A 108,502-nucleotide genomic window follows, 5' to 3' on the forward strand; every position below is an offset into this window, starting at 1 on the left:
GAACAGTGAGTGGAACCGCCGCACCAATGCAGGCGGGAGCGCTTCACCACTGCAGAACACCCGGCGCAACGTGGCGATGCGGTCCACGGCAGCGCGGTCGCTCTCCAGTTCATCGACGAAGGCCGCCAGCATCGACGGCACAAAGTGCAACACCGTCACCACGTTGTTCTCGATGGCGGCGATGATGCGACGCGGATCGCGTTCGCCGCCGGTCTCCAGCAACGCCACCCTGGCACCGGTGACGGCCCACCAGAACAGCTCCCACACCGACACATCGAAGGTCGCCGGCGTCTTCTGCAGGATGACATCCTGCACGCCCAGTGGATACCGCCGCTGCATCCAGTTCAATCGGTTGACCACCGAGCGATGCTCGATCATCACGCCCTTGGGCTTACCGGTCGAACCCGACGTGTAGATCAGATAGGCGAGATCGGCGGGATGTGACCGGTTTTCGACGCTCACCGGACGCACCTCGCCGGGCTGGACCCGGGTGACGCCGAGCCGGTCGAACACCGCCTGATGTTCGGGCCCGGCCACCACGAATCGTGCCCCACAGTCGGCAAGCACGGTCTCGATGCGGGTCGCAGGGAACTCCGGGTCCAAGGGCACATACGCGCAGCCCGCCCGCAGGATGCCGTACATGGCGACCAGCATCTGCGGCGAACGCGGCAGGATGACGGGCACACATTCGTTGCCGGTGGCGCCGAGTTCGAGCAGCTGATCGGCGAAGCCGTCGGCCCGCTCGGCCAATTCGGCGTAGCCGAGCCGTGCCCCGTCGGCGGCGATGATGGCCGTGCGTGCGGGATACGCGGCTGCCTGATCGGCGAAGAGCCGGTCCAGCGTCGTATACGGGAAATCCGCACGCGGCCCCGCCTCGAACTCCGCGACCCGGTGCGCCGCTCGCGGTGCCAGCAACGGCAGCGCCGACACCGGCTGTGCCGGATCGGCCAACGAGGCCTCGATCATGGTTGCGACGCTGTCGATGGCGCTGCCGATCGGATAGGTGGCGTCGAAGACGTCCAGGTCATAGATCAGCTGCATACTCAGCGAGCCGTCACGCTGGTGCTCGATGGCGACGATATTGAGCGCTTGCAGGCAGGAACCGGCATTGGGCAGCCGCAGCCGCTCCATGATCTGATCCAGATGATCCGAAGAGGGCAACCGCATATACGAATACGACACATCGAACAGCGGTGGGGCGGAGGGATCTTCGGCCAGCGCCCGCATCAGATCGCCGTAGGCGAAGCGCTGCCGCTTCTTCAGGGCCTTGATCTTGGCCGCCACATCGGCGGCGACTTCGGCCAGCGTCCGCGCACCGCCGACCCGCACCCGAACCGGCAGCATGTTCGTGACATGTCCGCCCGCTGCCATCGCCACCGGGGTGTCGCGGTTGAGCATCGGCACACCGAGCATCACCTCATCGGTGCGGTGCACCGCGCACAGATAGGCACCGAGCGCGGCAGCGGAATAGGCGAACGATGAGGTGCCGGTGGCGCGCAGCCGGTCCAGATACTGCTTGTCCAGGCGTAGTACCCGATGTCCGCGCGCGGCCGTCGGTGCCGCCGTCCGGGTGAACAACGCGGGGACGGCGTCACCCACATGGTCGAGCAGCGCGTCACGGTCGGCGTTCCACTCCGCCGAGAACCGGTACTCCTGCTCGGCCGAGAGCAGCTCGTGATACGAGGGCAGCGGCTGAGTGAACTCCTGCGCGTCCCCGCTCAGGAAATCCAGGATCAGGTGCGCGAGCAGCATGTTCAATGCCCAGCCGTCGGCGTTGGCGTGCAGCACCCGGATGAAGATGTGGAAGTCGGCCGGATCATCGACCAGGACCGCCACCGACAGATTGCCGTCACCCTCGATGGGCTGCGCCGACGCGGCGCGCATCCAGCGGGCGCACGCGTCGGCCGGATCCGGTTCACCCGTGAAATCGACATGCTCGAGCACGGGTTCGGCCTCGGAGACCCACTGCCGGAACTCACCGTCGACGAGTTCGAAGCGCAACCGCAGCGCGTCATTGCGGCGCACCGCCCGGTGCAGCACCTCCCGCATCCGCGCCACATCCAGCGGCCGGTCGACATCGCCCTTCACGGCCAACTGAGACACCGGCTCCGGTGCGAACCGGAACGCGGCGGACAGGACGTCACGCTGGTAGGCGGTGACCGGCCAGCGAGGTAGGCCGGACTCCTCCGCGTCCGCCGGTGTCGTCTCGGAAATCACGGTTGCTCCTCGTGCGGCCAGGTTCGGACCCGCTGCCGGCGTCGGCGGGTCACGGCACTGTGATCACGCGGGTACGCCAGAGCAGTCGTCCGTATCGATCGAAGGTTGTGGCGATGACGGCCCGGGGACTGCCGGGCCGCCTCGCGGTTGTCAGGCGGTGAACGATCTGTCTCAGATCGCTGACAGCAGCGCCCGGATGCTCTCGTCAGCCAGCAGTTCGGCCCGTTCGGTCGACACCGCAGGCTCCACGTAGCCGACGTTGAACGACAGCTGACCGTGGGTGGCATTGGCCGTGGCCATGATGAAGCCGCTCACCGACATGCCGGAGACGAACTGCGCCTCCGACAGTCGCCAGGCACCGATCTTGTCCGGGACGTCGTACTGTCCCAGGTAGGTCATGCACAGGTGGCCGGGGCCGCGGCTGTCCATCAGCTTCACCGTCGAAGCACTGGCCGCCACCGACTTCGGGCCGACCGCCTGCAGCAGGTTCAACGCCGACATATGGTCGCGACGCGCCATCCGCGCGCGGTAGGCGCTGTCGATCTCCTCGGCCAGCTGCCACAGCGACGCCCACGGCGCATAATTCGCCATGGTGGCGATCATGCCCTGGTAGGAGCCGACTTCGGCGTCGGAGACCACACCGTCGAGGTGCGAACGGAAGTTCACCGAGCTACCCACCGTGTACGGCGCCGCACCCGTGGTGCCCGCTTCCCTGGCCGCCCCGACCAGCAGCGCCGCCGACATGACCGACTGCAGGCTCACCCCGCGCGAGGCACAACCGGCCAGCAGTGCGTCGAGCCGGTCGCCGTCGAGCGAACGGTGCACGACCCGGCTGCGCCGCTGAGCAGGCGGCACCAAGGTGGTCGGTGCCAGCCGTCGCGGCCTGCGCAGCTGAGCCAGCTGATCACGCACCTGCGCGCCGATCATCTTGCGAGTTCCGCTGCCGCCCCGATACTTCGCCGGGAACAGCTGCTCCGGACCCGGACGGACCGGGCTCGGCGGCAGCTCGTTCGCCTCACCCGCGGCGACCTGCAGGATCTGCTTGGCCACGGTCATCGCCGATTCGCCGTCGGCGATCGAGTAGTGCATGGTGACCACCAGATCGGCGGTCTCACCGGCCGGGTCGGTGATCAGTACCGCGCGGGCCAGCGGGCCCTGCCGCCAGTCGAACGGCTCGCGCAACTCGACCTCATCCGTCTCGGACAGCCAGGCGTTCGGGTCGGCGGATTCGACCACACGCAGCGGAAGCGGGTTGTCGGTCGGAACGAACTTCGGTTCGGTGCCGTCCTGATTCGCGGCGATGGCCACCCGCAGCAGCGGATGTCGGCGCTGCACTTCGTCCAGGCCCGCCCGGATCTGCTCGGCGGTGACGGTGCCGTGCACCCGCACCCGCGACAGAATGTGCAGCGGCGCCAGCTGATCGGCGATCCAGTGCCAGCGCTCCATCGGCGACAGCGCGCGCGGCAGGTCGGCGCTCGGTCCGCCCAGCTCGGGGAAACCCATGGGCTTGGCCAAGTTGGTCAGGAAGAACGCTTCGGGCGCACGCCGGAAGTAGGTGTCGCGCACCGCGACAGCCTTGTCGTTATCGGTCTGCTCGACCTTGGCCAGCTGTGCCGAACCGTTGACGAACATGGCGCTGCGGTCGGCGCGCAACTGCTCGTAGCGACGCAGCCCGGACACCGGATCCAGCGAGTTGGCCAGCGTATTCGCCAGCACCACGGCATCTTCGATCGCGGAGTTGGCACCCTGTCCCAGACTGGGCAGCATCGGATGCGCGGCATCGCCGAGCAGGGTGACTCGGCCGCGACCGAGTTCGGCCAGCGGCGGACGGTCCTGTGCGGGTACGGCCAGCACGTCGGACCATTCGGTCTGCTCGATGCAGGCGCGCACCTCCGGCGCCCAGCCCGCATACAGTCGCAGCAGGTCGTCCTTGGTGCCTTGCCAGTTGGCGGCTTCCTCGCCCGGCATGGTCATGGTGCCCCACCAGTAGACCCGGCCGTGGCCGATGTCGTGGATGCCGAAACGCATTCCGGTGCCCCAGTAGTGGGCGGACGCGCCGCGCGGGACACGCGGATGCTCGAACGGGACGCAGGCCAGCCAGCACACGAAATTGCCGGGGCGCGGCTCGGAACGACCGTGCAGCTGCGCGCGCACCATCGAGTGAATGCCATCGGCGCCGACCAGCAGATCACCTTCGGCTTCGCGGCCGTCGGCGAACTCGACTCGGACGCGGTCACCGTCATCGATGAAACGGGTGGCTTGCGCACCGGTGAACGTCGGCGTATCGCCGATCGCGCGCACCAGCGCGGTATGCAGATCGGCGCGATGCAGCGCGACCGCGGGCGCGCCGAGGCCGGCATCGAGCTTGTAGACGGGCAGCTCCCGGATCAGGGTGCCCTCCGGCTTGCGGAACTGGAAGGTTTCGACGCGGCCACCGCGTTCGAGCAGTTCGGTGTCGATGCCCAGATCGAGGCTGCGCAGTGCGTTGATCCCATTGGCCTGTACCGAAAGACCGAATCCTTGGGCCCGCAGCTCGGGACCCGCCTCGTAGAGCTCGACCCCGAACCCGGCATGTCGCAATGCGGCGGCGGTGGTGAGTCCGCCGATCCCCGCCCCTAGCACAACTACCTTGATCGGACTGCTCATCGAACCTGCACTCTCATAGACCGATAGGCGGCGCAGAACGGATTCTTCCCTCGAAACCGCTGGTGAGCAGTGTTACTCGCCGATCGTCACCCCCGACAGCGCTGACCGGGAAACCGACACCCTTCCCCGGTCAGGCAGGCCGTGCGGGACGCCTGTGCCTGACCGATCCGAAGCGTACCGCGATCCTCTAAATTCGACCAATGCAACTATGATTCGCGCACGAATGTTGTCGCCAGGCGCAATTACGTTGGAGTTCGGCAGGATTCGCCGCACACGCTGGGCGTTAACCAATCCTCCAAAACAACTCGCCGCACCGCGTGAGGGCACGGCACATCAGTTGCCGGGCGAGATTTATAGGTAGCTCGTATCGTTGACCAGTCGTACCGAGGACCCGCCGTCGGGGTAGAACTCGGCGATAGACAGCGACGCCAGGTCCAGATGCAGCCGGTAGAGCAACGACGGACCGACACCGAGTGCGAGCTGCAGCAGCGTCTTGATCGGTGTGACATGGCTCACGACAACGAGATTCGCTCCGGGGTACAGCGCGACGAGATCGCGCCGCGCCGCCTCCACCCGCTCGCGCACCTGGTCGAAGCTCTCGCCGCCCGGTGCGGGCAGCGATGGATCGCCGAGCCAGTCGGAGTGCAGCTGCGGATCGCGTTCGACGGCTTCGGCGAAGGTCAGCCCCTCCCAGTCGCCGAAATCGGTTTCGATGAGCCCGTCGCAGATCTGCGTCGAGATACCGAGCGCGGTGGCAACGGCGTCGGCCGTCTCCTGAGCGCGGCCGAGCGGTGAAGTCACCACCGCGGCGATATCGCCTTTGGCGGCCAGCATCTTCGCGGCCCGCGCGGCCTGCTCGCGGCCGAGGGCGGTGAGCGGTGGATTGCCGCGACCGGAGTATCGGCGTTCGATCGACAGTTCGGTCTGGCCGTGGCGCAGCAGCAGGAATCGGGTCGGGCGACCAGAGAGTCCGGTCCAGCCCGGAGGCGGTTCCTTTGCGGTCACCAGACGTTCATCCGGGCGCGCGGCCTCGCGGACTTCGTCGATCCAGCTCGGCCGATCGCGTTCGACGCCGGCTACGGACCCGGTGTCCTCGCCGGCCGACCCTCCAGCAGACATCGATTCGCCCGCGGTCCGGCGCGCGTCCAGTCCCGAATCGCTGCCCGCCTCGGCCGCCGACTCGAGCTCTGGCCCGCTCGCTGCCGATGGGATCTCGGCGTCGGTGAGGTCGACACGTGCGTCGATACCCCCGCCAAGGGCCGTCGGCGCGTGTCCGGCTTCGCGGGCGGCGCGGACCTCATTCACGAGCCCGCCGTCGTCCATGGCCTCATTGGCGAGGCGGTCGGCGTGCGAATTCTCCTTGCGCGGGATCCATTGGAAACTCACCCGATCGAACCCGGCGACCAGTCGTTTCGCGCGGTCGGCCAGTGGGATCATCGCCGCGTGCTTGACCTTCCAGCGGCCCGACATCTGCTCGACCACCAGTTTGGAGTCCATCCGCACCGACACCTCGCGGGCGCCGAGTTCGGTGGCGGCTTCCAGGCCGGCGATGAGGCCGCGATACTCGGCGACGTTGTTGGTGACGACGCCGAGGTATTCCTTGCGTTCGGCGAGCACGCCCGCGCGGTCGGCGTCGAAGACGACGGCGCCGTACCCGGCCGGGCCGGGGTTGCCGCGGGAGCCGCCGTCGGCCTCGACGATCACCTCACGCACGGACACCACCGCCACCTCCTCGCCTTGCACTCACGAACCCGAACTCAGAGACCGGACTCTTTGGTCCGGACCATGATCGCGCCGCATTCGGGGCAGCGCACCACGACATCCGGTGCGGTTTTGGCGATGCGGGCGATCTCCCCGCGATCGATTTCGATCCGGCATGCGCCGCAGCGGCGCGCCTGTAGCAGCGCGGCGCCGACACCGTGCTGGGTGCGCTGGCGGTCGTAGATCGCCAGCAGGTCGTCCGGGAACGCTCCCACCAGACCGGCGCGATCGTTGTCGCAGCGGTTCTGCGCCACGTCCAGATCGGCCACTGCCTCGTCGCGGGCACGCTTGGCGGTTTCCAGGTCGTCGTCGGCCTTGCTCAGCCGGGCGCCGGCATGGTCATGGTCGGACGCGGACGCCTCGCGCCGCTCCATCACCTCGAGCAGATCGTCCTCGAGCACCGAGCGGCGCCGCTCCAGGCTGCCGAGCTCGTGCTGGAGTTCGGAGAGCTGCTTGGCGCCGACCGAGCCGGAGGTCAGCATGCCGCGATCGCGTTCCTCGCGTTTGCGGACCGCCTCGATCTCGCCTTCGAGTTTGCGAATATCGCGGTCCAGGTCGTCCAGCACGATCTCCACGGCCACCGCGGCGTCTTTGTGCGCATTGCGCTCGGCTTCCAGCCGCGTGACCTCCTGCTGCTCGGGCAGCACGGTGCGCCGGTGGGCGATTCGCGTCAGCTCGGCGTCGACGGCGGCGAGCTTCAGCAGCTTGGCCTGGATCGGTGGTTCGACATTCAACGCGGACAAACTCCTGACAACGCTGTGGACGGATAGAGGCTCAACCGTACCGCGCCGACCTGCCGATTCCGGCCACACCTGGTGATCGGGCCAGAAGCGGGCCTGCCTGCCCTCGACATCGTCGAGTGCTCACCTGCGCGCCAGCGCGGCGAACTGCACGCTCGCGCCGACGAACCCCACCGCCCCGAGGCCGACGCACCACGCCACGGCGGCACCGGCATGACTTCCCGCCCCGGTGCCGTCCAGGAGCCCGCGCACCGTCTCCACTACCGGGGTCGCAGGCTGATGCTCGGCGAAGCCGCGCAACCAGCCGGGCATGGTGGAGGTCTGCACGAACGCGCTGCTGATATAGGGAATGAACATGATCGCGTAGGTGAGCCCGCCCGCCGCCTCCGGATTCTTGGCGACCAGACCGAGCGCGACCGCGATCCAGCACACCGCGGTGACGAACAGCGCGATCATCAACGCCGCCGCCAGCCACCCGAGAGGACCCGCGTCGGGCCGATACCCGAGCACGACAGCAACCGCCACCGCGATGCCGATCGCGACCATATTGCGGGCCAGACCCTCGGCGACATGGCCCGCGAGTACCGCCTGGCGAAACATCGGCAGCGTGCGGAATCGGTCGACGCTCCCGTTGGTCATATCCGTGGAGACGCCAGTGGCGGTGATGGAGGAGGCGAAGCCGGCGCAGAGCAGCATGATGCCGGGCACCACATAGTTCAGGTACGGCCCGCCGACGTTGATCGCACCGCCGAACACGTAGGTGAACAGCAGCATGATCAGGATCGGCATGAGCAGCGAGATGATCAGCGTGTCCCGGCTACGCAGCGTTTTGCGGGCGCTGCGCTGGAACATGGTGGCCGTATCGGCGACGACGTGCCCGATCACCGGCCCGCAGCCTCGATGATGTCGGCGGCACGTGCGCTCGCGCCTTCGGTGGTGAGGGTGGTCGAGAACGCCGTCGCTCGGGCCTTGCACTCGGGGGTCAGCACCGACCGCAGCTTCTCCTCCAGCCGGGCGGCGGTGAGCTGCGTGAACCGCAGGTGCGCGCCGACGCCGAGCCGCTCGACCTGCCCGCCCCACATGGGCTGTTCGAACGACACCGAACACACCAGCGTCGGCAGCCCGGCGCGCAGGCTTTCGAACAGGGTCCCGATGCCGCCGTGGTGAACGGCCGCCGCGCAACGCGGAAAGACGACGTCGTGGGCGAAGGGCCCGACGATCTTGACGTGCTCGCCGACCTCGGCGTCGACGTCGAGATCGCTCCACCCGACGCTCACCAGCGCCCGCACCCCCAACCGTGCCGATACCTGCGACGCCATGGCCAGCACCGCTGCGGTGTCGCGGATGGGCATGCTGCCGAATCCGAAGAACACCGGCGGCTCGCCGGCCTCGACCCAGGCCAGGATGTCGTCGTGGTCGCCTGCCAGCTCACCGACCGCCTCGCGGGTCTGCTGGTCGAGGGTGAGGAACCCGGTGAACGGGCGCCGCTGTCCCCACTCCTGTTCCAGTCCCGGCACCAGCGCCGGATCGTAGATCTGGATCTCCGGAACATCTGCCCGTGCGAGCGTCGCGGCGGTGCTCGCCCATGATTTCGGCAGGCCGAGCCGGTCGCGCAATTCGTTCAAGTAGCGGGCGAACACCACTCGACGAAGGTTTTCGGCCAGCACCCAGGTGGTGCGGTTGACCAGTGCCGGTGGATCCCAGTGCGGTGGTAGCGCGCCGGGAAACGGGTATCGGCTGTTGTAGCGGCACGGGTAGTAATGCACGCTGACCAGCGGGACGTCCATCGCTTCGGCCACCGAACTCGCGCGGTCCTCGGTGACAGTGGTGGCGACGATGAGTTCGGCATCCGCGCAGACATCGATGACTTCCTGATTCATCTGCGCCGCGTATCCCGCCATCTGCTTCCCGACCATCTGCATCAGCCGGAAAGTGCTGCCCGCCGCCAAGGCCCGTTGTCCCTCCGGCGAGCTGTAGAGCTGTTGAATGTCGGGCCCGCACGCGCGTGCGGTGAGCCCGGCGTCGGTGACGAAGTCGACCAGATTCGGTGGGGCGCCGATCAGCACGTCGTGCCCGCGACCTTCGAGTTCGCGCCCGAGGGCGACGATCGGCTGCACGTCGCCACGGGTTCCCGTGAGAGGAATGGCAATCTTCACTCGCGCTTCTTTCGTGGTGCGTTCACTCGTGGTGCGTCGGTACAGTGACATTGTGCACATCGCGATGTTCATGGATTACCACCCGGCCACGCTCGGTGGTGTCCAGACGGCCGTCGACTCGCTCTGTCGCGGGCTCGAAAACGCAGGTCATCGCGTCACGCTGTTCGTCGCACCGCTCGCAGGCGCCACGGTGGACACTGCGGCGAACGTGGTGGAGCTCGAGGCCGTCTCGGTCGCGGTGAACGGCTTTCCGATGGTGCTGCCCACCAAGCGCAATGCGCGCCTCATCGATGACGCATTCGCCGCGCGCGGGCCGGTCGACGTGGTGCACACCCACACCACCTATGGAGTCGCCATCGCCGGTATGAAAGCCGCACGGCGGCATCGGCTTCCGCTGGTGCACACCGCACAGAGCCGCGACGACGCCTTCATCGAACACACCTCCCCCGCGCCCTATCCGGCGGCGCTGCTGATGCGAGCCTTGCACGGACGTTTCGTACCGCACCGCCATCACATGCCGCATCGCGCGGAAAGCCGTGCGGCCAGGCATGCCTGGTGGACGATCGCCGGTCAGGCGCAGGCTGCCGATCGGGTGATCGCGCCGACCAGGCATTTTTCGGATCTGCTCGTCGATCACGGCGTGACGCGACCGATTCGGGTGGTGTCCAACGGTGTCGACGACGCGCTGGTCGACAGTCGTTCCGGTGCAGATCTTTCCCGCCCCGAGTCCGGCCCGTTGCGGCTGATCTGGTGCGGGCGACTGTCCGCCGAAAAGCGGCTGCTCGAATCGATCGAGGCGGTGCGTGCGGTCCCGAACTGCACGCTCGACGTCTACGGCGAAGGCGATCAGCGCGATGCCGCCGCGACAGCCATTGCCGAGCACGCACTCGGCGATCGAATCCGGCTGCACGGCAGGGTTACTCAGGCAGAGTGCTCGAGCGCGATGGCAAGGGCGGATGCACTGCTGTTCCCGTCGTCGGGCTTCGATACCCAGGGCATGGTCCTACTCGAAGCCACCGCGATGGGGCTGCCGATCGTGTACTGCGATCCCGATCTGGGGGAATCGGTCCCCGCCGGCGGCGGTATCCGCACTGCCGGACCGTCGGCTGCGGGGATCGCCGAGACACTGTCCCGGCTCGCGGGCGATCGTGACGCACTGGCCGATATGCGCACCGTGCAGTCCAAGCACAGCGACGGTGTGCGGCAATCTCATCAGGTCGGCGCGGTTGTCGAGGTGTACCGGCAGGCGGTCGACGAGGCTGCGGCGAGCCCCGAGCAGATGATGCCGCGCAGCCTGGCCGATATCCCTACCGCGCCGGGCGGGCTGCCGCTCGTCGGCCACAGCTTGCGCGCCCTGCGTGACGCACCGGGTTTCGTGACATCCCTGTCGGAACTCGGTCCGATCGTCCGGATGCATTTCGGCCAGAAGACCGGCTACCTGCTCACCACTCCCGATCTCGTCCGCGAGGTAGGGCTGGGTGAGGCCGAATTCAATCGCGAGGATCTGCGCGAGGCGATCAAGGACGTCGCAGGCGGATCGGTCAACGTGTTGCGCGGCGCCGAACACAAACTCCGGCGCAGGATGATCGCGCCCGCCTTACGTCAGAGTCGGCTCGCCGAATACACCAGGGCCGCAGCCGATATCGCCGAGGTCTGGTCGTCCGGGCTGACGTCGGGCACCACGGTGAACCTCATGGACGAGGCGCACGGGCTCGTGCTCGACACCGTGTCGTCCACGCTGTTCAAGGCCAGTTTCAGCGATACGGCGCGGCGCGAGATCCGCGACAATGTGCCGTGGCTGCTGAGTCAGGTGATCATCCGCACCGCCATGCCGCCGCAGATCCGCAGGCTGCGGGTTATCGCGAACTGGCGCTGGGAGCGCAAGTCTCGGCACCTGCGCGGCGCCATCGGCGATGTGATCGCCGAATACCGGCGCCTCGACGAGGATTTCAACGATGTGGTGTCGGCGTTGATCCGGCACCGCGACGAGGAAACCGGCGCCACACTGTCCGACGAGCACATCATCGACGAGGCGATCCTCATGCTGGCGGGCGGTGTCGGCTCGATGGCGTCGCTGGCGGGCTGGCTGTGGCATGAGGTGATGCGCAGGCCCGAGGTCGCCGAACGCCTCTACCGTGAACTCGACGACGTCGTCGGTTCCGGACAGGTGCGCGCCGAGCACATCAACGCGCTGCCCTACCTCAAACAGGTCGTCTCCGAGACGATTCGGTTCTGGGGCCCGTGGATCAGCGCCGCTACCGCCGAGGGCGACGTCACCATCGGCGGCGTGACCATCCCCGACGGGACCGCCGTCATGTTCAGCCCGTACATGGTCCAGCACGACAAGCGTTACTACCCCAACCCCGAAGCCTTCGACCCCGACCGCTGGTCCCCGGCCCGCGCCGAGGAGATCGACAAGAAGTCGAGTCTGTCGTTCGGTGTGGGGCGACGCCGGTGCTTGGGTGATCATTTCGCAATGCTGGAGATCACCCTCGCCTCAGCGGCGTTCTTCGCTCGGTGGAAGCCGACGCCGGACCCGGATTACGTTGTGCGGGCCTCTAATCGGGATTTCGTACTTTCGCCCTCGGCGCTGCCGGTGACTCTCGCACCACGCTGATCATCTTCGCGCGGTTGCCGGTCTCCTAGCGCAGGTGGGAAGCATCCTTCGAAGGCGGGTCGGCCGAGCGCAAAGTATGGGCGGGGCGGCGACAACCAGACTCCGCAGCAGCAGCTCGAAGCCGGGCGCCCGTCGGTGGGTCGGCGGCCGGCCGGTGCCGGTGCAGGCAATGGATTCGCCGAATGCCCTCGATCCATCGGGTGACCGGCGAGCCAGGCATCGGCAGCTGGGGCGACCCCATGCGGGCGGATTGCCGAACACCCCGGACCCGTGTGGGTTCCGGGGCGTTCGACTGCTCGGTCAGCTGTGCGCGGTGAGGTCGTACACCGTCACCCCGTCCACTTCGGTGGCGGTGAAGACCGTCTGCGCCCATGCCGTGATGCGTGAGCTTTCCGAGTCCTCGGAGCTCGGGCCGCCGCGGTTGCCGCCGAGGAAGTAGTGGATCTGGCCTTCGGCCACGTACTGCTGGAACTGCTCCAGCGTCGGCGAGGGATCACTGCCGTTGAATCCGCCGATCGGCATCACCGGTAATTCGGTCGCCAGCTGATACCCGGCGGCGCTGTTGGAGCTGACGGTTGCCGCTGCCCAGGTGTAGGTCGCGCCGTCTTGCTCGAGCAGAGCGACCAATTCGTCGCCCGGTTCGCTCGAACCCATCACGCCGCCGCCGGGGCCACCACCCATGCCGCCGGATCCGTCACGGCCGGAGGGTTGCCCCGCTGTCGCGCCGGTGGTCGGGAGCTGCCCGGTCGATGCACCGTCGGTCGGGGGTTGGCCGTTCTGCGTCCCGTCAGGCGGGAGCTGCCCGGTCGATGCGTCGTCGGTCGGAGGTTGATCCGTCGGTGCGCCGTCGGGCGAAAGCTGCCCAGCTGGTGCACCGTCATCCGAAGGCTGCCCCGCCTTCCCACGCCCTGTCGAGCCACTGCCGTCGGAGGTGCCATCCGACCCGGGAGTCACTGCGCCGCCACCGGCTCCGGGTGGCATACCAGGCCGCCCACCGTCACCGAACCGCATTCCGACGGGACCGCCCATCCCACCTGTTTCCGGTCCAGCGGTCGGAATCGGCCCGGTATGTGCCGAGTTCAGCGTGTCGACGGTGTAGGCCACCGGCCCGGACAACGCGACGATCCCTGCCAGCACAGCGGCACCAATCGCCGGTTTCGTAGGCATCGGAATCACCGTGGCGAACCGCTGCCAGGACACCGACGACCAGCTTTCAGCAGGAGGTTTTGACGTCCTCTCCGGCCTGAAGGCCGGAGATTCCTACCAGCGCCCTGACCGGTGCTCTCGGTGGGTTCCTGTTTCACAGGGACTCGCTTCCCGCTAGGCGGAAAGACTTACGGTCCCTCCGCAGGCGTTTAATCTCTCGGCGCGTCCCGCCGCGAGGATGTTGATCGCCGCGTTCAGATCGCGGTCGTGAGTGGCGCCACAGGCGCACATCCACTGGCGCACCGACAGTGGCTTCGGCCCGTCGATCGCTGCACATACCGAACACATCTGCGACGACGGGAACCAGCGATTCACCTTGCCGAAGGTCCGGCCGTAACGGTTGGCCTTCTCTTCGAGCATGCGGGTGAACACGCCCCACCCGGCGTCGTGGACCGACTTCGCCAACCTCGTGCGCGCAAGACCTCTCACACACAAATCCTCGACGTACACCGCTTGGTTGCCGCGGATGATCATCGTGGACTGTTTGTGGCCCCAATCCTTGCGTGTATCGGCCACTTTCGCGTGCGCCTTCGCGACTATAATACGCGCCCGGGCCCGGTTCGCCGAGCCTTTCTCCTTGCGCGACAGCGACTGTTGCGCCTTACGCAACCGGCGTTCGGCTTGCCGCAGGAACCGGGGCGCGACGATCGTCTTGCCGTCCGACAGAACCGCGAAGGTCGTCAGGCCCAGGTCGAGACCCACCTCGGAATCAACTGGCGCAAGCGGGTCGTCGTTCACCTGGACCACGAACGACGCAAAATACCGTCCCGCCGCGTCCTTCACGATCGTCACGCTCGACGGATCCGACGGCAGATCCCGAGACCAGCGGACCACAACATCGCCGATCTTCGGCAGCCGAAGCTTCCGGCCGGAACTCACCGCGAATCGGGCGTTCTTCGTGAACCGGATCGACTGCCGATTGTCCTTGCGGGAACGGAACCGCGGTAGCGCCACCTTCGCGCCTTTCCGCTTCCCGGTTACCGACGCAAAGAAGTTCCGGTAGGCGGTGTTCAGATCGGCGAGCGCCTGCTGAAGAACCACCGCCGACACTTCCCCGAGCCATTCCCGCTCAGGGGTGCTCTTGGCTTCGGTCAACCGTTTCGACAACTCAGTGTCGCTCACCCGCCGCCCAGCCTCGAACGCATCCTGCCGTGCCCGTAATGCGTCGTTGTACACCACTCGCGCGCATCCGAATGCCTTCGCCAACGACCGCTGCTGCCCCACAGTGGGATACAAGCGGAAGTTGTACCGAAGCTGCACACCCTGATAATACCAATGGTCTATCACCGAATATGGCGACATCCGCACCGGTAGACACTGCGTTTTCGTGCTGAACCCGCATTTGGATTTCGTCACGAAATACCGGCATCGCGTGTACACCGACCGACATCTGACGCGGATGGGCAGATCGTGCGCGCCGTCTGCGAAGACTTCGAAGTCGAGTTGGTCGAGTTCAACGGCGAAACCAACCGCGCCCACCTGCTGGTGAACTACCCACCCAAAGTTGCCCTGTCGCGGCTGGTGAACTCCCTCAAAGGTGTGTCGTCGCGGCGGATGCGCCAAGAGTTCCCCCGAGCTGGTGCGTCACTACTGACGAGCATAACGACTCTGGTCGGGTTCCTACTTCGCCGGATCGGTAGGCAGTGCCCCGATTTCAGTGCTGCGCCAGTACATCGAGCAGCAGGAACCTCCAGTTCAGGGCACGCTCGGGCCATGGCGGCCCTCCCGCGTCCGCCTTCACCACCGCCCTGAAGGGCAGCGCACTAGCCGACATTCGGTAGTAGCGGGAAATGACCTCACGTTTGGGTCCGCGCACCACCCGCGACGCGGCGTCGAGACGAGTGCCGATGGCTAGATCCGAGTGGCCGGACACCAGCGGCGCCACGAGTGGGAGCAGAGCGTTCAGGTCCGTGGACAGGTCCACATCCATGTAGGCCACGACGGCGGCGTCGGAACGCTCCCACGCCGCCCGCAGCGCTCGCCCACGCCCCTTCACGGTCAGGTGTACTACCTCGACATCGTCGAGCTCCTCGGCCAGCAGTCGCGCGACCTGCGGTGTGGCATCGGTACTCGCATTGTCGGCGATGGTGATCCTGGCGGGAAACGGAAAGCCCGACGCCAGGAATTCGTGCAGTCGACGCACGCACACACCGAGGTCGGTTTCTTCGTTGTACACCGGGACGACCACGTCGAGCACAGGTGCCGCCGACGTGGTGTCCGTGATTTCCGCCGTCTCGGCGACGGCAACGATTTCGGTCATAGGACCACGCTCTGCGGCGCCGCTGGGGCCCGGCTGCGTCCCGGCTGGGAGGTTGCTGGGAGCTCAGTTCGGAACATGCCACTCGAACTCGCTGGCCTGCGGTGCACTGGAGGAGGATGATTCGCTGATGGGGCGAACATTCGAGGACCTGATGACCGAGGCCGAGTCGGTACCGGTGGACGGCTGGGATTTCACCTGGCTGGAAGGTCGCGCGACCGAGCAACGCCCGTCCTGGGGCTATCAGCGGTTGATGAGCGCGCGCCTGGCGCAGGCCGGCGCGGCTCTCGACATCCAGACCGGCGGCGGCGAGGTCCTGGCCGAGGCCCCGAAGCTACCGCCGGTCATGGCCGCCACCGAATCCTGGCCGCCCAATATCGCCGCGGCGACGGCACTGCTGCGCCCGCGCGGTGTCGTGGTCGTCGCCGACCCCGACGAACCCCCACTCCCCTTCGCCGACGCCGCCTTCGACCTGATCACCAGCCGCCACCCGGCCACCGTCTGGTGGCGTGAAATCGCCCGTGTGCTGGAGCCCGGCGGAACCTACTTCGCCCAGCACGTCGGCCCGGCAAGCGTTTTCGAACTCGTCGAGTTCTTCCTCGGACCGCAACCGGAATCCGTCCGCCACAAACGCCACCCCGACAACGAACGCGCCACCGCGCAAGCCGCAGGCCTGAATGTTGTGGACCTCCGCGCCGAACGCCTCCGCATGGAGTTCTTCGACATCGGCGCCGTGATCTACTTCCTGCGTAAGGTGATCTGGATGGTGCCCGGATTCACCGTGGACGGGTACCGCGATCGATTGCGGGAACTGCACGAGAAGATCGAGGACGAGGGCCCGTTCGTTGCCCACTCGTCCCGCTTCCTGATCGAAGCCCGCAAGGCTGTGTGAGATCGGCAAGGAGGCGCGTCGCCGGTCACGTGGCCATTCCGCAGCGGATCACCCTGCTGATCAAAGGTATTCGGCTACGACCTCGTACAGAGCCGGGTTAGCACTCGCGACCTTCCTCGCCTCGTCCACCGACGCCACCACGGCCTGGTTTATTCCGGCGGCCTCACATGCTTCCACGCTGTCCCAGTGTGCGACGTTGACGAGCTGGAATCGCGCGTCCGGCAGCAGGGCTCGGTGTAGCCGGACATCACGGAAACCGGGTGCGGTGCGCATGAGCGCCGCGCGTCCGCGCCACTGCTCGATGAATGCATCGACCTGCTCGGCGGGCACCTCGAGCACGTTGATGAACGTAACGCCGTTGTCGGTCATAAGAAATCCTCTCCAACAAGCTTCAGATACATTGAAGCCTAGCCGTCACCTTCAGCTCGGCTGACGGCTGTGGGCGGAATCACGTATCGGAGGCTGAGACGCCGGGAGGTGCGGACGACGATTACCCCGCCTTCGGCTCGACCAGTCGCACAACGGCTTCCACCGATGACGCAACCAGTGCGTCATCCAAGGGCAGGTGGCCGAAGAGGGCTCGGAAATAGATCGGCGCGGCCACCGTGTCGAGTACGAAATCCAGGTCTATGCCGGGGTCCACCTCGCCGCGCGCCATTGCCGAGCGCAGCGTGGCGGCGGTCGAGTCCCGGCGCGGCTCGAAGACCGTGGCGAGGAAGTGTTCACGCAGTTCGGGGTCATTGCCCAGGTCGGCGACCAACGCGGGCAACACCCGATCGAGGGAAGTATCGCGCAGGGCGGCCACGAGTTGGCGCAGGGACATGGTGAGATCTGCGCGTAGGTCACCGGTATCGGGAGTGGGGTGCAGTCCGAGCAATTCGGCAACCACGGCGACGACCAGGTGCCGTTTCGACGGCCAGCGGCGATAGATCGCCGGCCGGTGGATTCCCGATCGGGCCGCCACCCGACCGATGGACAGCTCGGCATAGCCGGTGTCGTCCAGCACTTCCCGGGTCGCTACCAGGACCGCCGCGTCGATGCGGTCTTCTCGTGTCCGTCCGGCCATCAGAACACCGGCCGCGGCATCAACATGACGATCCAGCCGTCAGGGTCCGGAAAAGCCAAGCCCCCGTTGGCTGCCCAGTACGGATTCTCGGCGGGCACCGGCTCGACCCCGAACTCTCCGAGTCGCTGTGCCGCGTCGAACATCTGCGTATCGGTCTCGAAGTAGAGCACCAGCAGATTCTCCGCACTCGGCGCGGTACCGGGGCTGCCGTCGATGTGGGTGGTGAATTCCAGGTGATAGTCGGTTCCGGGGAGGCCGAGCATCACGCCGTCGTATCCCGCGTGATTCTCGAACCGATACAGCTCCCGCAGCCCGAGGCCTTCGACGTAGAAGCGCACCACTTCGTCGAGCCGATCCGTCGGCCGAGCCACCCGCACCTGCGCGACCCGCAACGATTCGGGCCAAGTCATTGTCTCCACACCATTACGATACAGTACGAACTGTACCGAATTGCGAATACCTCAGACAGCGCACCCGTCGCGGATTCGATCCCATAGCCATGAACGGCACCCGAGGACACGCGCCCGTCAATGCCCGTGGCCGGAATCGTTTCCGCTCATCACCATCGGCGCCGGTTGCTGCCCCGGCCCCAGCACCAGGAATTGCCCCATCATCCCCTGATCCTCATGGTGCAGCAGGTGGCAGTGATACATGTACGGGTAGGTCGGGTCGGTATGGCCGGAGAAGCGCATGGCGAGGGTGTAGGTGCGGCCGGGTTCGGTGTAGACGGTGTCCTTCCAGCCGGACAGGGCCTGCGGGGGCGGGAGGCCGTCGATACCGATCACCTGGAATCGCACGTCATGGATGTGGAAGTTGTGCGGCCAATTGTCGGCGTTGCGGACCTCCCAGACCTCGGTGGCGCCGGCCTGAACCGTGAGGTCGATGCGGTTCATGTCCATGCGCTGCCCGTTGATCATGTACCACTGCAATTCGAAAGAACGCGTGGTGGCGGCAGCACCGAGCGGAGTGATGGTGGCGAGCGCGCCGGGCAGCGCGGGTGAGGGGGTGAGCTGGGGTGCGGCGCGGAGGGTGAGAATGTCGAAAGTGTCGTCGAAGCCGAATTCCGCGGGGTCGGACAGGCCCGCACGCGGCTCGATCGGCAGCGATCGCAGGGTGAGTGTCTGGCCTGCGCGCAGCTCGAGGACGATCTCCGCGCGCTCACCCGGGCTGAGCTGCATCCTGCTGAGCGACAACGGTTTCTCCAGGAAGCCGCCGTCGGTGGCGATCAGATCGAACGGGCGATCGTCAGATCGTGCGAGGTTGAACAGGCGAGACGAGGAGCCATTGAGGATCCGGAGTCGCACCCGCTCGGTCCGCACAGATAGATGGGCGTCGCTGATGCCGTTGGTGATGATGGTGTCGCCGAGCAGTCCGTAGGTGCTGCTGTCGGTTTCGTCGAGTCGACCGTCAGCGGCGAACCTGCGGTCCTGAATGACGAGTGGAATATCGTCGACGCCGTATCGGCGCGGCAGATCGAGGCCGTCCGCGTGCTCGTCGTCGATCAGGAAGAATCCGGAAAGACCACGGTAGACGTGCTTTTCGGTGGAACCGTGCGGATGCGGGTGGTACCAGAGGGTGGCGGCGGGCTGGTCGACGGTCCACTCCGGCGACCAGGTGCCGCCCGCCTCGATCGTCTGATGGGGGCCGCCGTCACAACGCGCCGGGACCCGCATCCCATGCCAGTGCACGGTAGTGGCCTCGGGCAGGTTGTTGGTGATCGTGAACGCCACCCGTTCACCGCGGCGAGCGCGCAGCGCCGGCCCGAGCACCGAGCCGTTGTATCCCCAGGTCGGAGTGGCTTTTCCCGGGAGCATCTCGGTGGTTCCGGTGCGGGCCGTTAGCTCGAATCGACGGACCCCGTCTGCGCCGACCTGTCCGGTGGTGAGCGGCGGAATGGGCAGTGGCCGCGTCGTCCCCACCGCCGGAGCGGACGGGTGGCGCACGCATCCCGCGACGGATGCGGCGAGCGGAAGGGCGACGGATGCGGCGAGCAATCGTCGTCTCGAGATCACGGAAACTCCTCGGTTCGGTGGTGCGGCCGGGATATCGGCGGCGCGCCGGATTCGTCGCCGGAGAGCCCCTACTCGCGGCATCACCGACCAGCCTCATCGGCCGCGGCGCCGGCGAACTCCTCCCCGAAGCCGCACCCCACGGCCACAATGCGGCCGCAAGAGCCTTGCATCTCAGCAAACTGTGTGCTAATTGCCACCGTGAGCGCGATTCGAGGTGTGCGTTCGCTACCGTTGACGTCGTGATCGACATGCGCTCGCGGCGCGACCTGTGGAAAGCCGGGCGCCTACTGCCCCTGCTGCTGACCCCGGCGCTCCTGCTGGCCAGCACCTTCCCCGGCGAATATCGAGTGCCAGGGATTTACTGGCTCCTCGCCCTGGCGGCGGGGGCCCTGTTCACGGTGGCGGGTAGGTGGCCGCTGGCGGTGTCGATGGGAATCTCGGCGCTGGCGCTGCCGATGTTCCTCATTCCGGCGTGGGGTCCGTCCGGTCTGGTGCCGTTCCTCGGCGCCATCGCCCTCGTCGAGGTCGTGGTCCGCGGTCATCGCATCGCCACCTCGGTGGCGGCGGGATGCTGGGCGGTCGCGGTGGTGGCGGGGCACTGGGGTGGGCATTCGCCGACGTTCCAGCAGCCGGCCATGCTGGTGGAAGCCGCCGCGTACGTGGGCCTGCCGCTGCTGCTCGGGCTGTATCTGCGTGGACAGCGCGAGCTGACGGCCACCCTGCGTTTGCGGGCAGCGGAGGCCGAGACACGCACTCGATCCGACGAACGGGCAGCGTTGGCGCGCGAACTTCACGATCTTGTAGCGCACCACATGGCATCGATCGTGTTGCGGGTCAAGGTCGCTCGACGGGTAGGAATCGGCGATGGTGACCTGCGGGTGCGCACGGTACTCGACGATGTGCACGACACCGCCGCGGACGCGCTCGCCGATATCCGGCGATTGTTGTCGGCACTGCGTGATCCGGAACTCGGTGAGGTCGCCCTCGTGGACCCGGCCGCGATCGGCGAGGAGATCCAGGCCGCCGTGGCCCGCGCACGTGCCGCCGGGTTCGTCGTGGACGCCGAGATCGGCCGCGGACTCGACGGGCTCGACGCCATCAGCCGGTTGACGCTGCTGCGGCTGGTGCAGGAGTCGCTGACCAACGTCATGAAACACGCCGATCGCGCCGAGCCGGTGCGGTTGGTGGTGGCGCCGTCATCGTCGGGGGTGCGGTTGCGGATTCGCAGCGGTGGGCAGGCGAAGGCCGACGCGGCGGGGCACGGCGTCATCGGAATGCGGGAGCGGGTGCAACTGGCGGGCGGCACACTCACCATCGGCGCGGCCGAACAGGGGTGGCAGGTCGACGCCGAACTGCCCGCGGCTGCCGTCGATGGACCGCTGGACGCGCGTGGCGCGACGGTCGCTCCCAGAGTGGTGGGAGCGGCGGACGCGACAGGCACTGCGAGCGCGACGGGGGCGCGATGACCACGGTGCTGCTGGTAGACGATCAGCGGCTGGTACGCGCCGGGTTGCGGATGCTGCTGGAATCCACTCCGGACCTGACAGTCGTCGCGGAGGCCGCCAACGGTGTGGAGGCGGTACGCATGGCCGCCGAGCACACCCCCGACCTGATCCTGATGGATCTGCGGATGCCCGGCATGGACGGCGTGCGCGCGACGACCGAAATCCTCGGTGCCCGGCCCACCGCGAAGGTCTTGGTGCTCACCACCTTCGACGATGACGACCACCTCTATCCCGCGCTGGCCGCCGGTGCGTCGGGCTACCTGATCAAAGACACCGACCCCGACGACCTGCTGAGCGCCATTCGCCAGACCGTCGACGGGGGTCTGCTGTTCTCCCCCGCCTTGCTGCGCCGTGTGGTCGATCGCGCCGTCGCCGCCGACCGGCCGGCCACCGCAGCGGCTCCGGCACAGCTCACTGCCCGAGAACGCGATGTGCTGGCACTGGTCGGTGCGGGCTATGGAAATCAGGAGATCGCCGACCACCTCCACCTGGGGGTGACGACGGTCAAAAAGCACATCGCCCATCTGATGGACAAAACCGGGAGCGACAACCGTGTGCGGTTGGCGGTGTACGCCGTCCGTCTGGAGCTCTGAATGCGCCGCCGATGCGATCGGACCATGCTGAGAACCATCGGCCCACGCTGCTACCGCACGACCTGCGCACCTCGCCCATCCGATGAAAACAGCCGGTAATGTCGGCACACCGACGTGCTCGATACGGAAGCTTGAATCCGCAATGAGCACTGTCGACTACGTGCGCGAGGCGGTCATGGCCGGGTAGGTACCGGGCTCACGACGACGACACCGTCCACGGGTCTGTCCGCAACGACGAGACTCGGGTATCCAGGTCCGGAAGTCCGGTGCGGACAATGGATTCGGCTTGGGCGCACCACGGGAATTCGGTGGCCCAGTGGGCCGCGTCGATGAGGGCGGGGCCGTGGCGGCGGAGGTGCTCGTCGGCAGGGTGGTGGCGCAGGTCGGAGGTGAGGTAGGCGTCGACCTTGCGGCGGGTGACGGTGTCCAGGTAAGAGTCGCCGGCGCCACCACACACCGCGACAGTCTGTATCAGTCGGTCGGGGTCGCCTGCGGCGCGCACACCCCAGGTGGTTGCCGGAAGCGCGGCAGCGGCGCGGGCAGTGAAGGCGCGCAACGTTTCCGGTTCCGGGAGGGTACCGATGCGGCCGATGCCGAGACTGCCGGGCAGGCTCGCACGCTCGGTGAGATGGAACGCGGGCTCCTCGTAGGGGTGGGCAGTGCGCAGGGCGGAGAGAATGGTGCTGCGCGCGGCGGGTGGGGCGACGAGTTCGATGCGATCCTCGTCGACGTATTCGATCTCGCCGATGGAACCGATGGCCGGCTCGGCGCCTTCCATCGGCCGGAACTGTCCGACGCCCGCCACCTTCCACGCGGCCTCGCGGTATTTTCCGCTACCACCCGCACCGGCGGCGAACAGCGCCGCGAGCAGCCGATCGGTATCCGTGCGCGGAACCTGGACCACCCATTTATCGACCGCGACAGCCGGTTTCGCATCCAATGGACCGGTGACGGTGAGCCCGAGCGCTTCGGCGAGTGCGTCCGAGACTCCGGGATCGGCCGAATCAGCGTTGGTGTGCGCGCTGAACAGTGCACATCCCGAACGGATCAGCCGATGCAGCAGCGCACCTTTCGGAGTGTCCGCGGCGACGGTGTCGACTCCGCGCAGCAGCAGTGGATGATGCACCACCAGCGCCTGCGCACCCCACTCGATCGCCTCCTCGACCACGGCGGCAGTAGCGTCGACGGCGAACATCACCCGCCGCACGGCCTCCCCCGGATCGCCGCACACCAGCCCCACCGAATCCCACGATTCGGCCAGCTTCGGCGGGTAGGCCGCATCCAGCACCTCGATGAGTTCCGCCAGCGTCGTCACCGCTCAACCTCCATCGTCCGACTCGACCCGGCAATCATCCCCCGCTGCCGCTCCACGCCCGCGCACCGGCACCCCGCCGCTGAGAAAGAGTGGGTTACCGCCTCGGCCCATTGGTCGCCGACGCCGTCAAGACAGCAGCGCACACGAGCCCGGAGGCGCCCCTGCCCGGACCGCACTCGGCGATCCTGCCGTCGACCGCACCAGCTGTCCGGCCGACTACCTGTCCGGCCGACGACGATGACCGATTGTCAGCCCATACCTTCGGCAGCCCTCATGGCCGCGATCAGCCGATCGACCTCGGCCGACCCGCGGACGGCGACCCTCAGGTGGTCCGTATCCAGACCCGGGAAGGTGTCGGCTCGGCGCACCGCGATCCCACTGTCCGCCAGATGCTTACGCAACAGCGCACCGTCACGCACATGAAGCAGCAGGAAGGGCCCGGATGCCGGGGTGTGCACCGCGATACCCGCGGTGGTCAACCGGTCGACCATGGCCGCACGATCGCGAGTGAGCTGTTCGGCATGAGCATGACTCGCGGCGACGGCGTCCGGTTCGGCCGTCGCCGCGATCGCCTCCAACTGCAAGGTGCCCAGCGGCCAGTGCGGACGGCCGTGGGCGAGGCGGGCGAGCACATCGGGGGCGCCGAGGAAGTAGCCGCAGCGCAGACCGGCAAGGGCCCAGGTCTTGGTGAGGCTGCGCAGGACCAGGACGTCGGGCATGGGTTCGCCGGCCAGCGATTCGGGTTCCCCGGGGACGGCGTCGGCGAAGGCCTCGTCGACGACGACGATGCGGCCGGGGCGGAGCAGGGCACGCAGGGTGTCGGCAGGGTGCAGCACGGAGGTGGGGTTGGTGGGGTTGCCGAGGACGACGAGATCGGCGTCGTCGGGGACTCGCGCGGGATCGAGGACGTACGGCGGCGCCAGCACCACCCGCGTCACGGCGACGCCCGCATCACGCAACGCCAGCTCCGGTTCGGTGAACGACGGATGCAGCACCGCCGCCAGGCGTGGCGTCAACCGGGGCAGCATCGCGAACCCTTCGGCGGCGCCGGCCAGCAGCAGCACCTCATCAGGGCGACGACCGTGCCGGGCGGCGACGGCGACCCGCGCGGCCAGAACGTCCTCGGCGCTCGGATAGCGCCCGAGGTCGTCCAGCCGAGCCGCGAGCCGGGCGCGCAACCACTCCGGCGGGGCGCTGCCCTGCACGTTCACCGCGAAATCGAGCAGTCCGGGCCGGGCCTCCACGTCGCCGTGGTGGCGCAGTTCGGCGAGGTCGATGCGGTCGGCGGACACGACTTCACACCCTACGTGGCGAGCCATCTGGGCGACCGGCCAGAATGGCTGTCGTGGGTGAGCTGCACATTTCGTTCGTCTGTACCGGAAACATCTGCCGATCCCCGATGGCGGAGAAGATTCTGGCCTCGCACCTCTATCGTGCGGGGCTGGCCAATCGTGTCCGGGTGAGCAGCGCGGGCACCACCGCGTGGCATATCGGCGCCGACGCGGATCCGCGCACCAGCGCGACGCTGCGGCGTCACGGTTACCCGACCGGTCATGTCGCCGCGGTCTTCGGTGACGAGCACCGCGACGCCGATCTGGTCGTCGCCCTCGACTCCGGCCACGACCGGGAACTCGCGCAGCTCGGCATCCCGACCGAACGGCGCAGGCTGCTGCGCAGCTTCGATCCCGACGCCGACGGCACCGACGTCCCGGACCCGTACTACGGCCCGGACGCCGGATTCGAGCTGGTCCGCGATCAGATCGAGGCCGCCGTCCCCGGCCTGCTCGACTGGGTGCGCCTGACGCTGGCCGCTCCGCAACCGGTTGCCGACGGAGGACGCTGATGCGCCGGTTGGCGTTTCTGCTGCGACCCAGCTGGCTGATCCTGGCCGTGCTGGTCGCCGCTTTCGCCTACCTGTGCTTCACCGTGCTCGCGCCTTGGCAGCTCGGTAAGAACACCGACACCTCCGAACGCAACGACCTGATCGCCGAGTCGGTGGACGCCGAGCCGATCGACATCACCACGGTGCTCGACGACCCCGATGGGGCGACCGAATGGCGGCAGGTCTTCGCCGAAGGCTCGTACGTGCCGGATTCGATGGCGCTGGTGCGGTTGCGTCATCTCGACGGGGCACCCGGTTACGCCGTGCTGGCCGGGTTCCAGCTGACCGACGGCCGGATTCTGCTGGTCGATCGCGGGCTCGTCGGTGCGGTCGACGGTTCCCGGCCGCCACAGATCGACGAGCCACCGGCCGGACAGCAGCGCATCGAAGCCCGCGTGCGCCGGTCGGAGGGCATCAGTGCGGACAAGCTGCCGACCGTCCAGGACGGATACCGGCAGGTCTACTCGGTGGACACCGAACAGGAGACCACCGTCCTCGGCCTGCCGATCACCCCGCTGCCCACCAGCGAGCGCGGCGGCTACCTCCAGCTCACCGAGAACCAGCCCGGCGCCTTCACCCCCACCCCGCTCCCCCAGCTCGATGCGGGCCCTTATCTGTCCTACGGCCTGCAATGGCTGGCCTTCGGGATCATGGCGCCGCTGGGACTCGGTTACTTCGTGTACGCCGAGATGCGGGAGCGCCGCAAGGAACGCGCCGCCACCGCCGCGTCGGCACCGGCTCAGCCGGTCGCGGCCGGGCCGCCTGCTGATCAGCCCGGGCGCCCCGACACCGCCGATGTCACCGGTCGATCCGCCACCGGCGAGGACCCCGCCCCGGCGCGACCTTCGAACGAAGATCGGCTCGCCGACCGATACGGCAGGGCGCGCAAATAGGGAGACGGTACCGGCCGAAGGCGGGCGGGCCGACGCATCCGCCCGGCCTACCGCGCGGCCGCCGGACCCCGGTCGACAAGGCTATTCGCATTCACCGGTGAGCCGGTACCACCCGAACGTCCGGCGAACCGCGACTCGCCACCGGTTGCGACTGATCGCGCCATCACGACGGCAATCGCCAACTCCGACGCATTGAGCCGCGCCCGCGCAGTTGGAGGTCAGCCCGGCGCCATACGGCTGAGGTGTTCCCACTTCCGGTACGCGTCGACCCTCGCCTGGTCCAGCTCCATGACCTGGTCATAGGACTTGCCGCCCACGATGAGTCGCCGTGGCGGGTCGGCGAGGCCGGCCAGTTCCATGATCACCGGGGCTGCCGTGCTCGGCTCCGGGCCTGCGTCCTCGCCCCACATCTCCGCCAGTTCCGCGCGCAGAGTTTCGTACTGCGAGGCGGGCTCTGTCGCCGTGATACCCGCGGTGAACAGGCCGGTGGAGTACCCGCCCATCTCGACGATGGTGACCTTGATGCCGAACTGTTCGACCTCCATCGCCAGCGCCGCACTGACCGCATCCAGCGCGACCTTGCCCGCACCGTAGAGACCCACCGAGGCGAACCCACCGACGCTGCCCATCGAGGTGATCTGCAGGATCCGGCCACCGCCCTGTGCGCGCAGATGCGGTACCACCGCCTGCGACACCCAGACGGCGCCGAAGAAGTTCACGTCCAGGTGGGCCCGGATCTGCTCCTCGGTGGCCTCTTCGACCATGCCGTACAGCATGCCGCCGGCGTTGTTGACCACGACGTCGATCCGGCCGAAGGCGGCGACGGCCCGCTCCACGCCGTCGAACACGGCGCCGCGATCGGAGACGTCCAGCGACAGCGGAGCCAGGGCATCGGGATACTCCTCGGCGAGGTCCGCGAGCGGCTCGACATTGCGGGCCGCGGCGACGACGCGATCACCCGCTGCCAGCGCAGCCTCGGCGAACGCCCTACCCAGGCCTCGCGAAGCGCCGGTAATGAACCACACTGTGGCGGTCGTCATGTCGTCTCCCTTCATTCGAGACGGTCCGTCTCGTCTCGATAAGGATGACGGAGGTCGGACCCGTTGTCAAGACGGACCGTTCCGTCTCGGGTTAGAGTGTGTGCATGGCCGAAACCGACACGTCGAACCGCTCCCGGCGCAGCGAGCGCTCACGGCAGGCGATCCTCACCGCCACCCGCGAGCTGATCTCCGAGGTCGGATACGCGAAGGTCTCCATCGAGGCCATCGCGGCGCGGGCGGGCGTCGGTAAGCAGACGATCTACCGGTGGTGGCCGTCCAAAGGCGCGGTGATCTTCGATTCCTTCCTCGCGCTCAGCGAAGGAACCGATACGGACGTGACGCTGCCGGACACCGGCGATCTGCGCGCCGACCTGACCCTGGTGATGCGCGCAACCGTCGCCGAATTCGCCGACCCGGATTTCGAGAACCCGATCCGCGCCCTCAATACCGAGATCATCAACAACCCCGACCTGGCCGAGCAGTACCGCAGGCAGTTGGCCCACCCCGTCGAGGAAGCCAAGAAGGCCCGGCTGCGCAGCGCACAGCAGGCAGGCCAGCTCGACGCCGACGCCGACCTCGACCTGGTCCTTGAAGTGCTCTACGCCCCGCTGTTCCAGCGGTGGTTACTCCGATCCGGGCCGCTCACACCCGAATACGCCGACTCACTGGTCGACACCACCCTCCGAGCTTTCGCACCCTGAACCGACGAGAAACGCTCCCTGATCAGCGCCGTAGCGCGACCGCAGCTACACCACCCGCGAGCACCGCGACCGCGGCGAGCTGCACCGCTTCCGACATGCGCACGGCGCGACGGAGATCGGGAACGGTAGGCACCGGGCCGTCGCCGAGGGTGGGCCGTTCCTCGGCGCCGTGCCTGTACTGGGTAGTCCCGCCGAGCCGTATGCCGAGCGCGCCCGCCATCGACGCTTCGACCACGCCCGCGTTGGGGCTGGGATGTTTCGCGGCATCGCGACGCCAAGCGTTCCAAGAACGCGACGGGCGGCCCCCTGCGGAGGGGGCGAGCAGCACGGTGAGCAGGCCGGTCAGCCGGGCGGGGGCGAGGTTGGCGAGGTCGTCGGTGCGGGCGGCGGCCCAGCCGAAGCGGTGGTAGCGGTCGTTGCGGTAGCCGATCATGGCATCGAGGGTGTTGATGGCGCGGTAGCCGAGCAGGCCGGGAACGCCCGCGACCGCACCCCAGAACAGCGGCGCGACGGTGGCGTCGGAGGTGTTCTCGGCGATCGATTCCAGTGCCGCGCGCGCGAGCCCGTCGGCGTCCAGCGCTTCGGGATCGCGCCCGCACAGCGACGGCAGCAGCGCCCGCGCGCCCGCGATATCCCCGGACTCCAATTGTCCGGCCATCTCCCGGCCGGTGCGGGCCAGACTGCGCCCACCGAGCACCGTCCAGGTAGCCAGCGCCGTCGCGACGACCCCGCCACGCCCGAGCACCATCCCCGCCCCGGTCACCGCGCCTACGAGCACTGCCTCGTGCACCACCCCGGCCACCCGCCGATCCGCATAGGTCACCGACTCCAACGCCAGTGCCGCCGAACCGAACCCGGCCACCGGATGCCACCGCCGCGGATCGCCGAACACCCGGTCCAGCCCGAACCCGAGCACCAGCCCCGCCGCCCTCGAAGTAGCCCTACGCACCCCGCGACCCTAGCCAGCGTGGGCCGACCCCGCCCCACCCAGGTCACGCGCCGCCGGCACAGCCGGGGCGATACAGACCAACCGCACCTGGCCGTCCTCGCCCACCGCCGCAGCGCGGGTAGCGCAGCGGCGGTGCGGCGGCAACGCACCACCAGCCGGAGCCCCTCCTGCGGCGTACCGGCCAGGTCACTCGTACCCACCGGGTCACTATCAATCACCTCCGATCCGCCTGCCGATGGGCACACCAGCGTGAGCCCCACTCGCGAAATGCCGCAGCCATGTGCCCCTCGCGATCCCTGGTGCCCGACGGCGTGGTGCCGAGTGGGTCGGTAGCGGGATTCGTCGACGTTCGGCGGAAGAAAATGCGCACCCATGGATGCTGTACGCCGTGACCGCGTCGAGGGGATGTCACACTCGACCGTCCCGCGTCGTCACCCTGGCGACAGGATCCGAACCGCCCGGCACCGGGCCGCACCGAGGGGTGGCGAAGCGCAGTGAGTATCGGCAAGCACGCCGAACGCATCGATCAGGCCGAGTTGGCCCGGCGGTTCGAGGAGCATCGGCAGTATCTGCGCAGGTTGGCCTACAGCACGCTCGGCAGTATCACCGACGCCGAGGACGTCGTGCAGGAGGCGTGGTTGCGGTTGCAGCGGCAGCACGAATCCGGTGATGTCGGCGAGATCGAGAATCTGCGGGCGTGGCTGAGCACCGTGACGGGACGGTTGGCGCTGGACTATCTGGGGTCGGCGCGGGTGCGGCGCGAACAGTATGTCGGGGAATGGCTGCCGGAGCCGACGGTGGTCGACTGGGACGATCCCGCCGACCGGGTCAGCCAAGACGAGCGCGTCACCATGGCGCTGCTGGTGGTGCTCGAATCACTCTCGCCCGCCGAACGCACCGCTTTCGTGCTGCAAGACGTATTCGGCATGACGGGACCGGAAGTGGCCGAGGTCGTCGGCCGGACACCTGCGGCGGTGCGGCAACTCGCCTCCCGAGCCCGCAAACGCGTCGAGGACGGCACTCCACGCTTCCCCGCCTCCCCTGACGAACACGAGAAAGCGGTGTCGGCGTTCGCGGTCGCTTGGCGGTCCGGCGATATGAGCGCGCTGCTCGGTGTGCTCGACACCGGCGTCACCCTGACCGCGGATGGCGGCGGCAAGGTCCCGGCCGTCCGCAAGCCCGTCACCGGCGCCGAACTCATCGCGAAGCTGCTGCTCGGCTGGTACAGCTCGCCGTCCGCACGCTCGTGGGGACGGATGGTGCTCGTCAACGGCCGCCCCGGTCTCGTAGTGTTCGACGGCACCCACACCGGCGTCTTCTCCTTCACCGTCGAGGCAGGCCACATCACCGCGATCGACGTCATCCGCAACCCGGACAAGCTGCACGACCTCCCCGAATCGGGCGAGCCGTGGTTCCTGAACGACGCGCAGGACGATCAGCCGACGACGGACTGACGCGCCTGGGCTGTCCGGATATCTCAGCCGGCGAGTCCGACCCGACGCACCATCGAATACCCATGCGCCGCTGCCACTTCAGGAGACAACAGTCGGCCCGCTTCCGCTGCAAGCCCATTGGCGAGCCCAGGATCGGCGGCGCAGGCGGCCTGCCAGCCGTTGGCGGCGATGGCGCGGACGTAGGGCAGGGTGGCGTTGGTGAGGGCGACGGTTGCGGTGTGTGGCACCGCACCGGGCATGTTCGCGACGCAGTAGTAGAGCGAATTCGCCACGCGGAAGGTCGGGTTCGCGTGCGTGGTGGGGTGCGAGCCTGCGAAGCAGCCGCCTTGATCGATGGCGACGTCGACCAGCACCGAGCCGGGCCGCATGCCTGCGACCAGCTCCCGCGACACCAGTTTCGGTGCTCGCGCACCCGGCACCAGCACCGAGCCGATCACCAGATCGGCGGCGAGAACGGCGCGTTCGACCTCGGCAGTATTGGAGGCGATGGTGGTCAGCCGGCCGTCGAAGCGGTCGTCCAGCGCGCGCAGCCGGTTCAGGTTGGTGTCGAGAACGCTGACCCGCGCACCCATGCCGACCGCGACCGTCGCCGCATTGGTTCCGGCGACACCGCCACCGAGCACAACCACATCGGCGGGCCGCACACCCGGCACCCCACCCAGCAACACGCCCGCACCACCCAGCGGCGCCATCAGATGGTAGGCACCCACCTGGGTGGCGAGCCTGCCCGCGACCTCACTCATCGGCGCGAGCAACGGCAGAGTGCCGTCGGGGGCCCGCACCGTCTCGTAGGCGATGGCGGTGGTGCCCGAGCGCAGGATCGCATCGGTGCACTCGCGCGACGCCGCCAGATGCAGGTAGGTGAACAGCACCTGACCGTCACGCAGCCGGTGATACTCCTGTGCGATCGGCTCCTTCACCTTCAACACCAGCTCCGATGACGCCCACACCTCGTCGGCGTCGGGCACCATCTGCGCACCGGCAGCCATGTAATCGGCATCGGGGAATCCCGACCCCACCCCTGCCCCGGCCTGCACCAGCACCTCATGCCCGTGCCCGGCGAGGTCCGCTGCGCCCGCAGGCGTCAGGGCCACCCGGAACTCCTGCTCCTTGACCTCCCCTGGCACACCGATCCTCATACAGCCATCGTGGCCCAGATGGGCTGGGTCCGCCATCAACCCTGAACAGGTGTCGCAACCTGTTGGCAACCACACGCCCGCCCGGGTCGATTCTGATCATGTCGACCACAATGCCCACACTCAGACGCCGACGGATTCCCCCAGCGGCGGGATCACCAACTGGGCCCGACGCCCCGCGTACTCGAACGTCCGCCCCAGATGATCGAGCGTCTCCGAGAAATGCGCCCATCCCTCACCGTGCACCGCGACGATCACCGCCTCGCCGAGCAGCTCCGCCGCCTGCAGTGCGGTGCGGGCATTCAACGTGGCGTCCGCGTCACCGAACAGGCCGACATTCGCCGCACCGACGTTCAGCACCGCGACATCGATCTGCCCGACCCGCTCGACGATCTCCCGCACCACATCCACCGAGGCGTTATCGCCCGAGACGTACACCGTCGGCTCCCCCGCGGCCCGCAGCACGAACCCCGTGACGACACCGCTGAACGGCTCGCACCCCTCGGGCCCGTGGAGCGCGGGAACGCCGGTCACCTCCACCTCACCCACCGTGAAGGTCTCCCAATTGCGCAGACCACGAACACCGTTCATCCGATCGGCGGCGCCCGGGGTGGACAGCACGATCGGCACCGTGGCCGCGAATTCACGCCCGGAGCTGTCGAGGTTGTCGGCGTGCTCATCGTGGGACAGCAGGACGACGTCGACCGGGCCGACCTGCTCCGGCGATACCGCGGGCCCGTCCAGTTTGTGCAGGGTGACCGGGCCCGGGTAGTCGCGGGGCGCGTCGAAGGTGGGGTCGGTCAGCCAGGTCAGGCCTGCGTAGCGCAGGCGCAGGGTAGGTCCGCCGACATGCAGGGCCTCGAGGGTGCTGCGGGTGATCGTGTTCGTCATGAGAATCAGTCTCTGGGTCACGATCGACCCGCAACAGTGGCCCGTAGGACATCTATCGCTAAGATCGGGCCATGACGTCTGTTGCGGTCATCGCCTTCGACGACATCAGCCCCTTCCACCTGTCGGTGCCCACACTGGTGTTCGGTCGCGCGGGTGTCGGCAACGCCGCCGACTGGCCCTATGAGGTCAGCATCTGTTCGGAGCACCCCGGAATGCTCTCGACGGCAGCCGGATTCGATATCTCGGTACCGAACGGCCTCGACGCGGTCGGCGACGCGGACATCGTGATCGCACCGAGTTGGCTGCGTGGCGCCGTCCCGCCGGAACCGGTCCTCGACGCCTTGCGCGCCGCTCATGCCCGCGGCGCACGCATCGTCGGGCTGTGCCTCGGGTCCTGGTTGGTCGCCGCGAGCGGTCTCGTCGACGGCCGCGAGATCACCACTCACTGGTCCGACGCCGAACACCTGGCCCGTGCCTACCCTGCCGTGCGGGTGCGCGCGGACATGCTCTGGTCGGATCTGGGCGACGTCATCACTTCCGCGGGCGTAGCCGCGGCGCTGGACTGCTGCCTGCACATCGTCCGCACCGATCTCGGCAGCCGTATCGCCGCCGACCTCGCCCGCGGCCTGGTCCTCGCCCCGCACCGCAGCGGCTCACAATCGCAGTTCATCCCGGTGGCGGTTCCAGAAGCCACCGACGACGACCCGATCGAGCACGCGATGGTCTGGGCCCGCACCCGGCTGGCCGAGCCCATCGACCTCGACTCCTTGGCGCAGGCTGCGGTGATGTCGCGCCGCACTTTCACCCGCCGGTTCCGGGAGCGTACCGGCCTCAGCCCGCAGCAATGGCTGCTCCATCAGCGCACCGATCGCGCCCGGCTGCTTCTGGAAAGCACCGACGACACCATCGAGCGCATCGCGGCGGATTCCGGCTTCGGTACCGCGGTCACCCTGCGCCATCACTTCCATCGCATCCTCGGCACCAGCCCGGCCGCACATCGTGCGCTGTTCCGCGCACGGACGCCCGCAACAGACCTACTAAGTTCCTCGGTATGAGGATTGAAATCAACGGGATCGCGCCCGAGGTCGACGAGTCCGCGTTCATCGCGGTCAATGCCACGCTGATCGGCCGCGTTCGTATCGAGGCCGAAGCGAGCATCTGGTACAACGCCGTGCTGCGCGGTGACGGCGAACAGATCACCATCGGCGCGCGCAGCAATATCCAGGACGGCTGCGCTGTGCACACCGACCCCGGATTCCCGGTGGTCGTCGGCACCGGAGTTTCGGTGGGGCACAACGCGATCCTGCATGGCTGCACCGTCGAAGACGACGTCCTCATCGGCATGGGTGCCACCGTGCTCAACGGTGCGGTGATCGGCGCGGGCAGCCTTATCGCGGCCAACGCCTTGATCCCCGAGGGCGCACAGATTCCGCCGGGATCCCTCGTCGCCGGAGTGCCGGGCAAGGTGCGGCGCGAGCTGACCGAAGATCAGCAAAATGGCATTCGCCTGAATGCGCTCGCCTATCTACACCACACCGAAACCCACCGCAGCGCGAAAGTGCTGTGATACCCACCACACTGATCAAGCGTCCAGTAGGATCCGCTGCTAGCATTTTTTACAGCGCGCCCGCCTGATCGGGCTCCCCTACCGACCCGCCGATCCTTCGGCTTCCCGGTGCTCAGTTGAGCCCGCACGGTGACGGCGCGCTGGCGAGCAGGAGGTAAGACCGTGGCGTACAAGCAGTCGAGTATGCACCGGCCGAAGGGGCGGATCAGTGTGGCCGATATCGCGGCCCAACCGGGCGGTATCGAGGCGCTCCAACGACGCGTGCACGAATTACGTTCCAGCGGAGTAGATTTCGCGGCCAACGCGATCGAACAGGAAATGGCCGAGTTCGACCTGCCGCGGCACTGAGGAACGCGGCGTCGGGTATCGGCGCATAATGTCGGCAACGAACGCACCGCCGCGGCGGCGTGATGCCGTGCGCCGTCCCCAGTGGAGACTCGATGCCGACCGTCCCGCCCATGCTGCAGCGCATCCTCGACGCACCGGCTCCCGACAACGAAAAGCTGTTGGCGAGCGCGCTGTCGGCGTTCCTGGATTTCGGGATCAAACGCACCAGCATGGGCGAAATCGCCCGTCGTGCAGGCATCAGCCCCGCCACCCTCTACCGCCGTTTCGAATCGAAAAGCGATCTGGTGGAAGCGGTGACCATCCGTGAGGCACAACAGTTCGTCGCCGATATCGATGCCAGGGTGCGCCCGGTCGATGGCACAGCCGATCAGCTGGTGGAGATCTTCGTAGCCTTCATCGCCGCCATCGCACGCAGCGAACTGCTGCGCAGGCTGCTACGCACCGAACCGGAGCTGATCCTGCCCCGCCTCACCACCGACGCGGGCCCGGTACTCGCCGTCGGCCGCACCTATCTCGCCGGAAAACTGCGCGAACTCCGCGACGCCGAAGCCGCCGCCGACTTCGACGCCGACCTGGTCGCCGAGATCATGGCGCGCCTGGCACTGTCGCTCGCACTCACCCCGGACGGGCTCATCCCACTCGACGACGAAGACGCCGCCCGTCGATTCTCCCGCCGCACATTGCTTCCCATGGTCGGGGTGCGGCCGGGGCAATAGCGGCATCGACGCCCTCCCTCGGTTCCAGCCCTGTTGATCATCGGCACCGCAGGCCATCCTGCTCCATCCGCTCGCATCCCGTGGCCGGAAGCCGGATGAGCAGCCGTACCGAACACCGTTCCCACACAACGCGAACAGGCCCCGGATCGCTCCGGGGCCTGTTCGCTTCTACTACGGCTATCAGCCGATCACAGCGGAATGTTCTTGTGGTGGCTCTTGCGCGAGGGCGCCGACGCCAGCGCCGCGGCGATCACGCTGCGGGTCTCGGCCGGGTCGATCACCTCGTCCACGACACCGATCGAGATCGCGCGCTCGACGCCGCCCGCGATGGCCTCGTGCTCGGCGGTGAGCCGTTCGTGCAGCGCCTCACGCTCGTCTTCCGGCGCGGCGGCGAGAGCCTTCTTGTGCAGGATGCCGACCGCGGCCTTGGCACCCATCACGGCCACCTCGGACTCGGGCCACGCGTACACCGCGGTCGCGCCGAGCGAACGGGCGTTCATCGCGATGTAGGCGCCGCCGTAGATCTTGCGGGTGACCAGCGTGACCCGCGGGACCCGCGCCTCGGCGAACGCATGCAGCAGCTTCGCCCCACGCCGCACGACGCCTTCCCACTCCTGGCTGACGCCGGGCAGGTAACCCGGGACGTCGGTGACCACGATCAGCGGAATGCCGAACGCATCGCACAGGCGCACGAACCGAGCCGCCTTCTCGGCGCTCTCGGAGTTCAAGCAGCCGCCAAGGCGCAGCGGGTTGTTGGCCAGCACACCGACCGTGCGGCCACCGAGGCGGCCGAGACCGGTCACAATGCTGCGCGCGTACCCGCCCTGCAGCTCCTCGAAGCTGGACTCGCCGTCGACGTTGTCGAGCAGCTCGTGCACCAGCGGCTTCACGTCGTAGGCACGCTTGGCCGACGCGGGCAGCAGCGCCTTCAGGTCGACGTTGCCGTGCTCGGCGGCCACCAGATCGAATTCGCCCTGTTCGGCGAACATCGACACCAGCCGGCGAGCCCGGTGCATGGCGTCGGCCTCGTCATCGGCGACGATATGGGTGACGCCGGACTTCTTGCCGTGGGTTTCCGGGCCACCGAGGGTGGCCATGTCGACCTGTTCACCGGTGACGCTGCGGACCACGTCCGGGCCGGTCACGAAGACCCGGCCCTCGGGCGCCATGATGACGATGTCGGTCAGCGCCGGACCGTAGGCGGCGCCACCGGCGGCGAAACCGAGCACCACCGAGATCTGCGGGACCAGGCCGGACGCGCGGACCATGGCCTCGAAGACCAAGCCGACCGCGTGCAGTGCCTCGACGCCCTCGGCGAGACGCGCGCCACCGGAATGCCACAGGCCCACCACCGGAATCCCGGAATCGATGGCGGTGTCGATGGCGTCGACGATGTGTTTGCAACCCTCGACACCCATGGCGCCGCCCATGACGGTGGCATCCGAGCAGTAGGCCACGGTGCGCACACCGTCGACCTCACCGATCGCCGCCAGCACGCCGGACTTGTCACGCGGGTGGAGGGGAAGAATGGTTCCGGGATCGAAGAAACGCTGGAGCCTGCCCAGCGGGTCACGCGGATCTGTGGCGGTGTCCTGCTGATACGCGGGTGCCAAGATTGTCATCGCGTTGTCTCCTCAATGATGGGCGCCGCGGTAGCAGCTGCGGATGTCGAGAGCCCGGCGGGGGTCGAGCCATTCAGTTGGCCAACCCCCACCGGGATCGTTGAGCAGCCGGTCGGGTCTGGGTCAGGCCCGGCCGAAGGCGAGCGCGACATTGTGCCCACCGAAACCGAAGGAGTTGTTGATCGCGTACTCGATCTCCTGGCGGCGGGCTTCGCCCCTCACCACGTCGAGGTCGATCTCCGGGTCCTGGTTTTCCAGGTTCAGCGTCGGCGGGACGATCCCGTCCCGGATGCTGAGCACGGTGAGCACCGACTCGAGGGCGCCGACGGCGCCGATCGAGTGACCCAGTGCTGACTTGGGCGCGTAGACCGAAGCGTGCTGGACGCCGGCCTTGTGAATCGCGTTCTTCTCCGCGGTGTCACCGATCGGGGTGGCAGTCGCGTGGGCATTGATGTGGGTGATGTCCTTGGGAGACAGACCCGCGGTCTGCATCGCCCTGGTCATCGCGCGACCGGCGCCGGTGCCCTCCGGATCGGGGGCGACCAGGTGGAAGCCGTCGGAGGTGATACCCGCACCGAGCAGGCGAGCGTGGATGGTGGCTCCGCGCGCCTTGGCGTGCTCCTCGGTCTCGACGACCATGAGCGCACCGGCCTCACCGAAGACGAAGCCGTCGCGATCCTTGTCGAAGGGACGCGAGGCACCCTTCGGATCGTCGTTGCGGGTGCTCATCGCACGCATCATGGAGAACGCCGCGATCGGCACCGAGTCGATATAGCCCTCGACGCCGCCGGTGACGACCATGTCGGCATCGCCCATGGCGATCATCCGCCACGCGTTGGCGATGGCTTCCGATCCCGACGAGCACGCCGAGACCGGAGTGACCACTCCCGCCCTGGCCTTCAGCTCGAGACCGACGACGGCCGACGGACCGTTCGGCATGACCATCTGAACAGCGAGCGGCGAGATCTTGCGATAGCCGCCGTTCTTCAGCTTGTCCACCGAATCGATGAGTGCGTCACCGCCACCGAGTCCGGTGCCGATGGCCACACCCAGCCGGTCGGGGTCGACCTCGGGGCTGCCCGCGTTGCGCCATACCTCGCGACCGAGCACGGTCGCGAGCCGCTCGACGTAGGCCATACGCCGGATCTCGACCCGGCTCAGCAGGGTGTCCGGCGAAACCTTCAGATGACCGCCGATGCGGACCGGAAGGTCGTATTCCTCGACGAAGGAATCCTCGAGAACGTCGATGCCGCTCTCGCCGTTGAGGAGTCCCTTCCACGTCGCATCGACGTCGCCCGCGATCGACGTGGTCGCCGCCATACTGGTGACGACAACGTTCGGGAAGTTCCCGTTCAAGGTGGAAGGAGTGGTCACAGTTACGGCCCTTTACTCGGCGCTGTCGAACTTGGCCTTGAGCTCGGCGGCCATCTCGGAGTTCTCGGCCTCGAGCTTCTGGACGTAAGCGACGGAGTCGCCGACCGTCTTCAGGCTGGCGAGATCCTCGTCGGGGATCTTGACGCCGTACTTGTCCTCCATCTGCACCGCGATCTCGACCATCGACAGCGAGTCGATGTCCAGGTCATCAACGAAGGACTTCTCCATAGTCACCTCGGAGGGCTCGATGCCGGTCACCTCTTCGATGATCTTGCCGAGCTCTTCGACGATTTGTTCCTGGGTCAGAGCGGCCACTTTGGTGGCTCCCTTCTTGTTACTGTGTAGGGCTTTACTGTTTTTCTTCGGATCGAGCGGGCGGATAGTTACGCCTGCTCGGTCACGACCGGGCTTCATCTTCGAAGCACGATCGCGGGTGGAAAGCTAGCCGGAGCTGGTGAGCTCGGCCAAGGTGGGGAGGTCAGCGGGGGTCTTCAGCGCAAGCGTCGGCGTGCCCTTCAGTTCCCGTTTCGCAATTCCGACGAGAGTGCCCGCCGGCGGCAATTCCACCACCGCCGAAACGCCGGCCTGCCGGACGGTCTCGGTGCACAGATCCCACCGGACCGGCCGGGTGACCTGCGCGGCGAGCTTATCGACCGCGTCCTGCCCCGAAGCGACCGGCTTGCCGTCGAGGTTCGACAGCAGGGTACGGGTCGGCTCGTTCGGCACGATCTTTGCCACAGCTGCGGTGACCGCGTCCTGGGCCGGAGCCATGAACGCGGTGTGGAACGCGCCCGCGACGGGCAACGCGCGAACCCTGGCCTTTTCCGGCGGGTTCGCGGCGAGCTCGGCGAGAGCGGCCATGCTGCCCGCGGCCACGATCTGGCCCACCGCGTTGCGGTTGGCCGGGACGAGGTCGAGTTCCGCGAGCCGTTCGAGCACGGCGGCTTCGTTGCCACCGAGCACGGCGGACATTCCGGTCGGTTCGAGCGCGCACGCCTTGGCCATCTCCGCACCGCGGATGGCGGCCAGGGTGACCGCGTCGTCGGCGGAGATGACTCCGGCGACGGCGGCGGCGGCGAGTTCGCCGACCGAGTGTCCGGCGACGATGGTATCGGCCGGAAGTGAATCGGTGTCGATTTCGGCGAAAGCGAGCAGCGCGGCGGCCACGACCAGCGGCTGGGTGACGGCGGTGTCGGTGATCTCCTCGGCCGTCGCGGTGGTACCGAGACGAACCAGGTCCAGACCCGAGGCCTTCGACCACAGCGCGAGACGATCATGCGCGCCGGGGAGGTCGAGCCAAGGCGCGAGCATGCCGGGTGTCTGGGAGCCCTGTCCGGGGGCGAGCAACGCGATCACATCTCTAAGAGAACACTGTGAGGCGGCACTCAGGAGATGTCGACGCGAATGAAGCTTGCCGACCCGTTTTGTGTGAACTCCACAAAACGCCATGTGGTTCGTCCGGATCGACGGAGCCATCTTCGGCGTTACAACCCATCTCCATCGGTCGAGACGTAAGTGGCCTCAGGGGCAGGTGTTGACGATTCGTTACGAGTTCGTGTCAAACGACCTACCGTGGCGGCAATCCGGAGCACGTACGCATCACGCGGATTGAGCGGATCACGCCCGGTGACTTCGCCGATTCGTTTGAGTCGGTAGCGAACGGTATTTGGATGGACGTACAGCTGACGGGCACAAGTCTCGACCGCTCCACCACAGTCCAGATAGGCATCGAGAGTGTCCGCCAGCGACGATCCCGCCGCGGCCAACGGTAGGACAAGGTACTCGTTCAACGCCTCGACCGCAGCTCGATCACCCAGCAGGGCTCGCTCGGGCAGCAGTTCGGCCGCGTGCACCGGCCGCGGGGCGCCCCGCCAGCCGATCACCGCCTCCATCCCGGCCAGCGCCTCCAGCGCGCTGGCATGCGCGGCGCCGAGGGTTCGCGTGGTCGGCCCGATCACCACCGGTCCGTCGGAGAAGACGTCGGTCAGCAGATCTGCCACGAACGACGACACCTGGGTGGTGTCGTCGAGATGGCCGCTGACCACCATCACCAACCGCGATCCCTGCACGACCGCCAACGCCGCCCGGCCGTGTCGTGCGGCGATGGTGTGCACCGCGCCCACCACCGACACACCTTGATCACCCGGCGGCGTGCCGACGAGCACAGTGGCGGGCGCGGTGGCGTCCCAGTTCAGCGTCGCGGCCCGCGACAGCATGTCCGGGCCGGTATCGCCGCGCACCACGGCGTCGACGACCAGCGCCTCCAGCCGGGTATCCCAGGCGCCACGCGATTCCGCGGCGCTCGCGTACACCGAGGCGGCGGCAAAACCGAGCTCACGCCCGTAACGCAACACCGCCTCGGTGAGCGCGACCAGCTGTCTGTCGTTGCGCGCCAGTGCGGGCAGCCACTGTTCGAAGAACTCCATGGCCACCCGGACCATGTCCACGGTCTGGCGCAGCGTCAGCCGCCGCGCCAGATCCTGCGGAATCACCTGGAACGCGTCCAGGCTGAACCGGATATCGCTGTCGGGGTCCTGCAACCACTCCAGGAAGTTCACCACCGCGGTCTGCACCAGCATCTGGACGCCGGCCCGCTGTGCGGCGTCCAGATCGGCGAAGAACGGCAACCGGTCCTGCATCGACCCCACCGCCTCGGTGGACAGTCGCCCCGAGAACTGCTTCACACGTTTGAGCAGCGTGTCCGGTAGCGGGTCTCGGGTCTGCCGGTTCGGGGACAGCGCGCCGGTCGGCAGATACACCTCGTGCTCGGAGGAGCCGTCGGAGATCCGTCGGGGCCGCGGCGGTTTTCGATCCACCCTCTAATGGTGCGCTATTCGGTTTCTCCGTCCGCGCCCGCCACCGGCTTCGGCGCGGCGTCGACGTCGTCGATGCGGTAGCGCTGGGCGGCTTCGGCCAGGACGGCCGGGTCGATTTTGCCCGCCCGTGCCAGCCCTTCGAGCGCCGCCACCGCGATGGATTCGGCGTCGACATTGAACACCCGGCGCGCGGCCGGACGCGTATCGGAGAAGCCGAAGCCATCGGTGCCGAGAGTGATGAACTCCCCCGGCACCCACTTGCGCACCTGATCGGGCACCGCACGCATCCAGTCGGTCGCCGCGATGTAGGGGCCATCGACGCGCGAGAGCGCCTCGGTGACGTACGGGACGGCCGCCTCGGTACCGGGCGCACGCAGCGCCGCGATCTCCTTGGCAAGTGCCTCCTTGCGGAGCTCACCCCACGACGTCACCGACCACACATCGGCCTGCACGCCCCACTCGGCGAGCAGTGCCTGTGCACGCAGGCCGTCGGGAACGGTGACACCCGAGACCAGGATCTGGGCCCGCACATCGCCGGCAGCGCCCGGCTTGTACAGATAGATACCCTTCAGCAGGCCCGCGACGTCCACGTTCTCCGGCTCGGCCGGCTGCTGGTACGGCTCGTTGTACAGGGTGATGTAGTAGAAGACGTTCTCGCCGCCGAACACATCGGCATCGCCACGGGTGTGCGGCTCGGTGCCCGGCACCGAGTACGGACCGGCTTCGGGCTTGCCGCCGCCGTACATCCGGCGCAGGCCGTCACGCACGATATGGGCGATCTCGAAGGCGAAGGCCGGATCGTAGGTGACCACCGCCGGGTTGGTCGAGGCCAGCAGCAGCGAATGCCCGTCGTTGTGCTGCAGGCCCTCACCGGTGAGGGTGGTGCGGCCCGCGGTGGCGCCGAGGACGAACCCGCGTGCCAGCTGATCGGCGGCGGCCCACAGGCCGTCACCGGTGCGCTGGAATCCGAACATCGAATAGAAGATGTAGAGCGGGATCATCGGCTCGCCGTGGGTGGCGTAGGAGGTGCCCGCCGCGGTGAACGACGCGGTGGAGCCCGCCTCGTTGATGCCCTCGTGCAGGATCTGCCCGACGGTGCTCTCCTTGTAGGCGAGCATCAGCTCCGCGTCGACCGAGGTATAGAGCTGGCCGTTGCGGTTGTAGATCTTCAGCGACGGGAACCACGAGTCCATACCGAAGGTGCGGGCCTCGTCGGGGATGATCGGCACGATCCGCTTGCCGATCTCCTTGTCCCGCAGCAGCTCCTTCATCAGGCGCACCAGCGCCATGGTGGTGGCGACGCTCTGCTTGCCCGAACCCTTGCGCACCGAGCGGTAGGCCTCGTCGCCGGGCAGCTGCAACGGCTTGGCCGTGGTCCGCCGCTCCGGCAGGAAACCACCCAGCGCCTTGCGCCGATCCAGCATGTACTGGACCTCGCGGGTCTCCGCACCGGGGTGGTAGTACGGGGGCAGGTACGGATCCTTCTCCAGCTCGGCATCGCTGATCGGGATCCGCTGCAGGTCACGGAAGTCCTTGAGGTCCTGCAACGTCAGCTTCTTCATCTGATGGGTTGCGTTGCGGCCCTCGAAATGCTTGCCGAGGGTGTAGCCCTTGATGGTCTTGGCCAAGATCACCGTCGGCTGACCCTTGTGCGCCATCGCCGCGGCGTAGGCGGCGTAGACCTTGCGGTAGTCGTGGCCACCGCGCTTGAGGTTCCAGATCTCCTGGTCCGACAGATCGGACACCAGCGCCTTGGTGCGCGGATCGCGACCGAAGAAGTGGTCGCGCACGTAGGCGCCGTCGTTGGCCTTGTAGGTCTGGTAGTCGCCGTCGGGCGTGCTGTTCATCAGATTGACCAGCGCGCCGTCGCGGTCGGCGCCCAGCAGCGCGTCCCACTCCCGGCCCCAGATCACCTTGATGACGTTCCAGCCCGCGCCACGGAAGAACGACTCCAGCTCCTGGATGATCTTGCCGTTGCCGCGCACCGGGCCGTCCAGGCGCTGCAGGTTGCAGTTGATGACGAAGGTCAGATTGTCCAGACCCTCGTTCGCCGCGACCTGGATGAGTCCGCGCGACTCCGGTTCGTCCATCTCGCCGTCACCGAGGAACGCCCACACATGCTGATCGGCGGTGTCCTTGATACCGCGGTCGTGCAGATAGTGGTTGAAACGCGCCTGGTAGATGGCGTTCATCGGGCCCAGGCCCATCGACACCGTCGGAAACTCCCAGAAGTTGTCGAGCAGGCGCGGATGCGGGTACGACGGCAGGCCCTTGCCCGGGCCGCCGTGGCTGTACTCCTGGCGGAATCCGTCCATCTGGTCGGTCGACAGGCGACCTTCCAGGAATGCGCGCGCGTAGATACCTGGCGAGGCGTGACCCTGGATGAAGATCGAATCACCGCCGCCGGGATGGTCCTTACCGCGGAAGAAGTGGTTGAACCCGACCTCGTACAACGCCGCCGAGGACGCGTAGGTCGAGATATGGCCGCCCACGCCGATGCCGGGGCGCTGCGCGCGATGCACCATGATGGCCGCGTTCCAGCGAATCCAGGCGCGGAAGCGGCGCTCCACCTCTTCGTCGCCGGGGAACCACGGCTCGTTCTCGGTGGGGATGGTGTTGACGTAGTCGGTCGAGGTCAGCGACGGGATCGAGACCCGGCGCTCACCGGCACGCTCGAGCAGCCGCAGCATCAGATACCGCGCACGTCCCGGGCCTTCCCGGTCGAGCATGTCGTCGAAGGACTCCAGCCATTCGCTGGTCTCCTCCGGATCGATATCGGGCAGGTAGGAGGCCACCCCTTCGCGGATCACCCGGACCCGTTCACCGGACTGGCGGCCGGCAGACGATCCGTTCGCGTCGCGGGCAGCAGGCGGCGTGGAATCGGGTACAGCGGGTTGCGCTGGAGCGGAAGAGTGGATCAGGTCGGTCAAATCTGCTCCTCGTACATGGGGCGGGCAAGCTGATGGCTTCTGTTTCCCCGGGCGGCCACTCTGGTGGGCGGACCGCCCGTTTACGAAAGTCCGGATGCACCCTCCATCCTTGCCGAGGATGCGTCCCAGGTCATCATGTCAGCCACAAATCCAGTACGGTTTCTCTGCGACGGGTTACTCGGCAGTTTCCGGTGTGGACCGGTGTTCGGGGGCTACCCGATTACCGCCACCAACGAGATGAGACGAGAGCGGGGAGGACGATGAAGCTGCTGGACCCACGCGGGGTCGGGCTGGTGTGCGCGGCCGCGGCGCTGATCGCGGGAGCGACCATCGCGGGCTGTTCGAACAGCGTGGACGGCACGGCCGCGCCCAACGCCGCCGACCTGTCGGCCTACAAAACCTTCGCGGCGTCGTCGTCGGCCGCGGCGACCTCCTCGCGCAAAGCCGCGGCGCAGGCCAAGGCCATTTCCGACAACTGCGACCAGTTCCCCATCGTCACCGGTGTCGGGGTCAGCAAATACAACGAGTTCGTCGACGCGCACGACTCGAACGCGCCCGATTACGACGCCAAACGTGATACCGCCGCGACCACGCTCGAGGACGCGGCGAATCAGGTCGAGGCGGGCGTCAACGCGGCCAAGGACGATCTGCCCGAAGATCTGAAGGGCAAACTCACCGAATACGTCAACGCCGCGCGCGCGTTGGCGCAGGCCGCCAGAGGTATGACATACACCGCGCCAGTCGGCCCGCTCAACGACGCCAGTCGCCGGGTCAACGACGCGCGCAATGCCGTCCGCGACGCCTGCCCGGCCCGCTGAATCGTGTCGAATTCACGCGACATCCGGTGGCCAATTCATCGGATCGGCTTGCGCTGCGGCCGATAACCATGTTCGCTTGCACCTACCTGTAGTCGGCATATTGAGGAGGACACCACCGTGGTCGCCGCGGCGGACGCGCAGAATTTCGCTCAGAAGCTTGGCATCATCCACGGCTTGGTCGTCCAGGAGCTGGGCTGGGACGAGGACACCCCCGACGACCTTCGGGCCGACGTCGAGGAAGCCATCGGAACGGAACTGCTGGACGAGGATTCCGACGAGGTCATCGACGTCGTGCTGCTGTGGTGGCGCGAGGACGACGGTGATCTGGTCGACGAGCTGATGGAGGCGATCGGACCGCTCGCCGACGAAGGTTTCATCTGGGTGCTCACACCCAAGACGGGCCATCCCGGACATGTCGATCCCGCCGAGATCGCCGAGGCAGCGCCCACCGCGGGCCTGACTCAGACCTCGGCGATCAGCCTCGGTGAATGGGCGGGCAGCCGCCTGGTCCAGCCGAAGGCACCCTCCAAACAGCGCTGACCGGCGTTTCGCCTATGGTTGCGGCCGGGCGCGCCGACGCGCCGCCCGGCCGGGCCCGACATGATGGAGGATCAGCGATGCCACTCGAGGTAGGCACCCTCGCGCCGGACTTCACGCTGAAGGATCAGAACAACCAGGAAGTCAGCCTGTCGGACTTCCGGGGCAAGAAGAACGTGCTCGTGGTGTTCTTCCCGCTGGCGTTCACCGGCATCTGCCAGGGCGAGCTGTGCAAGGTGCGCGACGAACTGCCGAAGTTCCAGAACGACGACGCGGAAATCGTCGCGATCTCGGTCGGCCCGCCGCCCACCCACAAGATCTGGGCAGCCGAGCAGGGCTACACCTTCCCGCTGCTGTCGGATTTCTGGCCACACGGCGCCATCGCCCAGACCTACGGCGTCTTCAACGACAAATCCGGCTTCCCCAACCGCGGCACCTTCGTCGTCGATCGGGACGGATTCATCCGTTTCGCCGAAATGAACGCCCCCGGCGAGCCCCGTGACCAGGCGGCTTGGGAGAAAGCGCTCGCCGCGCTAGATTCATAACCCGTCGCCGCCGGTTTCATCGCCGGCAGCGCCCGGGCGCATAGCTCAGCGGTAGAGCTCTGGTTTTACACACCAGCGGTCGGCGGTTCGAACCCGTCTGCGCCCACTCCGATCTCCACTTGTTTAACAAGAGTTTTGTTAAACTGTGGTCATGACCGTTCCGGCTCCCGGCGAAGGCCCGGTCCGCCCCGTCTCCGTCTCCTTGCACGAGGGCACCATCGCAGCCCTCAAAGCCCGCACAGGCAAACGAGGCATGTCCGGATACGTCGATGCCCTGATCCAGCGCCAACTGGAACGAGATCAGTTGCGTGAATTGATCGAAGACGCCGAGACCTCGCACGGCCCGGTCGACAACGCGGCGGTCGAAGCCAAACGCGCACTCTTGCGCGGCACATCTGCCGACTCCGAAAACGTCGCGTGAGCGGCACCCTCATCCTCGACTGTGAAGGCTTGTCCAAGCTCATATTTCGTACTTCCGAGCTCACCGAGTGGCTGGCGGCGGCCGAAGCCGAGGACGTCCGCGTCATCACCAGTTCGGTCACCCTTGTCGAAGCGCGACACCCGAAGACCAACCAGGCACGTTTCGATTACGCCGTGTCCCGCGTCAACGTCGTGCCACCAGACGAAGCCATCGCCCGCCGCGCGAGCAAGCTCCTCGCCGCGGCCGGCCTGCACGGCCACAAGTACGCCTTGGACGCGATCGTGGCAGCCACGGCACTAACCGCACCTGCTCCGGCAACCATTCTCACCTCTGATCCAGAGGATCTCCGAGCACTCTGCGGCTCTGTCGTCCGTGTCATCAAGATCTGAGCGGGCCGGAGCATTTCAACGACTGGAAATAGCCGGGCGAACTCACGAGAACGTCATCAGGACGGATCCGATGCGCCGCCAGTGATCATTCGCGGAGGCATGCGGGTGAAGGCCGACGACGGCAGCACGCCGCTTGTGACGCCCAGATCGTCGCGGGCACATGCGTAGAAGGCGTCCCGATGAAGCCCTATGGACACCACTAGGTCGCCGAACTCGGTATGACTGACCGTCAGACCTTGCGCGATGTGCCCGAGCTGGACCAGGTCTTCGAACCACGCTCGCCCGGCCGCGACCGCAGCAGGCGACCCGAGCAGCATGACGGCCTCCCAACGGACCGCCCGCTCGGCATGCGCGTCCGCGAGGCGTTGAGCCCCGACCTCTAGATCCAGTGGCTGACTGATGGTTGGGTAGCCCTGCGCGGCCGCGAGCCGGAAAGCGGCATCGGAATATCCCCTCAGGACTTGCGCATAGTCGTTGTATGCGGCTAGCCGTTTGTCATCCCATCTCGCCGCCTGGGACCGCCTCCACTTCGTGCGCTCCGTGATCATCGTCGCGGCGTAGGTAGCGCCAGCTCCAATGACAACGCCGAGGATCGCGACCATCTGCTGTGCGACTACCGTCATTTCTCACCCGTTCCGTCGAGCACACCGAACGCAGCCGCTCCGAAAGATGGATCGAAACATTTTGCCTAGCATATTCTTTCACGCGTGCGGGTGATCAGGTTTGAGCTCGCAACCAGATCCATTGAACCTGGACTGCACCGCCACGGATTTGCGGAAGCCTTGGGCTGTCCCGAGGTGGTCATGGATGCACAGCAGGTCCGCAAGCACCGCATCGCGCTATCCACATCGAAATGTAGCCGAGCTGAGCAGAATCCGGGTCAGCGCTCGGGCCAGTAGATCGCTCCGAAGATGACCGCCAGAGGCAGGCCGATCACCACGGCCCACAGCGCCGTGATCACCGCGACGCCCCGGCCGCATGCCATCGGGCGAAGGACAACCTAGGCAACACGGTCTCCACGTCGGCAACATCCATGACCCGGTTCAGCTCCAGTGGGCCGAGGTGGCCCGGGGCGGGCAGGATCACCACTTCGGCCCCGGCGCTGCGCGCCTGGTCGACCACCGCCAGCACCGAGCGTGCATCCGGCCACACCACCTGGTAACCGAGCCGCCGTGCCAGCCTGCACACCTGTGCCCGGTCCCATTCCGGCGCGGCGCTGGTCTCGAAGTCGATCCATCCAAACGCGGTCGGCCGCATCGTGTCCCCTGTCGTCTTCTTGGTGGCTTGCACCTGCCGCCGGGGAACACAACACCCGACGGCAGGGCATAGAGGAATCCTGGGCGGGTACTGACGGGACACGATACGACTTTGCGCATCTTTGCGTACAACCTTGTGAGCCAGTCAGTAGGACAGCGATCATTGCGAGGTACGTTCACCTCAATTGCAAAGGATGACCTCACAGTGCACTCTCACCTCACACTGCGCCTGCTCGGCTCCGGCTCCAAGAGCGGCACCTGCCCGGCGGTGTACGCCGCTGATACCGGCGAGCTGGTCGTACAGGGAGACATCACCGACCGGATCGGGACCGTGCTGGTGCCACACGTCCTGCTCGACTGGCTGGAACCGGGCATGACGCTGCCGGTCGAAGCCACCGACGCCCCCGGCAGGCTCCTGGTCAGCGGCGAGCAGGTCACCGCGCCCGAAGTTCTCGCGCAGCTCCGTCTGGCCGCCCATGAGACGGCCGTGGTGGTGTGCTGATGCTCCACGTCGTTGGTGACGAGGTATTCCAGCCGCTATTCCGCGCGGCCCGCCGTTATGCGTTCCATCTGGAGGTGAAGGACTCCTACGCTGTCGCCGATGAAGCCGAAGCGCTGCGCCGCTGGGAAGCCGGACAATCCTTCGAGCCGGAGGAACAGCCCGCGTCGTGGAAGGCGTGGGATGACCTTGTGGTCGAGACGGCCGGGCGCGGCGTCGCGCTCGAACGGATGCGCGTGGTCACGGTCCCGCACTCGACCTACACCCGGTGGCTGCTCAGCGAGACAGCCAACAACGTGGAGGCCGGGGAGGTGGTGCGGTGGCTACCCCGCCACCTAGCCGAGGCGGCCGACGTGCCGGGCGATGACTTCTGGCTGTTCGATGACGGTACGGTGGCCTTCACCACCTTCGCCGAGACGGGAGAGTTCATGGGCCTGTCCATCACCACTGATCCGGGAATCGTCGGCCTGTGCGTGAAAGCGCGGGCGACGTTGTGGCCGAACGGAATCGACCACGCCCGCTACGCCGACAGTGAGTACGCGCACGCGCCGTGAGAGCTGTCGATGACGCACGGGCCGCGCTCGGCGCACGCCTTCGGGAGCTGCGCCGAGCCGCCCACCTGTCCGGCGTCGATCTCGCCGATCGATGCGGCTGGCATTCCAGCAAGATCAGCCGCATCGAGCGCGGGAAGCAAGCGCCGTCCGAAGCCGACCTCGCCGACTGGTGCGCGGCGTGCGACAGCATGGCCGTCCTGGATGACCTGGTGGCCAGCCTGCGCAACCTGCGCGCGATGTATCTGGAGTGGCAGCGCACCGTGGCCGCCGGGCACGCGCACCGCCAGCGCCAGTCCATCAAAGTCGAAGGCGAGACCCGGCTCATCCGCTGGTACGACCCGGACACCATGCCCGGCCTGTTGCAGACCGAGGGCTATGCCCGCGCGATTCTGCGCGTCTGCATCTCGATGATCGGCGGCCGTGACGACCTGGAGGAGGCCGTTGCCGTGCGGATGGCCCGCAAGGGCGTCCTCCAGCGCGCCGGGCATCGCTTCCACATCCTGATCGGCGAGGCCGCGCTATATCCGACGGTCGGCGACAGCGCGGTGATGGCGGCGCAGCTCGAACACCTCGTCGGCGAGCTGGAGCGGCCCAACCTCCGTCTCGGCGTGATCCCGCTGGACGCCGAGTATCGCGCGCCCGCGACGAACTTCGTCATCTACGACCGCGCGCAGGTGCTCACCGAGACCGTGAGCGCCGAGCTGACCATCACCCGCCCGTCCGAGATCGCGTTGCACGAGAAGACCTTCGCCGTGCTCGCCGACCAGGCCGCTTACAACGACGCCGCCCGCGCGCTCATCACGCGAGCGCTGGAGCGGCGTACGAGGCTGTAACTACACGCGATCTGCCGGACTTCCGACGACTACCGTGTTCCGCGTGAGCACTGCTGATGACGCCGCGCGTGAACGCAACCTGTCCACCGAACTGGACGAGGTTCGCAAGACCATCGAGGCAAATCAGCGGGCAGCAGATCGCTTGTGGGTGCCCTCGCCAGTCATCGAACGCCTGCTATGGCAGGTATGCGGAGCGTGGGAGACAGTAATCGAGCAGGTCAGGTTCTTTCACTACGCGATGCACGAGAACCCTCCGACTGAACCGCCGTTCCCCCACCCTGATGGAGAGAATGTCGCTCGGGACATGCGTCGGATTGCCAGGAAGATCAACCTTCGGTTGCCGAACAACACCATCTGGACAGACGAGTGCAAGCGCGCCAAGGAGATGCGCGACAACCTCGGCCATATGCTGCACTTCAAATCCATAGACGGGACGACACCCGACCAGTCCGTGACCTTGCTTCGAGTGCCATATCGTGAGCCGGACGAGATGTCGACCAGCAACGGCTGGGCGCGCCACAACCGAGTGGCCGTCACCATTACAGAGCAAGATGCACGCGAGGTGCTGACTGGGCTGCAATACGTGCACGACTGCGTCTTTGCGCTCCGAAAATTTGGCGTGGAGTTTGCCACGTGGCCCGATAGCCGTTCCACCGAAAGTGTCTTCGGGCTAATGCTCTGGTGGATAGACGACTGGGGTCCGAAACCTGGCGAAGCCGGCTGTGCCGCTCCTACGATGCGTCAACTGCGCATAGTTCCGAAGGCTGAGTTCGATGCGTCGCTCCCCGAGGGCATGCGCCCGGAGTTCTGATCGTCAGGCAATCTGTATTTGCCAACCTGCGGCAACGGGGGCCAGTCAGACTCGCCGACGACTGCGACGCCCTGTGGATCGACCGTGATACCACTCCATCCAGTTGTGCCATAGGCACATCGGTCCAGGTGGGCACGCGCCCGATTGCGGCGAAGCGAACCCGGAATAGGCATGCCGCCTGGTCGCGGGTCCCAATCCGGCTTCGCCATTTCCTCGGCCAGCCACCGCCCAAACTCGTTGCTCTTACACAGGTATTCCTCAACCTCACTTTGCACGGCCAGTTTCACCTGGTTCCAGAACCATTCATAGAACTGACGGGCACTCTTCGAGTACTTTTCAAGGAGCGGAAGGAATTCAACGTCCTTCTCCTGCGTCCTGAGGAAGCGTTTTGCAGGGCCTCCCCAACTTGAGAATTTGTCCAGCTCCGAGCGCTTTAGCTCAACCGTATTGATCCACTCCATCGGAGCAGGCGGGTGATGTCTCCAAGTCGTCCCAATCGACATCATCGGCGCCGAGTAATGCACCGTGAAGTTTCGGAGGTCGAACAGGAACTTGATATCGTCGTCTCCGAATAGCTCGGTCACCTTGGGTTCGTAGGTGCTAACCTCCCATATCGTTCTGCTGTCGGCCCGGTCACGCCGCTGATCTTCGGGCAGTCTCTCCGGCCAGACCTTGCGATGGGTGCTGCGCTGAACGTCGCGCAGGGTGGCAACCGATGCGATGTAGTTGTGGAACCGGCGCACAGCCTCATGCTCGAACTCTTCGGGAAGCTCGTTCACATGTCTGCCCGTACCAACAAAAGTCGCAATATGGTTGGACAACTCTGCGCCATTGGTCGAGAACAATCGCGAAACTCGATTCATGGCTTCGAGTCGTTCGTGGTGCTCTTTGCCCGGCAGTTTGGCAAGGTGCGCCAGCCGCTCTTCACGCTCCAAAGCCCAGTTTGCCTTCCAGCTCTGTTGTTCGCTCATGCCCTCACCTCTGCCGACCGTGCCCTGCCATCCAATCAACTGAACGACGACCGCCGCGCCGAGTTCATCGCGTTTCGTGATCGCTCGGTTTGCCACCACACAACGACGCAAGCTTTCAGGCCAGCTGCGCATCCACCGTGATCGACTAGGCAGTACGTCCGCCGGGGGGATCCTCATGCAGGGAGAGCATAAGGCTAACCACCGACAATTTCGGCGGACTAGGCCCAGTGCACGCTCGACATCTCCCCAGTGTTCCTAGACGTGCCGATACAGGCTGGAAAGGGCGGCACTAGCCGGACTTGAAAATGCCTCTGACCTTGGCACGAGTGGACGGGCCGGCACCCGCCGGACGGTCCGGTTCGCTTTTACACACCAGCGGTCGGCGGTTCGAACAACCCGTCTGCGCCCACCGTCGAATCGCACCAACGGTCACCGCATCCGCACGTCGATCGACGGCGGACATGCTCGGTATCGATGCAGGGTCTCCATCGAGCCCATTGATTTCCCTGAGATGACAAGTCGCACCACGTCCACCAGATTCTGGTGGCGCGCGACGCACCCCAAAGCAAAATGGATGCCGCCGTGTCCACACCGACGGCTGTCAACGCATCGTGAAGTCGCTGGCGGAATTGCTGGACGCTAGTATGGTCCGCTGCTCCCGAAGACGGTGCCATCCTGGATATCTCGGTGACCTTCGGCCTCGGCCTATCTAGAGTCAGCACCTATGGTTGGACGATCATGCGCGTTGTGCGGCGGCACCAATAATGTGACCAGGGAACACGTGTACCCGTCCTGGTTCCTGAAGCGATGGGATGCGACCGCCGCCGTCGATGGTCCGTTCTCGACGAAAATCAACGGAGTGGAATTGCTGCGGCGCGACGGGGCAATCGCGACAAATCCGCGTATCGGCCGGGTGATGCTCGACCTGTGCCAGTCCGCAAATGGGTGCCTCAACACCGCCTTCGAGTTACCCGCCAAGGACCCAGTGCGACGGTTGTTGGACGAGGGGTCGCCGCTCCTGTCGCCTGATGAGGTTCATCACCTTGCCCGTTGGATGGTCAAAACGCTACTGCTGGCCGCGCACCCCGCCTCTGAACACACCGCGTTCGCATCCCGCCGTGTCAACAAGAAGAACACCAACAGCCCGTGGCTGGACTACTCAAAGAAAATCGCAGATGCGCTCGAGGCGGGCCGACTGCCGGATGATGCGACACTGTGGGTAGCCGTCACAGGCCCTAACGGCCAACCGGACCCTGACTACGAGCCGGTTTACCTCCGGCATACCACCCGCGCCGACGACGAGGGCGGAACGGGGCACGTCAGAACCACAGGGTTCAATCTGCTTGGCGGTGACCGGATGGTGCTATTCCAGCTAGTTCACCATCCTTTGCATGACCTGACACACCCATTCAGAGGAACCGGGACAGTTACCCAGCTGTGGCCGAATGCTCCAGCCGCACTGGACCTGAGCACCCATCGTCTGCTCGACCATGCCACTCGGCTGTCTCACGTATTCCTGGAGAGTGGTTTTTCGCAAGGGCTGCGCGCAGGTGAACGCAGCGTCGGCAACGGCCTTCCGTGGATGCAGTGGAATCCATAGGCCCCGACCTGGACCTGGACGTGAACCCGAACGATCTCCGAACACTCTGCGGCCCCCGCCATCCAGGTAATCAAGCTCTGACCGAACTTATGCAGTCCGCGGCTATTCGGCGCGAAAACCAGTGGGCCGCAGGCTTCCAACCCGTGCCGCACAAGCCGGCTGTCTGCTACAGTGCTGACGCTGTACCGCATGAACGTGCGGATTTCACGGGGGGTTTCAGATGACTCAGATCAATGCCGCGCAACCAGGTGTGCCGTCGCCCTATGCCAACGATCCGGTGGTTCGGCGCGCCACCCGGATCGCCGGAAGTGCGGGGATCGCGCTTGCCGCCGTGCTCTTGGCCTGCTCGGCCGGCCTCGTCATATCGGGCCTGGTGGATCGTCAGTACCTGGTCGTCGTGTGCGTGGTCGCTCTGCTGCCAGGGTTGCTCGGACTCGGCTTACTGTCCACCTCGAGACGGGTCCTGCGCGGGGAGATCTTCGGCACTACAAAGGCGACTGGAGTCCTGGCCACCATGGCCGGACTCGTCGTCCTCGGAACGATCGGCGCGCTTATCGAAGGCCCCTGGCCCGCAAAGATTCTCATGATCGTGCTCGCCGCAGGCACCATCGCGACCGCGGTCCTGGTGAACCGCGCCGACCGAGCGCTGAAGGGTCTCTAGAGCGCCGAGACGCGGCAGTCGTTGCACCGGGCTGAGATTGCGGTGAGGATGGCGGTATGAGCATCGCCGACTGATCAGCCCACCCGTTCACAGTGGCAAGCGAGCAACCTTCGCCACCCAATCGGCGTTGGGTTCGATCGCATACGGCTTGGTCGACCCACGATCAGTCCAGTTCGGTTCGAGGAAGGTCACTGCGGACCAGCAGGTGTGTCGATAGAACCAGCAGTGGTCGGCGGTGGTCGCTACGTCGGCCTTGCGGACGATGATCCAGCCGCTGCCGTCGGCGCGGAGGCAGTGGCTGCGGCCGTCGTCCGGGCATTCTTGCGGGGTGAAACCGGCGGCCCTGTTCAGGATCTCGGGCTTGCCGTTGTTCTCGTTCTCGCCGGCCAGCACCCGCAGGCGGTTCACCGGGAGAACCGATGGCATATCGCCGCCATAGCCGGTGGTCCACACCGCGCGCACTCGCGGGTCGTGGTTGGGGGCGAGGTGGGCGACCGTACCGCCTTGGCTGTGCCCCCAGGTCGCGATACCTAGATCGCAGTCGACGGTGTCGAGCGCGCACGCGGCTCGGAGCAGGCTGCGCGGTTCGTGCGGCGCGAACAGGCAGCGGGTCTGGTTTCCGTGGTCGCTGGCCAGGGCGAGCACGGTGTTGTCGTAGTCGACCATGAGGGCGACGAAGCCGCGGCGAGCCATTGCCTCGGTGACGGCGTTCGCCGCGGGAATGTTGTCCAGGCGGTCGGTCTCGGGGTTCTTGCCGAAATTGGTGCCGACGAAGTACAGGAACAACGGGTGGCGCCGGCCATCCGCAGGCTCGAATCCGCGCGTCTGATACTCCCGCAGGCAATCGGGGCTGTTGTCCACGGTGCCTGCGTAGGTGGGCGGAGCCGCGATCTCCTGAACCGCATCCCGATTCTGCGCCGAGGACACACCCAGCGGACCGGAGCAACCGAGTAACAGTACGGCCAGACCCAAGAGGATCATCCGCCCCCACGACGACCGGTGCGTTCGATCCCGCGAACCGCCGCCCACCCTCAGTTCGATCGCCACGCGCCGAGCCTAGTTGTGCCACCAACGAGTTTCGGTCGCACGCGCCGAGAAGTCGGGATTCCTTGTTCGTTCGGTCACCCGCAGTGCCGCCCACGAGCGACGCCATGTCCGGACAACGCCTGCGGCAAGCCCCCGGGCTAGGCCGGTCTCGGCAGGAACCCGGTGTCGATGAAGTAGTCGATATGCCGATCGATGAGCTCGGCCGTCATCGGCGGACACACGATTCCGGACCCGGAAAGTGCATGTCGGGTGTTCGCATCGTCCCAGGTCGGACGGTACCCGGTGAAGGTTGCTCGCTCGCCGAGGATCAGCGCCCTCGCGAGATCACGATCGGTACCCGCGTCGACCGCGAGCCGGGCGGCCAACTCCGTCACGGAGGTGACGTCGACATCGAAGCCCTTGCCGCGCAGTCGCTCCCATACGGTGTCGAGTGGCAGGTAGGTGCGATTGACCAGATGATGCACCGCGGCCTCGGTGCCGGCTGTCATGATGCGCACGATCGCCGCGGCCACGTAGTCGGCGGGGACCAAACTCAATTCGGCGCCGCTCGACGGCGGCGCGCCACCCAACAGCACCGCAGCCCTGATCAGCAGCCAGACAGCGTCGTCCGGGCTGGTGGCGCCGGTTCGTGAACTGCCGCAGATCCGGTCGGGACGGTGGATCACCGTCGGCAGGCCACGATCAGCGGCCTGCGCCACCAACTCCTCACCGACCCATTTGCTCAGTACATAGCCATTACCCGCGAGCACCTCGAGACCGGGGCGCGAAGCTTCGTGCACGGTGAGCCGTGGCCCGGCAACCGTCGCCGAACCGACCGAAGTCGTGGAGACGAAGTGCACGGGTTTGCTCGGCCCGGTGCAAGCGAAGCGCAGTATCGATTCGGTTCCGGTGACGTTGGCGGCTCGGAGCCGCGCATATGGTTCGGCGTGATTGACCCGCGCGCCGTTGTGGATGACGACGTCGACCTCGGCGCATTGCGTTCGATACTCGGCAGCCGCGAGACCGAATTCCGGTTCGGTCAGATCACCCGCGAAGGCGACTACCCGCGCCGCGATATCCGGATGCCACAGTCGGTACCGCTGCATCGTGTCCATGACCCGGGTGTGCGCCGCAGGCGCATCGGCGGCCCGGACCAGACAGCGGATCTCCGCATCCGTCTGTGTCGCCAACTGCCACACCAGATGGGCGCCGAGGAACCCGGCCGCGCCGGTGACGAACACCGCGCGCGGATCGGCAACGCTCGATGGAATCTGTGCCTCCGGCACGATCGTGGAATCGAGTTCGGCATCAGCACCGATCTCCGCTTCGGGGCGATCGCGCGCATCCAGGCGCGGGATCTCATTCGGCCCAGCCAGCTCCGTGATCGAACGAGGGTGTGCGGCGAAGCCGATGCGGCCCGTTATCGCCGATACCGGCCGAGTGGGCTGAGGCACGAAATGAGCGTAGCCAGATTTCGGCTGATATCCGCGCCCGGACTTCTGGGGCCGGTAGCTTTCGGGTCCCGGGTCGCGGCGGCGATTCGTCGCGCGCCGCTACCGCAGCGTCGGGCTCCGCTCGGCCACCACCGCGTCGGGTTCGATGGCCGGTTCCGGTTCCGCACGGTGTTGCGCCCGGCGAGCCAGCGCGATCCAGCCGAGCATCAGCAGCGCCATCCACACGTAGGCATTGCCGATCATGTGCTGGCCGATCGACCAGCTCAGTTCGCGGTCCTCGCCCTGCGGGACCTGCTCATGGGGTGCGTAGTAGAACACCCACGCGATGGCGATCACCGACAGGTAGCAGGCGATCGCGGCGTTGCGTGGCAGCCTGCCGGCGTAGGCGACCATGACCAGCAGGCCCGGTGCGACCCACACCCAGTGATGCGACCACGAGATCGGCGACACCAGCAAGGCGAGCAGCGCGTTGGCGAACAGCGCCAGCGGGGGGACGGCGGCCACCTTGCGCATGATCGCGAAGACCACGACCAGCGCCACCGCGGCCAGCACCAGCCACAGCGCGGTGAACCCGATACCGGAAATGCCGAACCGAGCCAGCACACCCTGGATCGACTGGTTGGTGTGGAAGACAGAACCGGACAGCCCGGACATATTGCCGCCGCCGAACCAGTAATCGAACGACTCCCGCGGCAGCACCGCGAAGGCGAGCGCGGTGACCGTGGCGCCGGTGGCGGCGGCGGTGATGGCGGCCTTGTAGTCCTTGCGAACCAGGAAATACAGCACGAACGCGGCCGGCGTCAGCTTGATCGCCGCGGCGATGCCCACCAGCACACCGCGCGGCCATTTGGTCTTCTCGGTGAGGCAGTCGGCCGCGACGAGGCCCATCAGGATCAGGTTCACCTGACCGAAGTCCAGCGTCGAGACCGTCGGCTCGAGCAGCAGCGTCAGCGGCAGCGCGGTGGCTGCCGCCCACCAGCCCAGACCACGCTGCTGCGGCCACATCCGCCGGGCCACCAGGAACAGGGTGAGCGCGAGCGCGGCGACCGAGACCGTGAAGTAACTGACCACTGCCACACTCCACGGCAGCAGGGCGAACGGAGACAGCGCCAGCGCCGCGAACGGTGGATAGATGAACGGCAGCCCGATCCCGAAGGAGGTCTCGGGCAGATCGCCGTACATGTCACCGCCGTCGCGGAGGGTCTCGATCCCGATCCGGTAGACCTCGAGGTCGATGAAACCACGGGAGATCTGGTCCGACAACCAGAAGGCGACAGCGATCGAGAGCAGCACCGGAATACACAACGGTGCCACTCGGGACCAGCGTGTGGGCAATGTGAGCAGACTATGTGTCATAAAGGTTTGTGTTGTCTCGCCATGGACTCGGCTGGGCGTCGATCCCGGCCGATCCGGCTACATGGCGTGCTCGGATTCCGACCACCTCCCCACTGCTCGACGACCTCGGCAACCATACACAAACTCGAGCTATCGATGGGAACGAGGTACGTTCGGCGCAGCACAGTGCGATGGGTCTGCGCCAACGGGACTACGGAGGCGCCGAATCCGGCGCCCGCGGGAGCGAACGGGCCTGCACCCACGACCACGTCGCCCGGACCTGGGCGGATCGTCGCCCGTCAGCGTCAGGTGAGCCCGTGCTCGTAGGCGAAGGCGGCCGCCGCGGTGCGCGAGGTGACGTCGAGCTTGGCGAAGATATTGGACAGGTGCCGCGCCACCGTCTTCTCGCTGAGCACAAGCGCATGTGCGATCTCGGGATTGCTGCGCCCGGCCGCCACCAATCGCAGCACCTCTAGCTCCCGCGCGGACAAACCGCCCGGCGCACCCGGAGTCAGCAATGCCGACACCGCACGCTCGGCCGGTGCGGCACCCAGCTCGGCGAAGACGCGGCGGGCAGCGTCGAACTCCGCGCGGGCCGAATCCTCATCCCCGAGCGCCCACAGCGCCCGGCCGATATCGACCCGGCATCTCGCCGTTTCATAAGGAGCGCCGAGCTCACTCCAGATGCGCACCGCGCGGCGCAGCTCCGGCACGGCTTCGGCATACTCGGCGCGTTCGATCGCCACGCACCCGGCGGCCCGCGCCGCCATCGCGCGTAACGGGGCGCAGCCGAAACCGGCGGCGATCTCGGTGAGCGCGGCACTCAGCGTCGCGGCCTCGTCGGTCTCCCCCGCCCCGAGCAGCACTTCGATCGCCGCGGGCAGCATCCGCGAGCGGTGCACCGGGTCCGCGACCTCGCCGACCAGCCGTCGTATCGCGCTCAGTGCGGCGGCGCTCCGACCACGGGCCGACCAGAGCAGCGCAAGCCCCGGTTGCGGCTCGTAACCGTAGGCGATCGCGCGGCTGTACGCCTCGTCGGCCTCAGCGAAGTCGCCGCGGATACGCAACACGTCACCGCGCTCGGCGAGCGCCAAACCAGCGGCCGCCGTCGTCTCTGCTGCGAGATAGCGACTCACCGCCAGTCCGAACTCCTCCAGGGCGGCCTCATACGCGCCGTGTAACCGCATCAGCTGGCCACGGTGCACAGCGCATTGGCCGGTGAACGGAACCAGACCCGATTGGTCTGCACACCAGGATGTCAACGCCACCGTCCATTGCTCGGCGCGGGCGAAATCCGCGACCTCCTGACATCCCTCGATCATCGTGCAATAGATATGACCGGCGAAGATCGTCGATACGCCGCCCGCGACAATGCACGCCATCGCCTCATCCATCAGGGCCAGCCCCTCGCGCACCCGCCCGGTGTACAACGCCAACCTGCCTTGTGCGGACAAACCCATAGCGGTCAGATCGGGATCGCCGAATCTACCGCCGTAGCCGGTGACGCCATCGGCGCATTCGAAGGCGGGCGGGAATTCGCCCGCGAAGATGTGCCCGAGCATCATCGACACCAGCACGTAACCGCGTTCGACCACATCGCCGGGCACCTCGTCGAGCAGTCGCCGCGCCCGCCCCACCCAGCCGCCGGCAACCGCCGATTCACCCGTGGTCAGCAAGATATTCGCCAGCGAGCAGGCGCTGTGTGCCGCCGCGAGCGGATTGCCGTCGTCCAGATGCAGCTGATATGCGCGTTGCATCGCCTGGACGCTGTCGTTGGTGCGACCGGTCAGATAAGCGGCGATCGCCAGGCGCGCGAAATCATCGCCACGGAGGTCGTCGGCGTCGGATTCGGACAGCACCTCGAACGCCGCCACCCATTCCCGTCGCTCGTACGCCTCGCGAGCCCGCCGCAAACTCTCGACCACGCTCATTGCGCATCACCCGCTATAGGACGATACGCGCAGGTCGGCGTCGCGGAGGGCGGTCCAGTCGAGCCGTGGGCCTGACTGTTCGGTCGCGGGATCGACTCGTTGGCGACGCGTCGCGCCTGTCACCGCTCAGGTTGCCTCGGCACGCTCCGGCGTCGATACCGACGGCAACCTGATCCACCCCGGTCGAACAAGGCCGTCGCCCGACCGGCGGCGTCAAGCGGCCGCACTCACCGTGGCTTGCTCCTTCGCCCGCGCCGCGATCCGCCGCGCCACATACTCCGCGTCCCGGCCTACGCCGGGGAACACCATGGAAGAGAACGCGTATTGGAAGCTCAGCCCGCAGAAGAACAAACCTGGCGCGTCGTCGACCACGCCGCGGTACTCCTTCGGCCAGCCGTCGTCGCCGATGACGGGCAGGTCGATCCAATCGAACACCTGACGGAACCCGGTCGCCCACACGACGTTCCGCACGTCGAGCACGGTCCCGTCGTCCAGTTCCGGATGCCCGTCGTGCACTCCCCGCATCCGCGCGGTGTTTCGGCGGACGCCACGCTCGTCGAGATCGGCCCGCTTCACCCGCAACATGGGCCCACCATGGAAGCGAATCTCACGCATCACTTTCCGGCCGATCGGAGTGCGGCGGGTGAGCACATGCCGCCACATGAACACCAGCACCGGCAACGCGAGCTTGATCGTGCTTCGGTCCCACCGCACCGGGATCTGTCCGCAATCGCGGCCGCAGAGGATGGTTCGGTGGGTGCGGGCCACCTCGTAGGCGATATCGGTACCTGAATGGGAGGCGCCGACCACCAGCACGGGGCCGGGCGCCAACTGGTCCGGCCTGCGGTACTGGCTCGAATGTAGTTGGGTGATCGCCGGATCCAGGTCGGCGGCAAAGTCGGGGATGGAGGGCGCGCGGCCGAAGGTGCCGGTCGCGACGACGACGTTGTCGCAGGTGATCGTGTCCGTACCGAGCCGTGCCACGAATCCTCCGCCGGGACGAGCGGTCAACTGATCGACGCCGGTTCGCATGCGTACCGGCAGATCCCAGTGCAGCGCGTACCGCTCCAGGTAGTCGGCCACGTCGTCCTTACCCGGGTAGCTCCACGGATCGGCCGACGGGAACGGCAGGCCGGGTAGCCCGTCGTACTTCGCGGGCGAATACAGGCGCAGCGAATCGTAGTGCCGCCGCCAGTTGTCGCCGATGCGTTCGTTGCGGTCGACGATCAGAAACGGCCGCTGTCGTCGTCGCAGCGCGCTTCCGGTCGACAACCCGGCCTGCCCGGCCCCGATGATGAGTGTCTCGATGTGCTGAGTGGTCATGGTCGCCTCCTGAACCGATGGTTACGAGGCTTTCGACGCTATGGTTCAGGTGCGCACCCGCGCCTCGGGCGAATTGCCCATTCGTCGGCACGGATGACCTGCACATAATCACCCACTCCTGGAGCTCCCCGCGACGTGGCTTTCGCCGCGCCAACTCACCCCACGTCGCGGCGCAGCCAGGTGACCTCGGCGCCTTCACTGCCGCAGCGGTAGACCTCGAGGTCGGCGTCCCAGGCGGTGCCGAGGGCGCGATCGAGTTCGGCGGCGAGGTCGTAGCCGGAGTACTTGTCGAGTTCGCGTGCGGTGTGCAGCATTACCCGCAGCCGCATCTCGCCGAGGGTGACATCGCCGTTGGCGCTGGTGGATCCGTGCCAGAGGCCGAGGGTGGGCACGAAGCTGTAGCGTTCGCCGTCCACGCCCTCGCTGGGGTCCTCGGTGACTTCGAATCTCAGTACGGGCCAGGACCGCAGGGATTGGGCGAGGCGCGCGGCGGTGCCTACGGGGCCGACCCAGTCGCTGGTTGCCCGCAGTTGGCCGGAGGCGGCCGGCTGTGCGGTCCAGCGAAGCTTGGCGGGGGCCCCGAGAGCAGAGGCGAGTGCCCATTCGATGTGCGGGCACAGCGCGGCAGGCGACGAGTGGATGTAGACCACACCCGCCGTCGCATCCGCGAACTGACTCGATGCGCGCACCACTGACACCTCCAGCTTCGACGAGGAACGTCTTCCCCAACGGCCCGTCGAACTGGCGTTGCCCGAGTGTACTCGAGTGTCCGGTGTTACACCTGTTACTCAGCGGAGGAGTTGCTTCGGCGTGTCGCCTCCGCGATCACCGCATTGCTGAACGGCGGCCACACCGCTCGTGCCCAATCGCCGAAATTCTCGTCGCTCAAGGCGAGACACGCCAAGCCGACTTCCGGGTCGACCCACAGAAATGTGCCGGATTGCCCGAAATGGCCATAGGTTCGCGGCGAGTTCGCCGAGCCGGTCCAGTGCGGGGATTTCCCATCGCGGATTTCGAATCCGAGCCCCCAGTCGTTGGGCCGTTGCGAACCGAAGCCCGGTAGCACACCATTGCGGTCCGGGAACTGGACCGTCGTCGCCTCGGCGTGGGTCTCGGCCGAGATCAGCTGCGGATTCAGCAGTTCCGCAGCGAAACGGAGCAGGTCGCTTGCGCTCGAACGACAGGCGTGGCCGGCGGATCCGTCCAGCACCGACGACGTCATGCCGAGCGGCGCGAATACGGCGTCACGCAGGTATTCGTCGAAGGCGATGCCGGTCTGTTCGGCGACGAAGCCGGCGAGCACCTCGAAGCCGGAGCTCGAGTAGATACGCCGTTGACCCGGCTCGGCCATCACTTCGGTCGTGTCGAAGGCCAGCCCAGAGGTGTGGGCCAGCAGATGGCGCACGGTCGAGCCCGGCGGGCCCGCGGGCTGATCGAGTTCGATCGCGCCTTCCTCGACCGCGACGAGCACCGCGTACGCGGCCAGGGGTTTGGTCACCGAGGCCAATCGGAAAACCCGGTCGATGTCCCCGGCGACGGCTGTGTCCCCGCCGCCGAACACGACGCCCGCCGCCGCGTGCCGAACCGGCCAGTCCCTGATCTGCTCGAGTGAACGCACGCAGCAGAGCCTACGAGATCGTCGCCGATACGATCGAGTAACCATGAGTGAGCACCCCACGATCCACGGCGAGGTGGAGGCCGGTTTCGGCCCCGTCGCCGACGCTTTCCGGCGCAATTTCAGCCGGCACGGCGAGATCGGCGCCGCCGTCGCGATCTACGCGGGTGAACGCCCGGTGGTGGACCTGTGGGCCGGGTATCGCGACCGCGAACGCGTGGTGTCCTGGGAGCGCGACACCATCGTGCCGGTGTTCTCCTCGACCAAGGGCATGGCGGCGTTCGCGCTGGCGACGGCGGTATCGCAGGGCTTGCTCGACTACGCGCAGCCGGTGGCGAAGTACTGGCCCGAGTTCGCGGCGCAGGGCAAAGACGCGATCACCGTCCGCCAGCTGATCGATCACCAGGCAGGCCTGTCGGGACTCGACCGCCCGGTGCGGGCCGCCCAGGTCGCCGATCTCGATGGGCTCGCCGAGATCCTGGCCGTACAGAAACCCGCATGGCGCCCGGGTACCCGCCACGGCTATCACGCACTGACCCTGGGCCTCTACCAGGGCGAGCTGCTGCGCCGGGTGGATCCGCAGGCCCGCACCATCGGACAGTTCTTCGCCGAAGAACTCGCGGCGCCGCTCGGCCTGGACTTCTTCATCGGCCTGCCCACTGAACAGAGCCTGGACCGGGTCGCCGTCCTTTCCGCGACCAAGGGCCTCGACATCTTGCGCTACGAACGCGATATCCCGCTACGCATCGGCGCCGAGGTCTACACCAAACGCGGTCTGTCCTATGCGGCACTGACCAATCCGCACTTCGGCGCCCCCGCGCGCGCCACGCGCCGGGATTTCCTCGAACTCGGGGTCGCCAGTCACGGTGGCGTCGGTTCCGCCCGCGCACTCGCCTCGATCTATGGCGCCGCCGCGGGGCGCACCGTAGCCCTGCCCATCGACGACGCGGTCCTGGACCGGCTGGCCGCCGCCGACACCGCCGACGATGTCCCGGCCGATGATCTCGTGCTGCACACCAAGAGCCGCTACCACTTGGGTTTCCGCAAATCGCGCGGCGCGTTCCGCTTCGGATCCGATAAACGCGCCTACGGCACCACCGGGCTCGGCGGTTCCTTCGGATTCGCCGATCCGAGTACCGGATTCGGATTCGGCTACGTCATGAACCGCCTCGGTATGGCCGTTCTCGACGACGTCCGCAGCCGCAATCTGCGCGAAGCCCTGCTGCGCTGTGTGTGATCGACGCGCACCCTCGCGCGGTATCAGACCGGCAAGGGCACGCTGAAATTCCCGCTCGGCGAGCCGATCCCGGAGGAGTTGATCACCCGGATCGTCAGGCTGCTCGCCGAGCGGTAGCGGGTCAGCGGTCGGCGTCGGTGTACTTGATGATGCCGCGGATGTTCTTGCCGTCGAGCATGTCCTGGTAGCCCTGGTTGATCTCCTCGAGGGAGTAACTGCGGGTGACCATGTCGTCCAGGTTGAGCTGACCGGCCTTGTACAGCGACAGCAGCCGCGGCGCGTCCTGACGGGCGTTGCCGCCGCCGAAGATGCAGCCCTTCACCGTCTTCTGCAGCATGGACAGCAGGAAGCTGTTCATCTTGACCTCGCCGGCGTCCATACGGCCCATCGAGGTGACGACGAGGGTGCCGGCCTTACCGGTGAGGATCAGGCCCTCTTCGATGTAGTCGCCGTGCATTTCACCCATGGTGAGGATGACCTTCTCGGCCATCCGGCCTTCGGTGACGTCCATCAGCGGCATGATCGCCTCGGCCATGCTGGCGTAGGTGTGGGTGGCGCCGAACTTCTGCGCCTGCTCCCGCTTCCACGGGTTCGGGTCGATGGCAACCACTTTGGAGGCGCCGGAGAGCACCGCGCCCTGCAGCGCGCTCATGCCGACGCCGCCGATGCCCGCGATGACCACGGTTTCGCCGGGCATCACGTTGGCGACGTGGGTGGAGGAGCCGAACCCGGTAGGCACACCGCAGCCGACGAGGCAGGCGACCTCGAACGGAATCGACGGGTCGATCTTCACCACGGAGGTGTGGTGCACCGTCATGTACGGGGAGAAGGTGCCGAGCAGGCACATCGGGATGACGTTCTCGCCCCTGGCCTGGATGCGGTAGGTGCCGTCGCTGATGGCCTGGCCGAGCAGCAGGCCCGCACCGAGGTCGCACAGCGCCATATTGCCCGCGACACAGGCCGGACAGCGACCACAGGCCGGAATGAACGACAGGATGACGTGGTCGCCGACCTGCAGATCACTCGGCACGTTCGGGCCGAGCTTGGTGATCACGCCCGCGCCTTCGTGCCCGCCCATGACGGGGTAGCTCGGCATCGGTGTCGCGCCGGTGACGATGTGGTGATCCGAATGGCACATGCCCGCGGTTTCCATGCGGATCTGCACCTCGCCGGCGACCGGGTCGCCGACCTCGATCTCTTCCACCGACCACGGCTCGTCGATCCCCCACAGGATCGCGCCCTTCGTCTTCATCCCTGTAGACCTCTCGCGTGCTTCAATGTGACTGCACCCACCGTACGAGAAAAATGGAACGCGTTCTAGTAGCTGATGGAAAATTCATCTACGAAGGTCCGCCAGCAGGGCGAACACGTTCTAGTATTGGGATCCGTTTTCAGCAGTAGCGACCGATCACTCCATCAGGCCGTGCGCCCGCTCGAACAGCTCGAGGGTGATCGCGTGCAGGAAGTCACCGACCTGCTTGGGCGCCTTACCCGCGAACGCCCGCGCGTGCGTGCCCTCGAGCACGATGCCGAGCTTGAAGCAGGCCAGCACGGTGTACCAGGTGACCGCGCTCAGATCGCGCTCGGAGAACTTCGCGTAGTGCGCGATCATCTCCTCCGGTGTCGGCAGGCCGCCGACCGCACCGAGCTTGCCGACCAGGGCCGCGCCAGTGGTACCCGGCACCGGGCGAGTGGCGATCTGCCAGCCCAGATCCAGCAGCGGATCACCGATGGTCGACATCTCCCAGTCGACCATCGCGGCGACCTCGGGACCCTCGTAGGCGAACATCATGTTCGCCAGATGGCAGTCGCCGTGCAGGATGCCTGGCGTCCACTGCGCCGGACGGTTGCGGTCCAGCCACTCCCCGACTCGTTCGACGCCGGGGATGTCCGGGCCCGGGTATCCGTCATTGGTCGAATACGACTCGAGTTCGCCCATCCAGCGCGGAACCTGACGTTCCAGGAAGCCTTCCGGCTTGCCGTAGTCGGTGAGCCCGAGCGCCCGATAGTCCAGCGATCCGAGCGTCGCGATCGCCTCGACCGCCGACAGCCCCATCAGCCGCCGGACCTCCGGATCGCTCGCGTGCAGTTCGGGCAGCTCGTTCTGCGGGTTGAAGCCGGTGATCGGCTCCATCAGGTAGAAGACGGCGCCGAGCACCGATTCGTCGGGGCACGCGGCGATCACCCGCGGCGCCTTGACCTCGGTGTCACCCAGGGCGCCGAGGAGTCTGGCCTCACGCCGGATGACGTCGTTGCTCTTGGCGCGCAGATGCTTCGGCCCGCGCCGCAGCACGTAGTCGCGGCCACCGCGAGTGAAGCGCAGCATGATGTTCTGGGTGCCGCCGCCGAGCTCGGTGACCTCCTCGAACTCTCCTTCGGGCAGGCCCTGTTCGGTCATCCAGTTCCCGACCACGGCGAAATCTACGACCTCGCGGTCCACACCGACCGGTTGCGCAACAGACATGCCCCACATTCTGCACCACCGCACGACCAAATCTGAAGGCACCTGACCACAGTTGCAAGGCCGGGTCGCAGCGTAGGGTTCGCAACACCATGCGCACGCTGTTGATCGACAATTACGACTCGTTCACCTACAACCTGTATCAGCTGATCAGCGAGGTATATGGGACCGAGCCGACCGTCGTGCGCAATGACGAGGCGCATGTGGTGCGGCAGCTGCGCCTGGACCGATTCGACAGTGTCGTCATCTCACCCGGACCGGGCCGTCCCGATGTGGCACGCGATACCGGCGTCTCGGCCGCGGTGGTCCGGGAAACCGACCTGCCACTGCTCGGCGTGTGCCTCGGCCATCAGGCGATCGTGGTGGGCGCGGGTGGTGTGGTCGATGCGGCGCCTGCCGCGCGGCACGGCTATCTGGACCAGATCGAGCACGACGGCACCGGCCTGTTCGCCGGGCTGCCCCAAAAGTTCACCGCCGTGCGTTATCACTCGCTGTGCGCGTCCCGGCCGCTGCCGGATGCGCTGGAAGTGACTGCGCAATCGTCCGACGGAGTCGTGATGGGCGTGCGGCATCGCAGTCGGCCGCAGTGGGGTGTTCAGTTCCATCCGGAATCCATCGCCAGTGAGCACGGGGCGGCGATTCTGGTCAACTTCGCGAAGTTGACCGCCGACCACCGGCGTCGATCCGGCAGTTCGGCGCCCGCTGCCCCGGTGGAGGTGCCGAATGTGCTCGTCACCGTCCCCGCAGACGCCGTAGACATGGCCGCGGCGCGATCCGCTTCGCGATCTGCGGCCGACCACTCTGCCGTTGTCTCGGACTCCGGCTCAGGCACCGGCTCCAGCTCTAACACAGGCTCGCCCGGCGCCCCCTGGTCGTCCGGCGCGCAGTCGTCAGCCGATCGCGAGGACAGCGAATCCAGCCCGAAGGCGGGCAATGCCGGTCCCTTCCGGCTCCAGCATCACATGATCGAGCGGGCGGTGGATACCGAGGCGGTGTTCCTGCGGCTGTACGGGGATTCGGAGACCGCGTTCTGGCTCGACAGTGAGCATGTCGAGCCGGGGCTGGATCGGTTCTCGTTCCTCGGCGATGCGAGCGGGCCGCTGGCGGAGGTGGTGCGGTACCGGGTCGGGGCCGGCGTCGTCACGGTGACCGGGGCCGAGGGCGAGCGCACGGTGCCAGGCCGGATTTTGGACTATCTCGATGCGCAGCTGCACGCCCGTCGGATCGAATTGCCGGATCTGCCTTTCGATTTCACCGGCGGATATGTCGGCTACCTCGGCTACGAGGTGAAGGTCGAGTGCGGCGCCGGGGCCGCGCATCGCGCCGAGGCTCCAGACGCGCAGTGGATTTTCGCGGACCGGATCGTGGTGGTCGATCACGAGGCCGGGCGCACGCATCTGCTCGCACTGACGGATTCGGCAACTCTCGACGCCGCCGCGCAGTGGTTGCGCACGACCGCCGCGGTGTTGGAATCGCTGCCCACCTGGACCAATCCACCCGAACTCGCGATCGACGCCGACACCGATGCAGTGGCGGCGGCACTCGGGCGCGGCCGCGAGCGCTATCTGATCGACATCGCCATCTGCCAGGATGCCTTGCGCGCGGGCGAGTCCTACGAGATCTGCTTGACCGACACCGCCACCGTGTCCGCTACTGCCGACGGCCTCGACGTCTACCGGACGCTGCGCCGCTGCAATCCCGCCCCGTATGCCGCGTATCTGCGGTTCGGCGACCTCGAGATCGCCTGCTCCTCCCCCGAACGCTTCCTGAAGATCGACCGCCACCGCACGGTGGAGAGCAAACCGATCAAAGGGACGGCACCGCGCGGCGCCACCCCGGCCGAGGACGAACGGCTGTGCCGTGAACTCGCCGCCAGCCCCAAGACCAGGGCCGAGAACCTGATGATCGTCGATCTGCTGCGCAACGACCTCGGGCGGGTCTGCGAGATCGGCAGCGTGCATGTGCCGAAGCTGATGGCGACCGAGACATACTCGACTCTGCACCAGCTGGTCTCGACTGTGCGCGGCACGCTGCGTCCCGAGGCCGGTGTGATCGACTGTGTGCGTGCGTGTTTCCCGGGCGGTTCGATGACGGGGGCACCCAAGCTACGCACCATGGAAATCATCGATGAGCTGGAAGCGAAGGCACGCGGAGTCTATTCCGGCACCATCGGATTCCTCGGCGTCGGTGGCACCGCCGACCTCAATATCGTCATCCGCACCGCCGTCCGCCACGACGACCGCTGGCAGATCGGCGCGGGTGGTGCGATCGTGCTGGACTCGGTGCCCGAGGACGAATACGCGGAGATGGTGCTCAAGGCCTCCGCCACGCACCGCGCGGTTACCGCATCGACGCCCGCGCCACGCGCATCAGCTGCGCTGAGCTGAGTGCTGGGACACCGCCTATCGGCGTTTGGGGTCCCGTGAACGAGAACCGCGGTCCGACTGCTCCGGTTCAGCGGAGTCCTCACCACGACCCGCGAGGCGGCCGAGCATGCTCACCCCCGGCAGCTTCGACAGCGCACCGAACAGATCCTCCCCGAGAGAGATCATCGCCTCCAGGCGCGGCAGCAGCCGGTCGTAGGCCGCGAAGGCCGGGTCGGCAAGGGCGAGAGTGCGGTCGAGGCGATCGATGGTGGAGTTGAGGCGGTCGATGGCCGTGGACAGGTTGTCGAGCAGATCGGGCAGCTGGGAGGCCAGCTGCGCCGAGGCCGGTGGCAGGCGGACCGCCGCGTCGAAGGAGTAGCCCGCGGTCAGCCGCGCGGCGTCCAGCGCCTGCCCGGCCGCGGTCTGCGCCGCTTCCACCGCGGACTGGGCCGCGGCCAGGACGTCACCCGGGTTGGGCACCTTCCGTGATCCGGGCGCCCGTCCCGGCGGCTGCTTGCCCGCATCCTTCGGATTCGTCATAGCACTACTGTGCCGCAACCTGCGCCGATGCGACAGGATTGCGGGAGCCGGATCGGACGGTGTCGCCACCGCTGCCGGGCAGTCGTCCGCGGGCGCCGACCGCCCCGCCTCGCAGGCCGGAGCTGTCGTCGGAGGGTGTCGGAGCCTCGTGGCATAGTTCGACAACGATGAAACTCAGCAAGGGCGCGAATGCGCCGGTACCGACTTCGCTTCTAGCCGTGGTTGTTTCATGGCGTTCGGGGCATGCGGTGGACGCGCACGCGCTGCTGCTCACGGATTCGGGCACGGTGCGCACCGATCGTGATCTGGTCTTCTACAACGCGCCCCGGCACATTTCCCAGGCCGTCACCCTCGATCAAGCGCCCGCGGCGGGGACGGCGCGGTTGAGTGTGTCGTTGCCGCGCACCGAGGCCGAGGTCGCGCGCATCGTCGTCTCCGGATCGATCGACGACGCAAGTTTCGCCGATATCGCGGGTCTCACCGTCACCGTGCTCGATACCGACGGCCCGATCGCCGCCTACGAGATCGACGGCTCGGAAGCGGTGGCCGCGATGATGTTCGGCGAGTTCTACCGTCGCGACGGGCAGTGGCGGTTCCGCGCCGTCGGGCAGGGCTGGGAGTCGGGTATGGCCGGACTGGTCACCGAGTTCGGCGTCGTCGTCGACGAACCGGGCGCCGCCGAGCCCTCGCCCGCGCGCAGCCTCTCCCCCATGCAGCACGCGCCCGCACAGCGCGGCCCTGGCAACCTCCTCACTCAGGAACCCGCACGCACCGCACCGACGCTGACATTGCGCCGCGACACCGCCCCGGAACTGCCCGTCGAACCCCCGCCGCCGTCCGACCCCGACCGCGCGAACTGGCATCCCGACCCGCACGATCGCACCAGGCTGCGCTGGTGGGACGGCTCGCGCTGGACCGGCGATACCCGCCAACACCTGCCCGCGCACCCTCAGGTGTGCGACCGATGCGGAAACCGCAGGCGGCGCAAGATCTTCGGCGGCCATCACTCCTGCCGCGACTGCGCCGACGAGATCGAGGAGTACCTCACCCACTGGCACACCCAGGTGTGGCGGGTGCTGTCCGGTTCCGGACCGCAGGGCCCGGAGTGGGCTGCGCTGTGGGCATCGTTGCGGTATCAGCGCATCGATGAGAATGCCGGTCACGCCTCGCTACGGCCGGTGGCGCTGCACCACGTCGAACGCATGGTGGCCTTCGCGATGGCCGACGGGCAGATCGAAGGCCCGGAGTTCGAGCGTTTCAAACAGACTGTGGCCGAACTCGGACTCAGCGGCCCGCAGATCGACGATCTGCATCGCCGTATGCACCGCGGCCGCACTCTCACCCGGCTGCGCACCGGTGATCTGCCGACGGTCCGCACCCCTGGACTGCACCTGGACCCCGAGGAAAAGGTGCACTTCGACGCGGGCGCGACGCAGGTCCGGCTGCTGGTCAAAGGACCCAAGTACACCGACGGACGGTTGATCGTCAGCAATAAGAAGCTGCGGTTCGTCGGTTCGGACTCGGGGATCGAGATGCCGTGGTCACGCATCGTCTCGGTCGCCATCGAGCCCGATGAGCAGTCCGGCGCCGATACCGTGGTGATCGCCGCGACCTCCGCGCGCGGCGGCGCCCGCTTCGCCGTCGACGACCCGCATTACGTCGCCGCCGCCGTCGAGGGCGCGCTGCGGGTCGCCAAACGGCTTGCCCTCACCCCCGGCCAGCGCGACACCCGCAGCATCCCGCAGGAGGTGAAGGCCGAGGTGTGGCAACGCGACGGTGGTAAATGTGTCGAATGCGGTGACGGCCACTACCTCGAGTTCGACCACATCATCCCACTCAGCCGCGGCGGCGCCACCAGCGCGACCAACCTGCAGATCCTGTGCCGGGCGTGCAACCGCACCAAGGGCGCGCGCATTTGACCGATCAGCCGGGGATGAACCCCGCGGAGCGGCCGAGGTCGGCCAGCATGGCGTCGAACAGGATCTCCGGGTTCGACAGCGGCACCGGATAGTTGCCGAACACCTCGAGCGTGACGTGCCCGTAGAGCCGTGCCCAGATCTGGATCATCAGATAGGTGACGCCGAGATCGATCCGGTCGGCGGCGACGGGCTGACCCGCCTCGGCGAGCGCGGCCAGCAGTTCGGCCTGGAAGCGCTGCAGATCCGCGCGCAGCTCGGCCGGGATGTCCTCGGCCGGTGGGGTGATGACCTCATAGGTGGCCAGCAGCCGGCCCGCGGCGGCGAGGAAGATCCGGCCGAAGGGTTCGTCGAACCCGCGCATACCGCGGCCGCCACTACCGGGTGAGGCGAACACCAGGGTGAATTCCCTGGTGTGTGCCAGCGCCCAATGCCGGAATCCCTGGCAGATGGCGAGGAATTGGACCGCGCCGTCGTCGGGCAGCTCGGCGATCCGGTCCGATAGTTCGGCGGCCAGGTCGGCGCAGACGTCCAGGCGCAGGCTTTCCAGCAGGTCGTCGAGGGACCGGTAGTACCGGTACAGCGCGGGCGCGGTGACGCCGAGTGCACGGGCGATCGCGCGCAGGGTGACCGCATCTGTGCCCTGCTCGACCAGCAATGTGCGCGCGGTGCGGCGGATATCGGCGTCGGTGATCACCGGCGCGCGGCCGCGCGTCGTCGGGTGGCTGATCCGCAGGTTCAAGCGAGACCGGCTTTCCCGCGCATAGCGGCGGCGATCGTTGTGGTCACGGCTGTCTCCTGCGGGTACGGGCGTCCGCCCTCGAGTTTTCGGGTCCGATAAGGAGATGAAACCACATCCGGGCGCCCAGTGAACGCTGTTTAGTAACGTCCGTTTACTCACACCGTGCATGTCACACCGCCGTCTCGCCACCTCATCCACCGGGCCATCGACTCCCGAATCACCTGGAGGTCCGATCAGGACACGGGCTCGAGCGGCGGCGGCACCCACACGCCGGTCAATGCCACTTCGCGCGGCGCATACATGCGCAGCACCAGGGAGAACTGACCCGCCGGCGGTATCGGCAGCCAGTTGCCCGCAGGAACCGTCGAGCCCGGATCGGCGTATTGGATGGCGAGTTCGAGCGTGCCGTCGGGCTGGTATACCACCGGGACCTGATGCCCGATGGAGTAGATCTCGGAGGGGTTGGCGACGAGGTGCCCGTTGGATCCATAGGCGGTCAACGACCAGAAGGCGTCGACCGGCGGTGTCTGTCCGGGCGGAAATCGCAACCGGAACGGGATCGGCGCACCGTCGCCGCCCGCATCGCCGAACAGCGTCGGGTACATCACGTTCTCGGCGAGGTTGGCGCCGAGGCCGCGGTTGGCGGTGCTGGCCCGCAGCAGGTAGTTGGTGCCGTACCGGCCGATATCGGTATTGATCACCCAGCCGTTCTCGGTCCTGGTGAGCGGATCCAGGTAGACCGCGAGCTGACGCTCGGCGGTGTCGGCGCCCGCGGTCAGCTCTTCGGTACTGACGCCATCAGGCCTGCCGCCCGGGGTGATGCCGATGGTCGCGAATCGGTTGAGCGCCTGCACGTCCTCGGCGGCGGGTGGATTGTCGACCATCAGTGCGCACATCCGGTCGAAGAAGTTGCGCGCGGGCAGCTGCGCCACCGCTTCGACGGGTGGTTCGGGCAGCTCCACCGGGCCGTCGGGGTCCGCGGGTCGCGGCTGCGCGGCGTCGAGGGGCCACGAACTCAGTGGCGCCAGTTTCAGCCGGGCTTGGATCTCGCGGACGGCGGGCACATCGTCGCGGCCATTGACCTGGATTCGGCCGAGCAGCCACACCATCCGGGTCGGCATGGGCAGCGCCCGCATCCCTTCGGGTACGTCGCCGGACCAACCGGGACCGGTGATCAGATAGGTGTAGGGCGCCGCACTCGTTTCGGCCTGCGGGCGCACACTGCTCGGGTTGTGCACGGTGTTGGTCCAGGCATCCAGCAGCGGCATGATCCAGTAGCGGCTCGGGTCGATCTCGGGCACTTGCAGCACCACCGGCTCGTCACGCAGGTCCAGCCACGCCGACGAATACAGGGAGTCGAGTCCGACCCGGCGGCTACCGCGAGTGCTCGGCACCGGCAGATCGGCGGCATGCTGGAACCGATTGTCGCCCGCACCACCGGTCAGGGCCTCGCGATTGGCGTCCATCAGCACGAGCGGATAGCCGAAGATGTAGGCGTCGGTGGCGACCTCCGTACGGTCCTGTGCGGAGCCCGACGGCGCGACCGAGCCGTTGTCCTCGGATTCGCCGCAGGCGGCGAGACCAGCGGCGACAACCACCGCACCGAGGACGGCACGACGGGAAATCGCCGGTCGCTCATCGGATGCCGGCCCCGGCGACGCCGGACCGGCGGCATACTTCGGTGCGGTGCGACTCATCGCCGAACTCCCTGCTTTCCGATGTGACCGGAGGAGTGGAGAGATACGCGAGGAAGTATAGCCATGGGGTTGCCGACGCTCGCCGGCATCAGGAACTCAGGTGTTGAGCACGGTGTCCATGAGTGTGCCTGCGCTTGTGGCGACCGTACCGCCGATCAGGGCGCCCGCAATCATTTTCGGTGACTGCAACGCCCCGCCGCTCCACTTCTCCCAGGCGAAACGCCCACCCGCGTAGATGATGCTGATGGTGCCCGAGAGTTTCGCCAGCCAGGTGCCGTACCCGAGAAACTGCTCCACCTTGTCGGCCAGCGGCGGCGGCTCCGGTGTCGGGTTACCGACCTGCGCGAGCGTCGTGACAGTGTCTGCGAATGCCGTCGAGATGATGCTCACGTCCATACCCTCTCTCATACAACCGAACCGATGGAGCCACACTCGGCGGATGTAAGGCGTTACGCACCAAGCGAATCGACGCGTGCGGTGGTGACCCCCGCGCCGTCCCCATCATCCCGGACCCCGGCCTGCTACCGCAAGTGTTGTCGCGCACCAGATTTGACGGTATAACCATGCGAAAATGCCACCTCGGAGCCACGTGACTGCGATCGGCCGGATGACCGGATACGATTTCACCGAAGAGTTCCCGCCCCACCCCGAACCAGAGTGAGCAGCGAGATGATCCTGGCCGCCGTATACGACACCGTCGCGCAAATCGGCAACCCAACACCCGAAGCGCCGCCGATGTCGGACAAGATTCTCCAACTCGTCCGCTATCTGACCTGGTTCGTACTGCTGTCCGGGGTCTGCGGCATCATCTACGCGGGCGGCCGATTCGCCTGGGAGAAGTGGACCGGAGGTGGTCTCCAATCCCCGAAAATGGTCGCGGGCGCCATGATCGGTGGTGCGGTCGCCACCAGTGCGGGCACCATCATGAACGCCGTCATCGGCTGACCCTCTCCCGGCTCGATAGCCGGGATCACAGTTCGCGCCTGAACATGGCATCGATAGGGCGCGCCGCGCTTCCCGCATGAGCAACTGCTGCGCGAGACGCTTCGCGCAGCCCATCCGGTCTGCAAACGCAAGTTTTCCTGGCGTTAATTCAGTGCAACCCATTGACAGGATGACGCACATGACCGATCCTTTCACTAACGCAAGTTGAGCTTGCGTTAACAGTGGGCTTGTCCGTGCTGCTCCCCCGAAACGCGGATGACCGAGTACGCGAAGGGAATTGCTCGATGCTGACCAGGAGAAGCTTCATCATCCGCGCGGCCGGGGCAACGGCCGCCACCGCCGCAGCGGCCTACGTCAGCACCGGGACCACGCTTGCGGCACCCCGCTCACCGGCGGCGGGAGCCGGGCTGCGCACGTTCATCGACGGAGCCGCCATCGATCAAGCCAAGGTTGTCGAATGGGAACGGCGGCGCCTGTCGGTGGCCGCGGCGCGGCTGCGCAAGGACTATGTCGGCTTACTGGCAGGTGAGCTCGATTCGCTGCTCACGCGTTTCGCGGTCACCGTCGACGACGTCCCCGCGGCCCGATCGGCACTGTCACGCGCCCGGGCCATAATCGGCCCCGACGGGTTGCGTGAGCTGCTCGCCGCCGAACTCGCCGCCTCCGAAACCGGAACCCGCGCCACGCTTGCCGCCTCGGGCGGGCGATGGGTGGTGGCGGTCGTCGAGATCGCCAGCGATCGCGGCAGCGCCGAGGGCTTCGCCGATTGGTTCGACCGAGCCCGCGTGACCGATGCCCGTGCGGTGTGGACCGACGCGTGCCCGGACCACTACATCATCGCCACCCTGCCCGACGGGCGCCAGGAGGTCATCGAGGTCACCGGCGGTGCTGTGCTGGCCAGCCGGTTCCTCGTCGATTACACCGACACGGCGAGGGTGATGGTTCCCGCCGATCCGGCCTATCCCGTCACCGTTGCCGGGACGGCCTCGCTCGACGACGGTGAACTCATCGGCGGGGTCTGCCACCAGTTCCGCGACGAACCCGGTGGCGGGTTCCGCAGCCAGCTCAAAGTCGCGTTCCCGGCGGCCGTGCCGGGGTTGTACATCGCCGAGCACCAGTGGCATCTGGCGACCGAATTCGGCAACTGGATCGGTGCGTACCTACGCTGAGCCGGCTGCTCCGCCGACGGCCCCCGGAACGGCACGGCCAGCGTATTCGGCACGTAGCAACACCGTCGAGTAGAACTGGGCCATGAGCCAGCGCGAACGCGAGCCCGAGAACGAGCAAGCGGCGACACCCCCGGTTCCGCGTAGGCGGACCGGGGGACGCTCCGCGCGGGTGCGCGACGCTGTTCTCACGGCCACCTTGGATCAGGTCGCCGAACACGGCATCGAAGGGTTGACTATCGGCGATGTCGCAGCCCGCGCTGGTGTTGCCGAGACGACCGTCTACCGACGCTGGGGCACGCGCACAGCGCTGGTCGCCGATGCCGTGACCGAACTCGCCGCAGTCGGCAACCCCACACCGGATACCGGCAGCGTGCGAGAAGACCTGCAACAGCTCGCCGAGCAGATCTCCCACCTGATCTCGCGCCCCGGTATCGCGCGGCTGGTCGGCACCACCATCGCCCTGTCGACCGACCCGGAGGTTGCCGCCGCGCGCCACCGCTTCTGGAACGACCGGTTCGAGCGAAGCTCCGAGGTCGTCACGCGAGCGATCGAGCGAGGTGAACTACCCGAAGATGCGGAGCCTCGCGAGATCATCGAAACCCTCTCCGCACCACTGTATTTCCGGCTGCTGGTAGGCGACGACCCGATCGACGACGCCTTCATCACCCGCTGCATCGACAACACCCTCACCCTCCACGGCACAAAGGGCTGATTCATACGGCCGCTCAGGAAACGATGCCCGCGGCGGCGGCCGCGCGCATCCGCATACCGTTAGCGCGCGGACCAGCCAGGAAGCGCCTGAGTCGCCCCGGCGCTGCGCGCTTGACCTTCGAGTTGGTTGAGGGCCGATGATGGCCGGGTGACTGCGGACAAGCCATTGATCACCATCGGGGTACTGGCCCGCGCGTGCGGGCTGACGCCGAGCGCGCTGCGGTTCTACGACGACTGCGGCCTGCTCGTCCCCGCCGAGGTCGATGCGGCCACCGGGTATCGCTATTACACCGACGACCAGCGTGAGCGGGCGTTGCTCATCCGCAAGCTGCGCGATATCGATATCGGCCTCGATACGGTCGCCGTGATCCTTTCCGCTGAGCCGCACGAGGCGGCGCGCCTGCTCGACGAACACGTGGACGCCATGACACGACGTGCGCGTGAGGCCGCCACCACCGCAGCGGCGATCAAATCCGAACTCGCAGCCCTCCCACGAGTTTCCCTGCCGGGCGCACTGCTGGCGGCTGCGATCCGGCAGGTCGGTTCAGCGGTCGCCGCCGACGGTGAGTTCCGGGCGCTCACCGGCATCTTCGTGGAAGCCGGTCGTGAGGCCGTCGTCCTCACGGCGACCGACCGGTACCGCCTGACCACCCGCACGCTGGTGCCACATTCCTGGTCGGGTGCGAGCTGGTCGCGGGTCGTCGATGCGGCCGCATTGACCCCGGTGACGTCCTGGCTGGCCGAACAGGATGAGGCGGTACTGATTCCGCAGCCGGACGCAGTTCGCCTGAGCAGCGAGGGCACCGACCACTACTGCCCTGCTATCGACGAGCAGTTCCCGGACTACCGGGCGCTGCTATCCGATCTGGCGCCGGTCCGGACCCGCGTCGTGGTGCCGCGCCATGAGCTGATCGACGCCATCGACTCCGGCGAGGGCCTGCTGTCATTCTCGATCGGCGCGGGCGAAATCACCGTCACCGAAGGCGGTTCCGTCCCGACCCAGGGTCGCGTTGCTGCGGGCAACGCGGGTAGCACCACCAGCACCGGCCCAGACGCGAGTGCTCGCGATCGCGCCACGGGAACGACTATCCCGGCGACAGTGACGGGCGCGGTCACAGTGCTGGCCTTCGCCCGCGCAACCCTCCGTCCCGCAATCACCACCGCCGTCGGCCCCGACATCATGCTCGACATCGCGGCGCCCGACCTGCCCGTCGTCATCCGCTCCGCCACCGACGGAGACCTCACCACCCTTGCCATGCCGACCCGACTGCCCAACGACTCCGAGGAGAACCCCGCATGACCACACCCGATCCGACCATGGCCGCCATCACCGACGCCGTGACCCGCGGCCGCGCGGGCGATGGTGACGGCGCCCGCACCACCCTCACCGACCTGTGGACCAGCATCGGCCCGCATGGCGACCCATTCCACCGCTGCACCCTCGCCCACTACCTCGCCGACCTGTACGACGATCCCGCACAGGCCCTCGTATGGGATATCCGCGCCCTGGACGCCGCCGAAGCCCTCACAAACTCCCGCGCCCAAGAATTCGACGCCTCCCTCGACGTCCGCGGATTCTTCCCCTCCCTGCACCTGAACCTCGCCGACAACTACCGCCGTCTCGCCTCCTTCGACGCGGCACAACAGCAGGTCGACGCCGCACGCCGTCACCTGCAAGCGCTCCCCGACAACGACTACGGCACCATGATCCGAACGGCTCTCGGCGAGGTGGAAGCTTCGATCAACAGCGGCACGACTACCCGCCGCGAATCTGCACCGACCGGCCGCCCTTGATACACGGCCGGGCTCGCACCCACACGATCCGCGCGACCTGCGACGCTCGAGTGTGCGAAACCCGCGATCCGTGCGGGCCGCAGCACTATTCGCACTGGTTGCCCTGCTGACGCAGGATCTATACCGAACACGGGGATCGGGCGGATGGCCGTGCACTGGTGATCCGCATCGAACCGAGCGGTGATCAGCGTCGTTGCAACGTGACACCGGCCAGCGGGTACGGCGCCGCTACCGGCGTGCCCGCGACGTTCATCGTCCCGATCCAATGACCTTGGCGCGGATCGATATCGCGCAGGTCCAGTCCGATCGGCACGAAATCGAAGGTGACATACGATTCGTCCGTCCCGACCGGCCGTTGGTGTCCGGCCCGGCTGAACGTCGGGCAGACCAGCACAACGGAACTCCCGTCGACGAACACCTGCAGATCACAGTTCTCCAGCGGAGAGCCGATCACGTTCGAGGGATGCCGGATGACGTGGTAGGTCCCCGGCGGAATGACGCCGTTGCGAGGGAATTCCGGGTCGTCGGCGGACGCCACCGCGGGCGCGGCGCACAGGGCCGCGGCGGCCAGCGCGGCACCGGCCACGATATGTCGAAGTCTCACTGCAGCTCCTTGGGGTTTTCGTCCACGGTAGGTGGCGCGAACGCCTCATCCGGGTCAGCTCGAACGCGTGTCGCATCGGGTCGTCCGAGCAGGCCAAGCCGTTCCTCGAGCACGGCCTGCTCGGCGGGGTTGCGGGTGAGTTCGAGGGCGCGCTGGTCGGCGGTGCGGGCTTCGTCGTTGCGGCCGAGTTGCCGCAGGAGTTCGGCACGTGTGGCGTGGAAAAGGTGATAGTTCGCCAGCTGTGCGGCCAGCTCGTCCACTTCGGTCAAGGCCGCCTGTGCGCCCTCGGTGCGGGCCAACGCGACCGCGCGGTGCAGCCTGATCACCGGTGACGGGGTCAGCCGCAGCAGCATGTCATAGAGCACCACGATCTGCGGCCAATCGGTATCGGCCCAGCTCGCGGCCTCCGCATGGCAGGCGACTATCGCCGCCTGCAGCTGATAGGGGCCGGGACGCCGCAGCCGGCCTGCGTCGGTCAGCAGCCGCACCGCGCGCTCGATCGCCGCATGGTCCCACCGCGCACGATCCTGGTCGCCCAACAGGACGATCCGCCCGCAGGCGTCGAAGCGCGCGGCCGCCCTGGCGCGGTGCAGCCGGATCAGCGCCAGCAGGCCCATGACCTCCGGTTCGCCGGGCAGCAGCCGGTCGGTCAGGGTGGCGAGCCATTCGGCGTCGATGGCCAGATCGCGCCCGGCCGACTGTTCGGTCGCGAGATAGCCCTCGTTGAACAGCAGGTAGATGACGGCCATCACCTCGGTCAACCGGCCGCCGAGCTCATCGTCGGCCGGTACGCGATACGGGATGCCCGCCTGGCCGATCTTGCGCTTTGCGCGCGTAATACGTTGCGCCACAGTTGCTTCCGGTACAAGAAAGGCCTTGGCCAGCTGTGCGGTGCTCAGCCCGCAGACCATGCGGAGTGTGAGCGCCACCTGGGCCTCGCGGGAGAGAGCGGGGTGGCAGCAGGTGAACATCAGCCGCAGCCGATCATCGGGCTCGTCGTACACCGGCCACTGCAGTTGCCGCAGCTTGTCGCGGTAGTTCGCCTCGCGCCGCAGCACATCCAGCCCACGGCGCCGCGCGACGGCGAACAGCCACGCCTGCGGTTGCTCCGGGACACCATCGACCGGCCAAGTGCGCAGCGCTTTCTCCACCGCGTCGGACACCAGATCCTCGGCGGCGGAGAAATCACCGAGCAGCGACACCAGTGATGACGCCAGCCTGCTGCCGTGCTCACGGACCACATCCACGAGCACGGCGGCGGCCTCCGGCTCGGTCACATCAGGACCGGACGGATCTCCACCAGCGGGCATCCGGGCCACGTCCGCGCCATGCCGATCGCCTCGTCCAGATCGGCCACTTCGACCTCGACATACCCGCTGACGACCTCTTTGCCCTCCACGAACGGCCCATCGGTGATCAACGGCGCGCTGTCACCGTCGAGCCGAACGGTCGTAGCCGTGTCGGGCCCGGTCAGCTTGCGGTTGTGCAGGATCTTGTCCGAATACCGCGCCAGCCACTCCTGAACCTGCCCGAATCCCCGATCCCGCTCGGCCTGATCCATCGCCTCCCAGTTCTTCTCCCACTGCTCGGTCTCGCAGAACATCAGCACGTATTTCATGCCGGTTCACCTCCTTCACCCATTAGACGATCGGGAGCCCGCGGAATCCGACAACCCGGCGCAATCAGTCGGGCGATCGTCGCTCGGCATGCCGCGCTGCCCTTGTTCCGATAGCGCCGAGCTCATCCGGCGCATTCTGGATTGCCCGTGAGGTGGGCCGCGTTCATCGCCGAGGTCTGCGGCTGGCGGCGGCGTAAACGAATGATCGGCGACCTCGACACCCGCGGGATCGTCGGGCGGGTCGTCGACTCCGGATACGAATTCCAGGCGGGCGCAACCCAGATGCTGGTGTGCCGCCGTGGCGCTATTCGATGATTCCGGGTTGGCGCCCCGACAGGTGCTGACCGGTGTCGGTCTTCCTCGGCATGATGGCGCCGAGCGCGATCATGATCAGGCCGAGGCCGAAATGCAGCCAGTTGTCGGCGGTGTCGAGGGGGACGAAATTGGCGTCGCTGTTCTGGTCGATGACGAGGCCGTAGATCCACAGCGCGAGATAGATCGCGCCGCCACCGAGCAGGAAGCTGCGAGCAGCGGGTGGATTCGCGCCCGCGATCAGGCCGACGATCCCGAAGGCCAGGTGCACGAGGTTGTGCAGGACCGACACGTTGAACAAGCCGAGCAGCTGAGCTTCGGAATGGTGTCCGGCCCATTCGAGGCTGTCGTAGTTCGTGGTGATCCCCGGAATGAAGCCAAGGACGCCGACCAGGAGAAAGGCCGCGCCAACGACCATCGCCGCGAGCTGGACCGGCGTACGTGCTGTGACTGTGGTGCTGTTCGGCACGGTCTCGTCCTTCCGTCGCGCGTGGCCTGCGTGCGGCCCCGGACATCGGCCGAATGCCCGGCAACCCAGCGGACAAACCCGCAGCTCCGGTTGAATCCGCGCGCGGCCGCCTTACCCGCGTCGCTCGCCACTTCGTGCCTGCGGCATCAGCGGGACCAGCGTCGGAGCATCGGTGGATCCGTGCGTCGTCATCCGTGCGGGCCCGGCGCACCCGTCCCGTCGGGTGGCGCCTGCGCTATCTCGGCGGCAGATACTCCGCCATCAGCACCGTGCACTGGGTGCGCGCATCGTCGAACGGATGGGCTGATTTCAGCGCGCGGCTCTGCACGATGGCGCCCTCGATCACCGACAGCAGCAGTCCCGCGAGCGCAGCGGCCTTTACTCGTTCGATGCCCGCACCGACCAGACCGTCGGCGAGCAGGACCGTCCATTCGGCGAAGGCCTGGCCCGCTGCGGACTGCACCGACGGATTCAATTCGTCCAAGGCAGCCGCCATCATGAACGAACCGGCCCGATAGCCGCTGGATTCGAGGGGCTCGCGCCAGAATCCGAAGAGATCGTCGAGCCAGCGTTCCACCGACGGCGCGGTCGCCAGCGCGTCGGCCATGGTGCTGACATGCGAATACACCAGACGCGACACGATCCTGGCCGCGGTCTCTATCAGCTCGCCCTTGCCCAACGGGAAATGCTGGTACAGCGAGTTGCGCGAGGCGTTGCTGCGTTTGAGCAGTTCGCTCAGTCCGGCAGCGTGCACACCGTGCTCCTGCACCGTGCTGATGGTGCTGGCGATCAGTCGGGCGCGGGGTCCGGCCGTCACTGAATTCCTCCAACTCTTGATTGAACCGATCGGTCCATGTTAGAACTTCGTCACGTGAACCGATCGGTTCACAGCGAGAGGATGCCGTGCCCGCCCAGATCGCCACCGCCACCCCGGTCGCCCACGCCGCATTGCTCGGCCTCGGGGTCTACCGGCCCCGCCGCGTCGTGCCCAATGCCGAGATCGTCGATCGGATCGATTCCTCCGATGAGTGGATCCGCACCCGCTCGGGCATCGCCACCCGGCACTGGGCCGATACGGATGAGACCATCATCGGGATGAGTACGGCGGCGGCTCGTGACGCGCTGAAGGCCGCAGGACTCGCGGCCGCGGACGTCGACACCGTCATCTTGGCCACCTCATCCCAGATGGTGCTTGGACCGTCGGCCGGCGCGGTGGTCGCCACCGAGCTCGGCATGCACGACACCGCCGCGTTCGACGTCTCCGCAGGCTGCGCGGGCTTCTGCTATGCGCTGGCCAACGCCGCGAATCTCGTGCGCGCGGGCCAGGCTCGCCACGTCCTGGTGATCGGCGTCGAGCGACTCTCGGATCTGCTCGACCCGGCCGACCGCAGCTGTGCGTTCATCTTCGCCGACGGTGCGGGCGCGGTGGTCGTCGGACCGTCGGAGTTCGAGGGTATCGGCCCGGTCGCTTGGGGATCCGACGGTAGTCAGACCGCAGCTATCAAACAGGACAAGGACTTTCAGCAGTACTTCGCCGAAGTGGCGGCTGCCGAGGCGAGCGGTGGGACCACCGAACGTCCCTATATCCGGATGAACGGCCAAGCGGTGTTCCGCTGGGCGGTCACCTTTTTGGAGAAGGCGTGCCGCGGCGCGCTGGAACGCGCCGGCGTCACCGTCGACGATCTCGATGCCTTCGTCCCGCACCAGGCCAATATGCGCATCACCGACGCCCTGACCCGCGCACTGCACATCCCCGATACCGTCGCGATCGCCCGCGACATCGTCGACACCGGCAATACCAGCGCGGCCTCGATTCCCATGGCCATGCACCAGCTGCTCCGTTCCGGCGCCTCCCAGCCCGGCGATACGGCGCTGCTTGTCGGTTTCGGCGCGGGACTCGCCTACGCGGGCCAAGTGGTCCAACTTCCCGCATTCGCCTGAGCACCCAGCGCCGATCACGCGCTCATTCACCTCTCGAGATCCGTCACCACGGCAAAACAGCCGCACGAGCGGCACACCACCGAGGGATCTACTCGACCGATGCCACAGCCATGTGCCCCTCGTGATCGCACGAGGGGCACATGGCGAACACGATCGGCCCGGTCGCCGCCTACCGGGCCGATCGTCCGGCACCGTCAGTCGTGATCGACGGTGCCGAGCACCTTGCCGGTGTTCGCGTCGACGGTCACGTCGTACTCCACACCGGCGGGAGTCTGGACCTCCACCTCCCAGACGGCCGTACCGCGCTCGGTATCGAACTCGGCCGAGACCGCGACACCGTCCGGAATCTGCGCGGCCGCAGTGTTCATCGCCTCTTGACGATCAATGCTGGGGTCGGCGACCAGCGACCACTCGGAGATCGGGCGGTCGAGCGAGACCGTGCTCTGCGGACCGTTGCCGAGTGTCAACGCGGCGATGCCGATACCCGCGGCCGCCAGAACCACGGCTCCTACGAAGACCCAGCGAAGACTGGCGGCGGCGCGGCGGAAGATGCTGACCATGGTGAAACCTCCTGTGGGGGGTGACCTTCTGCGAATGTGGTCACCACTGTGGCAAAGCAATGCTGAAGGCGAGCTGAAGCAACCTGAAGGACGTTTCAGCAAGAATCTGACACGCTGTGCTGATGCGTCTGCTGATCGTGGAGGACGAGAAACGCCTCGCCCTCGCACTGGCAAAGGGATTGTCCGCCGAGGGTTTCGCCGTCGATGTCGTGCACGACGGTGCCGAAGGGCTGCATCGGGCGACCACCACCGACTACGACCTGATCATCCTCGACATCATGTTGCCGGGAATGAACGGGTATCGGGTCTGCTCCACGTTGCGTGCGGCGGGCAACGATACCCCGGTGCTGATGCTCACCGCCAAGGATGGGGAGTACGACGAGGCCGAGGGTCTGGACACCGGCGCCGATGACTATCTGAGCAAGCCGTTCTCGTATGTGGTGCTCGTTGCTCGCATCCGGGCCCTGCTGCGCAGGCGTACTCGTGCGGGCGCCCAGGTTCTTCGCGTCGGCGATCTCGTGATCGACCCCGCGACGCATATGTGCCGGCGCGGCGACACGGAAGTAACACTCACCGCCAAAGAATTCGCGGTCCTGGAGCACTTGGCCGTACGCGCGGGCCAGGTGGTATCGAAATCGGATATCTTGCAGCATGTCTGGGATTTCGCCTACGACGGCGACCCGAACATCGTCGAGGTGTACATCAGCACATTGCGCCGCAAAATCGACACGCCTTTCGCCTGCCGCACCATCCTGACGGTGCGCGGCGCCGGCTACCGACTGACGGCCGAACGTGGCTGAGCGGATGCGCCGGCCACACTTGCCGTGGAGTTCGGTGCGGGCGCGCACCACGACGGCCGCGACCGCCGTCGTCGCGGTGGCGTTGACAGCAACGGGAGTGATCGTGCTCGCCGCATTGCGTGACAATCTGGTCGAGAGCGCGAGCCTCCAGGCGGAAGGCAACGCACGCGATATCGCCATGCAGTTGGAAGCTGGAACGCCCCTTGCCGAGCTGCGGTTTCCAGATCCCGAAGACGAACCTGCACAGGTCGTTTCGGCCGATGGACAGGTGCTCGCCGCTGATGCCGAAATGCATATTCCCGGCCCGATGGCGACGTTCACGCCGCAGACGACGGCAACCGCCCCCGGTGCCGGAGGCGATGAAGAGGATGAGGAGGAGGAAGAAGACGACGAGGACGAAGAGGACGAAGACAGCTCGGTGAACGCCGCGGGACCCGTCGCGGGCCCCCGGGCTACCCCAGGTGCCACGCTTGCCGCCACCACGGCCCCGGATGCAGCCACCGGAGAGGTAGTCGTCGAGGATGTCGGGCTACCATCCGACGACTCCGCGACCACCGACAACTACCGGGTCGCGGCTCTGGCAGGCCTCACCGCGGACCGGCAGCCGGTCACCATATACGCGGGCGCATCCTTGGACACCGCCGAGAGCGCGGTGGCCGACGCACGCCGAGCCATGTTGATCGGACTGCCGCTACTGCTCGCTGTGGTCGCCGCGGTGACCTGGCTGGTCACTCGCCGGGCATTGCGGCCGGTCGAGGCGATTCGCCGCGAACTCGCCGAGATCATGCACGGTGATTTGTCGCGCAGGGTCCCCGAACCCCGTTCCCGCGACGAGATCGGCAGGCTGGCCGCCACTACCAACGAGACCCTCGCCGCGCTGGAAGAGTCCTCCGAGCGCCAGCGCCGTTTCATCGCCGACGCCGCACATGAGCTGCGCAGCCCGATCGCCAGCCTGCGCACCCAGCTCGAAGTCGCCCAGGCACATCCGGGGCTGCTCGAGCTGGACGACGTGCTCGGCGACACCGTCCGGATCGGGGACCTGGCCGCGGACCTGCTACTGCTGGCCCGTCTCGACGCAGGTGAACAGCCTCGGACCGACCGTGTCGATCTGACCGCACTGATCCACGAGGAGCGCGACCGCAGGGTGGGCGACCGCATTCCGGTCGGTTACACGTTGCCGGATGACGCGGTCACGGTTGCCGGTAGCCGCACCCAGATCGCACGTGTCGTCGGCAACCTCGTCGATAACGCCCAACGACATGCGGCGACATCAGTGCAGGTAACGCTGCGGCGCACTGGCGGCACGGCGGTCATCGAGGTCGTCGACGACGGCCCCGGGGTGCCCGAGGCCGACCGGGAGCGCATCTTTCAGCGCTTCGTCCGCCTCGACGACGCCCGCAGCCGCGACGAAGGCGGCGCGGGCCTCGGCTTGGCCATCGTGCGTGATGTCGTCGAGCGCCACGGCGGTGCCATCCGCGTCGACGGCGTTGCGCACGGTGGCGCCCGTTTCATCGTCGAACTCCCGATGGCAGGGTGATATCCCTGCCACGAGAGTGCGCTATCCGACGCGTGCGGCCTCGCGGGCTACCTCGCGGGCGAGGATGCGTTCGCGCTGCTCTTCGAACTTGGCGACGTCACGGGTGAGCTTGTCCATGTACTCGCCGAGTTCTTCGCGACTGCGTTCGCCACGCGCGGTGAAATCATTGCGATCGAAGACATTCCAGATGCGCAAGACCGGAGCCACGACCTCGTCCAGGTGCTGACGCAGATCGTAGATCCCGTGCTTGACCATCAACACGCCATTGCGCCGCCAGTTCGGCATGCCGGTGCCGGGCATGCTGAACGTCTTCACGATATGGGTGACCGACTCCATCGTCTGGTCTGGTGCAAGGTCGAACGCTGCGGCGGTGATGTTGCGATAGAACATCATGTGCAGGTTCTCATCGGCCGCGATCCGTTGCAGCATCCGATCGGCGATGGGGTCCTCGCAGACCCGTCCGGTGCTGCGGTGGCTGATCCGGGTGGCCAACTCCTGGACGGTCACGTACGCGACCTGATCGAGCACACCCCCGAACCCCTCCGGTGCGTGCACACCGCGGGTCATATGCACCATCCGGTCGTTCTCCAGGGCGACCGGATCGACGGCGCGGGTGCAGATCAGATAGTCGCGCATCGCGATCGCGTGCCGGTTCTCCTCGGCCGTCCACCGGCCGACCCACGTACCCCAGGCGCCGTCCTGGGAGAAGTTCTCCGAGATCACCCGGTGGTAGGAGGGCAGATTGTCCTCGGTGAGCAGATTCGTCACCATCGCGACCTTGGCGACCTCGGACAGCCGCGACTGCTCCGGATGCCAATCCTCGCCACCCATGGCCGCGAAATTGCGGCCCTCGTCCCACGGCACATAATCGTGCGGATGCCAGTCCTTGGCCGTGGCCAAGTGCCGGTCGATATTGGTCGCCACCACCGGCTCCAGCTCGGTCAGCAGCTCGATTTGCGTCAAATCCCTTGCCATGCAGCGCCTCTCAATTCGATGAAACACACCACGAACATCCCGCTGTTCACGCATCACTGATTGTGCGGCCCCTCCGCACCCACACCTTAGACGAGCTCGATCGGCGTGGTGCTCGATTCAACCAGCGGCCTTCCGGCACCTCGGTCCCCCTGCCCGACCGAATGCACTGACCGGTCAGCCGCGCAGGCCGATACCGAGCTGATACAGAGTGTAGCCAGCCGCGCCCGCCCAGAACAGAGCGGCGGAAACCACCGCAGTGTCGATGGCGGAGCAATATCGCACCGATGACAAGCCGCAATCCACGGTGCTCGTAGCCAGGTCAGCGGGTACGACGTCATCGAAGACGCATATTCCCGCTGGTAAAGAGGGAAATTGTGGGGCGGGCGGGGCTCGAACCCGCGACCAATGGATTATGAGTCCACGGCTCTAACCGACTGAGCTACCGCCCCCGGATGCGGTGGGTCCGCAGGTGTGGGGAATGGTACCGGGTCGGGCGCGGCGTGGGCCAATCGGGTTGGGGCGTGGTTAGGGTGAGGCTTTGCCGGGAACTGCTGAGGGGTTGGTATGGCCGGGGTTTTCACGAAAGTGTTGCAGGCACACCAGTGGATCTATGAGAACAGCGGCGGATGGGTTGGACATCGGCTGTTGTTCGGGAATCCGACGTTGCTGTTGCGGACGGTCGGTCGCAAGACGGGGCAGGCGCGGACCTCGGCGCTCACCTATGCGCGCGACGGTAGCGACTATTTGGTGACGGCATCCAATGGTGGCTCGCCGCGGCCGCCGGGGTGGCTGGCGAATCTGAAGGCGAAGCCGGACTGCGAGATCCAGATCGGGCGCCGCAAGATTCGGGTGACGGCGCGGCCGACACTGCCGGGCGATCCCGACTACGCGCGTCATTGGGAGCTGGTGGATCGGGTGAATCAGGGCCGCTACAGCGAATATCAGGAGCGCACGCGGCGGCCGATCGCGGTGGTGGTGCTCACCCCGGTCGGTTGAGCCGGGCTGAGCACCACCGTTGATGGCGAATTCTGGACGGTCAGTACTGACTTTCTCGTTCTCGTTCACTACCGGAACCGGCACGTAGTCCGCGACTGGATTCCGCCATGTCGCGTGGTGGGCGGCTGGCGATATGCACTACGGACGCAACGAGAATAAGAATCAGGACGACTATGGCTGCGGTAAGCACGCAGGCACCATAGCCGCAGAATTCGCTACTCGCAGGTATTCATTTCGGTCGGTTTGTGTTACTCAACAGTGTGCGTCCGATGGCGGTTCGCGCATCGATCGCGGCGTGCGCTCGATCTGCCTGTTCCAGCGGAAATGTCTGGCCGATAACGACCTCCAGGCGTCCGGCCGCGACTTCGGTGAGGGCACGTTCGGCCAGCGCGGGCCAGTCGGTGCTGTCGGAAGTGATATCGAACAGTCCGAGCACCGTGATCGACCGGCGTTGCGCGGCTTCGGTGTCGACTGTGGCGAAATCGCCTGCTGCGGAGCCGTATCCGATGAACCGTCCGCCGTCGGCCAAGGCTTCGGCCGCGGCGCCGCCGAGTTCGCCGCCAGCACCGTCGAGGACTACGTGCACGCCCGAACCTCCGGTCGCCGCCCGAACCTTGTCCACCCAATCGGGTTCGGAGTAGTCGACCAGTACGGAGGCACCCAGTCGCTCGACCAGCTCGAGCTTGGCCGTTCCGCGGGCTGCCGCGATCACCTTGGCGCCTGCGTTGCGTGCGAGTTGGGTCAGCAAGGTGCCGAGCCCGCCGGCGGCGGCGGTGATGAGCACCCATTCGCCGGATTCGACGGCGGCCCGATCGAAGACGGCCAGCGCGGTTCTGCCGTCGTGGATCAGGGCGACAGCTTGATCGAGCGTGACGCCTTCAGGGATCGCAGTCAGCGTCTCGGCTTTGGCCAGGGACTTCTCGGCGTATCCGCCGATCGGCAGCCCGCCCGCGATTCCGCTGCGCACGGTCGCTGTGCTGACTCGTCTGCCGATCCAGGACGAATCGACATCAGGCCCGACGGCCGTGACCACGCCGCCTATCGCCCCGCCGGGCACATACGGCGGCTCGACCGCGAAGAAATCGGTTCCCCATCCGGACCGCAACCTGGTGTCGAGGAACATAACGTCGGCCGCTCCGACGTCGACAAGGACTTCCCCCGCCGCCGGGACCGGTTCGGGCACTTCGCGCATCTCGAGTACGTCGGGACCGCCGAATGCCGTCGCGTACACCGCTCGCATGACCAACCTCCATCGTTCCGGGTGTTTCGGATACGACAAGCCTCAACCCTGAAGGATGGTTTAGGTCAAGGTCATGTGATCGCGATCACTGGCGGGTCGTTCAGCCGCCACCACCGCAGCCACCTCCCCCACCACCACCGCCGCAACCACCACCGCCGCCGCCGCAGCCGGATCCGCCGGAGTCTCCGCCGCCCGCGTCACCAGAGATCCAGAATCCGCCACCCGCTGCAGCCGCCCCTGAACCCGCGCCGGTGCCGCGCCTGGAGCCTGTCCGACGCGTGGGGCGTGACCGCTGAGACTCACTGACCAGCTTCGACATGGTCGTTTCTTCGGAGCGTCGTTGCTTCACGAGGATCACGATCGCCACCGCCGCCGCGACCGCGATCACCACCAGCGCGAGCCCGATGAGAAATTCCGTCATCGCCCAGGAGTACCCGAAGGCGAACCTCAGGAACCCCCACCGCCGCAACTGGATCCGCCACCGCCCCCGCAACTGGACCCGCCGCCACCACCGCAACTCGAGCCACCGTGTCCACCTGAGCCCGGCCCGTCGCTATAGCCCCCGGGGTCATAACCACCACCCCCATCCGGATCTACCGCAGAACCCGCCACCCAGTACGGCCCGTGTGGCCCGCCCCGATGCTGTGAACGGCCGTTGCGCTGGACAACTACCACGATCAGCACGACGCTCACAGCCACGATCGAGACCAGCGCGACCAGCACGAACAGCGCTATCAGAATCATCATGCTCGCAGCGTATCGACCGCCGGTCGTACAGTGAACTGTGTTCGGATTCAGTAGACGCAGCAGCCGTACGATCGATCTTTCCCTGGTCGATCGCGTCGTTCGTGAACTCGAGCTGCCCGACGCCATCTACAAGACCTGCCCGTGGCAGCCGCGCGAGCTGGTGGAGACCGGTCTGCGGCAGTGGCTTCGGTGTTGCGGGGCCGCGATGCGGGACGGGCAGGTGATCGGGATGCCGTCGCATGCGGTGGACGAGGCCTGGCACGGGTTGATCCTGTGCACCGAGCTCTATGCCACCTTCTGCGAGCAGGCGTATGGCAGGTTCCTGCACCACTACCCGGATAGTGTTGCGGCGCAGGGCAATCCACACGGCTCGATGGCTTCTCAGCTCGGGCGGACCGTGGTCGCCTGGTCCATGGTCGCCGCGCCCGAGGAAGCGTGCGTCTTGTGGGACCTCGACACGAGAGTCGGCGTAGCCAAACCCTGGGGTATCGACGCCGGACGGGTGGGAGCGATCGAGGATGAGCTCCGGCGGGCAGCCGAAGCGTCGGCGTGACATCTCGACGCAGTACGCGGTGACCTGGCGGCTCGAACCGCAGCCGGTCGATGCCTCGAGCTCAGGTGAGTTTCACCCGCGCAGCAACGAACCGTCCGATCGCAGGCGCCAACCGGCTCAGGTGGTAATTCACCCGCGCTTCGGGTGTCACCGGGACAATGCTGCGCCCACGCGCGACCGCATGCACGATCTGCTCGGCCACCTTCTCCGGCCCATAATGCCGCATCCGGTAGAGGTTGTCGTAGTGCTGTTGCTTGCGCTTCTCCTCGTCGGCATCGACGCCGGAAAAGCTCGTCGTAGCAACAATATTGGTATGCACGATGCCGGGGCAGATGGTGTGCACGCCGATTCCGCGTCCGGCCAGCTCAGCGCGCAGGCAATCCGAGAACATGAACACCGCCGACTTGCTGGTGGCGTACGCGCTGAAGCCCTGCTGCGGTGAATAAGCCGCCATGCTCGACAGGTTCACGATGTGCCCACCCGCGCCGCGTTCGGCCATCGCGGGACCGAAGGACCGGCACCCGTTGACGACACCACCCAGATTGACGCGCATGACCCGATCGAACTCCTGCGCCGGCGTATCGAAGAAGTCGCCGGCCTGACCGATACCCGCATTGTTGACCAAAATGTCGGGCACACCATGGGCTTCCAGCACGGCACGAGCATGATCGGCGACCGCGGATTCATCGGAGACGTCGAGTTGGTAGGCGTGCGCGAGACCACCGGCGGCTGCCACCATCTCTGCGGTCTCCTTGGCCGCGGCCAGGTTGACGTCGGACAGCACGATCTCGGCGCCGCGACGCGCGAACGACAGCGCCGTCTCGCGCCCGATCCCGCTACCGCCACCGGTAATGACGACCAGCTGATCACCGAACTCGCCGCGGCTACGGCCGATCTCGGCGCGCCGCAACCCGCGCGGCAACGATCCGCCCGCAAGTGCGTCGATGAGTTCGGCTGTCGCATTCGCCAGCAGTTCCGGATGCGAGAACGGCATCCAGTGCCCCGCGGGCACATCACGGCGCCACAATCGCGACGCCCATTTCCGTTCGTCGTCGTAGCCTGCGGGCCGGATCGCGACATCACGTCCGGCGACGATCAGCTGAACCGGCACGTCGGTGTGCCGCTCACGCGGCGACAGCATGCGCGGCAGGATGTTGGCGCGATAGATCAGCAGCCCGTCGACGATGTCCTTGCGGAACGTCCGCCCGAGCGTCACATTCGACGCCGCGGTCTCGTTCATCAGCCCCACGAACTGCCGCCACCGCCCCTCGGTGGCCAGCTGTCCCAGCGCGACGCGCGGCAGCACAGGCGTCATGAAGAAGAACGTGTACGCCGAGGAAGCCAGCTGTGTGGCCGGCTGCCACACATTGCGGGGCGTCGGCCTCGACAGCCGGTTGCGCACCCATTTGCCGACGTGGTCGAGATTGGGTCCGGATGCCGAGGTGAACGAGGCGATCCGCTGTTCGGCACCGGGTTCGCAGACCGCTTCCCACACCTGGATGGATCCCCAGTCGTGGGCCAGCACATGCACCGGCCGGTCGGGACTGACGGCGTCGGCAACGGCGAAGAAGTCCGAGGCCAGCTCCTCGAGCCGGAAGTCGGCGGTGCGCTGGGTTCGGGTGGATTCGCCGTGGCCGCGGGTGTCGTAGGTGACGACGTGGAATCGGCGCGCCAGCAGCGGCACGACCTTGTCCCACAGCTGATGGGTGTCGGGCCAGCCGTGCACGAGCACGACGGCCTCGGCGGTCGGGTCGCCGTATTCGTACACCGCGAGCTCGAAATCGCCGTTGCGCACGGTTCGGCGGGTCCGGTCCGGTTCGGGTGCTCTTGTGGTCATAGTCGGTCTCCCCTGACTAGATATCCAACGTCAAACGTCCACCCGCCGAGCGGGATACACAGATCAGCATGTCTCCCGCGGCGTGGTCGGATTCGGTGAGAACGGTTTCGCGGTGATCGGGCTGCCCGGCGAGCACACGCACTGTGCAGGTGCGGCAGAAGCCCTGACGACACGAATACGGCCGATCCGGACGGCTCTCCAGGACGACGTCGAGCGCCGAGCGGTCGGCGGGCACCTGCACCACGTCACCGGTGGAGGCGAATTCGACTTCGAATGCGACACCGTCGACGATCGGCGGCGGCGAGAACCGCTCGGAATGCAACTCCACCCCGGGCATCACCCGGACCGCGTCGGCGACCATTCCGGTCATCGGCACAGGACCACAGCAGTAGACAGCGGTACCGGCGCCGACCCCGGGCAGCAGCGCGGACGCGTCGGGCAGCCCGTGCTCGTCATCGGTGCGCACGGTGATCCGGTCGCCGAAGCGCTCGACCTCGTCCAGGAACGGGATGGTGTCGCGGTTGCGCCCGGCGTAGACCATGGACCAGTCGACGCCTAGCCGATCGGCCAGCCGCATCATCGGCAGGATCGGGGTGATGCCGATACCGCCGGCAACGAAATGCAGCCGGGTCGCGGGCGAGCCGTGTCCTGGCACCGCGAACGGAAAGGCGTTGCGCGGCCCGCGCACGATGATCGGTGTGCCGACCGCGAGGTCGCGGTGCACCTCGATCGATCCCCCGCCACCTTCGGGAATGCGCCGCACCGCAACCCGATACGCGTGAGTGTCGGCCGGATCGCCACACAGCGAATATTGCCGCAGCTTTCCCGACGGCAGTTCCAGATCGAGGTGTGCACCGGGACGCCATGACGGGAGTTCACTGCCGTCGGGCGCGCGCAGCACCAGGCTGATCACGTCGGTATCGTGCGCCTCGATCTGCCGTTCGGTGATGACCAGCGCGAGCCGACGATCGTCGACGCGGGGCGCCTGCGGCCTGCGATTGATCAGCGCGGCCCACTTCAGCCGCGCGTCCACAACCGCGTCGAGCACGCGCACCGTGCGGTCGCGGGACCGTTTGCCGTAGAGGTCGCCGGGTGGCGTTCCGGGAATCTCGGTCGAGTTCACGACGCGGCCGCCCGGGCGGCCGGCGAGGCGGCCAGGTAGGCGATCGCCTGTGCGGTGGAGCCGACTGTCTCCGGGTTGTACCCCGGCTTGAATGTCGTCAGCGCACTCCACAGCAGCGACGGCACCCCCGGCAGCGCACCGCGCCACATGGCGGCGAACACCGCGGGGACCAGCCGTGGATAGCCGTAGTCGGGCAGCGCCGGGTCCTGGCGCACCAGGAACTTGGTGCCGCGCAGCACGAGTCCGATGAACACGGGGAACACCAGCGTCATGATCGCCGCGCGCCGCACATACCCTGCTCCGAAGTACACCGCCACATCGTGGGCGACGTGACGATGCTCGACCTCTTCAGCGCCGTGCCAGCGGAAAAGGTCGGCCACCCGCGGGTCGGCGTCGAACTTCTCCAGATCGGCATTGAGCACCCAGTCGCCGAGGTAGGCGAAGAAATGCTCCAGGCACGCGATGAATGCCAGCCGCTCCACGAGCTGCTGGTGCCGGGAATTGCCCGCATTCTCGCGCGGGCCGAGGGACTTGCGGAACAAGTATTCGGCCTGGCGCAGATACGGCTCGGGGTCGATGCCGTGCGAGGCGAGCACCTCGTGCAGGACCTTGTCGTGAGTCTGGGCGTGCATGGCTTCCTGGCCGATGAAACCGAGCATGGCCTCGCGCAGCTTCTCGTCCTTGACCGACGGCAGCGCCTCGGTATACGTGGCGCAGAACATCCGCTCGCCTTCGGGCAGGAGCAGGTTCAGCGAGTTGATCAGATGCGAGGCGATCGGCTCCGCCGCCATCCAGTGCAGCGGGGTGTCGGCCCAGTCGAATCGCACATTGCGGGCATGCAGCGCCACCGGTCCCGGATCGGTGTCCGGGCGCTTACGGCCCCGGCGAAGTAGCTTCATCGATACTCCTCAGCGTGTCACGGTGTGTTCGGCAGCGATCACCGACGATCTTCCTTCACGACCGTAGAAACAGCATACACATACCTAGGACCATGAGTTACATACAGATTCCGGACCGATATCCGCAGGTCACAATCTGGCAATATCGCCCGCTACTGTGATCGACTTCGCGTTGAACCAGGCGAAAACTAGAACACGTTCTAGTAGTCTTTTGCTATGGAACAACTCACCGGACTGGATGCCAGTTTCCTCTATCTGGAGACCGGAACCCAGCACCTACATGTCTGCGCACTGCTGATCCTCGATCCCGTCGACGGCACCTACTCGTTCGACGCACTGAAGGCCGAACTCGGCCGCAGGCTGCCGCTCATCCCCCATATGCGACGGCGGGTACATGAGGTGCCGTTCAACCTCGACCATCCGGTCTGGGTCGACGACCCGAATTTCGATCTGGACTATCACATCCGCCGGGTCGGACTACCCAAGCCGGGCGGGCGGGCCGAGCTCGCCGAGCTGATCGGCGATATCGCGAGCCGCCCGATGGACCGGGATCGGCCACTGTGGGAGATGTCGGTCGTGGACGGTCTCGACGACGGCAAGGTCGCCGTGATCTGCAAATATCATCACGCCGCCGTCGACGGCATCACCGGCACGAACATGATGATGCACCTGTGCGACCTCGAACCGGGCGCCACCCGGCCCGAGCCGGAGCCGTGGCAGCCCGAACCCGGGCCGAACGATCTCGCGTTGGCGGCCCGCGCCGCAGTGCGATTCCCGGGCAAGATGGGCATGCTCGGCATGGTGCCCAAGACCGTCGGAATGGTCGCGGGGTTCGCGCAGCGGCGCCGGAAGAACCAGGCGGGCATGGCATTACCGTTCTCCGCACCACGCACGCCCTTCAACAAGGCCATCACCGCACACCGCGCCGTGGCCTTCACCAAAGCCGATTTGGGCGCGATCAAGGAGATCAAGGCGGCCTTCGGCGTGAAGGTCAACGATGTGGTGCTGACGATTGTCGGCGGGGTGCTGCGCAGCTACCTCGACAACCATGACGAGCTGCCCGCTCGGTCGCTGATCGCCTCCGTTCCGGTGTCGGTGCACGATTCCACCCGGCACACCGAGGGCATCAACAAGGTTTCGACACTGTTCTGCCGCCTCGGTACCGATATCGCCGATCCGGTGGAGCGGTTGAACATGCTCGCCAGCGCGAACGTGCACGCCAAGAAGGAGCACGATCTGATCGGCGCCGACTTCCTGCAGGACTGGTCGAAGTACGCTCCGCCCAATACCTTCCAGCTCGCGTCACGGGTCTACTCGTCGCTGAAGCTGGCCGAGGCGCACCCGGTGGTGCACAACCTCGTGGTGTCGAATGTTCCCGGTCCACCGATGCCGCTGTATTTCCTCGGCGTCCGGGTCGATGGCATGTATCCGTTCGGCCCGATCTTCCACGGGGCAGGCCTCACCGTCACCGTGCTGTCCAACTGCGGCGACCTGGACTTCGGGTTCATCGCCTGCCGTGAGCTGGTACCCGATATCGGAGATCTGGGCGACGCGGTGCCCGCCGTGATCGCCGATCTGCTGGCCGCGGCGCGAACTCGGGGCTGATCACCGCTCCGACCGACCGCCCTGTTCGCCACCGGCGTCGAACAGGGTCGTCATCTCATAACCGTGCCGCCACCGCGGCACACGCTTCGTCGAGCACCGGAACGAACCGGTCCGCCGCGAATGCACAGGCCGTATGCCCCGCAGCGACCGGGTGAATGCTCGTCCCCGGAATCGAGGCCGCCATTTCGATCTGCCGGTACACCGGAATCGCCTTGTCCTTGGTCGTGATGACCACTGCCGTCGGCACCCGCAGACTCGATAGCCACTCGGTGGCGTCGAATGTCCCGATCTCCGCCAATATCGGCGTCATCGCCCATCCGCTGGTGCTGCGGAACTCCCCCATCGCCCAGCGCCGCAGCTGTCCGGGAACCAATGCCGCGGGTAGTTCCGGCAGCGCGCCCGCCAGCCGCCCGGCGCGCTGATACGGATAGTCACCCAGCGTGTTCGACATGGCCGCGAAGCCGCGATGGAACGCTCGTTCGCGCCATTTCTCCTGGAATCGATACGGCGTCGCACAGAGCACGAGCCCGGCTACCCGATCGGGATGACGGTGGGCGGTCAGCAGCGAGACCACACCGCCCAGCGAATATCCCACGCAGACAAAGCGATCCACCCCCAGCGCATCGGCTACCGCGACCACGTCGTCGGCACAATCGTCGAGCCGGAACCGCTCGGAACGGATACCGCGCCCATGCCAGCGCTGGTCGAACAGCACGATCCGATAGTGCTCGGCCAGGGTGTCGAGCGCCGGGAACCAATTGAGCATCGCGGTGCACGCGGTGCCGTGCAGCAGGATCAGCGTCGGCGCGTCGGCAGGGCCGGGAATGTCGACGACGTAGGTGCGGCCGCGGCCGGGCAGCTCGAGCAGCCGCCCGCCGGGGATCTCGTCGATCGCGGGCACCACGAACGGACCGGTCCGCACCGATCGGTCAGTTCCCATCACGAACCTCCAGAGACTCTACCGAGCAGATTTCTAGAACTCGTTCTACTCGATGATGCCACAAGGCCCACACCCGGCCATGCGACCGCAGGCCCGGAATCGTCCGGCAGCTCGATGTGCCCATCCGCAGCGTCGCGTTCCGACCGCGGATACGCACCCGACTTCTGTAATGTGTTCCACCAGCACCCGCCGACCCGTCACGACATGAGCTTGCGGGCGATGGCGCTACCGAACGCCACGTCGATCATCCGCTCCAGCGTCCGCACGGTCTTGTCGGTGTACGGGTACCAGATGTTCTCCTTCTTCAACTGCCACCGATCCAGCAGCACCGGCTGGGCATGGGTGAAGCCGCGCAATGCGTCCCGGCCGTTGACGTGGCCGAGCCCGCTGTCCTTACGGCCGCCGAACGGCGCCTCAGGCGCCCCGTAGATGACCGAGGCGTCGTTGTGCACGACCGATCCGGTGCGTAGCTGCTTGGCGATCCGCACGACGGTGTCGGGGTCCTTGGTGAACACGCTGCCGCTGAGTCCGTACTCGCAGTCGTTGGCCATGCGGATGGCTTCGTCCTCGTCGGCGACCCGCATGATCGCCACGACCGGCCCGAAGGTCTCTTGCTGCATCAGGTCCATGTCATGGGTGACGTCGACGATCAGCGTCGGCTGGAAGAACACACCGTCGGCGGTATCACTCTTGCCGCCGACCAGCACCTTGGCGCCCTTGGCCACGGCGTCGTCGACGTGCCGGGTGACGATGTCGAGCTGTCGATCCCAGAACAGCGGGCCGACATCCTTGCCGGTACCGGGCCCGTAGGTGACCGCCTCGGCCTTCTCCCGCACCTTGGCGATGAATTCGTCGGCGATGCTGTCCACCACGTAGATCCGCTCGACGCCGATGCAGACCTGACCGGTGTTGAACATCGACAGATACACCGCGCCGGCCGAGGCTCGCTCCAGGTCGGCGTCGGCGCAGACGATCATCGCGTCTTTGCCGCCGAGTTCCATGGTGCAGGGAATCAGCCGGGCCGCACACGCCGCGGCGATCTTCTTTCCGGTCGGGACGCTGCCGGTGAACGAGATCTTGTCCACCTCGCCCGCCACGAGTGCCGCGCCGGTCTCGCCGTCACCGTGCACCACCTGCACGACATCCTCGGGCACGCCCGCCTCGTGCAGGATCTTCACCGCCCATTCGGCCGAATGTGGTGTCACCTCGGACGGCTTGAGCACCACCGAGTTGCCCGCAAGCAGCGCCTGTGCCACGGGATTGAGCGAGAGCACGAACGGGCCGTTCCACGGCGTGATCACGCCGACCACACCGAGGGGCTGGTAGTTGATGACAAGCTTCTTCAACGGGGCCATGTAGCCGTGCAGCCGCCGCCGTTCGTCGGCCAGATCCTTGCGGGCGCGTCCGCTCCAGTAGTTGAGGAAATCGCAGGCGGGCACGATCTCGATCGCGAGCGCTTCCACCCGCGGCTTGCCGGTTTCGGATTGGACCGTCGCGACGATCTCGTCCCGCCGCGAGATCAGCACCTCGACCGCGCGGCGGATGATGTCGGCGCGCTCGGTGACCGGGCGTGCCGCCCACCCGGGCTGCGCGGCGCGGGCGCGCCGGACGACCTCGTCCACCTCGTCCGCGGTGCTGACCACGATCTCGCCGACTTCCTCGCGCGTGGCCGGGTTGCTCAGGCCGAGCCTGCGGTGGCCGTCGGCCGTCGATGGCAGCGATTGAACTATGGCCATGGGAATCTCCTCACCCGAGGAATACGTCTGAAACAAGTTCCACTTTCGGCGCCAGACTACGACATCGCCGACCAGCTGTACATGCCTGTCAATCAAGTGATTGAAACAACTGATTGACAGAGGGTGCGCCGCTGGTCCACGATCGAATCGCGGCCCGCTGCCCCTCGGGGGCCGACCGCCACTCCTCGGTACCAGTCGGCAGGAGCCCAATGACAGCCGAAACACCGCACGACAGCCTGAATGCGCCGTACAGCCTGCAATTCCCGTTCAACCGCACCGTCGGTCCCACGGTCGGCGCGTTCCTCGGCGGCTTGCGCGAGGGCAGGCTCTTCGGTGTACGCACCGATCGCGGCACTGTGCTGTGCCCGGCGGCCGAATTCGATCCCCAGACCGCCCGCGCCACCGGCGAGCTCGTCGAGCTCGCGAAGACCGGAACGGTGCGGCACTGGACCTGGGTGCCGCATCGCCCCGACGACGACTTCGCCCACGATTACGCCTGGGCGTTGATCACCATCGACGGGACCGAAGGCGGCCTGTTCCACGCGGTGGACACCGGTGGCGATCCTTCGCGGATGACGCCGGGATTGCGGGTCGCGCCCCGTTGGCGGGCCGAACGCGTAGGCAGTATCCGCGACATCGTCTGCTTCGAGCCGGTGGTGACGCCGTGAGTACACCGCTGCCCGAACCCGTCACCGAGTTCACCAACCCGTTCCGCATGGACTACACCTACGTCGCGGGCGTCGGCCGCTCGGTGTTCCTGCGCGGACTTGCCCACCGCCGGCTGCTCGCGCGACGCTGCCCGAGCTGCGCTCAGGTATATCTGCCGCCGCCGGAGTTCTGTTCGCGCTGCCTCACCGAACTGTCCGAGCCGTTCGAACTCCCCGGCGACGGGACCATTTCCACCTTCTGCGTGGTGAATTTCCCATTCCCCGGCCAGGTCTTCCAGCCGCCGTACGTTGTCGCCTACATCCAGGTCCGCGGCGCGGACACCCGGCTGATGCATCTGATCCAGGAGATCGAGCCGAACCAGGTGCGCATCGGGATGGCGGTGGAACCGGTCTGGTGCGCCGACGAGGAACTCGACACGTCGATGAACAGCATTCGCTACTACCGGCCGGTGACCTCTGCCGAATCCGACTCCACCACAGGGGGTTCCGATGCGTGAGGTCGGTATCGTCGCCTTCGCCCAGTCGCCGTGCACGGCTGCCGATCGCCGCCACGACATGGCAGAGATCCTGCTGCCGGTGATTCGCCGTGCACTCGACACCGCCGCAATCACCCGCGACGACGTCGATTTCTTCGCCTCGGGCAGCCACGACTTCTTCGAGGGCCGGACCTTCGCCTACATCGAATCGCTCGACGCGGTCGGCGCATGGCCGCCGATCTCGGAATCGCATGTCGAAATGGATGCGGCCTGGGCCTTCTACGAGGCGTTGAGCTGGCTACAGCTCGGCGAAGGCGATATCGCGGTCGTCTACGGCATCGGCCGCGGGTCGTTGCCGCAGGATCTCGACCAGGTGATGGCCGCTCAGCTCGATCCGTATTTCCTGGCGCCGCTGCGCCCGCACCGCGATGCCATTGCGGCATTGCAGGCTGCGGCGCTGATCGAGAAGGGTGCGGTGAGCGAGCGGCAGTTGGCCGAGGTGGTCTCACGCAGCCTCGCCTCGGCAACCGGTAATCCCGCCGCTCAGGTATCCGGCGAGTACCCGGTCGATCAACTGCTGGACGCGCCCTACATCGCCTCTCCCCTGCGCGCCCACGATGTGGCGCCGGTCGGGGACGCGGCAGCCGTCGTTGTGCTCGCCGCCGGTGACGTCGCCCGCAAACTCGCGGACCGGCCCGCCTGGGTGCGGGGCGCCGATCATCGGATGGACAACCACTATCCGGGTACGCGCGATCTCACCCGCGTCGACACCGTCGCCACCGCGGCCGCCCGGGCGGCCGAACTCGCCGGCTTCGGACCAGCCGCGGTCGATATCGCCGAATTGCACTGCGAATACAGCTATCAGGAGCCTCTGCTCGCCGCGACACTCGAAGTGAACGGCGCCCGGATCAATCCTGGTGGCGGACCACTGGCCGGCCGACCGGCGACCGCGACCGGGCTGATCCGGATAGGCGAGGCCGCACAACACATTCTGGACGGCCGCGCCGATCGCACCCTCGCCCACGCCACCAACGGGCCTGCGCTACAGCAGAACCTGATCTGCCTGATGGAGGGAGATCGATGAGAACCGCGGTCATCGGAATCGGACAGAGCAAGCAGGCCAAGAAACGCGAGGTCACCATCGGCGCGCTGGTGCGCGAATCCGTCGACGCCGCACTGGCCGACGCAGGGCTCGACCACGGCGATATCGACGCCATCGTGCTGTCGAAGACGCCGGACCTGTTCGACGGCGTGATGAACCCCGAGCTGTACCTGGCCGATGCCATGGGTGCGCGCGGCCTGCCGGTCACCCGGGTGTTCACCGGCGGCAGCGTCGGCGGGCACGCCGCCATCTACGGGGCGCATCTGGTGCAGGCCGGACTGGCGCGGCGGGTGCTCGTGGTCGCCTATTCGAAGGAATCCGAGGGCGATTTCACCTGGGCGCTCTCTCGGGGTCTGCCGTTCAGCGCCAACCTCGGCGCGGGGGCGGGCGGACATTTCGCCCCGGTTATCCGCGAGTACATCCGGCGATCCGGGGCGCCGGAGCACATCGGCTGGCAGGTGGCGGTCAACCATCGGCTCAATGCGACGCGCAATCCGTACGCGCATATCCAACGTCCGGATATCACCGTCGAAGAGGTGCGCGATTCGCGGATGCTCTGGGATCCCATCCGGTATCTGGAATCGTGCCCGTCCTCGGACGGGTCGTGCGCGGTGGTCATCGCCGGCGAAGACGATGCGGAGGGCAATCCGCAACCGCCGGCCTGGATTCACGGCATGGCCTGGCGCACCGAGACCGGCCATTTCGCCGGCCGCGACGAGGTGAACCCGGAAGCGGGCAGGCAATGCGCAGCCGAGGCGTACCGGCAGGCGGGGATCACCGATCCGGCCGGCGAGATCGACACAGCCGAGCTATACATCCCCTACAGCTGGTACGAGCCGATGTGGCTGGAGAACATCGGGCTGGCCGAGATCGGTGCGGGCTGGAAAATGGTCGACTCCGGGCGCACCGCCTTCGGCGGCGACCTGCCGATCAATCCGTCGGGCGGGGTGCTGTCGGGCAATCCGACCGGCGCCACCGGGCTGTTGCGTTTCGCCGAAGCCGCACTGCAAGTCCGCGGCACCGCCGGTGCACATCAGGTACCTGAGGCAAAGCTCGCCATCGGCCACGCCATGGGCGGTGCGTCGCAATTCCATGCCCTCTGGGTCGTCGGCAGTGCACGGCCGAGACAGTAATCACCACATATCAACGCGCACAGCGGTGTAGAGGAGAGAATCAATGAGTCAGCGCACGTTCGTCATCGGTGTCGGGATGACGAAGTTCGAGAAGATCGCCAGCCGGGACTGGAACTACCCGGATATGGTCGCCGAGGCGGTGGGTGCGGCGCTCGCCGATGCGGGCGTCGGCTACGACCAGGTGCAGCGGGCTGCGGTCGGTTACGTTTTCCAGCCGTCCACGGCGGGGCAGCGGGCACTCTACGACGTGGGGCTCACCGGGATTCCGATGGTGAACGTCAACAACAACTGCGCCACCGGGTCGACCGCGCTGATGCTCGCCCGCGAATGGGTGCAGGCCGGGCTCGTGGACGTGGCGCTGGCCGTGGGCTTCGAGCAGATGACCAAGGAAGCCATGGCAGGCTCGGGCAATCCGGCCGTCTCGACGATCGACCGCCATATCGCGGTTCTGAAGTCCACCAACGGATTCGGCAAGGCACCGCTGACAGCTCAGTTCTTCGGCGCCGCCGGGGCCGAGCACATGCGCCGCTACGGCACCACCCGCGAACAGCTCGCCGGTGTCGCGGTGAAGAACCACGAGCATTCGACCCGGAACCCCTACGCCCAGTTCCAGGACGCGTACACCCTCGAGCAGGTGCTCGGCGACAAGCCGGTGCACGATCCGCTGACCCGCTCGCAGTGCTCACCCATGTCGGACGGTTCGGCCGCGGCGGTCGTAGTCAGCGAGGCGTTCGTGCGCAAGCACGGCCTCGCCGATCGCGCCGTCGAGATCCTCGGCCAGGCGCTGGCCACCGACGACACGTCGTCGTTCGCGACCGAATCGATGATCGATGTGGTCGGTGCGCCGATGACGCGCAAGGCCGCGCAGGAGGTGTTCACGGCGACCGGTGTCGGCATCGACGAGGTGGACGTCATCGAATTGCACGACTGTTTCTCGATCAACGAGCTGATCACCTACGAATCGCTCGGCATGTGTGCGCCAGGCGAATCGGGTGGACTGATCGATGCCGGTGCGACGACCTACGGTGGACGCTGGGTGGTCAACCCGTCCGGCGGGCTGATCTCCAAGGGGCACCCGCTCGGCGCTACCGGTCTTGCGCAATGCGCCGAACTCACCTGGCAGTTGCGTGGCGAGGCCGGGCCGCGGCAGGTCGACGGCGCCCGGCGCGCCCTCGCACACAACCTCGGCCTCGGCGGCGCCTGCGTCGTGACGCTCTACGGCGCGCCCGCACCCCTCGATTAGGGTGCGCAGGTGACCCGAGGACTACAGACCGACACCGCGCCGGACGGGCCGCCCGACGCCGTCCTGCCGACCGATCAGCGCCTGATCCTCGCGGCCGAACGGCTCTTCGCCGAGCGCGGGATCGACGCGGTGTCGCTGCGCGCGGTGATGTCGGCGGCCGGCGCGAATGTGGCCTCGGTGCACTATCACTTCGGTTCCAAGGACGCGCTGGTCGAGGCACTGCTCGACCAGCGCGGGGGCCAGGTCTCACACCGTCGCGCCGAATTGCTGGACGGCATCGAGGCTTCCGGCGATCCGTCGGCCCGCTCGGTGGCCGAGGCATTCGTTCGCCCCGTAGCCGAGCAGATCGCGGCGGGCGGGACCGCGTGGGTCACCATCGTCGCGGGGATCATCGGCAGCCGTCATCCGGCGCTGTCGCGGATCACCGACGGTTTCGCGCCGCAGGCCCGGCGGTTCACCACACTGCTCGGCGCGATCTATCCCAGTGTCCCGGCCCGGACCATACGTTTCCGGCTGACTCAAGCCATGAGCCTGACCTTCCAGGCGCTCGGCGATCTCGACGGTCTGCGCGACATGCTGGCGCTCAGCGGTACTCGGCTGTCCCCTGACGAAGTCATGGAAGAGCTGATCGACATGGTCACCGCGATTCTTGCCGGACCGCCGGATCGCTGATACCGGCATATGCATCTCCGGCTGATTCGAGCCGGCGCGGCTTCGGCTTACCAGGTACGGGGACGTCTCGCCCACCTCTGAGCGACAACGCTGTCGATTGTCGCTCAGAGGTGGGCGAAAGTACTTCACAGGGCCGCCGATAGTTCGCTCGAAACACGAATGCAGGGCCGGCTGAACACGTCGTCCAGCCGGCTCTGCCACGAGAAGTGCTCAGTTCACCTGTCGCGCACCGTCGCCCCAGTACTGCGCGCGCAGCGCCTTCTTGTCCGGCTTGCCCAGCGGGCTGAGCGGGATGCTGTCGGCGAAATCGACCGTCTTGGGCGTGTACACGGCGCCCTTGCGTTCCTTCACCAGGGCCTGCAATTCCTCGACCGCCACCTCGCGACCCGAACGCAACACCACGACCGCTTTCACGGCCTCGCCCCATTTATCGTCGGGCACACCGATGACCGCGGCGGCGCTCACGGCGGGATGAGCGGACAGCACATCCTCCACTTCGCGTGGATAGACGTTGAATCCGCCGGAGACGATCATGTCCTTCTTGCGGTCGACGATGTAGAGGAAGCCGTCGGCGTCGCGGCGGGCGATGTCGCCGGTGTGCAGCCAGTCGTGTTCGGTGGCCTCGGCGGTCTGCTCTGGCTTGTTCAGATAGCCCTTCATGACGAGCGGGCCGCGCACGCAGATCTCGCCCGGCTCCCCCGTCGGCACCTGATTGCCCTCGTCGTCGAGTAGCGCGACATGCAGCCACGGCACCGGACGGCCACAGCTGGCCAGCCGCTCCGGCACGGCCGGATCGTGGTCTTCCTTGCGCAGCACCGAAATCGTCATCGGGCATTCGGCCTGGCCGTAGAACTGGAAAAAGATCGGGCCGAACTTCTCGATCGCCTCGGCCAGCCGGGTCGGCGAGATCGCAGAGGCGCCGTAGAACACGGTCTCCAGGCTCGACAGATCGTATTTGTCCAGGTCGGGATAGTCGAGCAGGGCGTAGAGCATGGTCGGGACCAGCATCGTGGAGGTGATCTTGTACTTCTCGATGGTGGCGAGCACCGTCGCCGGATCGAATCCGGGCAGCACCACGATCGAACCGCCCTGCAGGCTGGTCGGGTTCCAGAACGCGCCGCCTGCGTGGCTGAGCGGCGTGCAGACCAGGAAACGCACGTCCTGCGGCCACTGCCATTCGGTCATCTGGATGCGCAGCAGCGTCGCGCCGCCACGGAAGCTGAGCATCACACCCTTCGACTTACCGGTGGTGCCGCCGGTGTAGGCGAGGCTGACGGTGTCGCTCGGCGCGACATCGGGGGCGACCAGCGGGGCGGGTTCGAAGGCCTGGGCGGCGGCCAGCAGATCGGTGCCCACCTCGGTCGGGCCGAAGGCGAGCAGGTTCTTCAGCTCGGGCACCCGTTCGGCCAGCGCGGCGGCCCGCTCCTCGTACTTGTCCGGGTCGTAGATGAGGGTCTCGATGCCCGCGTCCTGCAGAACGTAGGCGTGATCGTCGAGCGAACCCATGGGATGCAGCGCGGCGAACCGGACACCGGTGACCGCATTGGCGCCCTGGGCGAACAGCACCTCGGGCCGGTTCGCGGACAGGATCGCCACCGGGCTGCCGATCCCGAGCCCGAGGGAGGTGTAGGCCTGCGCGAACGTGCTGATCTGGTCGCGCACCTGGCGATAGGTCAGCTGCTCGTCACCGATGTGCACCGCGGTCCGATCGGCATACAGATCGAGCGAACGGATGAGCATATCGACCGCCAACGGCTCCCGATGGAGCTGATCGACCTCGGTGATCTGCGGATCAGTGTTCATTCATGCGCCTTTCGGGCCCGCGTCGCGACAGATTCACCCTCAAAGCTAGAACGCGTTCTAGTTTTGAGCAAGGGTTCTGGGTGATCTATTCCGGGCAGGCCATGACGCCGGCAGCCTCTCATCCGAGCGATCCGGCCCTGCGGTCTCCTGTCGCCCGCCGGCCGGGCGCCGGACTGCGATGAACCGGCCTCGATCGAGTCGGCCCCGCCAAAGCCTCGACGCCTGGGCCGACACTCCGAGGTTGGCCGACACTCCGGGAGCGAAGGCAGTCGGGCGCGATTCCGGCGATCTTGTCGCAGGGCGCTGATAATCTCTGCGACACAAGCGATTCAAGTTCTCCAGGGGGGCGTGGATGAGCACGGCGAAACAGCTTCGTGACGCGGTGTCGAGACCGCGATGACCACACCGACCGATGAGCCCACACGCTATCTGGCCGCTGCGGTTCACCTCGACGACGAGCTGGCCGATGCCCTGGTCGAGGAATACCTGGCCGAGCCCAAGCGGGCGATCCCGCCCTCGCCCGGTGTGGACGCGACGACCGTGCTGCGCGAGGCGCTGGCGGCGCAGTCGCGGCGGCGGACCGTGAACGCCGTCCTGCTCGCGCTGCTCGCGGTCACCACCGTGCTCGCGTTTCCGCTGGTCGTCGTGTGGCTGGCATCCGGGATCACCTGGCGAGCGTGCTCGGCGATCGTGTCACGGCTTGCATACAGCTCATCGGGCTCCGGCCGCTTCCTCTTCGGACGGGGCCAACGCTGGTGGGCGACTGCCTTCCTGTGGTGGTTGCTCGCTTTCCTCTGGCTCTTGATACCGGCGCTCGTCGCGGTGCCGTTCGGCGCGCTCCTGATCGGATCATCGGATTCGGACTCGAGTTCGGGCGTCGCCGTGCTGTTGGTCCTGCTCGCGCTGGCGTTGACAACAGCGATGCTCTGCATGCTGGTCGCCCGCCACTATCTGCCCTGGCAGGTCGCCACCAACTGGTTCGGGTACGGGCGCTATCAACCGCAGACCGCACCGCGCGAAGCCGTGGTCAAGGCATCCGCGCCGTACGCCGCGCGGCTGCAGCGCATCACCCAGGACCAGTTGCGTCGCTCTCAGGAGAACTCCGGCGAGATCGTCGTCTATCGCGGACGCAAGCCGTTCGTCGGCGCCGGCAACCGGATCCGCTCCTGGTCGGCCGCACTCGAGCTGTATGCGAAGACGACCACGAAGGGTGCCGTCGCGCCGGAGAACGCGGTCGCCATGGTGCCGAGATTCGACCCGCGTGAACTGCAGGACTTTGTGTCCGAGGACCTGAAGAAGCTACGCACCTCCCCCACCCTCACACCCGGATGGCGGTTCGCCGACCTGGGCATCACCAGCTGGGCGCTGCTGTCGCCGGTCGACATTGTGCACAACCCGTCCGCCGGCCCCCTGCTGGATCGACTGAACGCGGGCGTCGAGCCGGAGCTCAACGAGCAGGACTGGGCCGACCTGGCCAACAAGTCACCGGAATGGCTGCGTTACTACCGCTGCTTCCGACTGGAGAGCTGGGCACGTCAACTCGCGGTTTCGGGATTCCTGCACGTCGGCTGCGAGGAACGCATGCTGGTGCTGGAATGGCATGCGTTCGTATTGCCGCCGATCGCTCCCGTGTTCCGCCGCGTCGACACCCCACCGGACATGCTGGAGCTGCGCGCCCTGTGGGCAGCGGTCGCGGACCTGGCGCTGCTGCCGACCACCGTGCCCAGCCGCGTCGGCGATCTCGTGCGGGGCATGATCACCCGCAGTCGCCCCGGCGGCACCTGGACCACTCCCGACGAAGCGGCACAGGTACTCGGAGCCGCGGCAAGCATCCGGGAGATCGGCGCGGGCAACCGGCTCAACAACCTGTTCCAGGAGACCGACAGCGACCGTTACCTGAAGATTCTGGAGCGGCGCACCCTCGACGCAGTACATCGTTACCTCACCGAGAAGGGCATCGCCGCCAAGGGTTTCGATGACATGGTCAAGCAGATCAACAACTCGACGATCGTCAACAACTCCAACGTCATCGCCGGAAACATCGGCGGCGAAGGCAATTCCGGCTCCGTGCAGGCCGGTCCCGATACCAACTCGACCGCAACGGATTAGGAACCTCGATGCCAGACAACACGCCTTCGCATTCGGTCCGCATCACCGGCAGCCAGGTGGTCGCAGGCAATATCGGTGGCTCCGGCAACAACGGGCAGATCAACGGTCCGGTCCATCTTTCCGGTGGCGCGGACACCGATCAGCTCGCCACCCTGCTCACCGAACTGCGCGACGAACTCGCCCGGCTCCGCACCCATATCGCCGCGGCACCGGATTCGGTCGCCGAGCCGAGCGATATCGATGACGTCCTCGAGGATCTCGCCGATCCGGAGCCGAACATCACCCGCGCCTCCACTCGCTGGGAGCGTCTGCGGCGCCGCATCCCCGAGCCTTTGCAGAACCTCGACACGATCCAGCAGATCGTCGGCCTTCTGGAACAGGTGCGCGGGCTGGCATCCTGACGCACGTATAGGCCCGAAAGCCTGATACCGGTCACCGGGAGGATCCCTTACCAGCCGGCCGCGAGCTGCATCCAGACGAGCATCACCACCACGCTCAACAGACACACGGGGCCGAGTGAGCGCTGCACCTTGACGCGGGTGGATACCGGGGCCACCCAGACCACCCACAGGGATGTCGCGCCAAGGGCGGCGAACGTCAACCAGGCCGCAACCATGCTCACGAGATACATCCGGCATCGTCCTCCTGCCCGACCGGTCCGGCCTGCGCTGCGCTATTACCCGCTCGCCGTTGATATCTCAGCTCCGAGGCACGTCCATGCCCGCGAATCTGAGACCGGACGAGGCACCGATGCCCGCTGCTGCCATGACAGCTTTTCCACGGTCGGTAATTGTATCCAGTGGGAAATATGGAAATACCGCTTTTGAATCCACGCCTGTACAGCTCACAGTAAGAGGCGTTCGAGAATTGGCTCAGCGCACATTGATTCCCGAGCAAGCCGCGCCTCGCTACATCTAGCTCGACAGCAAACATCCAGGTCAAGTCCCAGAAATGCCTGATGCATAGGGCGTTTCGGTGCCGACGCGCCGGTAGTGAGCGACTCGACTGTCCATCGTGCCGAATACCGGTGATCGATTTTCGTGAGGTTTCCAGAGACCCCCGTTCTCCGCGGGACCGCGTCGTTTCCGCAAATACCGTTGGCGCAGTTTTGGTGCCGTCACATTTCGCGGCGGCGCTGTCACTGAAACGTTTGTCGCTCAGGAAGGCAAGTTATGAGACGGAGTACCTCGCGTCGGTTGTTGCGTGTGGTGGTGGTGGCCAGTGCTGCGGTGTTGGCGTTGGGTTCCTTCGGTGGGCAGGCCGCGGCCGGGCCGACGGAGCAGGATTTGGCCGACTACATCGCTGCGGGTCGTTCGGTGGCCGGGCCGGTCGCCGATTCGGGGTC

Annotated in this window: 102 protein-coding genes, 2 tRNA genes and 2 pseudogenes (1 of these 106 running past the window's edge); 48 read left to right on the forward strand and 58 right to left on the reverse strand. The window is 66.9% G+C overall.

Translation table 11 applies throughout. From position 1 onward, the window contains the following. The 6 genes from ACFXNW_RS13945 to ACFXNW_RS13970 form a co-directional block, all read right to left on the reverse strand. A protein-coding gene (locus ACFXNW_RS13945; protein ID WP_379418000.1) for an amino acid adenylation domain-containing protein crosses the window boundary here: on the reverse strand, positions 1-2,217 show its start. It extends 4,998 nt beyond the left edge of the window; only the first 2,217 of its 7,215 coding nucleotides appear in the window; the start codon lies at positions 2,215-2,217; its stop codon lies off the left edge, out of view. Between the two features lie 171 nt (positions 2,218-2,388). Beyond that, positions 2,389-4,863: an FAD-dependent monooxygenase gene (locus ACFXNW_RS13950; protein WP_379418001.1), complete on the reverse strand. Its 2,475-nt coding sequence runs from the start codon at positions 4,861-4,863 to the stop codon at positions 2,389-2,391. A 351-nt stretch (positions 4,864-5,214) separates the two neighbouring features. Beyond that, positions 5,215-6,582: a bifunctional RNase H/acid phosphatase gene (locus ACFXNW_RS13955; protein WP_379418152.1), complete on the reverse strand. Its 1,368-nt coding sequence runs from the start codon at positions 6,580-6,582 to the stop codon at positions 5,215-5,217. A gap of 38 nt (positions 6,583-6,620) precedes the next feature. Continuing rightward, on the reverse strand, positions 6,621-7,358 hold the full coding sequence (locus ACFXNW_RS13960) for a zinc ribbon domain-containing protein (protein WP_379418002.1): 738 nt from the start codon (positions 7,356-7,358) through the stop codon (positions 6,621-6,623). 129 nt (positions 7,359-7,487) lie between these two features. Continuing rightward, on the reverse strand, positions 7,488-8,249 hold the full coding sequence (locus tag ACFXNW_RS13965) for an ABC transporter permease (RefSeq protein ID WP_379418003.1): 762 nt from the start codon (positions 8,247-8,249) through the stop codon (positions 7,488-7,490). Further along, a complete protein-coding gene (locus ACFXNW_RS13970) occupies positions 8,246-9,520 on the reverse strand; it encodes a glycosyltransferase (RefSeq protein ID WP_379418004.1) in 1,275 nt (424 codons plus the stop codon). The genes ACFXNW_RS13965 and ACFXNW_RS13970 overlap by 4 nt, the downstream gene beginning before the upstream one ends. A gap of 52 nt (positions 9,521-9,572) precedes the next feature. Here ACFXNW_RS13970 and ACFXNW_RS13975 point away from each other — a divergent pair, with 52 nt between their 5' ends. Further along, on the forward strand, positions 9,573-12,137 hold the full coding sequence (locus ACFXNW_RS13975) for a cytochrome P450 (RefSeq protein WP_379418005.1): 2,565 nt from the start codon (positions 9,573-9,575) through the stop codon (positions 12,135-12,137). 300 nt (positions 12,138-12,437) lie between these two features. Here the strand turns inward: ACFXNW_RS13975 and ACFXNW_RS13980 are convergent, their stop codons facing one another. Together ACFXNW_RS13980 and ACFXNW_RS13985 are read right to left on the reverse strand one after the other, a co-directional pair. Next, positions 12,438-13,304: a hypothetical protein gene (locus tag ACFXNW_RS13980; protein WP_379418006.1), complete on the reverse strand. Its 867-nt coding sequence runs from the start codon at positions 13,302-13,304 to the stop codon at positions 12,438-12,440. A gap of 153 nt (positions 13,305-13,457) precedes the next feature. Then, positions 13,458-14,645, reverse strand: coding sequence for an RNA-guided endonuclease InsQ/TnpB family protein (locus tag ACFXNW_RS13985; RefSeq protein ID WP_379418153.1), 1,188 nt, complete (start codon positions 14,643-14,645; stop codon positions 13,458-13,460). Between ACFXNW_RS13985 and tnpA the strand changes: the two are divergent. Then, positions 14,626-15,036 (forward strand): annotated as a pseudogene (gene tnpA, locus ACFXNW_RS13990) (IS200/IS605 family transposase); the annotation flags it as partial. The gene ACFXNW_RS13985 and the pseudogene tnpA sit on opposite strands and share 20 nt — an antisense overlap. Before the next feature lie 78 nt (positions 15,037-15,114). On the opposite strand, the pseudogene ACFXNW_RS13995 reads toward tnpA, so the two are convergent. Then, a pseudogene (locus ACFXNW_RS13995) lies at positions 15,115-15,603 on the reverse strand (glycosyltransferase); the annotation flags it as partial. A gap of 127 nt (positions 15,604-15,730) precedes the next feature. On the opposite strand from ACFXNW_RS13995, the gene ACFXNW_RS14000 reads away from it, so the two are divergent. After that, positions 15,731-16,492: a class I SAM-dependent methyltransferase gene (locus tag ACFXNW_RS14000; RefSeq protein ID WP_379418007.1), complete on the forward strand. Its 762-nt coding sequence runs from the start codon at positions 15,731-15,733 to the stop codon at positions 16,490-16,492. A 60-nt stretch (positions 16,493-16,552) separates the two neighbouring features. On the opposite strand, the gene ACFXNW_RS14005 is transcribed toward ACFXNW_RS14000, so the two are convergent. The 4 genes from ACFXNW_RS14005 to ACFXNW_RS14020 all read right to left on the reverse strand — a co-directional run bounded on the left by ACFXNW_RS14005 (position 16,553) and on the right by ACFXNW_RS14020 (position 19,570). Next, positions 16,553-16,861 carry an antibiotic biosynthesis monooxygenase family protein gene (locus ACFXNW_RS14005; protein ID WP_379418008.1) on the reverse strand — a complete coding sequence of 103 codons (309 nt, stop codon included), beginning with the start codon at positions 16,859-16,861 and terminating at the stop codon, positions 16,553-16,555. A gap of 121 nt (positions 16,862-16,982) precedes the next feature. Continuing rightward, the gene (locus ACFXNW_RS14010) at positions 16,983-17,558 is read right to left on the reverse strand and encodes a TetR/AcrR family transcriptional regulator (protein ID WP_379418009.1); all 576 of its coding nucleotides are present in this window, start codon (positions 17,556-17,558) and stop codon (positions 16,983-16,985) included. Continuing rightward, positions 17,558-17,968 (reverse strand): VOC family protein, encoded by a 411-nt coding sequence (locus tag ACFXNW_RS14015; protein ID WP_379418154.1) that lies wholly within the window; start codon positions 17,966-17,968, stop codon positions 17,558-17,560. The genes ACFXNW_RS14010 and ACFXNW_RS14015 overlap by 1 nt, the downstream gene beginning before the upstream one ends. Before the next feature lie 117 nt (positions 17,969-18,085). Beyond that, positions 18,086-19,570, reverse strand: coding sequence for a multicopper oxidase family protein (locus tag ACFXNW_RS14020; protein ID WP_379418010.1), 1,485 nt, complete (start codon positions 19,568-19,570; stop codon positions 18,086-18,088). Between the two features lie 248 nt (positions 19,571-19,818). On the opposite strand from ACFXNW_RS14020, the gene ACFXNW_RS14025 reads away from it, so the two are divergent. Beyond that, complete coding sequence (locus ACFXNW_RS14025; protein WP_379418155.1) at positions 19,819-21,036, forward strand: sensor histidine kinase; 1,218 nt, start codon at positions 19,819-19,821, stop codon at positions 21,034-21,036. Further along, entirely contained in the window at positions 21,033-21,668 is a 636-nt protein-coding gene (locus ACFXNW_RS14030) for a response regulator (protein WP_379418011.1), read from the forward strand. The genes ACFXNW_RS14025 and ACFXNW_RS14030 overlap by 4 nt, the downstream gene beginning before the upstream one ends. Positions 21,669-21,864: 196 nt before the next feature. On the opposite strand, the gene ACFXNW_RS14035 is transcribed toward ACFXNW_RS14030, so the two are convergent. Further along, the gene (locus tag ACFXNW_RS14035; RefSeq protein WP_379418012.1) at positions 21,865-22,983 is read right to left on the reverse strand and encodes a Nif3-like dinuclear metal center hexameric protein; all 1,119 of its coding nucleotides are present in this window, start codon (positions 22,981-22,983) and stop codon (positions 21,865-21,867) included. 248 nt (positions 22,984-23,231) lie between these two features. Further along, on the reverse strand, positions 23,232-24,302 hold the full coding sequence (gene cobC, locus ACFXNW_RS14040; protein WP_379418013.1) for an Rv2231c family pyridoxal phosphate-dependent protein CobC: 1,071 nt from the start codon (positions 24,300-24,302) through the stop codon (positions 23,232-23,234). 17 nt (positions 24,303-24,319) lie between these two features. Here cobC and ACFXNW_RS14045 point away from each other — a divergent pair, with 17 nt between their 5' ends. Together ACFXNW_RS14045 and ACFXNW_RS14050 are read left to right on the forward strand one after the other, a co-directional pair. Next, positions 24,320-24,826, forward strand: a complete 507-nt coding sequence (locus ACFXNW_RS14045; protein WP_379418014.1) for a low molecular weight protein-tyrosine-phosphatase — start codon at positions 24,320-24,322, stop codon at positions 24,824-24,826. Next, entirely contained in the window at positions 24,826-25,758 is a 933-nt protein-coding gene (locus tag ACFXNW_RS14050; RefSeq protein ID WP_379418015.1) for an SURF1 family protein, read from the forward strand. Before ACFXNW_RS14045 ends, ACFXNW_RS14050 begins: the two co-directional genes overlap by 1 nt. 218 nt (positions 25,759-25,976) lie before the next feature. On the opposite strand, the gene ACFXNW_RS14055 is transcribed toward ACFXNW_RS14050, so the two are convergent. Beyond that, entirely contained in the window at positions 25,977-26,798 is an 822-nt protein-coding gene (locus ACFXNW_RS14055) for an SDR family NAD(P)-dependent oxidoreductase (protein ID WP_379418016.1), read from the reverse strand. 104 nt (positions 26,799-26,902) lie between these two features. On the opposite strand from ACFXNW_RS14055, the gene ACFXNW_RS14060 reads away from it, so the two are divergent. After that, positions 26,903-27,499: a TetR/AcrR family transcriptional regulator gene (locus ACFXNW_RS14060; protein ID WP_379418017.1), complete on the forward strand. Its 597-nt coding sequence runs from the start codon at positions 26,903-26,905 to the stop codon at positions 27,497-27,499. Between the two features lie 22 nt (positions 27,500-27,521). Here ACFXNW_RS14060 and ACFXNW_RS14065 read toward each other — a convergent pair whose 3' ends face one another. Further along, positions 27,522-28,448 carry a cobalamin biosynthesis protein gene (locus ACFXNW_RS14065; protein ID WP_379418018.1) on the reverse strand — a complete coding sequence of 309 codons (927 nt, stop codon included), beginning with the start codon at positions 28,446-28,448 and terminating at the stop codon, positions 27,522-27,524. Positions 28,449-28,948: 500 nt separating this feature from the next. Between ACFXNW_RS14065 and sigJ the strand changes: the two genes are divergently transcribed. Next, positions 28,949-29,902, forward strand: a complete 954-nt coding sequence (gene sigJ / locus ACFXNW_RS14070; RefSeq protein WP_379418156.1) for an RNA polymerase sigma factor SigJ — start codon at positions 28,949-28,951, stop codon at positions 29,900-29,902. 23 nt (positions 29,903-29,925) lie between these two features. On the opposite strand, the gene ald is transcribed toward sigJ, so the two are convergent. Together ald and ACFXNW_RS14080 are read right to left on the reverse strand one after the other, a co-directional pair. Continuing rightward, positions 29,926-31,041 (reverse strand): alanine dehydrogenase, encoded by a 1,116-nt coding sequence (gene ald, locus ACFXNW_RS14075; protein WP_379418019.1) that lies wholly within the window; start codon positions 31,039-31,041, stop codon positions 29,926-29,928. Between the two features lie 120 nt (positions 31,042-31,161). Next, the gene (locus tag ACFXNW_RS14080) at positions 31,162-31,929 is read right to left on the reverse strand and encodes an MBL fold metallo-hydrolase (protein WP_379418020.1); all 768 of its coding nucleotides are present in this window, start codon (positions 31,927-31,929) and stop codon (positions 31,162-31,164) included. A gap of 71 nt (positions 31,930-32,000) precedes the next feature. Between ACFXNW_RS14080 and ACFXNW_RS14085 the strand changes: the two genes are divergently transcribed. The 4 genes from ACFXNW_RS14085 (at position 32,001) to ACFXNW_RS14100 (ending at position 34,560) form a co-directional block, all read left to right on the forward strand. Next, positions 32,001-32,984, forward strand: a complete 984-nt coding sequence (locus tag ACFXNW_RS14085) for a GlxA family transcriptional regulator (RefSeq protein ID WP_379418021.1) — start codon at positions 32,001-32,003, stop codon at positions 32,982-32,984. Continuing rightward, positions 32,981-33,496, forward strand: coding sequence for a gamma carbonic anhydrase family protein (locus ACFXNW_RS14090; protein WP_379418022.1), 516 nt, complete (start codon positions 32,981-32,983; stop codon positions 33,494-33,496). The genes ACFXNW_RS14085 and ACFXNW_RS14090 overlap by 4 nt, the downstream gene beginning before the upstream one ends. A gap of 162 nt (positions 33,497-33,658) precedes the next feature. Continuing rightward, the gene (locus ACFXNW_RS14095; RefSeq protein ID WP_280234363.1) at positions 33,659-33,844 is read left to right on the forward strand and encodes a hypothetical protein; all 186 of its coding nucleotides are present in this window, start codon (positions 33,659-33,661) and stop codon (positions 33,842-33,844) included. A 92-nt stretch (positions 33,845-33,936) separates the two neighbouring features. Further along, positions 33,937-34,560 (forward strand): TetR/AcrR family transcriptional regulator, encoded by a 624-nt coding sequence (locus tag ACFXNW_RS14100; RefSeq protein ID WP_379418023.1) that lies wholly within the window; start codon positions 33,937-33,939, stop codon positions 34,558-34,560. A 188-nt stretch (positions 34,561-34,748) separates the two neighbouring features. On the opposite strand, the gene ACFXNW_RS14105 is transcribed toward ACFXNW_RS14100, so the two are convergent. The 6 genes from ACFXNW_RS14105 to aceE all read right to left on the reverse strand — a co-directional run bounded on the left by ACFXNW_RS14105 (position 34,749) and on the right by aceE (position 43,182). Beyond that, positions 34,749-36,182: an acyl-CoA carboxylase subunit beta gene (locus tag ACFXNW_RS14105; RefSeq protein ID WP_379418024.1), complete on the reverse strand. Its 1,434-nt coding sequence runs from the start codon at positions 36,180-36,182 to the stop codon at positions 34,749-34,751. A 123-nt stretch (positions 36,183-36,305) separates the two neighbouring features. Continuing rightward, positions 36,306-37,556, reverse strand: a complete 1,251-nt coding sequence (locus tag ACFXNW_RS14110) for a KasA/KasB family beta-ketoacyl-ACP synthase (protein ID WP_379418025.1) — start codon at positions 37,554-37,556, stop codon at positions 36,306-36,308. Positions 37,557-37,568: 12 nt separating this feature from the next. Further along, positions 37,569-37,871, reverse strand: a complete 303-nt coding sequence (acpM, locus tag ACFXNW_RS14115) for a meromycolate extension acyl carrier protein AcpM (RefSeq protein WP_379418026.1) — start codon at positions 37,869-37,871, stop codon at positions 37,569-37,571. Positions 37,872-37,997: 126 nt separating this feature from the next. Beyond that, positions 37,998-38,912, reverse strand: coding sequence for an ACP S-malonyltransferase (locus ACFXNW_RS14120; RefSeq protein WP_379418027.1), 915 nt, complete (start codon positions 38,910-38,912; stop codon positions 37,998-38,000). 128 nt (positions 38,913-39,040) lie between these two features. After that, positions 39,041-40,342 (reverse strand): PucR family transcriptional regulator, encoded by a 1,302-nt coding sequence (locus ACFXNW_RS14125; RefSeq protein WP_379418157.1) that lies wholly within the window; start codon positions 40,340-40,342, stop codon positions 39,041-39,043. Positions 40,343-40,386: 44 nt separating this feature from the next. Beyond that, a complete protein-coding gene (aceE, locus tag ACFXNW_RS14130) occupies positions 40,387-43,182 on the reverse strand; it encodes a pyruvate dehydrogenase (acetyl-transferring), homodimeric type (protein WP_379418158.1) in 2,796 nt (931 codons plus the stop codon). Positions 43,183-43,562: 380 nt separating this feature from the next. On the opposite strand from aceE, the gene ACFXNW_RS14135 reads away from it, so the two are divergent. From ACFXNW_RS14135 to ACFXNW_RS14160, 6 genes are all read left to right on the forward strand, one after another. Then, entirely contained in the window at positions 43,563-44,120 is a 558-nt protein-coding gene (locus ACFXNW_RS14135) for a hypothetical protein (protein ID WP_379418028.1), read from the forward strand. 117 nt (positions 44,121-44,237) lie between these two features. Next, positions 44,238-44,660 carry a DUF3052 domain-containing protein gene (locus tag ACFXNW_RS14140; RefSeq protein WP_379418029.1) on the forward strand — a complete coding sequence of 141 codons (423 nt, stop codon included), beginning with the start codon at positions 44,238-44,240 and terminating at the stop codon, positions 44,658-44,660. 77 nt (positions 44,661-44,737) lie between these two features. Further along, positions 44,738-45,202 (forward strand): peroxiredoxin, encoded by a 465-nt coding sequence (locus ACFXNW_RS14145; protein ID WP_379418030.1) that lies wholly within the window; start codon positions 44,738-44,740, stop codon positions 45,200-45,202. Positions 45,203-45,236: 34 nt separating this feature from the next. After that, positions 45,237-45,308 (forward strand) — tRNA-Val (locus ACFXNW_RS14150). Between the two features lie 45 nt (positions 45,309-45,353). After that, on the forward strand, positions 45,354-45,623 hold the full coding sequence (locus ACFXNW_RS14155; protein ID WP_379418031.1) for a hypothetical protein: 270 nt from the start codon (positions 45,354-45,356) through the stop codon (positions 45,621-45,623). Continuing rightward, positions 45,620-46,012 carry a PIN domain-containing protein gene (locus ACFXNW_RS14160; RefSeq protein WP_379418032.1) on the forward strand — a complete coding sequence of 131 codons (393 nt, stop codon included), beginning with the start codon at positions 45,620-45,622 and terminating at the stop codon, positions 46,010-46,012. Before ACFXNW_RS14155 ends, ACFXNW_RS14160 begins: the two co-directional genes overlap by 4 nt. 56 nt (positions 46,013-46,068) lie before the next feature. Here ACFXNW_RS14160 and ACFXNW_RS14165 read toward each other — a convergent pair whose 3' ends face one another. Further along, positions 46,069-46,635 carry a hypothetical protein gene (locus ACFXNW_RS14165; protein WP_379418033.1) on the reverse strand — a complete coding sequence of 189 codons (567 nt, stop codon included), beginning with the start codon at positions 46,633-46,635 and terminating at the stop codon, positions 46,069-46,071. Between the two features lie 334 nt (positions 46,636-46,969). Then, positions 46,970-47,269: a hypothetical protein gene (locus ACFXNW_RS14170; protein WP_379418034.1), complete on the reverse strand. Its 300-nt coding sequence runs from the start codon at positions 47,267-47,269 to the stop codon at positions 46,970-46,972. Between the two features lie 204 nt (positions 47,270-47,473). Here ACFXNW_RS14170 and ACFXNW_RS14175 point away from each other — a divergent pair, with 204 nt between their 5' ends. From ACFXNW_RS14175 to ACFXNW_RS14190, 4 genes are read left to right on the forward strand one after another with little or no spacing between them, the layout of a single operon-like run. Further along, entirely contained in the window at positions 47,474-47,770 is a 297-nt protein-coding gene (locus ACFXNW_RS14175; RefSeq protein WP_379418035.1) for a hypothetical protein, read from the forward strand. Then, positions 47,770-48,321 (forward strand): DUF6879 family protein, encoded by a 552-nt coding sequence (locus ACFXNW_RS14180; protein WP_379418036.1) that lies wholly within the window; start codon positions 47,770-47,772, stop codon positions 48,319-48,321. The genes ACFXNW_RS14175 and ACFXNW_RS14180 overlap by 1 nt, the downstream gene beginning before the upstream one ends. Next, entirely contained in the window at positions 48,318-49,154 is an 837-nt protein-coding gene (locus ACFXNW_RS14185) for a helix-turn-helix domain-containing protein (protein WP_379418037.1), read from the forward strand. Before ACFXNW_RS14180 ends, ACFXNW_RS14185 begins: the two co-directional genes overlap by 4 nt. A 43-nt stretch (positions 49,155-49,197) precedes the next feature. Next, positions 49,198-49,965, forward strand: coding sequence for a hypothetical protein (locus tag ACFXNW_RS14190; RefSeq protein ID WP_379418038.1), 768 nt, complete (start codon positions 49,198-49,200; stop codon positions 49,963-49,965). Here ACFXNW_RS14190 and ACFXNW_RS14195 read toward each other — a convergent pair. Then, on the reverse strand, positions 49,896-51,035 hold the full coding sequence (locus tag ACFXNW_RS14195; protein ID WP_379418039.1) for a hypothetical protein: 1,140 nt from the start codon (positions 51,033-51,035) through the stop codon (positions 49,896-49,898). The genes ACFXNW_RS14190 and ACFXNW_RS14195 overlap by 70 nt on opposite strands. Before the next feature lie 625 nt (positions 51,036-51,660). Here ACFXNW_RS14195 and ACFXNW_RS14200 point away from each other — a divergent pair. Together ACFXNW_RS14200 and ACFXNW_RS14205 are read left to right on the forward strand one after the other, a co-directional pair. Further along, complete coding sequence (locus ACFXNW_RS14200) at positions 51,661-52,536, forward strand: hypothetical protein (protein ID WP_379418040.1); 876 nt, start codon at positions 51,661-51,663, stop codon at positions 52,534-52,536. 220 nt (positions 52,537-52,756) lie between these two features. Then, on the forward strand, positions 52,757-53,197 hold the full coding sequence (locus ACFXNW_RS14205; protein ID WP_379418041.1) for a hypothetical protein: 441 nt from the start codon (positions 52,757-52,759) through the stop codon (positions 53,195-53,197). Between the two features lie 87 nt (positions 53,198-53,284). Here ACFXNW_RS14205 and ACFXNW_RS14210 read toward each other — a convergent pair whose 3' ends face one another. The 7 genes from ACFXNW_RS14210 to ACFXNW_RS14240 form a co-directional block, all read right to left on the reverse strand. Next, positions 53,285-54,244, reverse strand: coding sequence for a hypothetical protein (locus tag ACFXNW_RS14210; protein WP_379418042.1), 960 nt, complete (start codon positions 54,242-54,244; stop codon positions 53,285-53,287). A gap of 137 nt (positions 54,245-54,381) precedes the next feature. After that, positions 54,382-55,677, reverse strand: coding sequence for a thioester reductase domain-containing protein (locus tag ACFXNW_RS14215; RefSeq protein WP_379418043.1), 1,296 nt, complete (start codon positions 55,675-55,677; stop codon positions 54,382-54,384). Between the two features lie 99 nt (positions 55,678-55,776). Next, positions 55,777-57,012 carry a glycosyltransferase 87 family protein gene (locus ACFXNW_RS14220; RefSeq protein WP_379418044.1) on the reverse strand — a complete coding sequence of 412 codons (1,236 nt, stop codon included), beginning with the start codon at positions 57,010-57,012 and terminating at the stop codon, positions 55,777-55,779. Positions 57,013-57,317: 305 nt separating this feature from the next. Beyond that, positions 57,318-58,943 carry a LuxR C-terminal-related transcriptional regulator gene (locus ACFXNW_RS14225; protein WP_379418045.1) on the reverse strand — a complete coding sequence of 542 codons (1,626 nt, stop codon included), beginning with the start codon at positions 58,941-58,943 and terminating at the stop codon, positions 57,318-57,320. Positions 58,944-59,156: 213 nt separating this feature from the next. Next, positions 59,157-60,266, reverse strand: a complete 1,110-nt coding sequence (locus tag ACFXNW_RS14230) for a flavin-containing monooxygenase (protein WP_379418046.1) — start codon at positions 60,264-60,266, stop codon at positions 59,157-59,159. Positions 60,267-60,421: 155 nt separating this feature from the next. Then, the gene (locus ACFXNW_RS14235) at positions 60,422-60,955 is read right to left on the reverse strand and encodes a DUF3145 domain-containing protein (protein WP_379418047.1); all 534 of its coding nucleotides are present in this window, start codon (positions 60,953-60,955) and stop codon (positions 60,422-60,424) included. A gap of 95 nt (positions 60,956-61,050) precedes the next feature. Continuing rightward, positions 61,051-61,884 carry a serine hydrolase domain-containing protein gene (locus ACFXNW_RS14240; protein ID WP_379418048.1) on the reverse strand — a complete coding sequence of 278 codons (834 nt, stop codon included), beginning with the start codon at positions 61,882-61,884 and terminating at the stop codon, positions 61,051-61,053. 43 nt (positions 61,885-61,927) lie between these two features. On the opposite strand from ACFXNW_RS14240, the gene ACFXNW_RS14245 reads away from it, so the two are divergent. Further along, the gene (locus ACFXNW_RS14245) at positions 61,928-63,118 is read left to right on the forward strand and encodes a serine hydrolase domain-containing protein (RefSeq protein ID WP_379418049.1); all 1,191 of its coding nucleotides are present in this window, start codon (positions 61,928-61,930) and stop codon (positions 63,116-63,118) included. 121 nt (positions 63,119-63,239) lie between these two features. On the opposite strand, the gene ACFXNW_RS14250 is transcribed toward ACFXNW_RS14245, so the two are convergent. Next, positions 63,240-64,370, reverse strand: coding sequence for an NDMA-dependent alcohol dehydrogenase (locus ACFXNW_RS14250; RefSeq protein ID WP_379418050.1), 1,131 nt, complete (start codon positions 64,368-64,370; stop codon positions 63,240-63,242). 156 nt (positions 64,371-64,526) lie between these two features. Further along, positions 64,527-65,591: a phosphotransferase family protein gene (locus ACFXNW_RS14255; protein ID WP_379418159.1), complete on the reverse strand. Its 1,065-nt coding sequence runs from the start codon at positions 65,589-65,591 to the stop codon at positions 64,527-64,529. A gap of 80 nt (positions 65,592-65,671) precedes the next feature. Between ACFXNW_RS14255 and pabB the strand changes: the two genes are divergently transcribed. Continuing rightward, positions 65,672-67,966 carry an aminodeoxychorismate synthase component I gene (gene pabB, locus ACFXNW_RS14260; protein WP_379418051.1) on the forward strand — a complete coding sequence of 765 codons (2,295 nt, stop codon included), beginning with the start codon at positions 65,672-65,674 and terminating at the stop codon, positions 67,964-67,966. A 15-nt stretch (positions 67,967-67,981) separates the two neighbouring features. Here pabB and ACFXNW_RS14265 read toward each other — a convergent pair whose 3' ends face one another. Continuing rightward, a complete protein-coding gene (locus ACFXNW_RS14265; protein ID WP_379418052.1) occupies positions 67,982-68,485 on the reverse strand; it encodes a hypothetical protein in 504 nt (167 codons plus the stop codon). Positions 68,486-68,652: 167 nt separating this feature from the next. On the opposite strand from ACFXNW_RS14265, the gene ACFXNW_RS14270 reads away from it, so the two are divergent. Further along, entirely contained in the window at positions 68,653-70,404 is a 1,752-nt protein-coding gene (locus ACFXNW_RS14270) for a TerD family protein (protein ID WP_379418053.1), read from the forward strand. Positions 70,405-70,408: 4 nt separating this feature from the next. Here the strand turns inward: ACFXNW_RS14270 and ACFXNW_RS14275 are convergent, their stop codons facing one another. The 3 genes from ACFXNW_RS14275 to ACFXNW_RS14285 form a co-directional block, all read right to left on the reverse strand. After that, on the reverse strand, positions 70,409-71,143 hold the full coding sequence (locus tag ACFXNW_RS14275; RefSeq protein ID WP_379418054.1) for a TetR/AcrR family transcriptional regulator: 735 nt from the start codon (positions 71,141-71,143) through the stop codon (positions 70,409-70,411). A gap of 233 nt (positions 71,144-71,376) precedes the next feature. Next, positions 71,377-72,840, reverse strand: a complete 1,464-nt coding sequence (locus ACFXNW_RS14280) for a DUF1254 domain-containing protein (protein ID WP_379418055.1) — start codon at positions 72,838-72,840, stop codon at positions 71,377-71,379. Between the two features lie 96 nt (positions 72,841-72,936). After that, entirely contained in the window at positions 72,937-73,230 is a 294-nt protein-coding gene (locus ACFXNW_RS14285; protein WP_379418056.1) for a hypothetical protein, read from the reverse strand. 279 nt (positions 73,231-73,509) lie between these two features. On the opposite strand from ACFXNW_RS14285, the gene ACFXNW_RS14290 reads away from it, so the two are divergent. From ACFXNW_RS14290 to ACFXNW_RS14310, 5 genes are all read left to right on the forward strand, one after another. Then, positions 73,510-73,785 (forward strand): hypothetical protein, encoded by a 276-nt coding sequence (locus tag ACFXNW_RS14290; protein ID WP_163825018.1) that lies wholly within the window; start codon positions 73,510-73,512, stop codon positions 73,783-73,785. Between the two features lie 284 nt (positions 73,786-74,069). After that, on the forward strand, positions 74,070-74,954 hold the full coding sequence (locus ACFXNW_RS14295; protein WP_379418057.1) for a hypothetical protein: 885 nt from the start codon (positions 74,070-74,072) through the stop codon (positions 74,952-74,954). A gap of 82 nt (positions 74,955-75,036) precedes the next feature. Next, positions 75,037-75,666, forward strand: coding sequence for a TetR/AcrR family transcriptional regulator (locus tag ACFXNW_RS14300; protein WP_379418058.1), 630 nt, complete (start codon positions 75,037-75,039; stop codon positions 75,664-75,666). A 147-nt stretch (positions 75,667-75,813) separates the two neighbouring features. Next, positions 75,814-76,965 (forward strand): MerR family transcriptional regulator, encoded by a 1,152-nt coding sequence (locus ACFXNW_RS14305; RefSeq protein WP_379418059.1) that lies wholly within the window; start codon positions 75,814-75,816, stop codon positions 76,963-76,965. Further along, complete coding sequence (locus ACFXNW_RS14310) at positions 76,962-77,459, forward strand: hypothetical protein (protein ID WP_379418060.1); 498 nt, start codon at positions 76,962-76,964, stop codon at positions 77,457-77,459. Before ACFXNW_RS14305 ends, ACFXNW_RS14310 begins: the two co-directional genes overlap by 4 nt. Positions 77,460-77,643: 184 nt before the next feature. Here ACFXNW_RS14310 and ACFXNW_RS14315 read toward each other — a convergent pair whose 3' ends face one another. Genes ACFXNW_RS14315 through ACFXNW_RS14325 form a run of 3 tightly spaced genes read right to left on the reverse strand, consistent with a single transcriptional unit; the run spans position 77,644 to position 79,681 of the window. Further along, positions 77,644-78,063, reverse strand: coding sequence for a hypothetical protein (locus ACFXNW_RS14315; RefSeq protein WP_379418061.1), 420 nt, complete (start codon positions 78,061-78,063; stop codon positions 77,644-77,646). Beyond that, positions 78,060-79,340, reverse strand: coding sequence for an RNA polymerase sigma factor (locus ACFXNW_RS14320; RefSeq protein WP_379418062.1), 1,281 nt, complete (start codon positions 79,338-79,340; stop codon positions 78,060-78,062). Before ACFXNW_RS14320 ends, ACFXNW_RS14315 begins: the two co-directional genes overlap by 4 nt. Continuing rightward, a complete protein-coding gene (locus tag ACFXNW_RS14325) occupies positions 79,337-79,681 on the reverse strand; it encodes a YciI family protein (RefSeq protein ID WP_379418063.1) in 345 nt (114 codons plus the stop codon). Before ACFXNW_RS14325 ends, ACFXNW_RS14320 begins: the two co-directional genes overlap by 4 nt. A 147-nt stretch (positions 79,682-79,828) precedes the next feature. On the opposite strand from ACFXNW_RS14325, the gene ACFXNW_RS14330 reads away from it, so the two are divergent. Continuing rightward, entirely contained in the window at positions 79,829-79,996 is a 168-nt protein-coding gene (locus ACFXNW_RS14330; protein ID WP_379418064.1) for a hypothetical protein, read from the forward strand. Here the strand turns inward: ACFXNW_RS14330 and ACFXNW_RS14335 are convergent. Further along, a complete protein-coding gene (locus ACFXNW_RS14335; protein WP_379418160.1) occupies positions 79,986-80,411 on the reverse strand; it encodes a DUF4383 domain-containing protein in 426 nt (141 codons plus the stop codon). The two genes, ACFXNW_RS14330 and ACFXNW_RS14335, sit on opposite strands and share 11 nt — an antisense overlap. Positions 80,412-80,697: 286 nt before the next feature. After that, a complete protein-coding gene (locus ACFXNW_RS14340) occupies positions 80,698-81,279 on the reverse strand; it encodes a TetR/AcrR family transcriptional regulator (RefSeq protein WP_379418065.1) in 582 nt (193 codons plus the stop codon). 86 nt (positions 81,280-81,365) lie between these two features. Here ACFXNW_RS14340 and ACFXNW_RS14345 point away from each other — a divergent pair, with 86 nt between their 5' ends. After that, positions 81,366-82,403, forward strand: coding sequence for a beta-ketoacyl-ACP synthase III (locus ACFXNW_RS14345; RefSeq protein WP_379418066.1), 1,038 nt, complete (start codon positions 81,366-81,368; stop codon positions 82,401-82,403). A gap of 194 nt (positions 82,404-82,597) precedes the next feature. On the opposite strand, the gene ACFXNW_RS14350 is transcribed toward ACFXNW_RS14345, so the two are convergent. Continuing rightward, positions 82,598-82,963 (reverse strand): PepSY domain-containing protein, encoded by a 366-nt coding sequence (locus tag ACFXNW_RS14350; protein WP_379418067.1) that lies wholly within the window; start codon positions 82,961-82,963, stop codon positions 82,598-82,600. Positions 82,964-83,085: 122 nt separating this feature from the next. On the opposite strand from ACFXNW_RS14350, the gene ACFXNW_RS14355 reads away from it, so the two are divergent. Together ACFXNW_RS14355 and ACFXNW_RS14360 are read left to right on the forward strand one after the other, a co-directional pair. After that, complete coding sequence (locus tag ACFXNW_RS14355; RefSeq protein ID WP_379418068.1) at positions 83,086-83,763, forward strand: response regulator; 678 nt, start codon at positions 83,086-83,088, stop codon at positions 83,761-83,763. A gap of 4 nt (positions 83,764-83,767) precedes the next feature. Next, on the forward strand, positions 83,768-85,300 hold the full coding sequence (locus ACFXNW_RS14360; protein WP_379418069.1) for an ATP-binding protein: 1,533 nt from the start codon (positions 83,768-83,770) through the stop codon (positions 85,298-85,300). Between the two features lie 21 nt (positions 85,301-85,321). On the opposite strand, the gene ACFXNW_RS14365 is transcribed toward ACFXNW_RS14360, so the two are convergent. Together ACFXNW_RS14365 and ACFXNW_RS14370 are read right to left on the reverse strand one after the other, a co-directional pair. Beyond that, complete coding sequence (locus ACFXNW_RS14365) at positions 85,322-86,275, reverse strand: acyl-ACP desaturase (RefSeq protein ID WP_379418070.1); 954 nt, start codon at positions 86,273-86,275, stop codon at positions 85,322-85,324. 375 nt (positions 86,276-86,650) lie between these two features. Next, a tRNA-Ile gene (locus ACFXNW_RS14370) sits at positions 86,651-86,724 on the reverse strand. A 115-nt stretch (positions 86,725-86,839) separates the two neighbouring features. Between ACFXNW_RS14370 and ACFXNW_RS14375 the strand changes: the two genes are divergently transcribed. Continuing rightward, positions 86,840-87,271, forward strand: coding sequence for a nitroreductase family deazaflavin-dependent oxidoreductase (locus ACFXNW_RS14375; protein ID WP_379418071.1), 432 nt, complete (start codon positions 86,840-86,842; stop codon positions 87,269-87,271). Between the two features lie 229 nt (positions 87,272-87,500). On the opposite strand, the gene ACFXNW_RS14380 is transcribed toward ACFXNW_RS14375, so the two are convergent. Together ACFXNW_RS14380 and ACFXNW_RS14385 are read right to left on the reverse strand one after the other, a co-directional pair. Beyond that, positions 87,501-88,511, reverse strand: coding sequence for a zinc-binding dehydrogenase (locus ACFXNW_RS14380; protein WP_379418072.1), 1,011 nt, complete (start codon positions 88,509-88,511; stop codon positions 87,501-87,503). Between the two features lie 100 nt (positions 88,512-88,611). Next, positions 88,612-88,932, reverse strand: coding sequence for a hypothetical protein (locus ACFXNW_RS14385; RefSeq protein WP_379418073.1), 321 nt, complete (start codon positions 88,930-88,932; stop codon positions 88,612-88,614). A gap of 363 nt (positions 88,933-89,295) precedes the next feature. Between ACFXNW_RS14385 and ACFXNW_RS14390 the strand changes: the two genes are divergently transcribed. Further along, entirely contained in the window at positions 89,296-89,811 is a 516-nt protein-coding gene (locus tag ACFXNW_RS14390; RefSeq protein ID WP_379418074.1) for a hypothetical protein, read from the forward strand. A gap of 61 nt (positions 89,812-89,872) precedes the next feature. Here the strand turns inward: ACFXNW_RS14390 and ACFXNW_RS14395 are convergent, their stop codons facing one another. Genes ACFXNW_RS14395 through ACFXNW_RS14405 form a run of 3 tightly spaced genes read right to left on the reverse strand, consistent with a single transcriptional unit; the run spans position 89,873 to position 93,670 of the window. Next, on the reverse strand, positions 89,873-91,648 hold the full coding sequence (locus tag ACFXNW_RS14395) for an SDR family oxidoreductase (protein WP_379418075.1): 1,776 nt from the start codon (positions 91,646-91,648) through the stop codon (positions 89,873-89,875). A 16-nt stretch (positions 91,649-91,664) separates the two neighbouring features. Then, entirely contained in the window at positions 91,665-92,771 is a 1,107-nt protein-coding gene (locus ACFXNW_RS14400) for a PDR/VanB family oxidoreductase (protein WP_379418076.1), read from the reverse strand. Continuing rightward, on the reverse strand, positions 92,768-93,670 hold the full coding sequence (locus ACFXNW_RS14405; protein ID WP_379418077.1) for a metal-dependent hydrolase: 903 nt from the start codon (positions 93,668-93,670) through the stop codon (positions 92,768-92,770). The genes ACFXNW_RS14400 and ACFXNW_RS14405 overlap by 4 nt, the downstream gene beginning before the upstream one ends. Before the next feature lie 216 nt (positions 93,671-93,886). Here ACFXNW_RS14405 and ACFXNW_RS14410 point away from each other — a divergent pair, with 216 nt between their 5' ends. After that, positions 93,887-95,275 (forward strand): wax ester/triacylglycerol synthase family O-acyltransferase, encoded by a 1,389-nt coding sequence (locus ACFXNW_RS14410; protein ID WP_379418078.1) that lies wholly within the window; start codon positions 93,887-93,889, stop codon positions 95,273-95,275. A gap of 55 nt (positions 95,276-95,330) precedes the next feature. On the opposite strand, the gene ACFXNW_RS14415 is transcribed toward ACFXNW_RS14410, so the two are convergent. Then, complete coding sequence (locus ACFXNW_RS14415; protein WP_379418079.1) at positions 95,331-96,215, reverse strand: alpha/beta fold hydrolase; 885 nt, start codon at positions 96,213-96,215, stop codon at positions 95,331-95,333. 197 nt (positions 96,216-96,412) lie between these two features. Further along, positions 96,413-97,951: an aldehyde dehydrogenase family protein gene (locus ACFXNW_RS14420; protein ID WP_379418080.1), complete on the reverse strand. Its 1,539-nt coding sequence runs from the start codon at positions 97,949-97,951 to the stop codon at positions 96,413-96,415. A gap of 209 nt (positions 97,952-98,160) precedes the next feature. Here ACFXNW_RS14420 and ACFXNW_RS14425 point away from each other — a divergent pair, with 209 nt between their 5' ends. From ACFXNW_RS14425 to ACFXNW_RS14450, 6 genes are read left to right on the forward strand one after another with little or no spacing between them, the layout of a single operon-like run. Next, positions 98,161-98,619, forward strand: coding sequence for a Zn-ribbon domain-containing OB-fold protein (locus tag ACFXNW_RS14425; RefSeq protein ID WP_379418081.1), 459 nt, complete (start codon positions 98,161-98,163; stop codon positions 98,617-98,619). Positions 98,620-98,666: 47 nt separating this feature from the next. Then, positions 98,667-99,116: a Zn-ribbon domain-containing OB-fold protein gene (locus tag ACFXNW_RS14430; RefSeq protein WP_379418161.1), complete on the forward strand. Its 450-nt coding sequence runs from the start codon at positions 98,667-98,669 to the stop codon at positions 99,114-99,116. After that, on the forward strand, positions 99,109-100,179 hold the full coding sequence (locus tag ACFXNW_RS14435; protein WP_379418082.1) for a lipid-transfer protein: 1,071 nt from the start codon (positions 99,109-99,111) through the stop codon (positions 100,177-100,179). The genes ACFXNW_RS14430 and ACFXNW_RS14435 overlap by 8 nt, the downstream gene beginning before the upstream one ends. Beyond that, complete coding sequence (locus tag ACFXNW_RS14440) at positions 100,176-101,330, forward strand: thiolase domain-containing protein (protein WP_379418083.1); 1,155 nt, start codon at positions 100,176-100,178, stop codon at positions 101,328-101,330. Before ACFXNW_RS14435 ends, ACFXNW_RS14440 begins: the two co-directional genes overlap by 4 nt. A gap of 43 nt (positions 101,331-101,373) precedes the next feature. Next, positions 101,374-102,573: a lipid-transfer protein gene (locus ACFXNW_RS14445; RefSeq protein ID WP_379418084.1), complete on the forward strand. Its 1,200-nt coding sequence runs from the start codon at positions 101,374-101,376 to the stop codon at positions 102,571-102,573. A gap of 9 nt (positions 102,574-102,582) precedes the next feature. Continuing rightward, a complete protein-coding gene (locus tag ACFXNW_RS14450; protein ID WP_379418085.1) occupies positions 102,583-103,245 on the forward strand; it encodes a TetR/AcrR family transcriptional regulator in 663 nt (220 codons plus the stop codon). A 210-nt stretch (positions 103,246-103,455) separates the two neighbouring features. Here the strand turns inward: ACFXNW_RS14450 and ACFXNW_RS14455 are convergent, their stop codons facing one another. Then, positions 103,456-105,048 carry an AMP-binding protein gene (locus tag ACFXNW_RS14455; RefSeq protein ID WP_379418086.1) on the reverse strand — a complete coding sequence of 531 codons (1,593 nt, stop codon included), beginning with the start codon at positions 105,046-105,048 and terminating at the stop codon, positions 103,456-103,458. Positions 105,049-105,444: 396 nt separating this feature from the next. Between ACFXNW_RS14455 and ACFXNW_RS14460 the strand changes: the two genes are divergently transcribed. Together ACFXNW_RS14460 and ACFXNW_RS14465 are read left to right on the forward strand one after the other, a co-directional pair. Beyond that, positions 105,445-107,157 carry a hypothetical protein gene (locus ACFXNW_RS14460; RefSeq protein ID WP_379418087.1) on the forward strand — a complete coding sequence of 571 codons (1,713 nt, stop codon included), beginning with the start codon at positions 105,445-105,447 and terminating at the stop codon, positions 107,155-107,157. Between the two features lie 8 nt (positions 107,158-107,165). Further along, a complete protein-coding gene (locus ACFXNW_RS14465; RefSeq protein ID WP_379418088.1) occupies positions 107,166-107,558 on the forward strand; it encodes a hypothetical protein in 393 nt (130 codons plus the stop codon). 47 nt (positions 107,559-107,605) lie between these two features. Here ACFXNW_RS14465 and ACFXNW_RS14470 read toward each other — a convergent pair whose 3' ends face one another. Then, a complete protein-coding gene (locus tag ACFXNW_RS14470; protein WP_379418089.1) occupies positions 107,606-107,779 on the reverse strand; it encodes a hypothetical protein in 174 nt (57 codons plus the stop codon). Positions 107,780-108,502: the final 723 nt, after the last annotated feature.

Source organism: Nocardia sp. NPDC059180, assembly GCF_042754945.1.
GTDB lineage: Bacteria > Actinomycetota > Actinomycetes > Mycobacteriales > Mycobacteriaceae > Nocardia.

Coding starts and splice junctions, on each gene's coding strand:
- ACFXNW_RS13950 (WP_379418001.1), bottom strand. CDS start 4,863: ATGAGCAGTCCGATCAAGGTAGTTGTGCTAGGGGCGGGGATCGGCGGA.
- ACFXNW_RS13980 (WP_379418006.1), bottom strand. CDS start 13,304: ATGCCTACGAAACCGGCGATTGGTGCCGCTGTGCTGGCAGGGATCGTC.
- ACFXNW_RS13985 (WP_379418153.1), bottom strand. CDS start 14,645: ATGTCGCCATATTCGGTGATAGACCATTGGTATTATCAGGGTGTGCAG.
- ACFXNW_RS14000 (WP_379418007.1), top strand. CDS start 15,731: ATGGGGCGAACATTCGAGGACCTGATGACCGAGGCCGAGTCGGTACCG.
- ACFXNW_RS14005 (WP_379418008.1), bottom strand. CDS start 16,861: ATGACCGACAACGGCGTTACGTTCATCAACGTGCTCGAGGTGCCCGCC.
- ACFXNW_RS14010 (WP_379418009.1), bottom strand. CDS start 17,558: ATGGCCGGACGGACACGAGAAGACCGCATCGACGCGGCGGTCCTGGTA.
- ACFXNW_RS14015 (WP_379418154.1), bottom strand. CDS start 17,968: ATGACTTGGCCCGAATCGTTGCGGGTCGCGCAGGTGCGGGTGGCTCGG.
- ACFXNW_RS14025 (WP_379418155.1), top strand. CDS start 19,819: ATGCGCTCGCGGCGCGACCTGTGGAAAGCCGGGCGCCTACTGCCCCTG.
- ACFXNW_RS14030 (WP_379418011.1), top strand. CDS start 21,033: ATGACCACGGTGCTGCTGGTAGACGATCAGCGGCTGGTACGCGCCGGG.
- cobC (WP_379418013.1), bottom strand. CDS start 24,302: ATGGCTCGCCACGTAGGGTGTGAAGTCGTGTCCGCCGACCGCATCGAC.
- ACFXNW_RS14045 (WP_379418014.1), top strand. CDS start 24,320: ATGGCTGTCGTGGGTGAGCTGCACATTTCGTTCGTCTGTACCGGAAAC.
- ACFXNW_RS14050 (WP_379418015.1), top strand. CDS start 24,826: ATGCGCCGGTTGGCGTTTCTGCTGCGACCCAGCTGGCTGATCCTGGCC.
- ACFXNW_RS14055 (WP_379418016.1), bottom strand. CDS start 26,798: ATGACGACCGCCACAGTGTGGTTCATTACCGGCGCTTCGCGAGGCCTG.
- ACFXNW_RS14060 (WP_379418017.1), top strand. CDS start 26,903: ATGGCCGAAACCGACACGTCGAACCGCTCCCGGCGCAGCGAGCGCTCA.
- ald (WP_379418019.1), bottom strand. CDS start 31,041: ATGAGGATCGGTGTGCCAGGGGAGGTCAAGGAGCAGGAGTTCCGGGTG.
- ACFXNW_RS14080 (WP_379418020.1), bottom strand. CDS start 31,929: ATGACGAACACGATCACCCGCAGCACCCTCGAGGCCCTGCATGTCGGC.
- ACFXNW_RS14085 (WP_379418021.1), top strand. CDS start 32,001: ATGACGTCTGTTGCGGTCATCGCCTTCGACGACATCAGCCCCTTCCAC.
- ACFXNW_RS14090 (WP_379418022.1), top strand. CDS start 32,981: ATGAGGATTGAAATCAACGGGATCGCGCCCGAGGTCGACGAGTCCGCG.
- ACFXNW_RS14100 (WP_379418023.1), top strand. CDS start 33,937: ATGCCGACCGTCCCGCCCATGCTGCAGCGCATCCTCGACGCACCGGCT.
- ACFXNW_RS14105 (WP_379418024.1), bottom strand. CDS start 36,182: ATGACAATCTTGGCACCCGCGTATCAGCAGGACACCGCCACAGATCCG.
- ACFXNW_RS14135 (WP_379418028.1), top strand. CDS start 43,563: ATGAAGCTGCTGGACCCACGCGGGGTCGGGCTGGTGTGCGCGGCCGCG.
- ACFXNW_RS14145 (WP_379418030.1), top strand. CDS start 44,738: ATGCCACTCGAGGTAGGCACCCTCGCGCCGGACTTCACGCTGAAGGAT.
- ACFXNW_RS14155 (WP_379418031.1), top strand. CDS start 45,354: ATGACCGTTCCGGCTCCCGGCGAAGGCCCGGTCCGCCCCGTCTCCGTC.
- ACFXNW_RS14165 (WP_379418033.1), bottom strand. CDS start 46,635: ATGACGGTAGTCGCACAGCAGATGGTCGCGATCCTCGGCGTTGTCATT.
- ACFXNW_RS14170 (WP_379418034.1), bottom strand. CDS start 47,269: ATGCGGCCGACCGCGTTTGGATGGATCGACTTCGAGACCAGCGCCGCG.
- ACFXNW_RS14180 (WP_379418036.1), top strand. CDS start 47,770: ATGCTCCACGTCGTTGGTGACGAGGTATTCCAGCCGCTATTCCGCGCG.
- ACFXNW_RS14200 (WP_379418040.1), top strand. CDS start 51,661: ATGGTTGGACGATCATGCGCGTTGTGCGGCGGCACCAATAATGTGACC.
- ACFXNW_RS14205 (WP_379418041.1), top strand. CDS start 52,757: ATGACTCAGATCAATGCCGCGCAACCAGGTGTGCCGTCGCCCTATGCC.
- ACFXNW_RS14225 (WP_379418045.1), bottom strand. CDS start 58,943: ATGAGCGTGGTCGAGAGTTTGCGGCGGGCTCGCGAGGCGTACGAGCGA.
- ACFXNW_RS14230 (WP_379418046.1), bottom strand. CDS start 60,266: ATGACCACTCAGCACATCGAGACACTCATCATCGGGGCCGGGCAGGCC.
- ACFXNW_RS14245 (WP_379418049.1), top strand. CDS start 61,928: ATGAGTGAGCACCCCACGATCCACGGCGAGGTGGAGGCCGGTTTCGGC.
- ACFXNW_RS14250 (WP_379418050.1), bottom strand. CDS start 64,370: ATGAAGACGAAGGGCGCGATCCTGTGGGGGATCGACGAGCCGTGGTCG.
- ACFXNW_RS14255 (WP_379418159.1), bottom strand. CDS start 65,591: ATGTGGGGCATGTCTGTTGCGCAACCGGTCGGTGTGGACCGCGAGGTC.
- pabB (WP_379418051.1), top strand. CDS start 65,672: ATGCGCACGCTGTTGATCGACAATTACGACTCGTTCACCTACAACCTG.
- ACFXNW_RS14265 (WP_379418052.1), bottom strand. CDS start 68,485: ATGACGAATCCGAAGGATGCGGGCAAGCAGCCGCCGGGACGGGCGCCC.
- ACFXNW_RS14270 (WP_379418053.1), top strand. CDS start 68,653: ATGAAACTCAGCAAGGGCGCGAATGCGCCGGTACCGACTTCGCTTCTA.
- ACFXNW_RS14280 (WP_379418055.1), bottom strand. CDS start 72,840: ATGAGTCGCACCGCACCGAAGTATGCCGCCGGTCCGGCGTCGCCGGGG.
- ACFXNW_RS14290 (WP_163825018.1), top strand. CDS start 73,510: ATGATCCTGGCCGCCGTATACGACACCGTCGCGCAAATCGGCAACCCA.
- ACFXNW_RS14295 (WP_379418057.1), top strand. CDS start 74,070: ATGCTGACCAGGAGAAGCTTCATCATCCGCGCGGCCGGGGCAACGGCC.
- ACFXNW_RS14300 (WP_379418058.1), top strand. CDS start 75,037: ATGAGCCAGCGCGAACGCGAGCCCGAGAACGAGCAAGCGGCGACACCC.
- ACFXNW_RS14310 (WP_379418060.1), top strand. CDS start 76,962: ATGACCACACCCGATCCGACCATGGCCGCCATCACCGACGCCGTGACC.
- ACFXNW_RS14325 (WP_379418063.1), bottom strand. CDS start 79,681: ATGAAATACGTGCTGATGTTCTGCGAGACCGAGCAGTGGGAGAAGAAC.
- ACFXNW_RS14335 (WP_379418160.1), bottom strand. CDS start 80,411: ATGGTCGTTGGCGCGGCCTTTCTCCTGGTCGGCGTCCTTGGCTTCATT.
- ACFXNW_RS14350 (WP_379418067.1), bottom strand. CDS start 82,963: ATGGTCAGCATCTTCCGCCGCGCCGCCGCCAGTCTTCGCTGGGTCTTC.
- ACFXNW_RS14355 (WP_379418068.1), top strand. CDS start 83,086: ATGCGTCTGCTGATCGTGGAGGACGAGAAACGCCTCGCCCTCGCACTG.
- ACFXNW_RS14360 (WP_379418069.1), top strand. CDS start 83,768: ATGCGCCGGCCACACTTGCCGTGGAGTTCGGTGCGGGCGCGCACCACG.
- ACFXNW_RS14365 (WP_379418070.1), bottom strand. CDS start 86,275: ATGGCAAGGGATTTGACGCAAATCGAGCTGCTGACCGAGCTGGAGCCG.
- ACFXNW_RS14375 (WP_379418071.1), top strand. CDS start 86,840: ATGGCCGGGGTTTTCACGAAAGTGTTGCAGGCACACCAGTGGATCTAT.
- ACFXNW_RS14380 (WP_379418072.1), bottom strand. CDS start 88,511: ATGCGAGCGGTGTACGCGACGGCATTCGGCGGTCCCGACGTACTCGAG.
- ACFXNW_RS14385 (WP_379418073.1), bottom strand. CDS start 88,932: ATGACGGAATTTCTCATCGGGCTCGCGCTGGTGGTGATCGCGGTCGCG.
- ACFXNW_RS14395 (WP_379418075.1), bottom strand. CDS start 91,648: ATGACCACAAGAGCACCCGAACCGGACCGGACCCGCCGAACCGTGCGC.
- ACFXNW_RS14405 (WP_379418077.1), bottom strand. CDS start 93,670: ATGAAGCTACTTCGCCGGGGCCGTAAGCGCCCGGACACCGATCCGGGA.
- ACFXNW_RS14410 (WP_379418078.1), top strand. CDS start 93,887: ATGGAACAACTCACCGGACTGGATGCCAGTTTCCTCTATCTGGAGACC.
- ACFXNW_RS14415 (WP_379418079.1), bottom strand. CDS start 96,215: ATGGGAACTGACCGATCGGTGCGGACCGGTCCGTTCGTGGTGCCCGCG.
- ACFXNW_RS14420 (WP_379418080.1), bottom strand. CDS start 97,951: ATGGCCATAGTTCAATCGCTGCCATCGACGGCCGACGGCCACCGCAGG.
- ACFXNW_RS14425 (WP_379418081.1), top strand. CDS start 98,161: ATGACAGCCGAAACACCGCACGACAGCCTGAATGCGCCGTACAGCCTG.
- ACFXNW_RS14430 (WP_379418161.1), top strand. CDS start 98,667: ATGGACTACACCTACGTCGCGGGCGTCGGCCGCTCGGTGTTCCTGCGC.
- ACFXNW_RS14435 (WP_379418082.1), top strand. CDS start 99,109: ATGCGTGAGGTCGGTATCGTCGCCTTCGCCCAGTCGCCGTGCACGGCT.
- ACFXNW_RS14440 (WP_379418083.1), top strand. CDS start 100,176: ATGAGAACCGCGGTCATCGGAATCGGACAGAGCAAGCAGGCCAAGAAA.
- ACFXNW_RS14445 (WP_379418084.1), top strand. CDS start 101,374: ATGAGTCAGCGCACGTTCGTCATCGGTGTCGGGATGACGAAGTTCGAG.
- ACFXNW_RS14455 (WP_379418086.1), bottom strand. CDS start 105,048: ATGAACACTGATCCGCAGATCACCGAGGTCGATCAGCTCCATCGGGAG.
- ACFXNW_RS14460 (WP_379418087.1), top strand. CDS start 105,445: ATGACCACACCGACCGATGAGCCCACACGCTATCTGGCCGCTGCGGTT.
- ACFXNW_RS14465 (WP_379418088.1), top strand. CDS start 107,166: ATGCCAGACAACACGCCTTCGCATTCGGTCCGCATCACCGGCAGCCAG.